Annotated in this window: 97 protein-coding genes, 4 tRNA genes, 3 rRNA genes, 1 pseudogene and 2 riboswitches (1 of these 107 cut by a window edge); of the genes and pseudogenes, 41 read left to right on the top strand and 64 right to left on the bottom strand. The window is 58.2% G+C overall.

The features are described 5' to 3' along the window. Both AC6I8F_RS01065 and AC6I8F_RS01060 read right to left on the bottom strand, forming a co-directional pair. Window positions 1-449 carry the 5' end (the start) of a hypothetical protein gene (locus AC6I8F_RS01065; RefSeq protein ID WP_498028401.1) on the bottom strand. It extends 1,072 nt beyond the left edge of the window, so 449 of the gene's 1,521 nt are visible here — the first part of the coding sequence; its start codon is at window positions 447-449; the stop codon falls past the left edge of the window. 389 nt (window positions 450-838) lie between these two features. Further along, window positions 839-1,288, bottom strand: coding sequence for a YuaE family lipoprotein (locus AC6I8F_RS01060; protein WP_021508101.1), 450 nt, complete (start codon window positions 1,286-1,288; stop codon window positions 839-841). Between the two features lie 336 nt (window positions 1,289-1,624). Here AC6I8F_RS01060 and AC6I8F_RS01055 point away from each other — a divergent pair, with 336 nt between their 5' ends. Continuing rightward, the gene (locus AC6I8F_RS01055; protein ID WP_021508100.1) at window positions 1,625-2,467 is read left to right on the top strand and encodes a 23S rRNA (adenine(2030)-N(6))-methyltransferase RlmJ; all 843 of its coding nucleotides are present in this window, start codon (window positions 1,625-1,627) and stop codon (window positions 2,465-2,467) included. Between the two features lie 3 nt (window positions 2,468-2,470). Here the strand turns inward: AC6I8F_RS01055 and rnz are convergent, their stop codons facing one another. Next, a complete protein-coding gene (gene rnz, locus AC6I8F_RS01050) occupies window positions 2,471-3,382 on the bottom strand; it encodes a ribonuclease Z (RefSeq protein WP_059012345.1) in 912 nt (303 codons plus the stop codon). Between the two features lie 130 nt (window positions 3,383-3,512). Here rnz and gorA point away from each other — a divergent pair, with 130 nt between their 5' ends. From gorA to AC6I8F_RS01035, 3 genes are all read left to right on the top strand, one after another. Continuing rightward, window positions 3,513-4,865 (top strand): glutathione-disulfide reductase, encoded by a 1,353-nt coding sequence (gene gorA, locus AC6I8F_RS01045; RefSeq protein ID WP_058780218.1) that lies wholly within the window; start codon window positions 3,513-3,515, stop codon window positions 4,863-4,865. Between the two features lie 141 nt (window positions 4,866-5,006). Then, the gene (locus AC6I8F_RS01040; protein ID WP_498028400.1) at window positions 5,007-5,939 is read left to right on the top strand and encodes a nucleoside recognition domain-containing protein; all 933 of its coding nucleotides are present in this window, start codon (window positions 5,007-5,009) and stop codon (window positions 5,937-5,939) included. A 70-nt stretch (window positions 5,940-6,009) separates the two neighbouring features. After that, window positions 6,010-6,813, top strand: coding sequence for an acyltransferase (locus AC6I8F_RS01035; RefSeq protein WP_498028399.1), 804 nt, complete (start codon window positions 6,010-6,012; stop codon window positions 6,811-6,813). Window positions 6,814-6,908: 95 nt separating this feature from the next. On the opposite strand, the gene AC6I8F_RS01030 is transcribed toward AC6I8F_RS01035, so the two are convergent. Next, on the bottom strand, window positions 6,909-7,730 hold the full coding sequence (locus tag AC6I8F_RS01030; protein WP_498028398.1) for an SDR family oxidoreductase: 822 nt from the start codon (window positions 7,728-7,730) through the stop codon (window positions 6,909-6,911). 95 nt (window positions 7,731-7,825) lie between these two features. Here AC6I8F_RS01030 and AC6I8F_RS01025 point away from each other — a divergent pair, with 95 nt between their 5' ends. Further along, the gene (locus AC6I8F_RS01025) at window positions 7,826-8,728 is read left to right on the top strand and encodes a LysR substrate-binding domain-containing protein (RefSeq protein ID WP_058775167.1); all 903 of its coding nucleotides are present in this window, start codon (window positions 7,826-7,828) and stop codon (window positions 8,726-8,728) included. A gap of 1 nt (window position 8,729) precedes the next feature. On the opposite strand, the gene AC6I8F_RS01020 is transcribed toward AC6I8F_RS01025, so the two are convergent. Beyond that, on the bottom strand, window positions 8,730-9,371 hold the full coding sequence (locus AC6I8F_RS01020; RefSeq protein ID WP_021508093.1) for a hydrolase: 642 nt from the start codon (window positions 9,369-9,371) through the stop codon (window positions 8,730-8,732). Window positions 9,372-9,624: 253 nt separating this feature from the next. Here AC6I8F_RS01020 and AC6I8F_RS01015 point away from each other — a divergent pair, with 253 nt between their 5' ends. After that, the gene (locus tag AC6I8F_RS01015) at window positions 9,625-10,542 is read left to right on the top strand and encodes a bestrophin family protein (RefSeq protein ID WP_059012349.1); all 918 of its coding nucleotides are present in this window, start codon (window positions 9,625-9,627) and stop codon (window positions 10,540-10,542) included. A 281-nt stretch (window positions 10,543-10,823) separates the two neighbouring features. On the opposite strand, the gene AC6I8F_RS01010 is transcribed toward AC6I8F_RS01015, so the two are convergent. From AC6I8F_RS01010 to AC6I8F_RS00995, 4 genes are all read right to left on the bottom strand, one after another. Beyond that, window positions 10,824-11,720 carry an alpha/beta hydrolase gene (locus tag AC6I8F_RS01010; protein WP_058759350.1) on the bottom strand — a complete coding sequence of 299 codons (897 nt, stop codon included), beginning with the start codon at window positions 11,718-11,720 and terminating at the stop codon, window positions 10,824-10,826. A 161-nt stretch (window positions 11,721-11,881) separates the two neighbouring features. Beyond that, window positions 11,882-12,229, bottom strand: a complete 348-nt coding sequence (locus AC6I8F_RS01005; protein ID WP_021507870.1) for a hypothetical protein — start codon at window positions 12,227-12,229, stop codon at window positions 11,882-11,884. Window positions 12,230-12,255: 26 nt separating this feature from the next. Beyond that, a complete protein-coding gene (locus AC6I8F_RS01000) occupies window positions 12,256-13,605 on the bottom strand; it encodes a cation:proton antiporter (protein WP_058770927.1) in 1,350 nt (449 codons plus the stop codon). A gap of 53 nt (window positions 13,606-13,658) precedes the next feature. Further along, window positions 13,659-14,867, bottom strand: coding sequence for an MFS transporter (locus tag AC6I8F_RS00995; RefSeq protein ID WP_059012527.1), 1,209 nt, complete (start codon window positions 14,865-14,867; stop codon window positions 13,659-13,661). A 93-nt stretch (window positions 14,868-14,960) separates the two neighbouring features. Here AC6I8F_RS00995 and AC6I8F_RS00990 point away from each other — a divergent pair, with 93 nt between their 5' ends. Next, the gene (locus AC6I8F_RS00990) at window positions 14,961-15,890 is read left to right on the top strand and encodes a LysR family transcriptional regulator (RefSeq protein ID WP_021507873.1); all 930 of its coding nucleotides are present in this window, start codon (window positions 14,961-14,963) and stop codon (window positions 15,888-15,890) included. Between the two features lie 162 nt (window positions 15,891-16,052). On the opposite strand, the gene AC6I8F_RS00985 is transcribed toward AC6I8F_RS00990, so the two are convergent. From AC6I8F_RS00985 to AC6I8F_RS00950, 8 genes are all read right to left on the bottom strand, one after another. After that, window positions 16,053-16,553, bottom strand: coding sequence for a TIGR00645 family protein (locus tag AC6I8F_RS00985; protein ID WP_021507874.1), 501 nt, complete (start codon window positions 16,551-16,553; stop codon window positions 16,053-16,055). Window positions 16,554-16,607: 54 nt separating this feature from the next. After that, the gene (kdpD, locus tag AC6I8F_RS00980) at window positions 16,608-19,283 is read right to left on the bottom strand and encodes a two-component system sensor histidine kinase KdpD (protein ID WP_498028397.1); all 2,676 of its coding nucleotides are present in this window, start codon (window positions 19,281-19,283) and stop codon (window positions 16,608-16,610) included. Between the two features lie 108 nt (window positions 19,284-19,391). Beyond that, entirely contained in the window at window positions 19,392-19,964 is a 573-nt protein-coding gene (gene kdpC / locus AC6I8F_RS00975; protein ID WP_282954938.1) for a potassium-transporting ATPase subunit KdpC, read from the bottom strand. 11 nt (window positions 19,965-19,975) lie between these two features. Next, window positions 19,976-22,024 carry a potassium-transporting ATPase subunit KdpB gene (gene kdpB / locus AC6I8F_RS00970; protein ID WP_021507877.1) on the bottom strand — a complete coding sequence of 683 codons (2,049 nt, stop codon included), beginning with the start codon at window positions 22,022-22,024 and terminating at the stop codon, window positions 19,976-19,978. Window positions 22,025-22,031: 7 nt separating this feature from the next. Further along, a complete protein-coding gene (kdpA, locus tag AC6I8F_RS00965) occupies window positions 22,032-23,711 on the bottom strand; it encodes a potassium-transporting ATPase subunit KdpA (protein ID WP_104094188.1) in 1,680 nt (559 codons plus the stop codon). Next, on the bottom strand, window positions 23,711-23,800 hold the full coding sequence (kdpF, locus tag AC6I8F_RS00960; RefSeq protein WP_021507879.1) for a K(+)-transporting ATPase subunit F: 90 nt from the start codon (window positions 23,798-23,800) through the stop codon (window positions 23,711-23,713). Before kdpF ends, kdpA begins: the two co-directional genes overlap by 1 nt. Window positions 23,801-23,908: 108 nt before the next feature. Beyond that, window positions 23,909-25,072 carry an HD-GYP domain-containing protein gene (locus tag AC6I8F_RS00955; RefSeq protein WP_021507880.1) on the bottom strand — a complete coding sequence of 388 codons (1,164 nt, stop codon included), beginning with the start codon at window positions 25,070-25,072 and terminating at the stop codon, window positions 23,909-23,911. Window positions 25,073-25,213: 141 nt separating this feature from the next. After that, window positions 25,214-26,608, bottom strand: a complete 1,395-nt coding sequence (locus AC6I8F_RS00950; RefSeq protein WP_058759356.1) for an MFS transporter — start codon at window positions 26,606-26,608, stop codon at window positions 25,214-25,216. Window positions 26,609-27,043: 435 nt separating this feature from the next. Between AC6I8F_RS00950 and AC6I8F_RS00945 the strand changes: the two genes are divergently transcribed. Beyond that, window positions 27,044-27,958 carry a sugar ABC transporter substrate-binding protein gene (locus AC6I8F_RS00945; RefSeq protein WP_498028396.1) on the top strand — a complete coding sequence of 305 codons (915 nt, stop codon included), beginning with the start codon at window positions 27,044-27,046 and terminating at the stop codon, window positions 27,956-27,958. Between the two features lie 140 nt (window positions 27,959-28,098). Here the strand turns inward: AC6I8F_RS00945 and AC6I8F_RS00940 are convergent, their stop codons facing one another. The 3 genes from AC6I8F_RS00940 to AC6I8F_RS00930 all read right to left on the bottom strand — a co-directional run bounded on the left by AC6I8F_RS00940 (window position 28,099) and on the right by AC6I8F_RS00930 (window position 29,505). Next, window positions 28,099-28,422 (bottom strand): contact-dependent growth inhibition system immunity protein, encoded by a 324-nt coding sequence (locus AC6I8F_RS00940; protein ID WP_058759357.1) that lies wholly within the window; start codon window positions 28,420-28,422, stop codon window positions 28,099-28,101. 1 nt (window position 28,423) lies between these two features. After that, window positions 28,424-28,885 carry an RNase A-like domain-containing protein gene (locus tag AC6I8F_RS00935; RefSeq protein ID WP_058759358.1) on the bottom strand — a complete coding sequence of 154 codons (462 nt, stop codon included), beginning with the start codon at window positions 28,883-28,885 and terminating at the stop codon, window positions 28,424-28,426. Between the two features lie 125 nt (window positions 28,886-29,010). Next, entirely contained in the window at window positions 29,011-29,505 is a 495-nt protein-coding gene (locus AC6I8F_RS00930) for a GNAT family N-acetyltransferase (protein ID WP_498028395.1), read from the bottom strand. 63 nt (window positions 29,506-29,568) lie between these two features. Between AC6I8F_RS00930 and AC6I8F_RS00925 the strand changes: the two genes are divergently transcribed. Further along, the gene (locus tag AC6I8F_RS00925) at window positions 29,569-31,401 is read left to right on the top strand and encodes an ABC transporter ATP-binding protein (protein ID WP_498028394.1); all 1,833 of its coding nucleotides are present in this window, start codon (window positions 29,569-29,571) and stop codon (window positions 31,399-31,401) included. Here AC6I8F_RS00925 and AC6I8F_RS00920 read toward each other — a convergent pair. Then, on the bottom strand, window positions 31,398-32,522 hold the full coding sequence (locus AC6I8F_RS00920; protein WP_498028393.1) for a GNAT family N-acetyltransferase: 1,125 nt from the start codon (window positions 32,520-32,522) through the stop codon (window positions 31,398-31,400). The two genes, AC6I8F_RS00925 and AC6I8F_RS00920, sit on opposite strands and share 4 nt — an antisense overlap. 184 nt (window positions 32,523-32,706) lie before the next feature. Here AC6I8F_RS00920 and AC6I8F_RS00915 point away from each other — a divergent pair, with 184 nt between their 5' ends. The 3 genes from AC6I8F_RS00915 (at window position 32,707) to AC6I8F_RS00905 (ending at window position 35,263) form a co-directional block, all read left to right on the top strand. Further along, window positions 32,707-33,606 (top strand): LysR family transcriptional regulator, encoded by a 900-nt coding sequence (locus tag AC6I8F_RS00915; RefSeq protein ID WP_058759361.1) that lies wholly within the window; start codon window positions 32,707-32,709, stop codon window positions 33,604-33,606. A 98-nt stretch (window positions 33,607-33,704) separates the two neighbouring features. Continuing rightward, window positions 33,705-34,646, top strand: a complete 942-nt coding sequence (locus AC6I8F_RS00910; RefSeq protein WP_498028392.1) for a glutathione S-transferase family protein — start codon at window positions 33,705-33,707, stop codon at window positions 34,644-34,646. Between the two features lie 11 nt (window positions 34,647-34,657). Next, window positions 34,658-35,263, top strand: a complete 606-nt coding sequence (locus AC6I8F_RS00905) for an alpha/beta hydrolase (protein WP_058770918.1) — start codon at window positions 34,658-34,660, stop codon at window positions 35,261-35,263. Here AC6I8F_RS00905 and AC6I8F_RS00900 read toward each other — a convergent pair. Beyond that, window positions 35,260-36,057 (bottom strand): sugar phosphate isomerase/epimerase family protein, encoded by a 798-nt coding sequence (locus tag AC6I8F_RS00900; protein WP_058775150.1) that lies wholly within the window; start codon window positions 36,055-36,057, stop codon window positions 35,260-35,262. The genes AC6I8F_RS00905 and AC6I8F_RS00900 overlap by 4 nt on opposite strands. A gap of 106 nt (window positions 36,058-36,163) precedes the next feature. Beyond that, window positions 36,164-36,541: a fluoride efflux transporter CrcB gene (gene crcB, locus AC6I8F_RS00895; protein WP_021507890.1), complete on the bottom strand. Its 378-nt coding sequence runs from the start codon at window positions 36,539-36,541 to the stop codon at window positions 36,164-36,166. A 91-nt stretch (window positions 36,542-36,632) separates the two neighbouring features. Continuing rightward, window positions 36,633-36,707, bottom strand: a riboswitch (Fluoride riboswitch). A gap of 107 nt (window positions 36,708-36,814) precedes the next feature. Here crcB and AC6I8F_RS00890 point away from each other — a divergent pair. After that, window positions 36,815-37,732: a nucleoside hydrolase gene (locus AC6I8F_RS00890; protein ID WP_059011367.1), complete on the top strand. Its 918-nt coding sequence runs from the start codon at window positions 36,815-36,817 to the stop codon at window positions 37,730-37,732. A gap of 8 nt (window positions 37,733-37,740) precedes the next feature. Here the strand turns inward: AC6I8F_RS00890 and AC6I8F_RS00885 are convergent, their stop codons facing one another. Beyond that, a complete protein-coding gene (locus AC6I8F_RS00885; RefSeq protein ID WP_125310450.1) occupies window positions 37,741-38,769 on the bottom strand; it encodes a zinc-binding alcohol dehydrogenase family protein in 1,029 nt (342 codons plus the stop codon). Between the two features lie 135 nt (window positions 38,770-38,904). Here AC6I8F_RS00885 and AC6I8F_RS00880 point away from each other — a divergent pair, with 135 nt between their 5' ends. From AC6I8F_RS00880 to AC6I8F_RS00855, 6 genes are all read left to right on the top strand, one after another. Then, window positions 38,905-39,807: a GntR family transcriptional regulator gene (locus AC6I8F_RS00880; protein ID WP_021507893.1), complete on the top strand. Its 903-nt coding sequence runs from the start codon at window positions 38,905-38,907 to the stop codon at window positions 39,805-39,807. Between the two features lie 171 nt (window positions 39,808-39,978). Further along, window positions 39,979-41,331, top strand: coding sequence for an MFS transporter (locus tag AC6I8F_RS00875; protein WP_058780236.1), 1,353 nt, complete (start codon window positions 39,979-39,981; stop codon window positions 41,329-41,331). Window positions 41,332-41,731: 400 nt separating this feature from the next. Further along, window positions 41,732-43,105 carry a glycosyltransferase family protein gene (locus AC6I8F_RS00870; protein WP_498028391.1) on the top strand — a complete coding sequence of 458 codons (1,374 nt, stop codon included), beginning with the start codon at window positions 41,732-41,734 and terminating at the stop codon, window positions 43,103-43,105. A 13-nt stretch (window positions 43,106-43,118) separates the two neighbouring features. Continuing rightward, complete coding sequence (locus AC6I8F_RS00865) at window positions 43,119-44,393, top strand: glycosyltransferase family 2 protein (RefSeq protein WP_058759368.1); 1,275 nt, start codon at window positions 43,119-43,121, stop codon at window positions 44,391-44,393. Then, window positions 44,393-45,799: a radical SAM protein gene (locus tag AC6I8F_RS00860; protein ID WP_211726972.1), complete on the top strand. Its 1,407-nt coding sequence runs from the start codon at window positions 44,393-44,395 to the stop codon at window positions 45,797-45,799. The genes AC6I8F_RS00865 and AC6I8F_RS00860 overlap by 1 nt, the downstream gene beginning before the upstream one ends. Before the next feature lie 48 nt (window positions 45,800-45,847). Then, on the top strand, window positions 45,848-46,633 hold the full coding sequence (locus AC6I8F_RS00855) for a hypothetical protein (protein ID WP_058759370.1): 786 nt from the start codon (window positions 45,848-45,850) through the stop codon (window positions 46,631-46,633). A 52-nt stretch (window positions 46,634-46,685) separates the two neighbouring features. On the opposite strand, the gene treC is transcribed toward AC6I8F_RS00855, so the two are convergent. The 5 genes from treC to mntP all read right to left on the bottom strand — a co-directional run bounded on the left by treC (window position 46,686) and on the right by mntP (window position 51,842). Further along, a complete protein-coding gene (gene treC / locus AC6I8F_RS00850) occupies window positions 46,686-48,350 on the bottom strand; it encodes an alpha,alpha-phosphotrehalase (RefSeq protein WP_058759371.1) in 1,665 nt (554 codons plus the stop codon). Next, window positions 48,334-49,776 (bottom strand): PTS trehalose transporter subunit IIBC, encoded by a 1,443-nt coding sequence (gene treB, locus AC6I8F_RS00845; protein ID WP_021507900.1) that lies wholly within the window; start codon window positions 49,774-49,776, stop codon window positions 48,334-48,336. Before treB ends, treC begins: the two co-directional genes overlap by 17 nt. Before the next feature lie 270 nt (window positions 49,777-50,046). Further along, window positions 50,047-50,883 (bottom strand): fumarylacetoacetate hydrolase family protein, encoded by an 837-nt coding sequence (locus AC6I8F_RS00840; protein ID WP_498028390.1) that lies wholly within the window; start codon window positions 50,881-50,883, stop codon window positions 50,047-50,049. 190 nt (window positions 50,884-51,073) lie between these two features. Beyond that, window positions 51,074-51,151 (bottom strand): stress response protein AzuC, encoded by a 78-nt coding sequence (gene azuC, locus AC6I8F_RS00835; RefSeq protein ID WP_125310475.1) that lies wholly within the window; start codon window positions 51,149-51,151, stop codon window positions 51,074-51,076. Between the two features lie 118 nt (window positions 51,152-51,269). Beyond that, a complete protein-coding gene (gene mntP / locus AC6I8F_RS00830) occupies window positions 51,270-51,842 on the bottom strand; it encodes a manganese efflux pump MntP (protein ID WP_021507902.1) in 573 nt (190 codons plus the stop codon). 186 nt (window positions 51,843-52,028) lie between these two features. On the opposite strand from mntP, the pseudogene AC6I8F_RS00825 reads away from it, so the two are divergent. From AC6I8F_RS00825 to mqo, 3 genes and pseudogenes are all read left to right on the top strand, one after another. Further along, window positions 52,029-52,097, top strand: a pseudogene (locus AC6I8F_RS00825) (twin-arginine translocation signal domain-containing protein); the annotation flags it as partial. Between the two features lie 30 nt (window positions 52,098-52,127). After that, complete coding sequence (locus AC6I8F_RS00820) at window positions 52,128-52,373, top strand: DUF1158 domain-containing protein (RefSeq protein ID WP_010615729.1); 246 nt, start codon at window positions 52,128-52,130, stop codon at window positions 52,371-52,373. A gap of 526 nt (window positions 52,374-52,899) precedes the next feature. Continuing rightward, window positions 52,900-54,510, top strand: a complete 1,611-nt coding sequence (mqo, locus tag AC6I8F_RS00815) for a malate dehydrogenase (quinone) (RefSeq protein WP_021507903.1) — start codon at window positions 52,900-52,902, stop codon at window positions 54,508-54,510. A 277-nt stretch (window positions 54,511-54,787) separates the two neighbouring features. Here the strand turns inward: mqo and AC6I8F_RS00810 are convergent, their stop codons facing one another. Beyond that, the gene (locus AC6I8F_RS00810; protein WP_058759374.1) at window positions 54,788-55,375 is read right to left on the bottom strand and encodes a LysE family translocator; all 588 of its coding nucleotides are present in this window, start codon (window positions 55,373-55,375) and stop codon (window positions 54,788-54,790) included. A 135-nt stretch (window positions 55,376-55,510) separates the two neighbouring features. Here AC6I8F_RS00810 and AC6I8F_RS00805 point away from each other — a divergent pair, with 135 nt between their 5' ends. Then, window positions 55,511-57,001 carry an aminotransferase-like domain-containing protein gene (locus tag AC6I8F_RS00805; RefSeq protein WP_058775178.1) on the top strand — a complete coding sequence of 497 codons (1,491 nt, stop codon included), beginning with the start codon at window positions 55,511-55,513 and terminating at the stop codon, window positions 56,999-57,001. Here the strand turns inward: AC6I8F_RS00805 and AC6I8F_RS00800 are convergent. After that, window positions 56,968-57,591, bottom strand: coding sequence for a glutathione S-transferase family protein (locus tag AC6I8F_RS00800; protein WP_021507906.1), 624 nt, complete (start codon window positions 57,589-57,591; stop codon window positions 56,968-56,970). The genes AC6I8F_RS00805 and AC6I8F_RS00800 overlap by 34 nt on opposite strands. 114 nt (window positions 57,592-57,705) lie before the next feature. Between AC6I8F_RS00800 and AC6I8F_RS00795 the strand changes: the two genes are divergently transcribed. After that, a complete protein-coding gene (locus AC6I8F_RS00795) occupies window positions 57,706-58,554 on the top strand; it encodes a PhzF family phenazine biosynthesis protein (protein WP_288424290.1) in 849 nt (282 codons plus the stop codon). A 50-nt stretch (window positions 58,555-58,604) separates the two neighbouring features. Here AC6I8F_RS00795 and AC6I8F_RS00790 read toward each other — a convergent pair whose 3' ends face one another. Continuing rightward, window positions 58,605-59,363, bottom strand: a complete 759-nt coding sequence (locus tag AC6I8F_RS00790; protein ID WP_021507908.1) for an SDR family NAD(P)-dependent oxidoreductase — start codon at window positions 59,361-59,363, stop codon at window positions 58,605-58,607. A 115-nt stretch (window positions 59,364-59,478) separates the two neighbouring features. On the opposite strand from AC6I8F_RS00790, the gene AC6I8F_RS00785 reads away from it, so the two are divergent. The 3 genes from AC6I8F_RS00785 (at window position 59,479) to AC6I8F_RS00775 (ending at window position 63,054) form a co-directional block, all read left to right on the top strand. Next, a complete protein-coding gene (locus AC6I8F_RS00785; RefSeq protein WP_031279769.1) occupies window positions 59,479-60,378 on the top strand; it encodes a LysR family transcriptional regulator in 900 nt (299 codons plus the stop codon). 50 nt (window positions 60,379-60,428) lie between these two features. Then, on the top strand, window positions 60,429-61,430 hold the full coding sequence (gene yhjD, locus AC6I8F_RS00780; protein WP_127834724.1) for an inner membrane protein YhjD: 1,002 nt from the start codon (window positions 60,429-60,431) through the stop codon (window positions 61,428-61,430). A gap of 289 nt (window positions 61,431-61,719) precedes the next feature. After that, a complete protein-coding gene (locus AC6I8F_RS00775) occupies window positions 61,720-63,054 on the top strand; it encodes an MFS transporter (RefSeq protein ID WP_166720082.1) in 1,335 nt (444 codons plus the stop codon). Window positions 63,055-63,344: 290 nt separating this feature from the next. Here the strand turns inward: AC6I8F_RS00775 and ilvC are convergent, their stop codons facing one another. Further along, a complete protein-coding gene (gene ilvC / locus AC6I8F_RS00770) occupies window positions 63,345-64,820 on the bottom strand; it encodes a ketol-acid reductoisomerase (protein ID WP_021507912.1) in 1,476 nt (491 codons plus the stop codon). Window positions 64,821-64,982: 162 nt separating this feature from the next. Here ilvC and ilvY point away from each other — a divergent pair, with 162 nt between their 5' ends. Further along, window positions 64,983-65,864, top strand: coding sequence for an HTH-type transcriptional activator IlvY (ilvY, locus tag AC6I8F_RS00765; RefSeq protein WP_058759908.1), 882 nt, complete (start codon window positions 64,983-64,985; stop codon window positions 65,862-65,864). A gap of 1 nt (window position 65,865) precedes the next feature. Here the strand turns inward: ilvY and ilvA are convergent, their stop codons facing one another. The 6 genes from ilvA to ilvL all read right to left on the bottom strand — a co-directional run bounded on the left by ilvA (window position 65,866) and on the right by ilvL (window position 72,425). Continuing rightward, the gene (gene ilvA, locus AC6I8F_RS00760) at window positions 65,866-67,410 is read right to left on the bottom strand and encodes a threonine ammonia-lyase, biosynthetic (RefSeq protein WP_058775138.1); all 1,545 of its coding nucleotides are present in this window, start codon (window positions 67,408-67,410) and stop codon (window positions 65,866-65,868) included. A 6-nt stretch (window positions 67,411-67,416) separates the two neighbouring features. After that, window positions 67,417-69,267: a dihydroxy-acid dehydratase gene (gene ilvD, locus AC6I8F_RS00755; protein ID WP_021507915.1), complete on the bottom strand. Its 1,851-nt coding sequence runs from the start codon at window positions 69,265-69,267 to the stop codon at window positions 67,417-67,419. Between the two features lie 61 nt (window positions 69,268-69,328). After that, window positions 69,329-70,258, bottom strand: coding sequence for a branched-chain amino acid transaminase (locus AC6I8F_RS00750; protein WP_059011331.1), 930 nt, complete (start codon window positions 70,256-70,258; stop codon window positions 69,329-69,331). An 18-nt stretch (window positions 70,259-70,276) separates the two neighbouring features. Continuing rightward, window positions 70,277-70,534, bottom strand: a complete 258-nt coding sequence (ilvM, locus tag AC6I8F_RS00745) for an acetolactate synthase 2 small subunit (protein ID WP_008106624.1) — start codon at window positions 70,532-70,534, stop codon at window positions 70,277-70,279. Next, complete coding sequence (gene ilvG / locus AC6I8F_RS00740; RefSeq protein ID WP_498028389.1) at window positions 70,531-72,177, bottom strand: acetolactate synthase 2 catalytic subunit; 1,647 nt, start codon at window positions 72,175-72,177, stop codon at window positions 70,531-70,533. The genes ilvM and ilvG overlap by 4 nt, the downstream gene beginning before the upstream one ends. Window positions 72,178-72,326: 149 nt before the next feature. Continuing rightward, entirely contained in the window at window positions 72,327-72,425 is a 99-nt protein-coding gene (ilvL, locus tag AC6I8F_RS00735) for an ilv operon leader peptide (RefSeq protein WP_071813600.1), read from the bottom strand. Window positions 72,426-72,753: 328 nt separating this feature from the next. Between ilvL and AC6I8F_RS00730 the strand changes: the two genes are divergently transcribed. Then, window positions 72,754-74,274: a YifB family Mg chelatase-like AAA ATPase gene (locus tag AC6I8F_RS00730; RefSeq protein WP_058775137.1), complete on the top strand. Its 1,521-nt coding sequence runs from the start codon at window positions 72,754-72,756 to the stop codon at window positions 74,272-74,274. Window positions 74,275-74,302: 28 nt separating this feature from the next. Here the strand turns inward: AC6I8F_RS00730 and AC6I8F_RS00725 are convergent, their stop codons facing one another. Further along, on the bottom strand, window positions 74,303-74,641 hold the full coding sequence (locus AC6I8F_RS00725; protein WP_021507919.1) for a MaoP family protein: 339 nt from the start codon (window positions 74,639-74,641) through the stop codon (window positions 74,303-74,305). A 121-nt stretch (window positions 74,642-74,762) separates the two neighbouring features. Here AC6I8F_RS00725 and hdfR point away from each other — a divergent pair, with 121 nt between their 5' ends. Beyond that, complete coding sequence (hdfR, locus tag AC6I8F_RS00720; RefSeq protein WP_031279770.1) at window positions 74,763-75,584, top strand: HTH-type transcriptional regulator HdfR; 822 nt, start codon at window positions 74,763-74,765, stop codon at window positions 75,582-75,584. Between the two features lie 104 nt (window positions 75,585-75,688). On the opposite strand, the gene AC6I8F_RS00715 is transcribed toward hdfR, so the two are convergent. The 9 genes from AC6I8F_RS00715 to btuB all read right to left on the bottom strand — a co-directional run bounded on the left by AC6I8F_RS00715 (window position 75,689) and on the right by btuB (window position 84,354). Continuing rightward, window positions 75,689-75,764, bottom strand: a tRNA-Trp gene (locus tag AC6I8F_RS00715). 8 nt (window positions 75,765-75,772) lie between these two features. After that, a tRNA-Asp gene (locus tag AC6I8F_RS00710) sits at window positions 75,773-75,849 on the bottom strand. Between the two features lie 100 nt (window positions 75,850-75,949). Further along, window positions 75,950-76,065 (bottom strand): 5S ribosomal RNA (rrf, locus tag AC6I8F_RS00705). A 197-nt stretch (window positions 76,066-76,262) separates the two neighbouring features. Then, window positions 76,263-79,166, bottom strand: a 23S ribosomal RNA gene (locus tag AC6I8F_RS00700). 198 nt (window positions 79,167-79,364) lie between these two features. After that, window positions 79,365-79,440 (bottom strand) — tRNA-Ala (locus AC6I8F_RS00695). A 149-nt stretch (window positions 79,441-79,589) separates the two neighbouring features. Beyond that, a tRNA-Ile gene (locus AC6I8F_RS00690) sits at window positions 79,590-79,666 on the bottom strand. Window positions 79,667-79,740: 74 nt separating this feature from the next. Further along, window positions 79,741-81,282 (bottom strand): 16S ribosomal RNA (locus AC6I8F_RS00685). Together the 16S, 23S and 5S rRNA genes with 4 tRNA genes alongside form the textbook arrangement of a ribosomal RNA operon. A gap of 395 nt (window positions 81,283-81,677) precedes the next feature. Next, window positions 81,678-82,529 carry a glutamate racemase gene (murI, locus tag AC6I8F_RS00680; protein ID WP_040679621.1) on the bottom strand — a complete coding sequence of 284 codons (852 nt, stop codon included), beginning with the start codon at window positions 82,527-82,529 and terminating at the stop codon, window positions 81,678-81,680. Further along, a complete protein-coding gene (gene btuB, locus AC6I8F_RS00675; protein WP_414057187.1) occupies window positions 82,474-84,354 on the bottom strand; it encodes a TonB-dependent vitamin B12 receptor BtuB in 1,881 nt (626 codons plus the stop codon). Before btuB ends, murI begins: the two co-directional genes overlap by 56 nt. Window positions 84,355-84,422: 68 nt before the next feature. Beyond that, window positions 84,423-84,604, bottom strand: a riboswitch (cobalamin riboswitch). 112 nt (window positions 84,605-84,716) lie between these two features. Between btuB and trmA the strand changes: the two genes are divergently transcribed. After that, on the top strand, window positions 84,717-85,820 hold the full coding sequence (gene trmA, locus AC6I8F_RS00670) for a tRNA (uridine(54)-C5)-methyltransferase TrmA (RefSeq protein ID WP_150361685.1): 1,104 nt from the start codon (window positions 84,717-84,719) through the stop codon (window positions 85,818-85,820). Between the two features lie 34 nt (window positions 85,821-85,854). Here trmA and AC6I8F_RS00665 read toward each other — a convergent pair whose 3' ends face one another. Together AC6I8F_RS00665 and fabR are read right to left on the bottom strand one after the other, a co-directional pair. Further along, a complete protein-coding gene (locus AC6I8F_RS00665) occupies window positions 85,855-86,211 on the bottom strand; it encodes a YijD family membrane protein (RefSeq protein WP_021506823.1) in 357 nt (118 codons plus the stop codon). 18 nt (window positions 86,212-86,229) lie between these two features. After that, complete coding sequence (gene fabR, locus AC6I8F_RS00660; RefSeq protein ID WP_031279587.1) at window positions 86,230-86,874, bottom strand: HTH-type transcriptional repressor FabR; 645 nt, start codon at window positions 86,872-86,874, stop codon at window positions 86,230-86,232. A 193-nt stretch (window positions 86,875-87,067) separates the two neighbouring features. Between fabR and sthA the strand changes: the two genes are divergently transcribed. Continuing rightward, window positions 87,068-88,468, top strand: a complete 1,401-nt coding sequence (gene sthA / locus AC6I8F_RS00655; protein WP_021506825.1) for a Si-specific NAD(P)(+) transhydrogenase — start codon at window positions 87,068-87,070, stop codon at window positions 88,466-88,468. On the opposite strand, the gene oxyR is transcribed toward sthA, so the two are convergent. From oxyR to argC, 6 genes are all read right to left on the bottom strand, one after another. Further along, a complete protein-coding gene (oxyR, locus tag AC6I8F_RS00650; protein ID WP_021506826.1) occupies window positions 88,451-89,368 on the bottom strand; it encodes a DNA-binding transcriptional regulator OxyR in 918 nt (305 codons plus the stop codon). The genes sthA and oxyR overlap by 18 nt on opposite strands. A 295-nt stretch (window positions 89,369-89,663) precedes the next feature. Then, complete coding sequence (locus tag AC6I8F_RS00645) at window positions 89,664-90,539, bottom strand: Ig-like domain-containing protein (protein ID WP_150361686.1); 876 nt, start codon at window positions 90,537-90,539, stop codon at window positions 89,664-89,666. Between the two features lie 100 nt (window positions 90,540-90,639). After that, the gene (gene argH, locus AC6I8F_RS00640) at window positions 90,640-92,019 is read right to left on the bottom strand and encodes an argininosuccinate lyase (protein WP_141496796.1); all 1,380 of its coding nucleotides are present in this window, start codon (window positions 92,017-92,019) and stop codon (window positions 90,640-90,642) included. A 74-nt stretch (window positions 92,020-92,093) separates the two neighbouring features. Next, the gene (locus tag AC6I8F_RS00635) at window positions 92,094-93,311 is read right to left on the bottom strand and encodes an argininosuccinate synthase (RefSeq protein WP_021506829.1); all 1,218 of its coding nucleotides are present in this window, start codon (window positions 93,309-93,311) and stop codon (window positions 92,094-92,096) included. 14 nt (window positions 93,312-93,325) lie between these two features. Further along, entirely contained in the window at window positions 93,326-94,102 is a 777-nt protein-coding gene (gene argB, locus AC6I8F_RS00630; protein WP_058775576.1) for an acetylglutamate kinase, read from the bottom strand. A gap of 18 nt (window positions 94,103-94,120) precedes the next feature. Beyond that, the gene (argC, locus tag AC6I8F_RS00625; protein ID WP_150361688.1) at window positions 94,121-95,125 is read right to left on the bottom strand and encodes an N-acetyl-gamma-glutamyl-phosphate reductase; all 1,005 of its coding nucleotides are present in this window, start codon (window positions 95,123-95,125) and stop codon (window positions 94,121-94,123) included. Window positions 95,126-95,292: 167 nt separating this feature from the next. Between argC and argE the strand changes: the two genes are divergently transcribed. Both argE and ppc read left to right on the top strand, forming a co-directional pair. Further along, window positions 95,293-96,441: an acetylornithine deacetylase gene (gene argE, locus AC6I8F_RS00620; RefSeq protein ID WP_021506832.1), complete on the top strand. Its 1,149-nt coding sequence runs from the start codon at window positions 95,293-95,295 to the stop codon at window positions 96,439-96,441. A 249-nt stretch (window positions 96,442-96,690) separates the two neighbouring features. Beyond that, entirely contained in the window at window positions 96,691-99,342 is a 2,652-nt protein-coding gene (gene ppc / locus AC6I8F_RS00615) for a phosphoenolpyruvate carboxylase (protein ID WP_031279588.1), read from the top strand. Between the two features lie 76 nt (window positions 99,343-99,418). Here ppc and metF read toward each other — a convergent pair whose 3' ends face one another. The 3 genes from metF to metB all read right to left on the bottom strand — a co-directional run bounded on the left by metF (window position 99,419) and on the right by metB (window position 104,125). After that, a complete protein-coding gene (gene metF, locus AC6I8F_RS00610) occupies window positions 99,419-100,315 on the bottom strand; it encodes a methylenetetrahydrofolate reductase (protein ID WP_021506834.1) in 897 nt (298 codons plus the stop codon). Between the two features lie 214 nt (window positions 100,316-100,529). Next, the gene (locus tag AC6I8F_RS00605) at window positions 100,530-102,962 is read right to left on the bottom strand and encodes a bifunctional aspartate kinase/homoserine dehydrogenase II (RefSeq protein ID WP_498028388.1); all 2,433 of its coding nucleotides are present in this window, start codon (window positions 102,960-102,962) and stop codon (window positions 100,530-100,532) included. Window positions 102,963-102,964: 2 nt separating this feature from the next. Further along, the gene (gene metB, locus AC6I8F_RS00600; protein WP_021506836.1) at window positions 102,965-104,125 is read right to left on the bottom strand and encodes a cystathionine gamma-synthase; all 1,161 of its coding nucleotides are present in this window, start codon (window positions 104,123-104,125) and stop codon (window positions 102,965-102,967) included. A gap of 279 nt (window positions 104,126-104,404) precedes the next feature. Here metB and metJ point away from each other — a divergent pair, with 279 nt between their 5' ends. Further along, window positions 104,405-104,722 (top strand): met regulon transcriptional regulator MetJ, encoded by a 318-nt coding sequence (gene metJ / locus AC6I8F_RS00595; protein WP_007885403.1) that lies wholly within the window; start codon window positions 104,405-104,407, stop codon window positions 104,720-104,722. A 77-nt stretch (window positions 104,723-104,799) separates the two neighbouring features. Here the strand turns inward: metJ and rpmE are convergent, their stop codons facing one another. After that, window positions 104,800-105,015, bottom strand: coding sequence for a 50S ribosomal protein L31 (rpmE, locus tag AC6I8F_RS00590; RefSeq protein WP_021506837.1), 216 nt, complete (start codon window positions 105,013-105,015; stop codon window positions 104,800-104,802). Between the two features lie 276 nt (window positions 105,016-105,291). Between rpmE and priA the strand changes: the two genes are divergently transcribed. The 6 genes from priA to AC6I8F_RS00560 all read left to right on the top strand — a co-directional run bounded on the left by priA (window position 105,292) and on the right by AC6I8F_RS00560 (window position 112,277). Beyond that, a complete protein-coding gene (priA, locus tag AC6I8F_RS00585; protein ID WP_498028387.1) occupies window positions 105,292-107,490 on the top strand; it encodes a primosomal protein N' in 2,199 nt (732 codons plus the stop codon). A gap of 166 nt (window positions 107,491-107,656) precedes the next feature. Then, window positions 107,657-108,694 (top strand): DNA-binding transcriptional regulator CytR, encoded by a 1,038-nt coding sequence (gene cytR, locus AC6I8F_RS00580; protein ID WP_021506839.1) that lies wholly within the window; start codon window positions 107,657-107,659, stop codon window positions 108,692-108,694. Between the two features lie 153 nt (window positions 108,695-108,847). Continuing rightward, the gene (ftsN, locus tag AC6I8F_RS00575) at window positions 108,848-109,747 is read left to right on the top strand and encodes a cell division protein FtsN (protein ID WP_141496801.1); all 900 of its coding nucleotides are present in this window, start codon (window positions 108,848-108,850) and stop codon (window positions 109,745-109,747) included. 142 nt (window positions 109,748-109,889) lie between these two features. Further along, entirely contained in the window at window positions 109,890-110,420 is a 531-nt protein-coding gene (gene hslV, locus AC6I8F_RS00570) for an ATP-dependent protease subunit HslV (protein ID WP_031279590.1), read from the top strand. Window positions 110,421-110,431: 11 nt separating this feature from the next. Continuing rightward, window positions 110,432-111,766: an ATP-dependent protease ATPase subunit HslU gene (gene hslU, locus AC6I8F_RS00565; RefSeq protein WP_021506842.1), complete on the top strand. Its 1,335-nt coding sequence runs from the start codon at window positions 110,432-110,434 to the stop codon at window positions 111,764-111,766. 148 nt (window positions 111,767-111,914) lie between these two features. Next, on the top strand, window positions 111,915-112,277 hold the full coding sequence (locus AC6I8F_RS00560; protein WP_021506843.1) for a YibL family ribosome-associated protein: 363 nt from the start codon (window positions 111,915-111,917) through the stop codon (window positions 112,275-112,277). Window positions 112,278-112,283: 6 nt separating this feature from the next. Here the strand turns inward: AC6I8F_RS00560 and AC6I8F_RS00555 are convergent, their stop codons facing one another. From AC6I8F_RS00555 to AC6I8F_RS00545, 3 genes are all read right to left on the bottom strand, one after another. Next, on the bottom strand, window positions 112,284-113,246 hold the full coding sequence (locus AC6I8F_RS00555; protein WP_058775583.1) for a VirK/YbjX family protein: 963 nt from the start codon (window positions 113,244-113,246) through the stop codon (window positions 112,284-112,286). 177 nt (window positions 113,247-113,423) lie between these two features. Beyond that, window positions 113,424-114,041 (bottom strand): superoxide dismutase [Mn], encoded by a 618-nt coding sequence (gene sodA, locus AC6I8F_RS00550; protein WP_021506845.1) that lies wholly within the window; start codon window positions 114,039-114,041, stop codon window positions 113,424-113,426. 158 nt (window positions 114,042-114,199) lie between these two features. After that, window positions 114,200-115,225 carry a LacI family DNA-binding transcriptional regulator gene (locus tag AC6I8F_RS00545; protein WP_498028386.1) on the bottom strand — a complete coding sequence of 342 codons (1,026 nt, stop codon included), beginning with the start codon at window positions 115,223-115,225 and terminating at the stop codon, window positions 114,200-114,202. Between the last annotated feature and the right edge of the window lie 118 nt (window positions 115,226-115,343).

Below are 115,343 nucleotides of genomic sequence, written 5' to 3'. Positions count from 1 at the left end.
TGGGCGCTGCCGGCACTTTGCTGCTGCTGTGCCTCTTTCAGCGCCTGCTGCAGCGTGGCGATGTTTTTCTCCTGCTGCTGCTTCTCCGCGCTGAGCGCTGCCAGTTTTTTGTCGTTCCCGGCCTGCTGGGCGCTGAGCTGCTTTTTGCTCTCAGCCTGCAGCGCCGCCAGCGCTTTCTCGTTTTCGGCTTTCAGCGCTTTCAGCGCGTCGGCGCTCTGGGTGGCCGCTGCGCGCGCGTCGCTGAGCTGTTTTGTCAGCTGGGCGCTGCCGGCGCTTTGCTGCTGCTGTGCCTCTTTCAGCGCCTGCTGCAGCGTGGCGATGTTTTTCTCCTGCTGCTGCTTCTCCGCGCTGAGCGCTGCCAGTTTTTTGTCGCTGGCAGCCAGCTGCGCCTTTAACGCATCGTCCGCTTTCACCGCAGGTGCCGCAGACAGCTTTTCCAGCTCCGCCACGCGCGCGCAGACGCGTCAGTTCCGCACTGTGATCGGGCGCTGTTGCGGCTTTTTTCTCTGCCTTGCTGACGGTTTTCGCCGCCGGTTTAGCGGCCGGTTTTGCAGGTGGCTGTGGTTTTGCTGCCGGTGCCGGCGGCAGGGTGCGCGCTGCTTCGCTGAACGCGCGCAGCATGTCATCATCAGCCGCTGACGCGGCCTGTCCGGGTAGCAGTAAGGCCGCGCTAATCAGCACCGCCAGCAGATGACGCTGTGTCATCAAAACCTCCAGTCGCGGCTCCTTGCCGCTAAGAAAACAAAAGGCCTCATCTCAATATGTTAATTGAGATGAAGCCATCCACCGCGCGAGGTTGTCGCGCTGTTAAAAAAGGGGTCGGCTTGCGCCGTTATTGTTAACCGGCCTGGCGAATAATCAGCTGTGACAGACGGGTTTTAATGCGGAAGCACAGTTCACGGATCTGGAACTGATAGCGCGGCATGACTAAATCGTTAATATCCGCGCCGATCGAATCTTTAATCTGCAGATATTTGTTGGTCTGCGCGCCAATTTTCTGGAATTCCGCCTGGTAGCTGTCGTAAGACGCCTGGCTGTAGAGGCGCATCGCATCCAGCTCTTTACGGCACTGCTGAATGTTGCTGGCGCGATCGTCAGCGAACGAGGCAGCGGCCGGCTGGGCTGGCGCTTCGGTTACAAACGGCTGGCCGTCAGGCCGTGCAGCGGATTCAGCCATCGGCTGAGCGTCGGCGGCGGGCGGCGTTACCAGGCTATGAACAGGCTGTTGTTTCGCGCAGCCGGCCAGTGCCAGCAGGCTTGCCACCGCGATACCAGTCATTTTTTTCATTATTGTCACCAGGAGTTATTAAGGATGCTTGAAGCAAAAAATTATACGGCCATGGCCGAAAAGTTTCCTTGCCAGAGACGCATTCCTGGCATTTCGCTCGCGACCGCTTCGTTTTCGGCTACTAACTTACTTAATCTGCGGTAAAATTTCGAGAGTCGAATTATCCCTACGTGAAATTAGTTCTCTACCAGACCGGTCGCATTCCGCTAAAGCGACCCGCGCGCTGAAAACTTAAGCGGATGGTAAAACGTCAGCAATTTTTATGCGGCGCGGCTATAATCGCGCCACACACGATCTATTCGACTTCATTGATCCAACCGCGGACCCCTCTTTTTTATGCTGAGTTATCGCCACAGTTTTCATGCCGGCAACCACGCCGACGTGCTGAAACACACCGTTGAAAGCCTGATCCTCACCGCCCTGATGGAGAAGGAAAAACCTTTCCTCTATCTGGACACCCACGCCGGTGCCGGACGTTACCAGCTGAGCGGTGAGCACGCCGAACGTACCGGCGAATATCTGGAAGGCATTGCGCGTATCTGGCAGCAGCCGGACGCACCAGCGCTGCTGAAGCCCTATCTGGCGGCGATTCGCAACCTCAACCCAACCGGTACGCTGCGCTATTACCCTGGCTCGCCGCTGATCGCCCGCCATCTGCTGCGCGACGAAGATAAGCTGCAGCTCACCGAACTGCATCCGACCGATTACCCGCTGCTGCGCAGTGAGTTCAGTAAAGATGCGCGCGCCCGCGTTGAACGCGCGGATGGCTATCAGCAGCTGAAGGCCAAACTGCCGCCACCGACCCGTCGCGGCCTGATCCTTATCGACCCGCCGTACGAAATGAAAAGCGATTATCAGGATGTGGTGAAAGGCATTCAGGAAGGTCACAAACGTTTCGCCACCGGCGTCTATGCACTGTGGTATCCGGTGGTGTTGCGCCAGCAGATCAAGCACATGCTGAAGGATCTGGAAGCCACCGGCATCCGCAATATTCTGCAGATCGAGCTGGCAGTGCGTCCGGACAGCGATCAGCGCGGCATGACTGCGTCCGGGATGATTGTCATCAACCCGCCGTGGAAGCTGAAAGCGCAGATGGAAGAGCTGCTGCCGTGGCTGCACCAGAAACTGGTGCCCGCCGGCACCGGTCACTACAGCGTGACGCAAATCGTGCCGGAATAAGCGCTACACCTCAAATATCGCAAAATCGTGAGCCAGTTCGGTGGCCGGAAACACCGACTGGCACTCTGCCAGTAGCCTTTCCCGATCCTGTGACAAATAGCGCGAGCTAAAGTGCGTAGCGATCATGCGTTTTGCGCCAGCGCGCTGTGCCACGCTGGCCGCCTGCACCGTAGTGGAGTGGCCGCGCCCGTTGGCTTTTTCCGCCATCGCCGCTTCCAGCGTGGTTTCATGCACCATCACATCGGCGTTCGCCGCCAGCTGCAACGCCACCTCGGTGGGGCCGGTATCGCCGAAGATCGCCAGCACTTTGCCTTTGGTGGCCGGGCCAAGATAGTCGGCGCCGTTGATCTCGCGGCCATCTTCCAGCGTGATGCGTTTGCCCTGTTTCAGATCCTGATACCACGGGCCGCGCGGCACGCCTTCCGCCTTCAGGCGCGGTGCGTCAAGGAAGCCCGGCTTATCATGCTGTTCGATGCGGTAGCCATAGCACTCGACCACGTGGTTTAGCGCATAAGCAGTGACGCGAAACTCACCGTTATCCAGCACCGGACCGGCTTCGATCTCGACAATCTCCAGCGGATAGCCGGTATAAGAGCCACTCAGGCTGAGCGCAGTGTCGACAAACTGGCGCAATCCTTTCGGACCGTACAGCGTCATCGGCTCGGTCAGGCCCGCCATCGAACGGCTGGTGAGCAGACCCGGCAGGCCAAAGATGTGATCGCCATGCAAATGGGTAATAAAGATTTTTTCCAGCTTGCCGGGCTTAAGCGCCGATCGCATAAACTGATGCTGCGTCGCTTCACCACAGTCGAACAGCCAGGTCTCGCCGCGCTTCGACAGCGTCAGCGCAATGGCGGTGACGTTGCGCTGCAGGCTGGGCGCGCCCGCGCCGGTACCAAGAAATGTCAGGTGCATGATAAGTTCCTTTGAGCCAACCCCTTGCCGGCATTCAACCCTATTACATACATAGGTGCAAACTTTGCGCCGGTAACTGAAGCGGCGTTACACTCTATGCCAGTTTTCCTCCAACAGATGGACACAACGGATGACCAGACATTTTGATTACCTCGCCATTGGCGGCGGCAGCGGCGGTATCGCCTCCATTAACCGTGCGGCGATGTATGGCCAGAAGTGCGCGCTGATCGAAGCGAAAGAGCTGGGCGGCACCTGCGTCAACGTCGGCTGTGTACCGAAGAAAGTGATGTGGCATGCGGCACAAATCGCCGAAGCAATTCACCTGTACGGTCCGGATTACGGCTTTGATACCACCGTTAATCGCTTTGACTGGTCAACGCTGGTGAAAAATCGCAGCGCCTACATCGACCGTATCCACACCTCATACGACAACGTGCTGGGTAAAAACCAGGTGGAAGTGATCAAAGGGTTCGCGCGCTTTGTCGATGCCCACACGGTGGAAGTGAACGGCGAGACCATTACTGCCGACCATATCCTGATCGCCACCGGCGGGCGTCCCAGCCATCCAAAGGTGCCGGGCGCAGAGTACGGCATCGATTCCGACGGCTTCTTTGAGCTGGAGGCGCTGCCAAAACGCGTTGCGGTGGTAGGCGCAGGCTATATTGCGGTAGAGCTGGCCGGCGTGGTGAATGCGCTGGGCGCAGAAACTCACCTGTTTGTGCGTCAGCATGCGCCGCTGCGCAGCTTCGACCCGCTGATTGTTGAGACGCTGGTTGAAGTGATGCAGGCGGAAGGTCCGACGCTGCACACCGAATCGATCCCGAAAGCGGTGATCAGGAATGCTGACGGCAGCCTGACGCTGCAGCTGGAAAACGGCCAGCAGCAGACGGTGGATTGCCTGGTATGGGCAATTGGCCGCGAGCCCGCTACCGATAACCTCAACCTGGCGGTGACCGGTGTGGCGCTGAATGACAAAGGCTACATTCAGGTCGACAAGTTCCAGAACACTAACGTCAAAGGCATCTATGCGGTAGGTGATAACACCGGTGCGGTCGAGCTGACGCCGGTGGCCGTGGCGGCAGGCCGTCGCCTGTCCGAACGCCTGTTTAATAACAAGCCGGACGAGCATCTCGACTACAGCAACGTTCCCACCGTGGTGTTCAGCCATCCGCCGATTGGCACCGTCGGTCTGACCGAACCGCAGGCGCGTGAGCAGTATGGCGACGACCAGGTAAAAGTGTACAAATCGTCGTTCACCGCCATGTATACCGCGGTGACCCAGCACCGTCAGCCGTGCCGCATGAAGCTGGTATGCGTGGGGCCGGAAGAGAAGATTGTGGGTATTCACGGTATCGGCAACGGCATGGATGAGATGCTGCAGGGCTTTGCGGTGGCGCTGAAGATGGGCGCCACCAAAAAAGACTTCGACAACACCGTGGCGATTCACCCGACGGCGGCGGAAGAGTTCGTCACCATGCGCTAACACCGCCTCCGCGCCATCATCGCAGCCCCCGCCTGGGGGCTTTTTTGTTTGCTGACTACTCAACAGCGCGCATACCCGCTATGATTTTTGCTTTGCTGGCGCGGCGGCCAGCGTTTTGCGGTAACGGGATGACGTCAGCGCGTGAATATCATCAGCATAATTATGGAGTCGGGCAAAGCTGCGGTCGACGTCGCGCTTTACACTCTGATTCCCATCATGGTGGTGATGCTATTCATCATGAAATACCTCGAAGTGAAAGGCGTGCTGGATTTTGTCGTGCGCCACGCCACGCCGTTACTGAAGCCGCTGGGGATTACCGGCCTGGCGCTGTTCGCACTCATCCAGTTGAATTTTGTCAGTTTTGCCGCACCGCTCGCCGCGCTGGCGATCATGGAGAAGCGCGGCACCTCAGACCGCCACATGGCGGCCACGCTGGCGATGCTGTTTGCGATGGGCCAGGCCAATGCCTTTTATCCGCTGATTCCGGACGGGCTCAACTGGAGTGCCGCGCTGCTGTTCTCTATCAGCGGCGGCGTGCTGGCGGCCGCCTCAACCTATCACTTTTTTGCCCGCAAACTTTCCGACGTCGCGCTGCGTGATGAAGATCAGGGCGTGGAGAACAGCGACGCGAAGCAGGGGCTGATCGCCATCATCAACACCTCGGGTGCCGACGCCATTCGCCTCGCGCTCGGTTCGCTGCCGATGCTGATCCTTTCCTTGTCGGTGGTGGGCATCCTGAAGAGTGCCGGCGCCATTGAGCTGCTGACGCAGCTGCTGGCACCGCTGTTGCAGAAACTGCATATCGCCGAGGTGTATGTGCTGCCTGCGCTGACCAAATGCCTGGCCGGCGGCACCGCCTATTACGGTGTGGTTGCCGGACTGGTTGAACAGGGGCATTACAGTGCGCACAACATCAACGCCTCGGCAGGCCTGCTGATTCAGACCTTCGACCTGCCCGGCATCGGCATTTTCCTCGGTCTCTCCAGCCGTTTTCCGCGCCTGTTCCGCTTCGCCGTGCCCGGCATTTTGCTGGGCATTGCGCTGCGCGCCACGGCGCACAGCCTGCTGTTCTGATGCCCAACGCTTAATATCGACGTGATTCAGGCCGCTTTGAAAACGGCCATCCCGACTCACGTAGCGAAAAATGACAATATTACATCCAGAGCAGCTCAGGCTTATTGAAGGTAACAAATTTCTCGGTAAAGAACCGACACTCATCAATAGCCAGATTAATTTTCATGGTAAGAACAATATTCTGATATGTGAGGAGGGCGTAGTCCTGCAGGATTCCGTAGTGGATTTTCGGGCGGATAATTCAATCATTTATTTGAGCCAAAGTGCGATACCCTACATCGTTAAAATAATTGCATTCTCAAATTCGGTCTGCTTCATTGGCAGACATAATTACTTCAATGAAAAGTTAACGCTAATTCTCTCAGAAGAAAAAAATATCATCATTGGCAATCATTGTTGTCTCTCCTTTGGTATCTGGATGCGAACCGCCGATCCTCATCTGATATATAACATTGCGGATAATCAGCGCATCAATCATTCCCGTAGCATTTATATCGGCGATCACGTGTGGATCGGACAAAACGCGATGATTTTAAAAGGTTCATCGATCCACTCCGGCAGCGTAATTGGTGCCATGAGTCTGGTGGCGGGGAAAACGATACACTCCAATAGCTGCTGGGGCGGGAACCCAGTGAGAATGCTTAAAGAGAATATTGCCTGGTCCGGAGAAAGCGTTCATCACTGGACAGAAGCGACAACGCGTGCCTTTAACATGTGCGATACCGAACCAATGCAGTTTAACCATGACGACCATGTATTAAATATTGCCGTGATTGAACAGGGGTTTAAAGATGCCCGTAATGTTGTTGATAAATGCCAATATCTGTTGAAGCAGATCGTTAAAAACGAAAATAAAAACCGTTTTTATGGTTAAGGTAAATATTAGGGCTAACGATGTCAGCCAGTCCGTATTAACCAGCCGCAGACCGCCATTAATAACGGTCTGCGCAACCAGGTGACACGGCAAAGTTACGCATCCGCGCCAAACGCCAGCGCTTTCTGCGCGCGCAACTCTGCCAGCCGGGCTTCCAGCGCGGCTTCGATGTGCTGATAGGCCGTGCTGCCGAGCGCCAGCCGCAGCGGCATCGTTTCCTGATCCAGCGTCGCCAGCGTGGCCGCCACGCATTTTCCGGCATCACCCAATATAGCAAAGTCACCCGCTTCAATCGCCCGACGGAACTGACCGGATGCGTTGTCACGATAGGCGTCGAGCGGCGCGGCGATATCCAGCCCGCTGGCGAAGTTGGTGACGGTCGGGCCCGGCTCCACCAGCAGTAGCTCAATACCAAAGCTGGCCACTTCCTGACGCACCGCTTCGACAAAACCTTCAATGCCCCATTTGCTGGCGTGATACAGGCTGAAATTGGGATACGCCACCTGGCCGCCCTCGGACGAAATCTGCGCAATGCGGCCACCGCCCTGCTGGCGCAAATGCGGGATGACGGCGCGAATCAGCTGGATCGATCCGGTGAGATTGGTGGCGATCTGGCGTGCAATCTGCGCGTCGCTGAGCTCTTCCGCCGCGCCAAACAGACCGTAAGCGGCGTTGCTTACCACCACATCAATACGCCCGACGCGGGCAAAGGCGGTGGCGATGGCCGGTGCGATACTGGCCGTTTCGGCCAGATCCAGCCGCATCACCAGCAGCCGATCGCCATATTGCTGCTGCAAATCTTCCAGCGCCTGCTCGCGGCGCACCGTTGCCACCACGCGATCGCCGCGCTCAAGTAAACGTTCACTCATCAGTCGGCCCAGTCCGCTGCTGGCACCGGTAATTAACCAGGTTTTCATTTTGCGCTCCTCATGTTGAAAACCTGATGATAGATCGCTTTACTGGTGGTCATAATCTCCCCAATCGCACATGACCTGGTGAGGAAATACCACCAATGAAACGCCCTTCATGGCACGAACTGCAGGCGATCAAAACGCTGGGCGAGCAGCGCAGCTTCCGGCGCGCTGCCGAGCTGCTTGGCCTGAAGCGATCTTCGCTCAGCCACCTGGTGAAAACGCTGGAGCACAACCTCGGCGTGCAGCTGTTTCAGCGCACCACACGCAGCGTGTCGCTGACCGACGCCGGTGAGCAGCTATTACAGCGCCTCGCGCCGCTGCTCAATCAGATGGATGAGGTGCTGCACGAGGTCAGCCTGAGCCGCCAGCAGCAGTACGGTACGCTGCGCATCAGCGCCAGCGATGTGGTGATTGGCCTGCTGCTGGATCAGGTAGTGCCCGAGTTCAGCGCGCGCTATCCCGGTATTCAGCTTGATTTCGCCGCTCAGGGCGCGCTGGTAGATATCACCGCCGCCGGGTTTGATGCCGGCATCCGTCTGATTGAAGATGTGCCGCAGGATATGGTGGCTATTGCGCTCGGCGGCCCGCTGACCTTCGTTACCGTAGCCTCGCCCGACTATCTGGCGGCGCACGCGCCGGTGCGTCAGCCGCAGGATTTACTGCAGCAGCAGTGTATTCGTCATCGCCTGCCCGGGGGCAAACGCTATCGCTGGGAGTATCAGAGTGCGGAAGAAAGTCTGGAGATTGACGTGCCGGGTACGCTGACGTTAGACAATAACGCGCTGATGGCGCGCGCGGCCATCAACGGTTCAGGGATTGCGTTCGTGCCCTCACTGTACGTTAGCGAGGCACTGCAGCAGGGGAAATTAGTGGAGCTGCTGGCCGACTGGCGCATTCAGTCGGCGGGAATCGCGCTGTGGTTCCCGCCGAACCGGCATCAGTCGATGGCGCTGCGGCTGTTTATCGACGCATTGAAAACCCGCCTGCCGCACTACCGCTGAATCAGCCCTGACGCTGCGGCGCTTTGTGCACCATGGTGTAGGCGTAGTCGACGCCCATGCCGTAGGCACCGCTGTGCTCACGCACCAGATCCATCACTGCATCGTAGGTCTCTTTGCGTGACCAGTCGCGCTGGTACTCCAGCAGCACCTGCTGCCAGGTCACCGGCACCGCACCCGCCTGCACCATGCGCTGCACGGAACGTTCGTGCGCATCAACACTGGTGCCGCCGGAGGTATCGGTCACCACATACACTTCGTAACCGGCTTTCAGCGCCATCAGAGCCGGGAAAGTCAGGCACACTTCGGTCCACAGCGCCGAGATGATCAGTTTTTTGCGGCCGGTTTTCTCTACCGCCTCGACAAATTTCGCGTCTTCCCAGGAGTTCATGGAGGTACGCTCAATCGGCTTCGATTCCGGGTGCACCGCCAGCAGTTCTGGCCAGATGTAGCCGCTGAAGCTTTCCGTTTCTACCGAGGTGTAAATCACCGGCACGTCGAAAATTTTCCCCGCTTTCGCCAGGGCGACGGTGTTATTTTTGAGCTGCTGGCGGTCAATATTGGCGACACCAAACGCCATCTGTGGCTGGTGGTCGATGAAGATCAGGGTTGAGTTCTGTGGGTCAAGCAGGTCGAGTTTAGACATGATAGTTTCCTCTAAAGTGGTTTTAAATTTGTGTGTTGTGCTGCTGGAATAAACTTTAGAGAAAGCGCGGACAAAGAGATAACGCAAAGAATTTTACAACTTGTTCAAAGCGTTTTTAGAAGATTGATTTAAATGGATTAATTCACTCAAACGCAGCATTTTTGCTGGTAAAACAGCGGCTCACCGGCGTTGATTCTGCGCCTGCGACGGGCGTAATCTGTGGCGACAAAATCATAAAAAACACCATCGCAAAATGATCGTACGTCCTCATCAACACTGGTTTCTCCGGTTGTTTGACTGGCACGGCTCAGTGCTGTCTCGCATTGCGTTCCGCCTGTCGCTTAACCTGCTGATGTCAGTGATCGCCATTCTGGGTTATCCCTGGTATTCCACGCTCGGCATTCACCTGACCACCGCACCGTTCAGCCTGATTGGCGTGTCGATCGCCATCTTTCTTGGCTTTCGCAATAACGCCAGCTACGCGCGCTTTATTGAGGCGCGCACGCTGTGGGGCAATATGCACATCACTCAGCGCTCGCTGCTGCGCCAGGTGAAAACGCTGCGCGGACTGCGTGTGGAACAGGTGCAGGAGTTTATTGGGCTGCAACTGGCATTTAGCTGGAGCCTGAAACACCGGCTGCGTAAAACCGATGCGCAAGCCGATCTGCAGCGGCTGTTGCCGCCCGCATGGCACGCCGCGGTGCTCGGCCATCCGATGCCGACCTCGCAAATCATGTTATGCATGGGCGAATGGCTGGCGCAGCGGCGTGATGAGGGATTAGTGACGGATATCGTCTGGCAGAGTATTGATGACAACCTTAACCATTTGTCGGCGTATCTGGGTGGCTGCGACCGGCTGGCCAGCACACCGATTCCCTTCGCCTACAGCCTGATTCTGCACCGCACGGTGTATCTGTTCTGCACCCTGCTGCCGTTTGCGCTGGTGGCGGATTTGCACCTGATGACGCCGCTGGTGTCGGTGTTTATTTCGTATACCTTTTTGTCGCTGGAGTCGCTGGCGGAGGAGCTGGAAGATCCGTTCGGCACCGCGCCCAATCATCTGCCGCTGGACGCGCTGTGCGTGAATATCGAACGCAATCTGAAAGCGATGAACAACGATTTCCCGCTGCCGGCAGCGAGCCAGCCGGACCGGTATTTTAATCTGACGTGAACCAGGTGCGCATGAATGCGCACCCTACAAAACAGCGCATCATGCTGCTGCAAGGGCGCCATTCATGGCGACCAAAAAACGGTGACCTGGCGAGCATCCAGGTGCGCATGAATGCGCCCCCTACAAAATAGCGCATCATACTGCTGCAGGGGCGCCATTCATGGCGACCCAAAAAACGGTGACCTGGCGAATATCCAGGTGCGCATGAATGCGCACCCTATAAAACAGCGCGTCACGCTGCTGTAGGGTCGCCATTCATGGCGACCGCAGCCCATCACACCTTATCCCAGCTTATCCAGCCAGCGGACATACGCCTGGTCCCACAGCGCGGCGGGGGTGCCGGCTTTACCGAGGCCAAAGCCGTGGCCGCCGCTGCTCAGTTCAATCAGCTCAACCGGCACGCGCATACGGCGGCAGGCGTCGCGCATCAGCTCGGTGTTATGAGGGTTGGAGGTATGATCGTCCTCCGCCTGCGCCAGAAAGGTTGGCGGGTAGGCGCGGGTGACGTAATTTTGCACTGACCAGTTGGCTTCCTGGGTCGGCGTGGCGTCATTGCCCACGATCATCTGGTGAGTACGGGTGTGCTGATACGGCGCTTCAAGGGTGATAACCGGGTAAATCAGCCCGACGCTGTCTGCGGTTGGCCGGATGTCATCCAGCGAATCCTGCGGTGAATAGGTGACGAAGTCAGGCCGCGCTGCCGCCATGCCGAGCAGATGGCCGCCGGCCGAAAAGCCCAGCAGGTGCACCTTGTTTTCCATCGCGCGCACCATGCGAATCGCGCGCTGCGCATCCTGCAGCGGCGCCAGTCTGCCGGCCTGCCACTTTTCACCCGGCAGACGATAGCTCAGCACGTAGGCGGTATACCCGTTGGCATTAAGCCAGCGCGCGACCGGCCAGGCTTCGCGCCCCATGCCGATAAAACGGTAGCCACCACCAGCCGCAACGATCACCGCTTCGCCGTTGGGATTCTCCGGACGAAAGCGCTGAATGGCGGGAGAGACGATATTGGTCCACGAACCGTTAGCGCTGACTTTCAGTAAGCCAGACGGACCGCCGCCGCCCGGTGGGTCGTCCGGCCAGAGCGGAATAATGTCATCCCGGGCAAACAGTTTGCCCGCCGTCATGGAGAGTACGGTTGCTCCGCTAGCCAACAGAAAACGACGCCGTGTAATCATCTTGCCCAGTAGCCGGTATGGAAAATGCGCCAGCCCGAAGGCGGCGTCTCATTATGTGATGCAGGTCCTGTTTCAATCTGGCGATAATGTACGCATTTCGTACAAAAAAGCCATAAAAAAACGCGCCAGAAAAGGCGCGTATTCACGAAGAGAAGGGAAAATTAATCCTGCTGCTGGAATTGAGTCATCACCGTCTGCTCACACTGCTGCTGATCGTGGCGCAGCTTCGCCCGCTCTTCTTCGCCCAGCTCCAGCCAGCCGTTGACCACTTCCTGCGCGGTTTCCTCGTTGAAGGAAGGCTTGTTCATGGCCGACGGTGACTGGCTGGCCGCCAGCTGTGACTTCATTTTCTCAGTGTAGCTCTGCATGTCACCGGTTTTCTGCTCCCCGCTAACAATGTGGCACAGCTGGCTGGCATAGATATTCTCCTGCGCGTCGGCATCCGTATCATCCGCCAGCGCGCTGGCAGACAGCGACAGCCCTACCAGGGCGATAAGCAATGCTTTCATAATAAGCTCCCGTTATTTCCAGAAAATCACGTTTCGTCTTGCTGCGCGCGTGCCGCTTGCCGGGCAGCACGCCAGTTCAGTAGCGGCGTCACCGTGATGCCGTGCAGCACAATGCTGCATACTACCAGCGTCAGCGCCATGTCCATCATCTGTTCCGCCTGCGGGCCCTGCAGGCCGTGCACCCAGGCATAAGCAATATAATTGATACTGCCGATGCCGCGAATCCCCAGCCAGCCAATCAGCATCCGCCGCATAAACGGCATTTCGCAGCGCCAGGTGGTCAGCCATACCGCCAGCGGCCGCACCACCACAAACAGCAGCAGCGCCAGGCCGATGCCGGTGAGATTCCAGTGATGCGCCAGCGTGATGCCCAGCACCACCATCATCGCTGCCGCCAGCAGGCGTTCGATAGTATCACCAAACGACAACGCATCGCCGACCACCAGGCCGACCGATTTTACCGGGCTGCCGCCCTGCTGCTTCAGACGCTGGTTAGGATTGACCAGCACCTCTGCCGGCAGGTAGCGCTTCTCTTCCGGTAAATCTTCCAGTGGAAAGCGTTTAGTCACGCGCAGCTCGGCGCGACGTAAGCCGACGCCTGCTGCAAAAGTAGCGAGGAAGCCAGACGCATCCACCGACTGCGCCGCCGCGTAGCTCAGGGCGATCAGCGCCAGCGCGAGGAAATCATTGGGCGCCACGTCGTGATGCGCGCTGCGCAGATGGGTCGCCAGCTGGCCGATCAGCCGGCCGAGCAGGTAACCAATCGCCAGCCCGCCGCCAATCGCCCACACCACATCGCGCGCTGCCCAGCCACCCAGCAGCTCCAGACTGAAGGCGCCCGGATGCATCAGCAGCAGCGCCAGCATCAGCAGCGGCAGCGCCGAACCGTCGTTCATGCCGGCCTCGCTGGAGAGCGCCACGCGCAGCGCATCGTCATCGCGCGCATCGTTAACGGAGATCAGGCTGGCAAGCACCGGGTCGGTCGGGGCAACAATGGCACCAAACGCCAGCGACAGCGGCCAGCCAAAGCCGGTAATCCAGTGAATCAGGCAGGCCATGCCGCCGACGGTCAGCAACATCGCCGGGAATGCCAGCCGCAGCCCGACGCGCCACGCGTGCGCGCTCATCGGCAGACGCAGCTTGAGCCCGGTGATAAACAGCGAGGCGGCCATGGTGATTTCGGTGATATGGGCGGCGAGCTCGGCGTGGCCGATAATGTCGATTTGCAGCAGATTAAGCATCCACGGGCCGCACAGAATGCCCGCGAACAGGTAGAGACCAAACGACGTCACCGGCCCCCGGTGAATCCAGCCGGAAGCCAGTGACATCAAAAGTAGCAGACCGCCAGTGAGGGCGGTCCAGGCCAGGAAGTTCATAACGCTCCGTTTTTAAATAACATTCTCCTTTAAGCCTGGCACAGGATCGTGAATTAGTTTTGCAGATGGCGGCTGGCGAGGCGAATCAGCAGCGCAAGCACAGCGGCAGCCGTCGCAAGGCTGACCACGCCATTCCAGCCGAAATGGGCCAGCGCCAGGCTGCCGAGCGCCGCGCCGGTCGCCATACCGATAAACACCACGGTGAACATCAGCGCATTGAGGCGGCTGCGCGCTTCCGGCGCCAGGCTGTAGACCAGCGTCTGATGCGCCACCAGCGTGGCCTGCACGCCAAGGTCAAAGCCGATGGTGCTGAGGATAATCAGGCCAAGCTGGGCCGGCACCGACAGCACCGGCAGCAGGAACATCAGGGCAAACGACACCATCACCAGCGTGGCGCCATACTGGGTGACACGCGCCGGGCCGATGCGGTCGGCAAAACTGCCCGCCAGCGGCGCGGCCAGCGCCCCGGCGGCACCGGCCAGACCGAAGGCCCCTGCCACGGCGCTGTCGAGATGGAAGCGATCGCTCAGCATCAGCGCCAGGGTAGACCAGAAGGCGCTAAAACTTACCGACAGCAGGCCCTGCGCCAGCGCCGCGCGGCGCAGCGTCTGGTGATGCTGCCACAGATGCGCCAGCGACAGCAGCAGACGCGGATAGCTCACCGTGGTGCCCGGCGTAAAGCGCGGCAGCGCGCGCCACAGCGCCAGACTGCTCAGCAGCACCGCCGCCGCCGCCATCATGTACATGGTGCGCCAGCCCAGATACTCCGCCACCACGCCGCTCACCACGCGCGACAGCAGAATGCCGACCAGCAGCCCGGTCATCACCGTGCCGACGGTTTTGCCACGGCTGCGCTCCGGTGCCAGCGCCGCCGACGCCGGCACTATGTCCTGCGCCACGGTAGCGGTTAATCCGGTAACAAAGCTGGCGATCAGCAACGCATTGATGCCGCCGGAAAAGCCGCACAGCAGCAGCGCGGCGACCAGCAGCAAGCCTTTAACCAGAATGATGGTGCGGCGATCGTGGCGGTCACCGAGTGGGGCCAGCAGCAGAATCCCCAGCGCGTAACCGGCCTGGGTCAGCATCGGTACCATACCAACGCTGCCGATGCCCACATTGAACTGCTTGCTGATGATATCCAGCATCGGCTGGCTGTAGTAAATCGATGCCACGCTGAGACCGGCACCGGCCGCCAGCGTAAACACCAGCGGCGCCGGCAACTTTTCAGCAGGCATGGCAGAAGATTGAGACATGGCAGACATAATGGTTTTCCCCCGTGATGATGCGCTTATTAAAGCGCGTTGCGGCCATACGCGGTAGACTGCTATGACACAGAACTGTTATGCATGGGACGTATGAGCACACTCACCAGCGTTGACCGCATCGAACTGATGCAGACGTTTATCCGCATTGTTGAAAGCGGCTCGCTATCGGCGGCCGCGGCGCAGCTCGGCACCACCCAGCCCACCGTGAGTCGCCGTCTGCAGGCGCTGGAACAGCGGCTCGGCCTGAAACTGATTTTACGCACCACCCATGCGCTGAAACTCACCGACGACGGGGAACGCTGCTATGCCCAGGCGCGGCAGCTGGTGGCGACCTGGCACGCGCTGGAAGATGAGTTAACCGGCGCGAATGACGACCCGATCGGCACGCTGCGCGTGCGTGCGCCGCATGCGTTTGGTCAGGATCAGTTGATTGCACCGCTGATGGATTATCTGCAGCGCTATCCGCGCCTGGCAGTGGAGTGGATGCTCAATGACCGCACGCCGGACTTTGTCAGTGAAAACGTTGACTGCGCCATTCAGGTCGGCGCGCCCACCGATCCGTCGGTGGTGGCGGTGCTGCTGGCGGAAGTGCCGCGCTTTGTCGTCGCGGCACCGGCGCTGCTGGCGGCTCATGCGCCGGTGAAAGAGGTTACCCAGCTGACGCAGCTGCCGTGGCTGGCGCTGACCAGTTTTTATCGTAATGAAATTGCGCTGCAGCGTCTCAGCGACGGCCAGCCGATCAACCTGGCGATTGCCCCGCGCCTCGCCAGCGATAGCCTGTACGCGGTGCGCAAAGCCGCGCTGGCGGGCATGGGCGCCGCGATTGTGTCGTCATGGGTGGTGCAGGAGGATTTAGCCAGCGGCGCGCTGGTGCAGCTGGTGCCGGACTGGCAGGCGCCGCCGCTACCGGTGTGGCTGACCTACCCGTGGGCCAGTTATTATCCGGCCCGCCTGCAGCATTTTTTCGCGATGATCAGGGACGTGATGCCGCAGCTGACCGGCACGCAGCCGGTGCGGTAAGGGGCCAGGTCGCCATTCGGGTTTTTGTAGGGTGCGCATTCATGCGCACCTGGTACGACTGGTCAGGTCGCCATGAATGGCGACCCTACGGGGCACTGCAGGGTTTTTACAGGGTGCGCATTGATGCGCACCTGGTGCAATCGGTCAGCTCGTGCGTGAAGGTCACGATTTCTTTTCAACCTTCGACATATTATCCAGCCAGCCCATCACAAAGGCCGACAGCACGAAGGTCAGGTGGATGATCACGTACCACATCAGCTTTTCATTGGCGACGTTGCGCGCGTCCATAAAAATACGCAGCAGGTGAATCGATGAGATCGCCACAATCGAAGCCGCCACTTTGTTTTTCAGCGAGCCGGAATCCATCTTGCCGAGCCAGCTCAGCTTCTCTTTGCTTTCATCGATATCCAGCTTGGAGACAAAGTTCTCATAGCCGGACAGCATCACCATGACCAGCAGGCCACCAACCAGCGTCATGTCCACCAGCGACAGCAGCAGCAGAATCAGATCGTTTTCCGCGATGCTGAGAATGTTGGGCAGCAGGTGAAAAATTTCCTGAAAAAATTTAACCGTCAGCGCCAGCAGCCCCAGCGAAAGTCCAATGTAAACCGGTGCCAGCAGCCAGCGCGATGCATACATCAGGTTTTCGGTAAAACGTTCCATAAGTTCCCATTTATCAACAGACAAGCCATCGAGTATAACCGAACTTATGTGAAGTTATTTCAGTGCTTCTTCAGAAATTTCAGGCGCGGCCGGCAGCGGCAGCGACAGGCGAAACACCGCCCCGCCCTGCGGCCGGTTTTCCGCCCAGATGCGTCCGCGATGTGACTCAATAATGGTTTTGCTGATGGCCAGCCCCAGCCCGACGCCCGGCACGGCCGACTCCTTGTCGCCGCGGGCAAACTTGTCAAAAATGCGCGTCAGATTCTCCGGCGCAATGCCCGGTCCGTTATCCCAGACAGCGATCTCCAGCCAGGTTTTATCGCGCCAGGCACGAATGCCGTGCTGCGCGGCATTGCCGGCATACTTCAGGCTGTTTTCGATCAGGTTAGTAAACACCCGCTCCAGCATCGCGCTGTCGCCTTTGATCAGCACCAGCTCCGGCGGCAAATCCAGCGTGAAGTCGTGCCCTTTCAGCGACGGTCCCATGCTGCTTAGCGCGCCGCCAATCACCTCATCCAGCGCCACCCACTCTTCGCGCAGATTCAGCCCGCCGGACTGAATGCGCGCCATATCCAGCATGTTACTCACCAGCCGGATGGTGCTCAGCGTCTGTTCGCGGATCTGATTGGCCTGGCCGACGTATTTCGACTGCTCGCTGGCGAGGTCCAGCATCAGCATCTCGGCCTGGCCAAACAGCACCGTCAGCGGCGTGCGCAGGTCGTGCGACAGCGCCGACAGCAGCGCATTACGCAGCTGTTCACGCTCGGCGGCCAGCCGTGACGCGGCTTCGCTGTGTGACAGCGCCATGCGTTCCAGCGCGTTGGCAATCAGCACCGTAAAGGTCTCCACCAGCCGCTGCTGTTCGGGAATCATCAGCTGGCGCAGGTTGTCCGGCTCAACCACCAGCAGGCCGCGGCAGTGCGCCCCGCTTTTCAGCGGCAGAATCTGGTACGGCACCGCCGGTAACGTATCGGTGCCGGCACCGGCCGGTTGCCCTTTGCTGTAGCTCCATTTGGCGATGCCGAGGTCGGGCGGCGTCCCGATGGTGCTTTCACCCGCCGACTGCAGCTCACCCTGTTCGTCGGGCAGCAGCAGCTGGCTGCGCGCCTGCAGCGTCACCTCAATGACGCGCTGGCTGGTAGCAGCGATATCCTGCGGCGTCAGCGCGCTGCCAAGCGATTTCGCCATCTCATACAGATGGCGCGCGCGCTGTTCACGGTAGCGCGCCACCCGCGCCTGATAGCGCACGCCGGCGGTGAGATTGCCGACAATCACCCCGACCGCCAGCATCACCGCAAAGGTCACCAGATATTGCAGATCCGATACCGCCACCGTGCCGGTGGGGGCCACAAACACCAGGTCGAAGGCCAGAATATTGATTACCGTGGCGAACACCGACGGCCAGCGGCCAAAGCGCAGCGCCACCAGCACCACCGCCAGCAGATAGATCATCACCGCGTTGGCGGTATCAAACTCCACCAGCCACCAGCGGCCAATTAGCGTCACCAGCACGCACAGCGCGATCGCCATCAGACACCCGCGCAGGTGCAGCCGCCATTTCTCGCCGCTGGCACGCTGGCCGCTCAGGGCCGCTGGCACATCGCGCACCGGCTCATCCAGCGCCACCACCAGCAGGTCAAGCTCCGGCCCCAGCTCGCCGAGACGCTGGGCAAAGCTGTCGCGTCGCCAGCGCCGCTGCGGCTGGCGGCCGGTGACGATTTTGCCGAGATTGTGCTCGCGCGCATAGCGCAGCACCGCGCGCGCCTCGTCCGGATCGGACAGCGTGGCGGTCTCCGCGCCCAGCTCCTGCGCCAGCTGCAGCGTGCGCAGAATCGCGCGCCTCTGCGCTTCCGGCAGTCGGTTGAGGCGCGGCGTTTCCACATACACCGCATGCCACTCGCTGCCGAGACGGGCAGCAAGACGGGCGGCGGTGCGTACCAGCTTTTCACTGCCGGTGTCGTCACCGATGCACAGCAGAATCGCGTCGCGCGTGTGCCACACTTTGTCGCGCCCCTGCTGATCGCGCCAGGCGCGCATCTGATCGTCTACCCGGTCGGCCGTGCGACGCAGCGCCAGTTCACGCAGCGCGAACAGGTTGCCTTTGCGGAAGAAATTTTCGATGGCGCGCTCGGCGCGGTCGCCGACGTACACTTTGCCCTCTTTCAGCCGCTGACGCAGATCGTCCGGCGGCAGATCCACCAGCACCACTTCGTCGGCGCTGTCGAAAAAGGGATCGGGTACGGTTTCGCGCACCTGAATGCCGGTGACGCCGCCCACCACGTCATTCAGGCTCTCCAGATGCTGCACGTTGACGGTGGTAATCACGTCGATACCGGCATCCAGCAGTTCTTCAATGTCCTGCCAGCGCTTGGGATGGCGCGAGCCCTGTACGTTGGTGTGCGCCAGTTCATCCATCAGGATCACCGCCGGATGGCGCGCCAGCGCGGCGTCGAGGTCGAATTCCGCATGGCGCGACCGACCAGTGGCGCGCCGCGCCAGCACCGCCAGTCCCTCCAGCAGCGCGGCGGTCTCTTCACGGCCGTGAGTTTCGACCACGCCAGCCAGCACGTCCAGCCCCTGCGCACGCAGGCGCTGCGCCTCCTGCAGCATGGCGTAGGTTTTCCCTACGCCCGCGCAGGCGCCGAAGTAGATTTTCAGTTTACCGCGATGGCTGTCGCTGTGATTGAGCAGCAGGGCATCGGGATCGGGGCGCGGTAATTCGTCGTTCATGCGAGGTCCATTTTTATCGCGTGCACCAATGTGGCATTGCGCAATAAATTGCGCCGCTACGGTATGTGCACATTTTTGTAGCGGCGCGATTCTTCGCGCGATTTGAAACTATCCCTGCAAATCATCCAGCGCCATATTCAGCCGCAGCACGTTCACCGTTTCTTCGCCGATAAACGGCAGCAGCGGGCGCTCGGTGTTGCGCGCAATCAGCGCCTCGACGTCTTTCAGCGTCATGTTGCGCGCTGCCGCAACGCGCGGTGCCTGCCACAGCGCGGCTTCAGGGGAGATATCCGGATCTAGGCCGCTGCCTGAAGCGGTTACCAGCTCCACCGGCACCGCTGCCGGCGCCTGCGGATTGGCAGCACGCAGCGCAGCCACCCGCTCCGCCACCGCTTTATCCAGCGCCGGATTACTGGCGGCAAGGTTGCTGCCGCCTGATGCCTGCGCGTTGTACGGCATGTCGCTGGTGGCCGATGGACGGCCCCAGAAGTGGCCCGGCTGGCTGAACGCCTGACCGATCTGCTCTGAGCCGCGCACCGCGCCGTCGCGCTCAATCAGCGAACCGTTGGCCTGCGACGGAAACCACCACTGCGCCAGGCCGGTGGTCAGCAGCGGATAGACCGCGCCGGTCAGCAGGGTAAGCAGCACTAACAATACTATAGCCGGACGTAACTGACTCATTTCTCTTCTCCTTACACCAGGCCCGACAGCGTCAGCAGCAGGTCGATCGCTTTAATGCCAATAAACGGCACCACTAAACCGCCTACGCCATAAATCCACAGATTGCGGCGCAGCAGCGCCGCCGCGCTCATCGGCCGATAGCTCACGCCTTTCAGCGCCAGCGGAATCAAAAACACAATCACCAGCGCGTTGAAGATCACCGCCGACAGAATCGCCGAGGCCGGTGAATGCAGCGCCATCACGTTCAGCATATTGAGCTGCGGATAGGTCACGGCAAACGCCGCCGGGATGATGGCGAAGTATTTCGCCACATCGTTGGCGATACTGAAGGTGGTAAGCGAACCGCGCGTCATCAGCATCTGTTTGCCGATGTGCACCACTTCCAGCAGTTTGGTCGGGTTGGAGTCAAGATCGACCATGTTGCCCGCCTCTTTCGCCGCCTGGGTACCGGAGTTCATCGCCACCGCCACGTCAGCCTGCGCCAGCGCGGGCGCATCGTTGGTGCCGTCGCCGGTCATCGCCACCAGGCGCCCTTCCGCCTGATACTGGCGAATCAGCGCCAGCTTGGCTTCCGGTGTCGCTTCCGACAGGAAGTCATCGACACCGGCTTCCGCCGCAATCGCCGCGGCGGTTAACGGGTTATCACCGGTGATCATCACCGTTTTGATGCCCATCTTGCGCAGCTCGGCGAAACGTTCCTTGATGCCGCCTTTAACGATGTCCTTTAACGCCACCACGCCCAGCACCTGCGCGCCTTCGGCCACCACCAGCGGCGTACCGCCGGCGCGCGCCACCTCTTCCACCCGGGCATTAACCTCAGCCGGGAAGCTGCCGTGGCTGGCTTCGATATGACGGCGTACCGCGTCGACCGCGCCTTTACGGATCAGGCGATCCTGTACGTTGACGCCGCTCATGCGCGTCTGCGCGGAAAACGGGATAAAGCTGGCGCCCATGCTGCTGAGATCGCGTTCGCGCAGGTTAAATTTCTGCTTCGCCAGCACCACGATGCTGCGCCCTTCAGGCGTCTCATCGGCCAGCGATGCCAGCTGCGCCGCGTCGGCCAGCTGCTGCTCGCTGACGCCCGGCGCAGGCAGGAACTGCGTCGCCTGGCGGTTACCGAGCGTGATGGTGCCGGTTTTGTCCAGCATCAGCACATCGACGTCGCCGGCAGCCTCCACGGCGCGCCCGCTGGTGGCGATCACATTGGCCCCCAGCATACGGCTCATGCCTGCCACACCAATCGCCGACAGCAGTCCGCCGATGGTGGTGGGAATCAGGCACACCAGCAGCGCCACCAGCACCGTCACGCTGACCGGCGTGCCGCCCCAGGCGGAAAACGGCCACAGCGTGGCGGTCGCCAGCAGGAACACAATGGTCAGCGACACCAGCAGAATGGTCAGGGCAATTTCGTTGGGTGTTTTGCGGCGTTTAGCGCCTTCCACCATGGCGATCATGCGGTCGAGGAAAGTTTCGCCCGGATTGACGCTGCACTGAATCACCAGCCAGTCCGACAGAATGCGCGTCCCGCCGGTTACCGAGGCAAAATCCCCGCCGGATTCACGAATCACCGGTGCCGATTCGCCGGTAATGGCGCTCTCATCGACCGATGCGCCGCCCTCCAGCACTTCACCGTCGCACGGGATGATGTCCCCGGCTTCCACCAGCACCACATCGCCTTTGCGCAGCGTATCGGCCGCCACCGGCCGCCACTGCGCACCGTGAAACGGTTCCGCCAGTTTCTTCGCATCGCTGTGCTTGTTCACCCCTTTCAGGCTGTTGGCCTGCGCCTTGCTGCGCCCTTCCGCCAGTGCTTCGGCGAAGTTAGCGAACAGCACGGTAAACCACAGCCAGATAGCGACCGCCGCGGTAAAGCCGGCGCTGCCGTTCAGCTGCCCCGCCGCCATACCGATGGCCAGCAGCGAGGTGAGCACGCTGCCGATCCACACCAGAAACATCACCGGGTTGCGAAACTGTACGCGCGGATCGAGTTTTTTCACCGCATCCAGCATCGCGGTGCGCGTCAGCGCCGCATCAAACAGCGCCAGTTGTTGACGACTCATGATTCCGTTATCCCTGAATAAGTTGCAGATGTTCCGCCACCGGGCCAAGCGCCAGCGCGGGAACGAAGGTCAGCGCACCCACTAGCAGCACGGTGCCCACCAGCAGTGCGATAAACAGCGGGCCGTGAGTCGGCAGCGTGCCGTTGCCCACCGGCTGAATTTTCTTCGCCGCCAGCGAACCGGCAATGGCCAGCACCGGAATGATGATGCCGAAGCGGCCGACCAGCATGCAGAAGCCCAGCAGCAGGTTCCAGAACGGGGTGTTGGCGCTGAGACCGGCGAAGGCGCTGCCGTTGTTGTTGGCCGCCGACGACACCGCATACAGCACCTCGCTGAAGCCGTGAATGCCAGGGTTGGCCATACCGGCGCGTCCGGCTTCGGTCATCATCGCCAGCGCAGTACCCAGCAGCACCAGCGTCGGTGTCACCAGAATCGCCAGCGCGGTCATTTTCATCTCCCACACGTCGATCTTTTTGCCCATGTACTCCGGCGTACGGCCAATCATCAGACCGGCGATAAACACCCCGAGCAGCACGAACAGCAGCATGCCGTACAAGCCGGCACCGACGCCGCCAAACACCACTTCGCCCAGCTGCATCAGCCACATCGGCACCATGCCGCCCAGCGCAGTGAAGGAGTCATGCATGGCGTTTACCGCACCGCATGACGCCGCGGTGGTGATCACCGCAAACAGGCTGGAGTTGAGAATGCCGAAGCGTGTCTCCTTGCCTTCCATGTTGATCGCGCTATCGGCGCCCAGGGTCAGAAAGTGCGGATTGCCGCGCAGCTCAGCCCACATCACCGCGACCACCGCCAGCACAAACATGATGCTCATGGCCCACAGCAGCATATGGCCCTGACGGCGATCGCCCAGCTGCTGACCAAAGGCAAAGCACAGCGCGGCCGGGATCAGGAAGATGCTCAGCATCTGCACAAAGTTGGTCAGTGCCGTAGGGTTTTCGAACGGATGCGCCGAGTTGGCGTTGAAGAAACCGCCACCGTTGGTGCCGAGCATTTTGATCGCTTCCTGCGAGGCTACCGGCCCGAGCGGCAGCGTTTGCTGCGCGCCTTCCAGCGTGGTGAAGGCATGATAGGGTTCAAAGTTCTGAATGCTGCCCTGGCTGACAAAAAACAGCGCCATCAGCAGGCTAATCGGCAGCAGCACGTAGACGGTGATACGCGTCAGGTCGCGCCAGGCGTTACCGAGCGTTTCCAGCGAACGGTTGGCAAAACCGCGCATCAGCGCAAACGCCACCGCAATACCGGTTGCCGCCGAAAGGAAGTTTTGCACCGTTAAGCCCGCCATCTGGCTGAAGTAACTCAGCGTGCTCTCGCCTGCGTACGCCTGCCAGTTGGTGTTGGTGACAAAGCTGATCGCCGTATTGAGCGCCAGATCCCAGCTCAGGCCAGGCAGATGCTGAGGATTGAGCGGCAGCGCGCCCTGCCCCATCAGCATCGCCAGCAGCAGCACAAAGCCGAGCGCGTTAAACAGCAGGATGGCCAGCAGATAGTGCGGCCAGCGCATCGCCGCGCCGTCAACGCCGGCCAGACGCCACAGCACGCGTTCGCTGCGCGCCAGCAGGGGTTTATCCGCCACCATCAGCGCCAGCAAGCGGCCCAGCGGCTGCGCCAGCGCCATCAGCACCAGCAGATAGCACGCAATCAGTAAAAACGCATTCGCCGCCATCAGAATGCCTCCGCATTAAGCAGGGCATAAATCAGGTAGCCCAGTAATAAAAATACCAGCACGATGCCGGCTATCACGCCCACACTCACAGCAACCTCCAGAGGATTTGGTAGTGCAGCAAGCATGCGCGGCGCGGCATAAAGAAGGGGTAAAAAGGCGCAGAGCGGGCGTAAAGAAAGTATAAAAACGCGGGCAGATCAGGCGCTTTCCAGCGCCCAGATGCGATTCAGGTCAACGTTGTGCCACAAGCCGCTGTCCTCAGCGCCGGTGATGGTATCGGTGCAGAAGCTGTCGCCGAGGTCCAGCGCTTCCGGTTTGACCTCGCGCTGCGAATGCAGCGACCAGAACACATGCACTTTGGGCTTCAGCAGCGATTTTTCTCCGGCCTGCACCACCAGCGCCACGCGCCCGGAGGCCAGCCGTACCAGCGAGCCCACCGGATAAATACCGATGGTGCGCACAAACGCGTGCAGCAGCGCACTGTCAAAGTGGCCGCGCCAGCTCAGCATATTGTGCATCGCCTCAGCCGGCGTCCAGCCTTTGCGATACGGGCGATCGGAGGTCACCGCGTCGTAGACGTCACACACCGCCGCCATGCGTGCGTACAGCGAGATCTCTTCGCCCTGCAGCCGATGTGGATAGCCGCTGCCATCGAATTTTTCATGGTGATGCAGCGCAATATCCAGCAAATCTTCATCCGCATGGGCTTCCATCAGCATTTGCGCACCGACGATTGGATGCTGGCGCATAATCGTAAACTCTTCGTCGGTGAGCTTATCCGGCTTGTTGAGGATGGTCAGCGGCACCGCGGCTTTACCGACGTCATGCAGCAATCCGCCCATGCCCACACGTCGCAGCTGCTGCTCATCCAGCCCCATTTTCTTGCCCAGCGAAATCATCAGACCGCACACCGCCATGGAGTGCAGGTAAGTGTAATCATCATGATTTTTCAGCCGCGCCACGCTGAGCAGCGCGGTTGGCTCGCGGGTAATCGATCCGGCAATTTCATCGACCAGCTCAAGGGTAAAGGCAAGATCGAGGCCCTGCCCCATGCGCGCTTCGTTGAACATCGCCAGCACCTGCGGCTTGCCCTGGTTGAAGATGCACTGCGCCTGATCCATCTCGCGGAAAAACGGCGTCTGCGGAATGTCTTTTTTCGGCTGCGGCGTGGCAGGCGCGCGCACCGACCGCTCGGGATCGATCCATACCTGCTGGATCCCCTCGTTACGGATCAGGGCGATCTGACGCTTATCGGTGATCAGCATCTGGTTGCGAATGCGTTTGTCCTTGATCCACCAGACCTCAAGCTTGTGGATAAACATGCCTGGCCGCAGCTCGTCAACGGTAATCAGCTTTATCACGATATCGCTCCTTAATATCAGTGGATGGTAAGGAGTGATATCGGCAGCTGAGCAAAAAATCTTCAGGGCGGCGTGACTGGTCGGGACAGGCAGGAACGTTTATGCATAGCGCAATAAATTGCGCCGCTACCGCGCAGTGCATTAAGCCACTTTAATGCCAGCCTTTTGCGCCCTTTTCTCTTCTGTTGCAGCGGCAGCGTTGTGCCGATCGCCTACGCGTTCAATCGGGCCCATCACCAGCAGGAACAGCAGTGCCGCGACGACACAGTGCGCACCGACGAACACCAGGCCAATGCTGTAGCTGCCGGTCAGGCCAACGATCACGCCAAACAACAGCGGCGTGATAAAGCCCGCCATGTTGCCGATGCCGTTGAAGATCGCGCCGGCGAGGCCAACCGCCTCTTTGGGTGCCGTATCGCTGACCACGGTCCAGGTGCCCGCGCCCGCCGCCACGCCTTTGCCGAAGAAGGCAAACGACATGATGGCGATAATGCCGGCGTTGGAAGGGATCACCGCCGCCAGAATCAGCGAGGCGGCCATCAGCATGCCAACGATGTACGGCGTTTTGCGCGCCCACGACAGGCTCCAGCCGCGCGCCAGCAGCTTATCTGAGATGTAGCCACCGCTGATGCCGCCCAGAAAGCCAAACAGCGCCGGTGCAATGGTGGCGAAACCGGCATCCAGAATGTTCATGCCGCGCGCCTGCACCAGATAGATCGGGAACCAGGTAATGAAGAAGTAGCTAAGCGCGATGGTGCAATACTGGCCGAGGTAGGCGCACCACAGCATGCGGTTGGTGAGCAATGTTTTGAACATCGCTTTGCTGACCGGCGGCCGTGCGCGCAGCGTGTGTGTGGCGTCGATATCCACCAGCGCGCCACCCTGTTCAATGTAATGCAACTCGCTGGCGGAAACGTGCGGATGCTGACGTGGGCTGCGCATATAGCCCGCCCAGACAAACACCGCCAGCACGCCGATGCCGCCGAGCACAAAGAATGGCCATTCCCAGCCATAACGCGACACCAGCCAGCCGGAGAGCGGTGAGAATATCGCCACGGCAAAGTATTGTGCCGAGGCAAACAGCGACGATGCGCGTCCGCGCTCTGCGCCCGGGAACCACATGATCACTGCGCGGGCGTTGGCAGGAAAGCTCGGCGCCTCAATCAGGCCCAGCGCGAAGCGCAGCGCAAACATCAGCGTCAGCGCCATGGTCATGCCACTGGAAAACTCACCGACAAATCCCATCAGCAGGGTCGAAACCGACCACAGCGCCAGCGTCACGCCGTAAACCTTTTTGGTGCCGAAGCGATCGAGAATCAATCCGCCGGGGATCTGGCCGATGACATACGCCCAGCTGAAGGCCGAAAGGATCAGGCCGAGCTGGATCGCCGACAGGCCAAACTCCTGCTTGATCGCCGAGCCGGAGATCGACAGGATCGAGCGATCGGCATAAGCGACCACTGACAGGAACAGAATCAGGCAAAGGATCCAGATACGCACATGGCTGTTCTGGCTGCGGTTTTTGCGTTGCAACATAGGCTGAATTCCTTGATGGAGGAGCATCCTGCCCCGAAGCGATGATGGTCAGGAATACCGCGCAGATTTCCCTGTTCAGCAACTATAGGAAGCCAGTGTTGCTCTGGTCATTGTGCGAATGAAGGAATCCGCGCGGCGAAACGGCGCGGGTTTTGGTCGCTGACACAAAGCCGGGTGCGGTAGCGCACAAAATCTTTAATCCGTGCTGGCTTTCGCGGCGGAATGTGCGCCAGCGCTGAGAAAAGAGTTTGCGCGATCACTATGAGCAGGCAAAGCATCCATGCGCGTCGGGCAAATTGTGCGCTGCACAGCAAATTACCACGCAGCAGATTGCCAGCTCTGCTGCCGGCTCGTAGGCTGAAAATGATTTCATTGAGCCATTTTCAACACCAATGAAAAATTTATTCTAATAAACAGCTTACTCTGGAGTCTGCGATGAAACCCCTCAAGGCGATACTGTTACTTGGCCTGCTGACCAGTTCAGCCTCCGCGCTGGCGGAGAAGATTGGCGTGTCGATGGCCTATTTTGACCAGAACTTCCTTACCATTATTCGTCATGCCATCGATAAAGAAGCCAAAGCGCGCGGACTGGATGCCCAGTTTGAAGATGCGCGCGGCGACGTCGGCCGCCAGACCGACCAGGTGCAGAGTTTTATCAGCGCCGGCGTGGATGCCATCATCGTCGATCCGGTGGATTCTGCCAGCACACCACAGCTGACCAGACTGGCGCAGCAGGCGAAAATTCCGCTGGTGTACGTCAACCGCACGCCAGGCGATAAAACCCTGCCGCCCGGCGTAGTGTTTGTCGGTTCGGACGAACGCGAATCCGGCACGCTGCAAATGGAGGCGCTGGCTAAGCTGGCGAATTATAAAGGTAACGTGGCGATCATGATCGGCAACCTGACCGATGCCGGCGCGCTGCAGCGCACCAAAGATGTCGAGCAGGTGGTGGCGAAATACCCAGGCATGAAAGTGGTACAGAAGCAGCCAGCAAATTATGCGCGCAACGAAGGCATGGACCTGATGCTCAACTGGATTGGCAACGGGGAAGCGATCGATATCGTCGCGGCCAATAACGATGAGATGGCGATTGGCGCGGCAATGGCGCTGGCAAAGAGCAATAAAAAGATTCTGGTGGGCGGCATCGACGCCACGCCGGACGGCCTGAAGGCTCTGGCGCAGGACAAGATGCAGGTGACGGTGTTTCAGGACGCCATCGGTCAGGGCAAAACCTCGGTAGACGTGGCGCAGAAGCTGATTAAAGGCGAGAAAGTGGCTTCACACGTGTGGATCCCGTTCGAGCTGGTGACCAAAGAGAATATGCAAAAATACGTCGAGCGCAGCCAGTAGCAGACGGACACTGCCGGGGCGCGATTATGGCGAGCTGAGTTGCCTGGTGCGCATGAATGCGCACCCTACAGGCTACCTGTAGGGTCGCTATTTATGGCGACCTGGTTCGTAGTGCAGATGGTGGGCCACTTCCAGCAGTCTTAGCTGAGCTGATCGGATTGTTCAGCCAGCGCTTTGCGTAGGTTTGTGCGTACCCTATGCAGAAAATCGACAGCAGTGGTGCCCCATAAATGAGGATCAAACTCGTCCTGAAAATACGCTTCGAATGTCGTTTCTGGATCCGAACTTTCACTCAAAAAAAGATCAATATCCGCCGCTAGCCCCTGCCAACTGGCGGGATGCTCGTTGCGTAAAAACGCATCAATTTTTGGCTCGATTTCATCACTATCATCGATAAGGTCATAGTCCTGACCAAAATATATCGTAATGAAACAGCCTAGCTCATTGAAATTTGAACGGTTCATGTCAGGCCTTAGGAAACGCAGTGAGAATAAAATAGAGTTTTCCATGCCACTGCTCAAAACGAAGCACCAGCCGAACCCTATAGCAGCGAATAACGTCCGGGGAACCACGACGAATCATGATACCTGTCTGAGTGGCAAAAATTCTCTCCAGCTCCATTTTGGCATTCATTCCGGGAGGGAGATGTTTTACCCACATTTCTATCTGGTGGCTATTGTCCCTGATTACCCGACTAATTAGCTGCTCCGCCTCATTCACTGTCCTGAAGCTACTGGTCGCGTAAAGAGAGGGCCTGCGTTCCAGCCTGGCAACTAACTCTTCAGCTGTTTTACCAATATGGCGTTCAAGCGTGTGTCCGCCAGTGCTGCCCGCCAGCGCTTCATGAACCGCCAGGTTGATGCGACCAGAGCGTACAGCAGCAACGCGCACCGTACGGGTAGCCTGTAAACGCCACAGGGGCGCCATTTATGGCGACCTGGGTTGCCTGGTGCGCATCAATGCGCACCCTACAGATATTCTGTGAGCACTGTAGGGGCGCCATTTATGGCGACCTGGTTACCGGGCGCCCCGGTTCCAGGCCGACGCAACCATCACTCGCGCAGTATCGCCATGACGATAATGTCGTGGTACTCGCCCTCGCGCAGGCAGGCTTTGCGCTTCACGCCTTCCTGCTCAAAGCCCAGGCGCTGATACAGACGCAGCGCGCGCTGGTTGTCGTGAAACACTTCCAGCTCAACGCGAATCACGCCCAGCCAGTTAAAGGCATAGTCGATACCCGTGCGGATCAGCCGCTCGCCGATGCCACGACCGCTAAACGCCGGATCGACGCCAATACCAAAACTGATGCTGTGACGCGTACGCGGCCGCTGTTCGGTAAACAGCGTCAGCTCGCCCACCATCTGCCCGTCGATTTCCGCCACAAAACTGATATAGCCTTCGCTGTCCATACGCTCGAATTTTTTCTGCCAGGTGGCGACGCTGGGAAACGGCAGCTGCGTGGTCCAGCGATACACCTCGGGATGACTGTATAAACGTCGATAGGCGGCGGCATCGCCCGGTTCGCGTCCGCGAATCTGCAAATCCATGTCGATAATCCCTGTTCAGTTGCACTAAGCTGTTAACTCTCACCGATCGGAAAGAGTGGCCTTATGTTGTATCGTCGTTTTGAACGTTTTATCAATATTTTTCAGGATGCCCCCACCGATTCCCCACCCGCCAGCGTGTGGCCGTTTTACCTCTATTATCTGCGTCAGGTGTGGCCAAGTTTTGTCGCGCTGCTGATTGTCGGGCTGGCGCAGGCGCTGATCGAAGTGGCGCTGTTTAGCTATCTCAGCCGTATTATCGATCTGGTCAATCACACCACGCCCGCCACGCTGTTCAGCGATAACTGGCCGATTCTGCTGTGGATGGCGGCGGTGGCGCTGGTGCTGCGGCCGGTGGTGATCGCACTGCACGATATGCTGGTGCATCAAAGCATTAACCCCAGCATGACCAGCATGATTCGCTGGCAGCATCACAACTATGTGCTGCGGCAGAGCCTCAATTTCTTCCAGAACGATTTTGCCGGCCGTATCGCCCAGCGCATCATGCAAACCGGTAACTCGCTGCGTGACTCGGCGGTTCAGCTGGTGGATGCCATCTGGCACGTGGTGATTTACGCCGTGACCTCACTGGTGCTGTTCGCGGAAGCCGACTGGCGCCTGATGATTCCGCTGATCATCTGGATTGTGGCGTACAGCCTGTCGCTGCGCTTCTTTGTGCCGCGCGTCAAGCAGCGCTCGGTGGTGTCATCCGAGGCGCGCTCGAAGCTGATGGGCACCATCGTTGACGGTTATACCAACATCGCTACCCTGAAACTGTTTGCCCATAACGATCTGGAAAAACGCTACGCGCGCGACGCCATTCAGGAGCAAACCGACAAAACCCAGCATGCCAGCCGCATGGTGACCAGCATGGATATCACGCTGTCGACGCTCAATGGCCTGCTGATTGTCAGCACCTCCGGCCTCGCGCTGTGGCTGTGGAGCCAGTCGCTGATCAGCGTAGGTGCCATCGCGCTGGCCACCGGGCTGGTGATTCGCCTGGTGAACATGTCCGGCTGGATCATGTGGGTGGTGAACGGCATCTTCGAAAACATCGGCATGGTGCAGGATGGCCTGAACACCATTGCGCAACCGCTCAGCGTGCAGGATGCGCCGCAGGCGAAAAAGCTGCAGGTGACGCGCGGCCAGATCCGTTTTGAGGATGTGCGCTTTGACTACGGCGGCGGCCGCCAGGTGATTAACCGCCTGAATCTCAACATCAAGCCTGGCGAGAAAATCGGTCTGATTGGCCCGTCCGGCGCCGGTAAATCGACCCTCGTGAACCTGCTGCTGCGGCTGTATGACATCAACGGCGGGCGCATTCTGATTGACGATCAGGACATCGCGCAGGTCACGCAGGCGAGCCTGCGCAGTCAGATTGGCATGATCACCCAGGATACATCGCTGCTGCACCGCTCAATTCGCGAAAACCTGCTGTACGGTCGCCCGGATGCCAGCGAAGCCGAGCTGCAGGCGGCGATTGTGCGCGCCCGCGCCGACGAGTTTATCCCGCTGCTCTCCGATCCGCAGGGCCGTACCGGGCTGGATGCGCACGTCGGCGAGCGCGGCGTCAAACTCTCTGGCGGCCAGCGCCAGCGTATTGCCATCGCCCGCGTGCTGCTGAAAGATGCGCCGGTTCTGATCATGGATGAAGCCACGTCGGCGCTCGACTCGGAAGTGGAAGCGGCGATTCAGGAGAGCCTGGAGACGCTGATGCAGGGCAAAACGGTGATCGCCATCGCCCATCGCCTGTCGACCATCGCGAAAATGGACCGGCTGGTGGTGCTGGAGAACGGCGGCATTGTTGAGATGGGTAACCATCGCGAACTGCTGGCGCACGGCGGGCTGTACGCGCGCCTGTGGCAGCATCAGACCGGCGGATTTGTCGGCGTCGATTAATCGCCGCGCCGGTAAGGCAGGGCGTCGCGCGCTTCCTGTGCCCAGGCGCGTGCCCCTGCCCGCTCCTGCTGCAGAAAATCCCCGACCGCGTCACGCAGCCCCGGATGGCACAGATAGTGCCAGGAGTGGGTGAGTTGCGGTTCAAAGCCGCGCACCAGCTTGTGCTCGCCCTGCGCACCGGCATCGAAGCGCTGCAGCCCTTCGGCGATGGCGAAATCCATGCCCTGGTAGAAACAGGTCTCGAAGTGCAGCCGGTCAAACTCCGCCAGACAGCCCCAGTAGCGGCCATACAGCGTGTCGTCATCCACCAGACAGAAGGCCATGGCGGCGGGCTGCTGCTGTAGCGTGGCGATCACCACGCGAATCGCCTGCGGCATCCGCTCCGCCAGCAGGCTGAAGAAGGAACGCGTCAGATAGGGACGCTGGCCGCGCACCGCGTAGGTGTTGGCGTAGCAGGTATATACAAAATCCCACTGATCTTCACGCAGCTCATCGCCGCGATACCAGTTAAACGCAAAGCCGCTGCTGGCCACCTGTTCGCGCTCTTTGCGTAGCTGCTTGCGTTTGCGCGACATCAGCGTGTCGAGAAAGTCGTGAAAATCGCGGTAGCCGCGATTGTGCCAGTGATACTGCACGCCGAGACGCGCCAGCCAGTCCGGCTGGGTTGCCAGCAGCGCGTTGGCGTGCGGCGTGGTGAAGTTGATATGCGCCCCGCTTAAGCCGTGCCGCTGCAACGCATCGGGCAGCGCTTCCAGCATCGGGATGATGGCCGTCTCGTCGCCCAGCAGACGCGCACCGGTCACCGGGCTGAACGGAATGGCGCCGAGCCATTTGGGGTAATAGGCAATGCCGGCACGCTGGCAGGCATCGGCCCACGCGTGATCGAACACATATTCGCCCCACGAATTGCGTTTACGGTAGCCCGGCAGCGCCGCCCGCAGCCTGCCGTCTTCGCGCCACAGCAGATGATCCGGCTGCCAGCCGTTTTCCGCGCGCACGCTGCCACTCTCTTCCAGCGCGAGCAGGAAGGCGTGACGCAAAAAAGGTTGATTGTCAGGTAACAGCGCATCCCATTCGGCAGCGGTGATCTCCGCCAGCGATGACAGGTGAAGCAAAGGCATTGGTGGCTCCCGGCCAGCTTAAGGCGAATGCCTAGTTCAGCAGGTTTTGCCGCCGTGCGAAAGGTGCGGCGCACTGAATGTAAAGCGGGTCGTTGCGCCATGCTGCGCACATTGCTGTCGCGGCCCGTGCCACGATTTTTCACTTCGCCTGTGTATACTCACCCTTTTCCTTGCAGGAAATGCCATGGATCGTCTTGATTGTGATCGCATGTTTGTCGCCGTACTCGAAGTCGGCAGTTTTGCCGGTGCCGCCGCCCGGCTCGGCACCAGCAGCGGCCAGGCGTCAAAGCTGGTGTCGCGTCTGGAGCAGCAGCTTGGCGTGCAGCTGTTCAAGCGCAGCACACGGGCGCTGTCGCCCACCGAGATCGGCCGCGCCTATTATGAGCGGGTGAAAACCCTGCTGGAGGCGTTCGACGCGCTGGATGCCACGGTGCAGGAAAATGCCCGCTCGCCCACCGGCCGCCTGAAGATTAGCGCACCCGGCACCTTCGGCACCGCGGTGCTGGCCAGCGTGCTGGTGGCGTTCGCGCGTCACTATCCGCTGATTGAGCTGGACGTCAACTTCTCCGACCGCGCCGTGAATATCGTCGATGAAGGCTTCGATATGGCGATCCGCATCGGCAAGCTGGACGACAGCAGCCTGATTGCGCGCCGTCTGGGCGAGGTGCCAATTCGCCTCGCCGCCGCGCCCGGCTATCTGCTGCAGCACGGCACGCCGCAGCACTGGCGCGACCTGGCGACGCATCAGTGCATCAGCGATACCAACTTTCGCGATCCGTGGCACTGGCCGTTCGTCACGCCGTGCGGCGACAGCGTCAGCATGCCGATTCGCGGCCGCCTGTGCTTCTCCAACACCGAAGCCTGCCTGCAGGCGGCGCTGGCCGGCCTCGGCATTGCACGTCTGCCCGGTTTTATCGCTGCACCGGCGCTGCAGCGGGGCGAAATCGTCACGCTGCTGGAGGACTTTGCGCCGCCAGCCATGGGCCTGTTTGCCCTGTATCCGCCCGCGCGCCATCTGGCGCAGAAAACCCGCCTGCTGATCGACTTTCTGGCCGAGCACTTCCGCCTGCATCCGCCCGGCTGATTCCTTCCATTCTGGAAACAATCAAAGCCGTTTTGCCCGGATTATCAGCATAAAGGCAGCACGGTAAGCTGCTGACATCACTTGAGAGGAGCAGAGCGATGTTGGTAAACGGTAAGTGGAGCGCAGAGTGGCATCCGGTTCAGGCCACCGATAAACAGGGTGGCTTTGTACGCCAGACTTCCAGCTTTCGTCACTGGATTAGCGCCGATGGCAGCAGCGATTTTGCCGCCGAGCCGGATCGCTATCATCTGTACGTCGCGCTGATCTGCCCATGGGCCTCGCGCACGCTCATTGCGCGCAGCCTGAAAGGGCTGGAGCAGATTGTCAGCGTGTCGGTGGTTGAGCCGCAGCTTGGCGCGCAGGGCTGGCGCTTCGGCGATTATCCCGGTGCCGATCGCGATCAGCTGAACAACGCTGAGTATCTCCACCAGCTGTATACCCGCGCCGACGCCGACTTTACCGGGCGCGCCACCGTGCCGGTGCTGTGGGATAAAAAAACCCAGACCATTGTTAACAATGAGTCGGCGGATATTCTGCGCATGTTCAACAGCGGCTTTGGCGATCTGGCTGACAACCGGCTCGATCTCTACCCTGAGGATCTGCGCCCGGAGATCGACGCGCTGAACGCAACGATCTATCCGCGTCTCAATAACGGCGTTTATCGTACCGGTTTCGCTACCACCCAGGTGAGCTATCAGCAGGCGTTTAATGAGGTGTTTGAGCAGCTGGATGAGCTGGAGCAACGGCTGAAAGATGGTCGCACTTTTCTGCTGGGTGAACGACTGACCGAAGCCGATATCCGCCTGTTCGTGACCCTGATACGCTTTGACGTCGCCTATCACGGCCTGTTCAAATGCAACCTGCGCCGCCTGCGCGATTACCCGCTGCTCGATCGTTATCTGAAGAGTGTGCTGGCGGTCTCCGGCGTGCGGCAAACGGTGAACATCGACCACATCAAACAGGGCTATTATTCGATTAAAGCGCTGAATCCCAACGGCATCGTGCCGGCGGGACCGGATTTGGCGGACTACGGTTTTTAAGGAGCAGGGCAATGGCAAAAGCGTTAGTGGTGTTTTTACATGGCGTCGGCAGTAATGGCGCGGATTTGGCGGTGCTGGGGCAACACTGGTCAGCGCTGCTGCCCGACGTGGCATTTGCCGCGCCCGATGCGCCCTTTCCCTTTGAGCACGCCATGGGCTATCAATGGTTCAGCCTGACCGGCATCACGCCGGAAAACCGTCCGGCACGCGTACGGGCTGCGCGCGACGCCTTTGACGCCACGCTGCAGCAGCTGATGGCGCAGCACGCGATGGCCGGCGCGTGGCAAAAGGTGATTCTGGTGGGATTCTCGCAGGGCTCGATCATGGCGCTGGATGCGCTGGCCTCCGGACGCTATCCGCTGGCTGGTGTGGTGGCCTTCTCCGGTCGCCTGGCCTTTGACGAGGCGCTCACGCCGCCGCCGCATGCCTCCGCGCTGCTGATTCACGGCAAAGCCGATGAGGTCATCCCATTCAGCGAAACCGTCTCCGCCGCGCAGCGCCTGCAGAGCGCGGGCGTCGCGGTCACCGCACAGTATGAACCCGCCACCGGTCACACCATTTCCAGCCACGGCGCAATGCAGGCAGCGGCCTACATCGCCCAGTGTCTGCAGGATTAAGGCCAGTAGCGCTGCAGCGCCTGCCACGCCTGACGCGCGGCCGCTTCCGGCGGCTGTGCTTTGAGGCGATCGTTAAACACTTCGATGCCCACCGGACCGCGGTAGCCTGCACTTTTCAGCTTATCGACAAAGCGTTCCACTTCAATGATGCCGTCGCCGGGCAGTAAGCGCTGATGGCGCGCATAGTCGCTCAGCGCCTGCTTTTCCTGCGGTGGCATCTGCGCCATATCGCACAACTGCACTTCATAAATGCGGTCGGCCGGAATGCCGTCGAGCTGAGAGGCATCGCCACCGCGTGCGCAGATGTGGAACAGATCGACCACCAGCCCGATATTGGGCTGATCCAGCCGCTGCAAACGCTGCCACGCCAGCGGCAGCGTATTGTCGACGCTGCACCACGCCATCGGTTCATACATGATGCGCATGTTATAGCGCGCGGCTTCCGAGGCCAGCCAGCGCAGATCCTCATCAATGCGCTCCGCAACGCAGTCTTCGCGCGTGGTCGCCGGCGCCTGAATGGTATCGCAGCCCAGCGATTGCGCGACGCGAATGAAATCACGCAGTTCGGCGCGCTTTTGCAGCCGTTCGCTGTCCGGCGCGCCGGTAAAGTCACGCAGCACCTGCAGATTGGTAAAGCCCAGGTTCAGCTGCGCGGCCAGCGCCGCCGTGTGCTCAGTAACCTCTTCCCGCCACATTTCAACCTGATCGAACCCGGCGGCACGCGCCGCCTGCAGCTTATGCGCCGATTCACCGTTTAACAGCACCAGGTTAAGGAATTTCGGGTTTGCAGACATCAACAGCTCCTTAATCGTCCGGATAAAGCGGTGACAGAGGCTGTGCGCCACCCGCACAGCATCCTGATCAGTATCCCCCTCTTAAGGGTGATTTCAAGCGTGTCGTTTAGCCCAGCAGATTCACCACGGCGAAACCGGCAAAGGTCATCAGCAATGAACCGATGACATGCACCATCACGCTCGACATTGCCCACAGGTATTTTCCTGATTGTAGCAACACCACGATCTCGGCCGAGAAGGTCGAAAACGTCGTCAGCCCGCCGCACAGGCCGGTGACGATCAGCAGTTTCCATACGGGATCGATGTGCGGATTGCGCACAAACCACGCCATCGCCGCGCCAATAATAAAGCCACCGACCAGATTAACGATCAGCGTACCTGGCGGCAGGTTGGGGAATAACGTATTGAAACGCAAAGAGATAAGCCAGCGCAGCGTGCAACCGATGGCACCACCGATCATGACCGCGAACAGCGACTTCAGCATAGTCTGGAGCTCCTGAATTGAGATACGCGCAGGGCCGCGGCAGGACAGAAACTACACCTGACACACCGCCGTCTCCCGCGCAGGGATAAGCAAGTTGTCAGGCGTCATCAGCCGTCTGTAACCAGAGGGCGGTTGGGTAAGGTGGCACGCCATCACCTCAGAGGCACGATAATACGCTGGCGCGGCGGAGGTGACAATATTCACCTGCTGTCAGCGTATCGTCGGGAACGATTATGTTTTACCGTGGCAGACATCTTCAGCGAGGAGATTCCGATGCGTACCCTGATTTTTGATACTGATATCGGCGTGGATGACGCCTTTGCGCTGGCGTATGCGGCGCGCACGCAGCGGCTGCTGGGCATCACCACGGTGTTTGGCAATGTCGCGGTTGGCCAGGCGGTAAAAAACGCCCGGCTGTTCTGTGCAAAGATGAACATCAGCGCGCCGGTGTATCGCGGCTGCGCGCGTCCGCTGGCGCTGGCCCCTTCCGCACCGGCTACCCTGCACGGCGCAGACGGTCTCGGCGATGCCTTCGATAACCCGTACAGCGATGTCGCCGACAGCGCGGTACAGTTCATCATCGACAGCGTACGCGCGCAGCCGCACGCGATTACCCTGGTGGCAATCGGGCCGCTGACCAATATCGCCTGTGCCATCAACCAGGCGCCAGACATCATTCCGCTGGTGAAAGAGCTGGTGATCATGGGCGGCGCGTTTGGCACCGACGGCCACGCTGGCAACGTGACGCCGTTCGCCGAGTTCAATATCTGGAAAGATCCGCATGCCGCCGATCAGGTGCTGGCCTCGGCGCTGCCGGTGGTGATGCTGCCGCTGGATGTGACGCACAAGGTGCTGATCAGCGGAGAGGAAGTGCGCCAGCTGAATCAGCCGGTGTTAAGTGCCATCTGCCGGCCTTATCTGGCTTACAGCCTGCAAAAAGAAGGATTTGATGGCATGGCGCTGCACGATACCCTGACGCTGTCGTGGCTGGCGCTGCCGCAGGCGTTCAGCGTGACAACAGCGCCGGTGCGCGTGGTGACCGAAGGCATCAGCCGCGGCCAGACGCTGCAGCGCGTGAGCGCTCTCGCCTCGCGCGACGATCCGTTCGCCGGCCTGCGCGCCCAGCGGTTGTGTCTGGGCGTCGATGCCGAGGCGGTACGGCAACATTTTTTTGCCACGCTGCGCGCCTGACGGTATTCCTATCGGGCGAAATGGATGACGCCTTTGATCAGCTCAGGGTTGTTGATCACCCCGGGCTCAAAAGTCTCGGCCAGCGTCGAGAAGTCGTAATGGCGGTTGAGCATCATATCGGCCCGCAGCTGACCGCTGGCCATCAGGGCGCGCACTTTGTCGAAGTCTTCCCGCGTGGCGTTGCGACTGCCCAGCAGCGTAGTCTCCTTTTTGTGAAACTCGGTGTCGGGGATCACCAGATCGCCTTTGTGCAGGCCGACAAACACGATGGTACCGCCGTGACGAATCAGCTGCACGGCGCTGTTCATCGCCGCCGGACTGCCGGTGGCGTCAATCACTTTAGCGGCCAGCCGCCCGCCAAACTCTGCGCGCAGCGCGGCGATAAAATCATCGGCCAGCGGATCGATCGTCGCCAGCTGCAGCTGCTGCGCAACGTGCGCGCGCCGCTGAGCGCTGGTATCGGCCACCACCACCTGTGCACCGGCTGCGGCGGCAATCGCCGCGACGCCCAGGCCAATCGGTCCGGCCCCGACCACCAGCACCTGCTCATCGGCGACCAGCGCCGCGCGTCGCACCGCATGGGCGCTGATGGCAAAGGGCTCGATCAGTGCCGCTGCTTCAGGCGCCACATCGTCAACCGCCAGCAAATTAGTGTCCGGCACGCTGAGAAACTCGCAAAAACCGCCGTCCTGATGCACGCCAATCACTGAAATCTGTTCACAGCAGTTGGTTTTGCCGCTTAAGCAGGCGTCGCAACGCTGACAGGCCACGTAAGGAATCAGCGCCACGCGCTGCCCTGGCTGAAATCCCTGCGCCGCCGCGCCCAGCGCCACCACTTCACCGCACAGCTCATGACCGAGCACGCGCGGATAGGAGAAAAACGGCTGATTGCCGGCCCAGGCGTGAATATCGGTGCCGCAAATGCCGGCGGCAATTGGTTTAATCAGGACTTCGTGCGCGGCAGGCGTCGGTACGCTGCGCTGCTGCCACACCATGCTGCGCGGTTCGGCGACCACCAGCGTTTTCATGTTCGTCATCGTTTCCTCCTGGGCTGTTCACGCAGTTATGGCGAAAATCGACCGCGGCGGGAGGTTGCGCTGTACGAAGTGTGAGGCAGCGCGATTTTTTTGGGCTTTGTGTGGTTTTTAATGCATAAAAAACCGGAGGGCCGTATGAGCCGAAGCCAGAATCTGCGCCAGAACGTCATCAATCAAATGCTGGAAGCCATTGCCCGCCGCCATGTGCGCTCGCCGCTGCCCCCACAGGCGGCGCTGGCCGAGATGTTTAATATCAGCCGCACCACGGTGCGCCACACGCTGCAGCATCTGCATCAGCGCGGCGTGCTGGAAAAAGTGGCTGAGACCTACGTGATTGTGCGCGATCCCTGCGAGGAGGATGGGTTTAGCGTACTCAGCCCACCGATCGACCAACAGGCGGTGCAGTTTGAGCAGGCGTTTTTTAACCTGATTAATCAGCGCTTACTGATGCCAGGCGACAGTTTCACCGAACTGCAGCTGGCGCAGCAGGTGCGGGTCAGCCCGGTGGTGGTGCGCGAGTTCCTGCTGCGTTTTATGCGTTATAATCTGCTGGAACCGGTTAAGCGCGGCCACTGGCGGATGAAGAAATTCGATCAGGAGTACGCCGAAAAGCTGTTTGAACTGCGCGAAATGCTGGAAACGCACGCGCTAACCCGCTTTCTTAACCTCGCCGCCGGTGATGAACGCTGGGTGCAGGCGCGCGATCTGCTGGATCGCCATCGCGCGCTGCGCGACACCATCGCCAGCAACTACCGCCAGTTTGCCGCGCTGGATAAAGAGATGCATACGCTGATTCTCTCCGCCGCCAACAACCCGTTTTTCAACCAGTCACTGGAAATTATCTCTGTGATTTTTCACTCGCATTATCAGTGGGATGAAAGCGATCTCAAGCAGCGCAACATCGTCGCGCTGGAGGAGCATATGGCGATTCTTACCGCGCTCATCAGCCGCCAGGATGTGGACGCGCTGTGCGCGCTGCATGCGCATCTCAGAACCGCCAAACACTCGATGATCCGCTCTATCCGGCAGTACAATTAAAAACCGATTAAAAACCACAAAGCATAAGCGCCCGCACGAATCAGAAACATGTTTGCAACATCTCCCGCGGTTTACTTCTAGTCTCGAAGGCAGCCCCTTAGGGCAGCCCGTTTCGCTGCCGCAGGAACCCCAAGACTGATAACGATAAGTACCCGAACCTGGGAGGTTGCAATGGAAAATACATCAACGCGCGGCGGCACCACCGCGCCAGCACCCGAGCACGCCGGGCAGGATTATGTACCGGCGCGCGCCGATGTGGTGCGCTCTCCGCGCATCCGTAAGATTCAAATCACCGCCATGCTGCTGCTGCTGTTCGCCGCCATCATCAACTACCTTGACCGCAGCTCGCTGTCGGTGGCCAACATGACCATCCGCGAGGAGCTGGGCTTATCGGCCACCGAGATTGGCGTGCTGCTGTCGGCGTTTTCGCTGGCCTACGGTTTAGCCCAGCTGCCGTGCGGCGCGCTGCTCGATCGCAAAGGCCCGCGCATTATGCTGGCCATCGGCATGTTCTTCTGGTCACTGTTCCAGGCGGCGGCCGGGCTGGTGCATAACTTCACGCAGTTTGTGCTGGTGCGCATCGGGCTGGGCATTGGCGAAGCGCCGATGAACCCGTGCGGCGTGAAGGTGATCAACGACTGGTTCAACATCAAAGATCGCGGTATGCCGATGGGGATGTTTAACGCGGCGTCGATGATTGGTCTGTCGGTGGCACCGCCGATTCTGGCGGCGATGATGCTGGTGATGGGCTGGCGCGGCATGTTTGTCACCATCGGCGTGCTGGGTATGTTTCTCGCCATTGGCTGGTATCTCACCTACCGCGACCGGGATAACAACAAGCTGAGCGGTGAAGAGATTCACTATCTGCAGGCGGGCAGCGTGGCATCACGCAAAGAGCCGCTAAGTTTCGCCGAGTGGCGTGGACTGTTTAAGCAGCGCACCATGTGGGGCATGATGATTGGCTTCAGCGGCATCAACTATACCGCGTGGCTGTACATCGCCTGGCTGCCGGGCTATCTGCAGTCGACCTATCATCTGGATCTGAAAAGCACCGGCCTGCTGGCCGCCATTCCTTTCCTGTTCGGCGCGGCGGGCATGCTGCTCAACGGTTACGTGGTGGATTCACTGGTGCGTCGCGGTTTTGACGCGGTGAAAGTGCGTAAAGTATCGATTGTCAGCGGCATGCTGCTCTCCGCGGCCTTTACCACCTTTGTGACGCGCGCCACCGACACCACCAGCGCGGTGACGCTGATTGGTATGGCGCTGTTCTGCATTCACTTTGCCGGTACCTCATGCTGGGGCCTGATCCACGCTAACGTCACAGCGCGCATGACGGCATCAGTGGGCAGTATCCAGAACTTTGCCAGCTTCGTTTTCGCCTCTTTTGCGCCAGTAATTACCGGCTGGGTGCTGGATACCACCAAATCGTTCAGCCTCGCGCTGATGATATGTGCTGGCGTCACGGTGGTCGGCGCGCTGGCTTACCTGCTGCTGGTCAGAAAACCGATCACCGATGGGGTGTAACGCCAGGGTTTCTGCTTAATCCTCTTCTCCGGGTGCGCAGATTATGCGCACCCTTGCTTCATCCGCCCGCCACATGTATTCCAGCCGCCGCGTTATCCCCTGATTCTGCGCATGATCAGATAAATTAAACTGAATGATGGCAATCACTATCCAGCACCATTAAGCCCAAAATAAGGAAAATATACCGCTAAACACGCCGGTAATAGTTATTATTTTAAGACAAAACTCAAGGACGAATATTATAAATCACCACCCTCAGTGCATTATTATCCATTAATGCATTAACGAAGGTGAATTAATTAGCTACAGTAAACTTTTGTGGATTGGATCAAAGTTTGACCGGATAATTTAACTTACCGTTCAGTCACTATTAATGTTCAGGTATGAGCGTGGTGACCAAATGGATTTACAACGCAAGGCCCTTTTTATCTCTTTTGATGCCGTGGCATTATCGGGTATTACAGTAGAAGCCACTAAAATTGCCGTTCGTTTACGCGAGCAGGGAATCACCTCCTTTCTTGATATCGGCTACGACATAAAAATTGATAAGGGAAACTTCGGACGCCCCTATTCCGAAAATGAAATTAATTCGCTAAAGCATCATTTTACCTTAGTCCGGCACGATGAAATTCGTCAGGTGGAAGGTTATAACCCGGCCTTTCTGCAATATATTCATGACGTGCTGATTAATCATAGCCAGACGCTGGATGCCGCGGCAGAAAAAATCCTGGTGCAGCAGACGGAAAAGATGGCACAGGCGGTGGCAAACGCGCTGTGCGCAAAATGGCAGGCGCTGGATATCAATTATTTAATCATTGAGAACGGGACGCTGCCGGATAATATTATTTTTACCCGCGCGCTCTATCTGGCGATTGCGCAATACGGCGCCGCAAAACAGCTCGGCCGGTTTGTGTTGTGGCGCGACCATGACCTGATGTGGAACAGCGAATCCACCTCATCGCGTTACGGCAGCGCGCCCTGGCCACATGCCGTCAGGCCACAGCCCTCGCCGCATATCACCTACGTCACGCTGAACCAGGCACTGGCCTCACAGCTGGCGGCCTGGTGCGAACATCAGGTCGAAATCGAGGTGATGCGTAATACCTATCCTTTTGACCCGAGCCATCCGCGCAAAGATTTACGCCGCCAGTTTGGGTTGCTGGCGCAGGACAAGGTGATTGCCCGCACCACGCGAATTATTCCGGCTAAGCGACTCGATCGGGATATTCACCTGTTGCATGCGCTGAACAGTGAACTTATCGCGCAGCATCAGCCACAGCGCGTTTATTTAATGGTCGCTGGCGATCCGCTGGAAGACAGCGTGCATTATCACGCATTAAAGCAGTTAATTAGCCGGTTCCAGCTGGAGCGTTACGTCATCTTTTTTGGCGCGTTAAATCACGACTTCATGGAGCGTAATCCACAGGCCACCACCATTCAGGATCTTTATCACGCCTGCGATGTGGTGTCGTTTTTAACCGCATGGGATTACGACAGCTACGGTAATCCGATTGGCGAGGCGATCAGCCATCAGCGCTGTTATATCGCCACCCGCTATGAATATTATCACGAGGTGTATGGCCAGTACGGTTTTGAAGGCGAACTGATGGAAATTTCCGCCAGTCATGATGGCCTGCCGGATGCCGATTTTATTCAGCGCGTCAGTGATTTATTACGAGATGACGCACGCCGCGACGCCATCGCCACGCGCAATTATCAGAAAGGAAAATCCCTGCTGTCGGATCATATCTTCCGGCAGATATTTAATGTGTAGTTAAGGAGTGACTATGGATAACCGTTGTTTTATTTCTGTCGTGCTGCCGGTTTATAACGAGGCAGCACGTATTAACGCGGTGCTGGAATCAATATTGCAGCAGCGTTCACCCGGCGGATTGTTTAATTTTGATAATCTGGAAGTGATCATGGTGGATAATAATTCCACCGATAACTCGGTCGCGCTGATTGAAGCCTTTGCCGCGCAGCATCCGCAGCTGACAATTCATCAGCTGCAGGAGACGGTGCAGGGCGTCTCTTCGGCGCGGAAAAAAGGCATGGATTTCGCCTCACAGCGCGCCGGTCTGCGCGACGAGGACAGCGGTTTTCAGCGCAAGCACTACATTCTTTCGGCCGATGCGGACTGCACCGTTGATGCGCTGTGGATCGACGAACTGGTCGGCACCATGATTGCGCAAAACGGCGATCTGGGCACCTGTAACTACTACTACGAAACCGCGGATTTTCACGAGCGCCCGCGGCTGTATGCGGAGATTGATAAAACGCTGCGCTGCCGCCACGCTTCCTTCTCCCTGTTTGGCGGCTTTCCGGACGGCAAAGGCTTTGGCGTCGAAAAGCAGCTGTACGACGAAGTGGGCGGCATCGAGATTTTTTACCAGCTGAAAAACGGTGAGTTTGTTGAACATCTGTCAGACGACTGGGATTTTGGCATCAAGGTGATCGCGGCCGGCGGCAAACCGGTGTATGCGCCCAACTCCCGCGTGCAGATCAACAGCCGCCGGGTGGATAACCTGCTGCACGAAGTGATTGAAGGCGTGGCCTACGGCCATAACGGCACCATCATCATGAAAGATGTGCGCCCCACGCTCACCGCGCTGACGCCGTTCACCGATGTCAGCGCAGAGCAGGCGCAGCAGGCGTGGCACTACTCGATTAAAGATTACGTGCCAAAAAATCTGGTGCTGCCGGTGCTGCTGAATCCGTCGCTGCTGCGCGACGATGCCGCGGTGATTGATTTCTTCACGCCAGAGGTGGCTGAACGCCTGTTCGACCGCATTCACAGCATAATGCTGGAGATGAGCGTGACCGATTTCCTGCCGATTCACAGCTACAAAACCCCGGCGTTTCGCCTCTATTTTGAATTCCGCCATGAGCTGTTTGCCGCGCTGCGGCGTGCCGTCGGCGCAGAGATTGGCGAGCCACCGCCGCTGCCGGCCTGCTTTGCCCAGGTGACGGAAAATGATTTCGCCCGCTTTGTCTGGTATTACTGCGAAGATCGCGAATCCGGTGAGGCGCATAACTACTTTGCAAACGGCGGGGTGTTCTGATGCGTGCTGCCTGGCTGCAATCCCTGCAGGATATCGATCGTCACTATCCTCGCCCGGCCATATGCGAGGTGCTTAGCCGGCCGGAAAACGCCGATTTGCTGGAATACGTGGTACATGATCCTTTTGGCTGCCATGTGTTTCCCGGTGATATCGACGATTTTCCGCTGCCGAATTTTTTCCGCGCCATGCAGCACAGCCTGAGCCATGCGCCGCAAATTCATCTGTGGGCGTATATCCCCACCTGCCGCTACAAGTGCCACTTTTGCCAGTTTCCTACGGTGATTGTAAATCCGCAGTCGCCGCGCGCGCCTGAGCTGTTCCGCGATATCGTCGATCGCAACATTCAGGAGGCGAAACTGTGGCTGGCGCAGCTGCCGGCACTGGGTGAAGTGCCGGTGGGTGAGTTCAACCTGTTCGGCGGCACGCCCTCGCTGCTGCCACCGGATGAGCTGCGGCGCTTAATGGATTTTTACCGCAACCATTTCAACTTCCGCGAGGCCACGCTGCGCTTCGAAGGCGAGCCCGGCACGCTGACGCGCGAATTCCTCGCGCAGCTGCGCGAACTGGGCTTCAGCAAACTGTCGTTTGGCGCGCAGTCATTCTCTGACCGCCTGATCAAAGGCTGTGGTCGCCTGCACAGCGCGGATGCCTGCTACAAGGTGATTCGTGATGCGCGCGAGCTGGGCTTCGCCCTGGTCAGCGTCGACCTGATGTATGGCCTGCTGGGACAAACGGTGGATGACGTGCGTGACGATCTGCAGCAGGCGCGCGCGCTTGACCTGTCGCATCTGGTGTTCACCAAGCTGCACATGAAGCCGTTCGCCGAAAGCCGCACCGGCGTGTCGGCGGAGGGAGAAAATGCCTGGCAGCGTAAGAATGCGGCGATGCCCAGTCTGGGTCAGCAATATCAGATGCGCGCGCTGGCCGAGCAGTGGCTGGATGGCGATTACCTTGAACATCCCACCATGTATTTCCACCATCGCAGCGCACCGCCGGAAAAGTGGAAAGCGATCATTACCGATCTCGACCAGCAGGCACCGGAAGTGGCGATTGGCCTTGGCGGCAGCTCCAAATGTGCCGGCGCGGAGCTGATTAACCTGACCGACTACGCCGATTATCAGCGCGCACTGGATAACGGTGAGCTGCCGATCGCCTCGGTGCGCGGTATGTCGCCGGATCAGCAGGCCATCAACGGCTGCAAGATGGCGCTGTCAACGCTGATTCCGCTCGACGATGTGCTGTTTCAGCAGAAGTTTGGCGTCAGCCTGTTTGCCCAGCCAACCATCGCCCGTGCGCTGCGTGAGTTGCAGCAGCGCGGGTTAGTGCACAGCGATGGCCGCTACGTCACGCTCACCCCCGCCGGCCGCGTGCTGGTAGAAGCCATCATCAATACCCAGTTCGACTAAACCGCCCTTACCTCTCAACGGCACGCGACGGCGTGCCTGGAGCCTGTTATGTCCCAGTCTGTTTATAGCTTTTTTTATATCGCCATCGACACCGAAGCGGGCGTCACCGCTGAACAGTTTGAAACCTTCGTGCGCGAAAAAGGCGTGCATCTCCCCTGCTATCCCGGCTGGCGCTGGACGCTGTTTCGCGGTCTGCGCGGCGAGCGCGTCGATCAATACCTGATGCTGTTTGAAATGAAAGATGCGGCACAGCGCGCGCGCTTTATGCAGGATGACGGTGAACTTACCGCCGAGGCAGAGCACTTCTGGCATCTGCATCCTGACGCGGACGCGCTGCTCAGCGAGTGGCGCCAGCTGGCAACCTTCGCGCGGCGCCCGACAATTTTCACCCATTTCGATCTGCTGGCAGAGAATCCTCACAGTACGCTGCCGGGTGGCCCGCGCTTTGATGCCCGCAGCGGCACCGCGCGCATTCTCGGTACCCACTATCTGGCGCTGCGGCCGGGCGTCCAGCCGCAGGAATTTGAGCAATTCATCGCGCAGAATGCCGCGCGTATCGTTGATTATCCCGGCTGGAAGTTTCATCTGCTGAAAGGCCACAGCGGCAACCGGCTGGACGGCTATGTGGTGATGATGGAGATTGAGAGTGAAGCGGCGCTGAATGTGTTTTATCCGCAGCCTGATATCGCCACCGCCAGCGCGGCTGACTTTGCGCGCGCGCACCGGGATACCAAACAGATGTATGAAGAGTGGAAGCAGCTGGCGTCCTTTTCCGGTTCGCCGCAGCTGTATACCGATTATCTCGCCGTGGCGGAATGCGGCACGCTGAAGTGAGTGCAGGCGGCGCGCTCTGCTCATTGCTGAAACGCGCCGCCGGATTTCTCCGTTACGACTGGTAGTAATACACCGCTTCAAAAGGCCGCAGGTGCGTCAATGCCCCAGGCGGCGATGCCTCACTGTAATTACTCATCAGTACCTGCCAGTTGCCTTCAACTTCCGGCAGCAGCAGTGGCTGCGCGCTGTGACTCAGGTTCGCCACCACCAGCAGGCTTTCACGCGGCGAATTGCGACGATAACACCAGATGTGTGACGCTTCCGGTGCCAGATCCTGATAATCGCCCTCGGTGAAGATAGCGTAACGCTTACGCAGCCGAATCAGCGTTTGGTAGCCATAGAACACCGAATTACTGTCGAGCAGCGCGTTAGCCGCGTTGATCAGCGTATAGTTATCCGCCACGCCTATCCACGGCTCACCCCGCGTGAAGCCGGCATTGGCGCTGCTGTCCCACAACATCGGCGAGCGGCTGTTGTCGCGCGATTTGCTGGCCAGAATCGCCAGGATTGCCGCCTCCGGCTTGCCCTGCGCCAGCCACGCAGCGTGGATGTTGTGGCTCTCGATGTCCTGATACTGCTCAATGCAGGTAAAATGAGGGTTGGTCATCCCCAGCTCTTCGCCCTGATAGATATAGGGCGTGCCCTGCATGCCGTGCAGCAGCATCGCAAAGCATTTTGCCGAGGCGATGCGCAGCGCACCTTCATCACCAAAGCGCGTGACGATACGCGGCTGATCGTGGTTACACCAGAACAGCGCATTCCACGCCACGTCGTGCATCCCGCGCTGCCACTCCGCAAAAATCGCCTTGAGCTGAACGAAGTCCGGGGCCGCCAGCGTCCATTTGTCGCCCTGGGGATAATCCACCTTGAGATGGTGGAAGTTAAAGGTCATCGACAGCTCGTTTTGCGCCAGCGAAGCATAGCGCTGGCAGTTGGCCAGCGTGGTCGAGGACATTTCCCCCACCGTCATTAGTCCGCGCGGCGTGAACACATCGCGGTTGAACTCCTGCAGGTAGTCATGGATGCGCGGGCCATCGGTGTAGAAGCGCCGCCCGTCATGGCCGGGCAGATCGTCGCTAAAATCCTGGTGCTTCGACACCAGGTTGATCACATCAAGCCGCAATCCATCGACGCCTCGATCCGCCCAGAAGTGGCACACCTGCTTTAACGCCTCGCGCACCGCCGGATTTTCCCAGTTGAGATCGGCCTGCTCCGGCGCGTACAGGTGCAGATAGTATTGCTGACGCCGTTCGTTCCACGCCCAGGCGCTGCCGCCAAACTTAGACTGCCAGTTATTGGGCGGCGTGCCGGGCACCCCGTCGCGCCAGATATAGAAATCGACGTACGGCTGCTCATCGGCTTCGGCACGCTTAAACCAGGCATGCTCGGTCGAGGTGTGGTTGAACACCATATCCAGCACCATGCGCATACCGCGCCGGTGCGTCTCCGCCAGCAGGTGGTCAAAGTCGGCCATGGTGCCGTAGGCGGGATCGATGGCGGTGTAATCCGCCACGTCGTAACCGTTATCGATCTGCGGCGACACATAGATCGGCGTCAGCCACAGCGCATCGACGCCCAGCTGCTGCAGATAATCCAGCCGCTGGATCACACCGTTGATATCGCCGGTGCCGCGCGCCCCGCTGTCCTGAAAACTTTTGGGATAGATTTGGTAGATCACCGCCTGGCGCCACCAGGGATATTCAGCGTGCCTGTTCATGTTGCACCTCGGCCTGGCTGATGATGGCGGTTGCCGATTTACGTTTGGTGATGATGATGGTCAGCAGCAGCGGAACCAGAATCGCCACCAGAATCGCCAGCGAGTAAACCGTCCAGTACTGTGGCTGAATCGAGAGGATGCCCGGCAAGCCGCCCACGCCGATGCCGTTGGCCATCACGCCGTTGAGGCCGCACAGCAGCGCCGCCAGCGCAGAGCCAATCATGGCGCACAGCATAGGGTAGCGGTACTTGAGGTTGACGCCGTACATCGCCGGCTCCGTTACGCCGAGCCACGCTGAAATAGCGGCCGGCACGGTGAGGTCGCGTTCAGCACGATCTTTGTTAGCGATAATGATGCCGACCACCGCTGCACCCTGAGCAATATTGGACAGCGCAATCAGCGGCCACACCGGCGTGCCGCCCATGCTCTGAATCATCTGCAGATCAACCGCCAGCGTGGTCTGATGCACGCCGGTGATCACCATCGGCGCATACAGGAAGCCAAACAGCGCGGCACCAATCGGCGCGAAGCTGCCGGTCATCAGGTGACGCACCGCAAAGGCAATGCCGTCGCCGATCAGACGGCCAAACGGGCCAATCAGGCTGTGGGCGAGGAAAACCGACAGCAGCAGCGCACAAACCGGCACCACCACCAGCGTCAGATAGGCGGGCACGATACGTTTTAGCGCCAGTTCGATTTTCGCCAGCGCCAGCCCGGCCAGCAGCGCCGGAATCACCTGCGCCTGGTAGCCGACCCGATCAATGCTGAACCAGCCGAAGTTCCACACTTCCGGCACCTGGCTGCCAATCAGATACGCATTCATCAGCTGCGGTGAAACCAGCGTAATGCCCAGCACAATCCCCAGGATTGGCGTACCGCCCAGCTTGCGCACCACCGACCAGCAAATCCCCACCGGCAAATAGAAGAAGATCGCTTCGCCAATCAGCCAGAGGAAATCGTACAGCCCTTTCACACCGGGATAGAGCTGCACCAGGGTTTTATCATCCGCCACGGCAATATCGCCGAGCACGTTACGGAAACCGAGAATTAAACCGCCGCTAATTAACGCCGGTAATAACGGGAAAAATATCTCAGCAAAATGGGATAATAATGCCTCGTGCCATTTCATCTGGCTGCGCGCTGCAGATTTAATCTGCTCCTTAGAGGTCTCACTAATATTTAGTGCTTCAACTAACGCTTTATAATAAGTGTCAACTTCGGTTCCAATAATTACCTGAAACTGTCCGGCAGAATTAAAGCATCCTTTAACGCCGGGCGTGGCGCGGATGGCCTCTGGATCGGCCTTGTCGACATCCTGCAGCACAAAGCGCAGGCGGGTAATACAGTGCGAAAGTGACAGAATATTTTCCCGACCGCCCACGCGGTCAATGAGATCGTTAATGATCTCGCGACTGATGGTTTTCATTATCATCCCTTATTTCCATGCCGGAATCGGCAGTGGACGATAATACGCCGCTGCTTTTAATTTTAACTATAGCAAAGCGAGGGAATTAGTTGGCGATCACAAAAATATTTACGCAATACATCGCAGGAAAATTAACTTAACAATAATTATTTAACCTGATAACTAAATCTGCGCCATTTAAATATAAATTCGGGACATTTCGTATTGTTGAATAATTATTTAAGCGGTAGCGCGGTGGCAGTGCAACGTTCGCCACCGCGCAGCAAAACGTCAGACGATGCGGTGGCGCAGACGACCAATCTTCTCAATTTCCACTTCGATCTCATCGCCAGGGAACATAAACAGCGGTGGCGTACGCTTTTTCCCCACGCCGCCCGGTGAGCCAGTGATGATGACATCGCCCGGTGACAGCGGACTAAACGCCGAGATGTATTCAATGATCTTCGCCACCGGATGCACCATGCTGGCCGTGGTATCGTTCTGCACTTCGCGCTGATTCAGCGAGGTTTTGATCGCCAGCTGCTGCGGGTCCGGGATGTCGTCGGCGGTGGTCATCCACGGGCCAAAGCCGCCGGTTTGCTGCCAGTTTTTGCCTGCGGTAAACCAGGTGAACTGCATGTCGCGCACCGTGGCATCCATAAAGCAGCTGTAGCCCGCTACATGCTGTAGCGCATCGGCGGCTTTTACCTGATAAGCAGCCTTGCCGATGATCACCGCCAGCTCGCCTTCGTAATCAAATTCAGCCGTGGTCGCCGGTTTCAGCAGGGGCTGCTCGTGCGCAGCCAGCGAATCGGCAAAGCGCACGAATAGCGTCGGCGCGTCGAGCGTGGCGGCAAACTCCTGGCGCTTGTCGGCATAGTTCATACCAACGCAGAAGACTTTGCCTGGGTTTTCCACCACCGGCAGGAAGCGAATCGCGCTGAAGGCATAGTCCACCGGCTCGCTCAGGTACACCTGCAGGTCACTCAGGCCACCGCGCTGCAGCAGAGTTTTCAAATCCGAACAGCTGTCGCCCAGCCGCGCACCGAGATCGATCACGCCGTCGGGTTGCACGATGCCATAACTTTTTCTTGCCTGGTCAATAAGAGAAAAACTGCACAGCTGCATGATGGCCTCAATGTTATAGAGAATTTGCGCGCAGGTTATCAAAAGCCAGACGGAAAAGCGGTATGACCTGAGGGTAAAGTAATTAATGTTTGTGAGTTTTGGTGACAGAGGTGCGCAGAGGGGAACGGCGCCGGGTGATAACCACAGGTCGATCCCTGACCGCGATTATCGAGGGTTTCTGGCGGAGCGCTTAGTTTAAGGCGCCCGGCGGTACGTGTTTGAAGGTCTCAACATAAGAGCGAAACACGGAGCGGAAAAAACGTTTCATGGTGCACCTGATACAAAAATTGTTGAAGAATTACGCGAAAATTATAACGCCCGCGCATTTTTCACGCAATTATTTTTGAACCAGATCACAAAAACGCGCCACCCCATTGTGCCAGACGTTAACGGAACAGCCCTAAGTGCTCAATCAGGATGGTGCAGCCAATACTGATCAGTACCACGCCGCCCAGCACTTCCGCCCATTTGCCCATTACCGGACCGATAAAGCGGCCGACCAGCACACCGGTGGTCGCCATGATAGTGGTGGCCGCACCGATGGTGAGCGCGGTGAGCACAATGTTAACCTGCAGGAACGCGAGGCCAACCCCCACCGCCAGCGCATCAAGGCTGGTCGCTACCGCCGTCAGCGCCAGTACCATAAAGCCGTGGCGCTGCGGCGCTTCGCACGGCTCGTCGGCCGTCTGACGGAAACCTTCCATGATCATTCGTCCGCCAAGAATGCCCAGCAGACCAAATGCCACCCAGTGATCCCACGCCATAATGTAGTGGCTGGCAGCCAGCCCGATGGCCCAGCCCACCAGCGGCGTCAGCATTTCAATGACGCCAAAAATCAGCCCTGTGCGTAATGCTTCTTTGAAACCCGGACGATACAGCGACGCGCCTTTGCCCAGTGCTGCAGCGAAAGCGTCCATCGACATACCAAAGGCCAGAATCAGGGTTGCGATAAATGTCATGGTTTTCAGTCAATGCGGTGAAATAAGACGATTAAGCCTGCACTTTGTCCGCATATCGGGTTCAGTAATGAAAAAGTGCGCGCAGTCTAGCACGCCAACCAGCCAAAAAAAAGACAACAAAATCATGGGTTTAAGTATAGCAAAGGCTATAACTCTTAACTGCCGCTATTTCTGTAGCTAAGTGGATGGAATAGAAGAAATTTCTTAGCGCACGCTGCGGCGGGGATTGCACCGCGCCGCGGTTTTATGCGCTAATGCCCGCGCTAACTGATTTGGAATGATGCGATGAAAAACCCATTTGAAACGCTGATCATCCCGGGCGGCATTCTGCTGCTGGGCTTTCTTTCGGCGCTACTGCTGCCCGCCCCTTCGTTTGGCGTGGCGCTGGCAAAACAGCTGCAGCAGGCTCTGCATCTGCAGGATGTGAATCAGCTGTACACCATGGTGTTCTGCGTCTGGTTTTTGCTGCTGGGTACCGTTGAGTTTTTCATTATCCGCTTCGTCTGGCGCCGCTGGTTCCAGTTGCGCTGAGCGGTGCGCGTGATGCATTTTTCTTCTGACGGGCGCCTGACACAGTGCCCAAATTAAAAGTCACACAAATGTAACATTATTTTTACACGATCTGGCGAAACATCAGGCAACATAAAATCCGCATAAAAAATCAATTTCGCTAAAACCTATCGTTTTCAATGCGTTAATTTGTGACCCAGCTCACCTTGTGAAATCAACCCTCTCCATTTCCCTCACACTGTCGCAACAACTACGTTACTATAACTGCCTGATTAGGGGATAAAAATCCCTTATGACAGCGCCGTCGGGCTGATTAATTCTTATGCTGAATCATTTCTGCATTTAAAAAATAAACAAACGTTTAATTCCGATACGAGAATGTTATATTCGAATGCATATGCATAACGTGCAGTTAACCGTTATCACACCTATGGCTTAAACCTGAGTCTTAACCTTTGAGAAATAGCGCAACGCGCTTGCAAAAAGCGTGGCTGTTTCGCCTGCGAACCTGTTGAGCTTCAGGGCAACAGAGAGGAGATGTCGCCTCATGAGCAACACTGCGGTAAATCTGGCGCTAGCCGCCGCTGGCATGGAAAGCACACACCTTCAGGAACGAAAAGACGTAGATGTCCTGCTGATCGGCGCAGGCGTGATGAGTGCTACCTTAGGCACCTGGCTGCAGGATCTCGAGCCAGACTGGTCGATTGAGATGGTCGAGCGGCTGGATGATGTCGCGGTCGAATCCTCTAACGGCTGGAACAATGCCGGCACCGGCCACGCGGCGCTGGCCGAGCTGAACTATACGCCCGAAAGAGCGGATGGCAGCATCGACATTGCCAAAGCGGTGGCGATTAACGAATCCTTCCAGATTTCCCGCCAGTTCTGGGCGTATCACGTACAGAAAGGCAACCTGAGTAATCCACAAAGCTTTATTCACAGCACGCCGCACATGAGTTTTGTCTGGGGCGAGGCCAACGTGGCTTTCCTGCGAAAGCGCTTCCAGGCGCTGCAGAAAAGCACCCTGTTCCGCGGCATGAACTATTCCGAAGATCGTGACCAGATCGCTGAGTGGATTCCGCTGGTGATGAATGGACGCGACCGCAAGCAGAAAGTGGCGGCCACCTGGACCGACATGGGCACCGACGTTAACTTCGGTGAAGTGACGCGCCAGCTGATTGCTGCGCTGGAGAAGAAAGAGAATTTCCGCCTGCGTCTGCGTCAGGAAGTGCGCGATATCAAGCGCCTGAGCGATGGGCGCTGGCAGGTAAGCCTGCACAACCTCGCCAGCGGTGAGTCGCGGGTGCTGACCGCGCGCCAGCTGTTTATCGGTGCCGGCGGTGCCGCGCTGCCGCTGCTGCAAAAAACCGGCATCCCGGAAGTAAAAGGCTACGCCGGTTTCCCGGTGGGCGGCTCGTTCCTCGTCACGGAAAACCCGGACGTGGTGGCGCAGCACATGGCGAAGGTGTACGGCAAAGCCAGCGTGGGCGCACCGCCGATGTCGGTACCGCACGTTGATACCCGCGTGCTGGATGGCAAGCAGGTGCTGCTGTTTGGCCCGTTTGCGACCTTCTCCACCAAATTCCTCAAGCAGGGCTCGCTGCTGGATATGTTCGGCGCGATGAACAGCAGTAACCTGCTGCCGATGATGCAGGTTGGGCTGAAAAGCTTCGATCTGGTGAAATATCTGGTCGATCAGGTGCTGCAAAGCGATGACGATCGTATGGAAGCGCTGCGCGCTTATGTGCCGCAGGCAAAACAGGAAGACTGGAAGCTGGTCACGGCCGGTCAGCGCGTGCAAATCATCAAAAATGATGAGAAAGAGGGCGGCGTGCTGCGTCTCGGTACCGAAGTGGTCACCTCGGCCGACGGCTCGATCTCTGCGCTGCTGGGCGCGTCACCGGGCGCCTCCACCGCAGCACCGATTATGCTGGAGCTGATGGCGAAAGTGTTCCCGGAGCAAATGCGCTCGCCAGAGTGGCAAACCAAAATCCGCGCGGTAATCCCGTCGTGGGGCCGCAAGCTGAACGGCGACGTAGCGCTGACCGAGAAGGTGCTGGCCGAAACCAGTCGCGTGCTGCAGCTGGATTACGCACCGGTCATCACGCCGGAAGCTGCCAACGACGAAGGCCGTGAAACCGCCCATGTGGTGGGCAAGTAAGCGGCGACGCCTGTCCCTTCACCGGTAAATACAGACCTGACTGGGGCCGCAATCGCGGCCTCTTTTTTGATTACAGTGTCGCCCTTTGGATGACGCAATCCCTGACGGTTCCAGCCTGGAATTTATTCACCAGGAAGCGCACGTTTGTTAGCGGCACAATACATTGCACATTGCGCGATAAATCGCGCCGCTACATCAGGGTGCGTCGTACGGCTTCGTTAACTGACCAGCCCCCCATATTGTGCCCCTGCTTACCGCGCCATCAAACGCCGTAGCATCAGCTCAATAGCAGCGCGTCATACAGCATCCAGCCGGTGGTCGCCACCAGCGACAGCGCCATTAGCGTGTTGAACGCCTGACGTTTCCACGCAATCTGCAGGTGATGGCGCAGCCGGTCGCCCAGCGCTGCCCAGATTAAAATGCACGGCAGGTTGAGGGCGGCAAAGCCGAGCAGCACCGCCAGCACACCGTTGCTGTTGGCGTACATCAGCGCCACGTTGGTGACCATCAGCCAGGCTTTGGGATTCACCGCCTGGAAACACACGCCGCCCAGCAGGGTCATCGGACGCGGACGTTCGCGCAGCTGCGGCGCACCGGCGCGGAAGATTTTCCACGACAGCCACAGCAGATAGCTGCATCCCACCACCGTCAGCGGCAACCGCACAGACGCCATCCAGTGCAACAGCAGCTCCAGCGCCACGCTCGCCAGCAGCATCTGTAACGCACAGCCGAGCAGGATGCCAAACAGCATCGGCAGCGTGCGCCGGAAGCCAAAATTGACGCCGGACGTGGCCAGTAACAGATTGTTCGGGCCCGGTGTAATCGACATCACCGTAACGTAGCTAAAGAAGGATGGATCGAGCATGGTGCGTTTCCCTGAGAATCAACGAAGCACCATGCTAATGCGCAAATTACGATGGCAACAGAGACACAAAATCACTATTGTGATGGATACAGTTAAGGCAATTTTAAATTGTACCTATCGCGCGCGGAGGCTTTTGTGTCCCTTCCTCTCTCATCCGGCCAGACGCTGTACCAGCAGCTGGCGGACAGCTTTGCCGAATCTATCCATCAGGGCACGCTGAAGCCGGGTAAGCGCCTGCCGGCCATCCGGCGCGTGGCACAGTCGCACCAGGTCAGCATCAATACCGTGCTAAGTGCCTGGCATATCCTGGAAGATCGCGGCCTGATAGAAGCCCGTCCGCAGTCGGGCTACTACGTGCGTGGCGTGCTGCCCGCGGTGACGCGACCGCTCAGGCCAATGAGCGCCAGCGTTAATGACCCCAGCACGCAAAAACTGGAACTGATCGAGCAGGTGTTCGCCGCACAGAATCACCCCGACTACACCAATATTTCGCTGGCCTGCCCGCAGGATAGTGAGCTGTTTCCGGCGGCGAAACTGGGACGCATTACCGCCTCCCTTATTCGCCGCGATAACGACATCATTGGTCGCTACGCGCTTCCGCCGGGTAGTGAGCGCTTACGGGAGGAGATTGCGCGCCGTAGCCTGCACACCGGCCTGAATCTGACTGTCGCGGACATCACCCTGACCCACGGCTGTATGGAAGCGCTGCAGCTGGCGCTGCGTGCGGTGACGAAGCCGGGCGACTGCGTCGGGCTTGAATCGCCGACCTACTTCTTTTTGTTCCCGCTGCTGGCCTCACTCGGGCTGAAGGCGCTGGAAATCCCCACCGATCCGCAAAACGGTCTGTCGCTGGACGCGCTGGAGATGCTGCTACAGGAGCAGCGCATTCAGGCGCTGATCGCCATGCCGGGCGCGCAGAATCCGCTGGGCTACGTGATGCCGCTGGAAAATAAAAAGCGTCTCGCGAAGTTAGTGAACACTTACCACGTTCCGCTGCTGGAGGATGGGCTGTATGACGAATTGCAGTTTGACTGGCCGCTGTCGCCGCCGGTCAAAGCCTTTGACCGCGACGGCTGGGTGATTTACTGCACCAGCTTTACCAAAACCGTCGCGCCCGATTTTCGCGTGGGCTGGACGGCTGCCGGCCGCTTCCACCCGGCGATTGCGCGGCTGAAAGCGGTATCGTCGATGACCGAATCAAAACTGCTGAGCGAAACGCTGGCCGAATTTCTCGCCAGCGGCGGTTATGATCACCATCTGCGTTCGCTGCGGCGTCGCTATGCCGCCAATCTGGATGCGGCGCGCGGCATCATTGCCCGTCACTTCCCGCAGGGCACGCGCGCTACCCTGCCGCGCGGCGGCTTTGTGTTTTGGGTCGAGCTGCCGGGCAAGGTTGACACGGTGGAGATGTTCCATCGCCTGTTGCAGGAGCAGATTTGCGTCACGCCGGGCGCGCTCTATTCACTGAGCGATCGCTATCGCCATGCGCTGCGTCTCTCCTGCTGCTATCCGTTTGATGAGCGTTACACCTGGGCACTGAAACGCACCGGCGCGCTGGCCTGTGAAATCACCGGTATCGCGCCGGGTCAGGATCAGGGCTTACCGTTGCGGCCCCAGGTGGTGTAACCCTCGCGTTCGGTCAGCCGCTCGTAATAGGTTTGCACGGCGGGAAAGTCCGGATGGTCGAGCGGGGTTTCAAACCAGCGGTTCACCGCCAGGCCAACCGGAATATCGGCCAGGGTAAAGTTACGGCCCGCGACGTAGCGCCCGGTTTTTTCCAGCTGCTGATTAAGAATACCCATGGTGTGGCTCCAGCCTTTGATGGCGGCAGCCAGCAGGCGCGGATCCTGATGGGCTGGCGAATTTCGCACCAGCGACATAAAAGCATAGCGCCATGAGGTGTTGAGCTCAGTGGCCTGCCAGTCCATCCACTGATCGACCGGCGCACGCGCGCGCGGATTATCCGGGTAGAGCCATTCACCGCCGTTGCTGTTGGCGAGGTAGCGCAGAATCGCGTTGGACTCCCACATCACGAAGTCATCTTCGATGATCACCGGCACCATAGCGTTGGGATTGAGCGCCATAAACTGCGGTGAGTGCAACGACTGCGGGTCTTCGCCCCACGGCTCGTGCTCCCAGGCAATATCCAGCTCTGAACAGAGCCACAGCACTTTACGAACGTTGATTGACGAGTTACGGCCCAGAATTTTTAACATAGCGGACTCCGCTGGCAGAATTGTTAATCTATTCATAGTCCTGTTAGACGCCTTAAGCAATCAGCAGGATGTAAATCCGGATTTCAGACAACCTCAATGAGGAAAGGAGCGAACATGCAGGTGGCGTTTAAACAAGTGGATGTGTTCTCCACAGGTGCGTTCAGCGGCAATCCGCTGGCGGTGATTATGGATGCCCAGGGTCTGAGCGACGCACAGCTGGCGGCCATCGCACGCTGGACCAATCTGTCGGAAACCACCTTCGTGCTGCCACCACAGGATGCCACAGCCGACTATCGTGTGCGCATCTTTACGCCTGGCGGCGAACTGCCGTTTGCCGGACACCCCACGCTTGGCACCGCGCATGCCTTGCTGGAAGCCGGCTGGCCCCTGAAAACAGCGGGTAAGATTGTGCAGGAGTGCGGCGTGGGCCTGGTGGAGGTGCAGATTGGCGCTGACGGTACGCTGGCCTTTGCCGCGCCGGACGCCAGCCTGACGCCGTTCAGCGATGCGCTGATGAGCAGCGCACTGCACAGTGACGCGTTCGATCTCAGCCAGACGCCAGCCGTGGCGGATATGGGGATTCGCTGGCTGTTAATTCCGATGAGCAGCGCGCAGGCGGTGCTGGAGGTGGTCACCCAGGCGGACGATTTACTGCGGCTGCAGCAGCATGCGGGTGTGAACGGCATCGCCCTGTTTGGCCCGCTGCCGCAGGACGCAGAGGCGCAGTACGAGCTGCGCGCGCTGCTGGTCGAGAACGGTAGCCTGGTCGAAGATCCGGTCACCGGCAGCGCCAACGCCTGTCTGGCACGCTATCTGGCGGCGCAGGGCCAGCGGCAGGATTACTGCGCGCGTCAGGGCAGCGCCATCCAGCGTGCCGGTCGCATTGTGGTGCGTTTTACCGGTGAGACAATCTGGATCGGCGGGCAAACCCTCACCCTGATTGATGGCACGATTGAGGTGTAAAACGGGCGCTGCTCCGTTCGTTAACACGATTCGGTCGCAGCGCGATGTTTTTACAGTGCCTGACCGCCAGAGGCCTCGATGCGCTGGGCGGTAATCCAGCCGGTTTCGTCGCTCAGGATCGCGCTGATGGCATCACCGATGTCATCCGGCAGACCAACGCGGCCCAGCGCGGTCACTGAAGCAATATGCGCGTTCAGATCTTTGGTGTCGCGCACGCGACCGCCGCCAAAGTCGGTTTCAATCGCCCCCGGAGCCAGAATGTTGACGCGAATGCGGCGCTCGCCCAGCTCCTTCGCCTGATAGCGCGTCAGCACTTCCATCGCCCCTTTCATCGCGGCGTAAGTACCTGAACCCGGCAGCGTCATGCGCGTCAGACCACTGGATATGTTCAGGATGCGTCCACCATCGGCGATCAGCGGCAGCAGTTTCTGCGTCAGGAAATACGGCCCTTTGAAATGCACATTCACCAGCGCATCAAACTCCTCTTCACTGGTTTCGGCCAGCAGCTTGTAATGACCGTGGCCAGCGTTGTTCACTAAATAATCAAAGCTATCGCGCTGCCAGGTCTCGTTCAGCGTTGCTTTGACCCGCGCCGCAAAGTCATCGAACTGCTTACTGTCGCCCACATCCAGCTGCAGCGCCACCGCACGCGCGCCCAGCGCCTCAATCTCCTTCACTACCGCCTGCGCTTCTTCAGCATGACCGCGCCAGGTAAACAGAATATCGACGCCCTTAGCGGCCAGTTTTAGCGCGCCATTCTTGCCCAGACCGCGGTTGCCGCCGGTAATCAACGCAATTTTATGAGACATGTTTCGCTCCGGTTGGAAAATTGAACACGGATTAAGGATATTCGCGAATAATTGATCTATAAACGCAGGGGAATACACAGCACTGTTTCACTAACAACAACAATCGGTGAACAACATGGATAAAATTCACGCTATGCAGGTGTTTGTGCGGGTGGCAGAAATGGGCAGTTTTACCCGCGCGGCTGAGAGTCTGGGTTTACCCAAGGGCAGTGTGTCCCGCCAGCTGCAGGCGCTGGAAAACCAGATGGGCACACGCCTGCTGCACCGTACCACGCGCCGTGTGCATCTCACCCAGGATGGGCTGGTGTATTACGATCGCTGCCTGGATTTGCTGTCGATGCTGGATGATATGGACAGCCTGTTCCAGCACGATCCTGCCACGCTGAGCGGCAAGCTGCGCGTCGATATGTCGGTGGCGATGGCGACCGGTTTTATCCTGCCGCGCCTGCCGGAGTTTTTGCAGCACTATCCGGGCGTGGAGATTGAACTGAGCAGCAGCGATCGCCAGGTTGATGTGATTCGCGAGGGCTTTGACTGCGTGTTGCGCGTTGGCGAACTGAAAGATTCCGGCCTGATTGCGCGAAAAATTGGCTCGCACGCCTTGATCAACTGCGCCAGCCCTGGCTACCTTTCCCGCTTCGGCATGCCGGTGCGGCTGGACGATCTCGGCCAGCACGCCATGGTGCACTATACCCAACAGCTGGGGCAGCCCTCGCCGGGCTTTGAGTACTTTGATGGCAAACAGTGCCACTACGTGCAGACCGGCGGCGTGGTGACGGTAAACAGCACCGAGACCTATCGCGCCGCCTGTATTGCCGGGCTGGGCATTATTCAGGTACCGGCGATTGGCGTGCAGCCGCTGCTGGAATCCGGCCAGCTGGTCGAAGTGCTGCACCATTTCCCGGCCAAACCGATGCCGATTTCCCTGCTCTATCCTCACCGTCGCAACGTGGCGCGCCGCGTGCGGGTGTTTATGGAGTGGCTGAGTCAGGTGCTGCAGGAATACGTGACCTGAACGGGCAGGCTATAATTTTATTTTCGCTGTGAACAGGATGCAGAAGGTCTATGACGGACAAAACCACAAAAGCCTCAGCGGCTGAAGCTAAGCCGCTGATTGATATCAAAACCGGGAACAAAACGGTGGATGGCTCAATCCGGCGCGTCTCACGCTTTGCCGCCTGGTTCCAGGCGATCCCGGCGGTGGCGCACTTTTTGCGCGCGCTGGAGCGCTTTAACGATCGCCTCGGCAGCCAGTTTGGTGCGGCGATCACCTATTTTTCATTTCTTTCGCTGATACCGATTTTGATGGTCTCCTTTGCGGCGGTCGGCTTTGTGCTGGCGTCCAATCAGGACCTGCTTTCTGAGTTGATCAACAAAATCGTTAACAGCATCAGCGACCCGACGCTGGCCACCACGCTGAAAAATACCGTGAATACCGCGATTCAGCAGCGCGCAACCGTCGGCCTGACCGGTTTGCTGCTGGCGCTCTACTCCGGCATTAACTGGATGGGTAACCTGCGCGAAGCGGTGCGCGCCCAGTCGCGTGACGTATGGGAACGCAAGCCGGATGACCAGGAAAAGTGGTGGAAGAAATATCTGCGCGACCTGGTTTCGCTGCTGGGTCTGATGCTGGCGCTGGTGATTACGCTGTCGCTGACCTCGATTGCCGGCGCAGCGCAGGCGGCGATCGTGAATGCGCTGGGGCTGGGCGATATCGAGTGGCTGCGGCCGGCGATGACCATCATTGCGCTGTCGATCTCCATCTTCGCCAACTATCTGCTGTTCCTGTGGATTTTCTGGATTCTGCCGCGCCACAAGCCACGCAAAAAAGCGCTGCTGCGCGGTACGCTGCTGGCGGCGATTGGGTTTGAGGTGATCAAGTTTGTCATGACGCTGACGCTGCCGAAGCTGGCGACGTCGCCCTCCGGTGCCGCCTTTGGATCGGTGCTGGGGCTGATGGCCTTCTTCTACTTTTTCGCGCGTCTGACGCTGTTCTGCGCCGCGTGGATCGCCACCGCAAAATACAAGGATGATCCCGAGATGTCGCAGCCGCACCAATCTGCGTAACGCGACAATTCAGTTACATTTGCCGCAACAGCAAAAAATGTTTCCTGCTGGCTACTAAAGCAGCAAAAACCAGCAGGAAACGCTAAAGGGTCACTTTTATTTGGCCCTTTTGCAGAGAATCACGCCAGAAAAGCCGCGCTTCCCCTTCCCATCCGCCGCCGATTGCCGTAACTCAGAAATTATCCTCTTTTTCGCCGCCAAAGCCCGGTGTGACGCGGTTTTTCGTCATTGAATGCGGCAAAACAGGTGCGTAAGATTCTTTGTTTACATTTACAATTAAGAAACAGTTATGCAAGCCTCCATCTCCGAAACATCCGACCAACCACACGACGGCACACCGGTTAACTCACGCAGTAAAGTGGTAGTTGCCTCGCTGGTCGGCACTGCGATCGAATTCTTCGATTTCTATATCTATGCCACCGCCGCGGTAATCGTTTTTCCGCATATCTTCTTCCCGCAGGGTGACGCTACGGTTGCCACACTGCAGTCGCTGGCGACCTTCGCTATCGCCTTTGTTGCGCGCCCTATTGGCTCTGCGCTGTTTGGTCACTTTGGTGACCGCGTGGGCCGTAAAGCGACGCTGGTTGCCTCGCTGCTGACCATGGGCGTTTCTACCGTACTGATCGGCCTGCTGCCGGGTTATCAGACCATAGGTGTGGCGGCACCGCTGCTGCTGGCGCTGGCGCGTTTTGGTCAGGGCCTGGGACTGGGCGGCGAATGGGGCGGCGCGGCGCTGCTGGCCACCGAGAACGCCCCGGCGAAGAAACGTGCGCTGTACGGCTCGTTCCCGCAGCTGGGCGCACCGATTGGCTTCTTCTTTGCCAATGGCACGTTCCTGCTGCTCTCGTGGCTGCTGACCGATGAGCAGTTCATGAACTGGGGCTGGCGCGTGCCGTTTGTGCTCTCTGCGGTGCTGGTGATTATCGGTCTGTATGTGCGCGTATCGCTGCATGAGAGCCCGGTATTTGCCAAAGTGCAGAAAGAGAAGAAGCAGGTGCGGATCCCTATCGGTACGCTGCTGAGCAAGCATATGACGGCGACCATCCTCGGCACGTTTATCATGCTGGCGACCTACACGCTGTTCTACATTATGACGGTGTATTCGATGAGCTACGGCACCGCGCCGGCGCCGGTTGGTCTCGGTTATTCGCGTAACAGCTTCCTGTGGATGCTGATGGTGGCGGTCATCGGTTTTGGCGTGATGGTGCCGATTGCCGGCCTGCTGGCGGACCGTTTTGGCCGTCGCAAAACGATGATCACCATTACGCTGATGATCATCGCCTTTGCGCTGATGTTCCCGCTGCTGCTCGGCTCCGGCTCGCAGATTCTGGTGATGGGCTTCCTGCTGCTCGGCCTGAGTATTATGGGTCTGACATTCGGCCCGATGGGCGCGCTGCTGCCAGAACTGTTCCCGACCGAAGTACGCTATACCGGCGCGTCGTTCTCTTACAACCTGTCGTCGATTCTTGGTGCCTCGGTAGCGCCTTATATTGCGACCTGGCTGAATGCGAACTATGGCTTGCAGGCGGTGGGCTTCTATCTGGCCTCCATGGCGGTGCTGACACTTATCGCGCTGATTGCCTGTAAAGAGACGCGCCATCAGACGCTGTATGAAGCGGTGTGATTGATTGCGTGTTGACAGAACCCGGCTCCGGCCGGGTTTTTTATTGGCGGTGTGGGGATGGTGCGGTGTGTCCCTCACCCCGGCCCTCTCCCGTAAACGGGAGAGGGAGCGTCCGCGCGGTATTGATGGATAAGTGCAGAAACATCAGCCCGCACCAAACGGTTCCCTCTCCCGCCAGCGGGAGAGGGCCAGGGTGAGGGTGAAAAAACCCTTCTGCCCCCAGACATAAGACATAAGAAAACCCCGGCAAGCCGGGGTTTGATTGGGCTGAAAACTGTGTCTCGCGTGCCTTAACCCGCGACGGCGATGCGTTTCATGTCGGTCATATAGCCACGCAGTTTGCGGCCAACGGCTTCGATTGGATGCTGGCGGATCGCTTCGTTCACGTCGCGCAGCTGCGCGTTATCCACCTGCGTGCCTTCTACCGCTTTGCCCAGGTCGCCAGGCTGCAGCGTGGTCATAAACTCTTTCAGCAGCGGAACGGCCGCGAAGGAGAACAGGTAGTTACCGTATTCTGCGGTATCGGAAATTACCACGTTCATTTCATACAGACGCTTACGGGCGATGGTGTTGGCAATCAGCGGCAGCTCGTGCAGCGATTCATAGTAAGCCGACTCTTCGATGATGCCCGCGTCAACCATGGTTTCGAATGCCAGCTCAACGCCCGCTTTCACCATCGCGACCATGACCACGCCTTTGTCGTAATACTCCTGCTCGTCGATTTTGCCTTCGAACTGCGGGGCATTTTCGAATGCGGTTTTGCCGGTCTCTTCACGCCAGGTCAGCAGGTTTTTGTCGTCGTTCGCCCAGTCAGCCATCATACCGGAAGAGAATTCACCCGAGATGATGTCATCCATGTGCTTCTGGAACAGCGGTGCCATGATGGTTTTCAGCTGCTCAGACAGTGCGTAAGCGCGGATTTTTGCCGGATTAGACAGACGATCCATCATCAGCGTGATGCCGCCAAACTTCAGCGATTCGGTGATGGTTTCCCAGCCGAACTGAATCAGTTTCTCGGTGTACGCCGCGTCGTGACCTTCAGCCACCAGCTTGTCGAAGCACAGCAGTGAACCGGCCTGCAGCATACCGCACAGAATGGTCTGCTCGCCCATCAGGTCTGATTTGACTTCTGCCACGAAGGACGATTCCAGCACGCCTGCACGGTCGCCGCCGGTGGCTGCAGCCCAGGCTTTGGCAATCGCCATGCCTTCGCCTTTTGGATCGTTTTCCGGGTGAACAGCGATCAGCGTTGGAACGCCGAAGCCACGTTTGTACTCTTCACGCACTTCGGTACCCGGGCACTTCGGTGCCACCATCACCACGGTGATGTCTTTACGGATGGTCTCGCCCACTTCGACGATGTTGAAACCGTGAGAGTAACCCAGCGCGGCACCGTCTTTCATCAGCGGCTGAACGGCCTGCACAACGGCAGAGTGCTGCTTGTCTGGCGTCAGGTTAACTACCAGATCCGCCTGCGGGATCAGCTCTTCGTAAGTACCCACTTTAAAACCGTTTTCGGTGGCTTTACGGAACGACGCACGCTTCTCAGCAATGGCTTCAGCGCGCAGTGCGTAAGACACATCGAGGCCAGAGTCACGCATGTTCAGACCCTGGTTCAGGCCCTGCGCGCCGCAGCCGACGATGACCACTTTCTTACCTTTCAGGAAGCTAGCGCCATCCGCGAATTCATCGCGCGACATGAAGCGACATTTGCCTAACTGCGCTAACTGATTGCGCAGATTCAATGTGTTGAAGTAGTTAGCCATGGGTACTCCGCTCAGATGTTGTGTTTGCTTTTGTTCAGTAACGGCGCCGGATTTAGCGCCGCGAATGACCCCATCATATGACAGGAAATCTGTTGCTTAAATTGATATATTAACAACGTCACATTGCAGAATTTGCAACATCACGCTGAGGGCAAAACGCGCATGGATTTACGAGACCTGAAACTGTTTCTTCACCTGGCGGAAAGCTGCCACTTTGGCCGCACCGCGCGCGCCATGCACGTCAGCCCGTCGACATTGTCACGCCAGATCCAGCGGCTGGAAGAGGATGTCGGACACGCGCTGTTCCTGCGCGACAACCGCACCGTGACGCTGACCGAAGCCGGCGAGCGGCTGCGTCAGTTCGCCCAGCAGACCCTGCTGCAGTATCAGCAGCTGCGCCATGTCATGGACCTGAACGGTCCGTCGCTGAGCGGCGAGCTGCGCCTGTTCTGCTCGGTAACCGCCGCCTACAGCCATCTGCCGCCGATTCTCGACCGCTTTCGCGCGGAGCATCCGCAGGTGGAGATCAAACTCACCACCGGCGACGCCGCCGATGCAATTGAAATGGTGCAGTCCGGCGAAGCGGATCTGGCCATCGCCGGCCGGCCGGAGTCGCTGCCCGCCAGTATCGATTTTACACCGCTGGGTTTGATCCCGCTGGTGCTAATCGCCCCGGCGCTGCCCTGCCCGGTGCGCAGCCAGGCGACGCAGGAACAGCCGGACTGGTCGCAGATTCCCTTTATCCTGCCGGATCAGGGGCCGGCGCGGCGCGGTATTGATGTATGGTTTCGCCGCCACCGCATTGCCAACCCGCAGATTTACGCCACGGTGTCAGGCCATGAGGCGATTGTGTCGATGGTGGCGCTCGGCTGCGGCATCGCGCTGCTGCCGGATGTGGTGCTGGAAAACAGTCCGGAACCGGTGCGCAATCGCGTGCTGACGCTGGAAAATGTCGAGTCGGTGGCGCCGCTGGAGCTCGGCGTATGCGTGCAAAAAAAGCGGCTCGGGGAGCCGCTGATTAATGCTTTCTGGCACCTGCTGTAGTTTAGCCGGCGAGGAAGAAGCGAAATGCCGGATTGCTGGCCTCGTCGTGCCACTCATAGCCGAGCGCGTTGAGGTGAGTGTCGAAATCCGGCTCTTTGTCGTTGATCTCGAACGCCGCCAGCACGCGACCAAAATCGGTGCCGTGGCTGCGATAGTGGAACAGCGAAATGTTCCAGTGCGCGCCCAGCGTCTGCAGGAACTTCAGCAGCGCGCCCGGCGCTTCCGGGAATTCGAAGCTGAACAGCCGTTCACGCAGCGGTTTTGACGGGCGTCCACCCACCATGTAGCGCACGTGCAGCTTCGCCATCTCATCGTCTGACAAATCCACCACCTGATAGCCGCCTTCAGCCAGCTGGCTGATGATCTCGCTGCGCTCCTCAAGGCCGCGCGTTAAACGCACGCCAACAAAGATGCAGGCGTTGTCGGCATCGGCATAACGGTAGTTGAACTCGGTTACCGCACGGCCGCCCAGCGTCTGGCAGAAACGCAGGAAGCTGCCCTGCTGCTCAGGGATGGTGACCGCCAGCAGTGCTTCACGCTGTTCACCCAGTTCACAGCGCTCAGAGACGTAGCGCAGACCGTGGAAGTTAACGTTGGCGCCCGACAGCACGTGCGCCAGCCGCTCGCCTTTGATGTCGTGCTGCTGGATGTACTTCTTCATGCCCGCCAGCGCCAGCGCGCCGGAAGGCTCCGCCACCGCACGCACATCCTCGAACAGATCCTTCATCGCCGCGCAGATGGCATCGCTGTCCACGGTGATAATGTCGTCGAGGTATTCTTTGCACAGGCGGAAGGTTTCGCTGCCGATACGCTTGACCGCCACGCCTTCGGCAAACAGCCCGACGCGCGGCAAATCCACCGGCTCGCCGGCATCAAGCGCCGCCTTCAGGCAGGCAGAGTCCTGCGACTCGACCGCGATAACCTTGATTTGCGGCATCAGCTGTTTAATCAGTACCGCCACACCCGCCGCTAAGCCGCCGCCGCCTACCGGCACAAACACGCGATCGAGATGCGCATCCTGCTGCAACAGCTCCATCGCCAGCGTGCCCTGACCGGCAATCACCGCCGGATGATCAAACGGCGGCACGAAGGTGTAACCCTGCTGCTCCGCCAGCTCAATCGCTTTGGCTTTTGCCTCGTCAAAGTTGGCTCCGAACAGGTAAGCCTCACCGCCAAACGCGCGCACTGCATCAACCTTGATGTCCGCCGTTGCCACTGGCATCACAATCAGTGACCTGATGCCGAGCGTGCTGGCCGAGAGCGCCACGCCCTGCGCGTGGTTGCCCGCCGAAGCAGTAACCACGCCGCGCGCTTTCTGCTCTTCCGTCAGCCCGGCAATCATGGCGTAGGCACCGCGCAGCTTGAAGCTGTGCACCGGCTGGCGATCTTCGCGCTTCACCAGAATGGTGTTGCCAAGACGCGACGAAATTTTTTCCATTTTTTGCAGCGGCGTCACCTGGGCAATTTCGTACACAGGCGCACGCAGCACCGCGCGCAGATACTCCGCGCCATTGGGCGACGCGGAAAGCGGTTGAGACTCAGCCATCAGAGATTAGCCTCCCAGCTTAGACTTATCGCGCACCGCGCCCTTGTCAGCGCTGGTGGCGAGCGATGCATAAGCACGCAGTGCGAAGGAGACCTGACGCACGCGACCGTGCGGCGTATAAGCCGCTTCGCCACGCGCTTCCTCTTCTTCACGACGGGCATGCAGTTCGTTATCCGGTACCGCCAGCTTAATGCCGCGATTCGGGATATCGATTTCAATGATGTCGCCATCTTTAACCAGCGCGATGGTGCCGCCGTTCGCCGCTTCCGGCGATGCGTGGCCAATGGAGAGGCCCGAGGTACCGCCCGAGAAGCGTCCGTCAGTGATCAGCGCACAGCTTTTGCCAAGGCCCATCGATTTCAGATAAGTGGTCGGATACAGCATTTCCTGCATGCCCGGACCGCCTTTCGGCCCTTCGTAGCGGATCACCACCACGTCACCGGCCACCACTTTGCCGCCGAGAATCGCTTCCACCGCATCGTCCTGGCTTTCATACACTTTTGCCGGACCTTTAAAGGTGAGGATCTCTTTGTCGACGCCGGCGGTTTTCACGATGCAGCCATCTTCCGCCATGTTGCCGTACAGCACTGCCAGACCGCCATCCTGAGAGAACGCGTGTTCGCGTGTGCGGATACAGCCTTCCTGACGATCGTCATCCAGCGTATCCCAGCGGCAATCCTGCGAGAACGCCTGGGTAGTACGGATGCCCGCCGGGCCGGCGCGGAACATCTTCTTCACCGCTTCGTCTTTGGTCAGCATGATGTCGTACTGATCGAGCGTTTCGCGCAGATTGAGGCCCAGCACGTTGCGCACGTCGGTGTGCAGCAGGCCGGCACGATCCAGCTCGCCAAGAATACCGATTACCCCGCCCGCGCGGTGCACATCTTCCATATGATATTTCTGTGTGCTCGGCGCCACTTTGCACAGGTGCGGCACTTTACGTGACAGGCGATCGATGTCGGAGATGTTGAAATCGATCTCACCTTCCTGCGCGGCGGCCAGCAGGTGCAGCACGGTATTGGTGGAACCGCCCATGGCGATATCCAGCGTCATGGCGTTTTCGAACGCGGCTTTGCTGGCGATGTTACGCGGCAGCACGCGCGCATCATCCTGCTCGTAGTACTGTTTGGTCAGGTTAACGATGCGCTTGCCGGCGTTGATGAACAGGTCTTTACGATCGGCGTGGGTTGCCAGCAGCGAGCCGTTGCCCGGCTGCGACAGGCCCAGCGCTTCGGTCAGACAGTTCATGGAGTTGGCAGTGAACATGCCGGAGCACGAGCCGCAGGTCGGGCAGGCGGAACGCTCAATCTGTTCGCTGTCGGCATCGCTGACGTTCGGGTTCGCACCCTGAATCATCGCGTCCACCAGATCCAGCTTGATGATTTTGTCTGACAGCTTGGTTTTACCGGCTTCCATCGGACCGCCGGAGACAAAGATCACCGGAATGTTGAGGCGCAGCGAGGCCATCAGCATGCCGGGGGTGATTTTGTCGCAGTTGGAGATACACACCATGGCGTCGGCGCAGTGGGCGTTCACCATATATTCCACGGAGTCGGCAATCAGCTCGCGTGAAGGCAGTGAATACAGCATGCCGCCATGACCCATGGCGATACCGTCATCCACCGCGATGGTGTTGAACTCTTTGGCCACACCACCCGCAGCTTCGATTTGCTCAGCGACTAATTTACCGAGGTCGCGCAGGTGCACGTGGCCCGGTACGAATTGGGTGAAGGAGTTAACCACGGCGATAATCGGCTTACCGAAATCGTCGTCGGTCATTCCTGTGGCGCGCCACAGGGCTCGTGCACCCGCCATGTTACGGCCATGGGTGGTGGTGGCGGAACGGTACTTAGGCATGCTCTATTTACTCCAGTCTGAAAAATGACGCGGACGCTGCTGCACCCGCGTTACTGTCTTGTTATGGATTCACCTGATCCAGCCAGCCATACTTGTCTTCGGTCTCGCCCGTGAACAGGCCAAAGAACGCCTGCTGGATTTTGGTGGTCACCGGACCGCGTTTGCCCTGACCCACCTGGATGCCGTCCACGCTGCGTACCGGCGTGATTTCTGCGGCAGTACCGGACATGAACACTTCATCCGCCAGGTACAGTGATTCGCGTGACAGCACCTGCTCGCGCACTTCGATACCGAGATCCTTCGCCAGCTTGATGATTGCATCGCGGGTGATGCCCGGCAGCGCCGAAGAGGTGAACGGCGGGGTGAACAGGATGCCGTCTTTCACTTCAAACAGGTTTTCGCCAGCACCTTCGGAGATATAACCCTGGGTATCCAGCGCGATACCTTCCTGATAGCCGTGGCGGCGCGCTTCGCTGCCAACCAGCAGGGAAGAGAGATAGTTACCGCCCGCTTTCGCCGCGGTTGGCAGGGTGTTTGGCGCCACGCGATTCCAGGAAGAAACCATGGCGTTGATGCCCTGCTCCAGCGCTTCGGCGCCCAGGTAAGCCCCCCACGGGAACGCAGCGATGATCACATCGGTGGTGAAGCCGTCTGGCGGGTTAACGCCGAGACCCACGTCGCCGACAAAGGCCAGCGGACGAATATAGGCACTCTTCAGTTTATTGACGCGGATAACTTCGCGGCACGCTTCCATCAACTCATCCACGCTGGCTTTGATCGGGAAACGGTAAATTTTGGCGGAGTCGTGCAGACGCTGCATGTGTTCACGGTGACGGAACACCACCGGACCTTTGTGTGAGTCGTAGCAGCGAACGCCTTCGAACACAGAGGTGCCGTAATGCAGTGCGTGAGACATAACGCTAACCTTAGCGTCTTCCCACTTAACCATCTCTCCATTGAACCAGATAAAGTCTGCTTTCTTTGTACTCATTGTTGTTTCCTTTGGCGACTAAGCGCGGATTTGTTGTGTTGTCTGTTGCTGGATCTCGACACAGGCGACATCCATAAGTTTGCTTAACTGCGAAGACAGTAAATCGACAGAGCGCTGGCTGGCAACGGTCATTTCGATATTAATGTTCTCCGCATTGACGGCGGACGCCATATTCATCGCGCAGACCTGGAAGCCACGGTGACGCACGACGCGCAAAATGCGCTCCAATATTTCAGGGCGAAAGCGGGCTTCGATAGACAATTGATGCTGGTTCATACGGTTTTCTCCATCATGTTTGCGTTGCTGGCACCCGGCGGTACCAGTGGCCAGACGTTTTCATGCTCATCAATCGCAACATGCAGGAAGTAAGGACCTTCACTGTTCAGCAGAGCATCAATCGCGGCGTCGACCTGATCTTTACGGCTAATGCGCTGGCCCGGAATATCAAAGGCGCTGGCCAGCGTGAGGAAATCGGGGTTATCGGTGAGGATGGTTTCGCTGTAGCGACCATCAAAGAACAGCTGCTGCCACTGGCGAACCATGCCAAGACGCTGGTTGTCCAGCAGCAGGATTTTTACCGGCAGCTGCTTACGCTTGATGGTGCCCAGCTCCTGAATATTCATCATGATTGAGCCGTCACCGGACACGCAGATAACGGTGTCATCCGGACGGGCAACCTGCGCGCCCACCGCAGCCGGCAGCCCAAAGCCCATGGTGCCCAGACCGCTGGAGGTGATGAAGTTTTCCGGCGCGCTGAAGCGCATGTGCTGCGCCGCCCACATCTGGTGCTGGCCAACGTCGGTGGTTACCACCGCGCTGTCAGGTTTACGATCTGACAACTGCTTCAGCAGCAGCGGCGCGTAGATCGCCTCGCCAGGATGGTCGTAACGCCACGCGAACTCCGCGTTCATCGCTTTAACTTCAGTACGCCAGCCGTCGATCTGCAGCGGCATGCTCAGCGCCGGCAACACCTGGTTGAGGTCGCCCTGCAGTGAAACGTGAGCGCGACGTAGTTTGTTTAATTCCGCCGGATCGATATCGATATGAATGACGCTGGCGTGCGGCGCGAAGGTATCCAGCTTACCGGTGACGCGGTCGTCGAAACGTGCGCCGACGGCAATCAGCAAATCACAGGATTGCACCGCCAGGTTGGCCGCTTTGGTGCCGTGCATGCCGAGCATACCAAGATAGAAATCGCTGCTGGCTTCGGCGCTGCCCAGCCCTTTCAGGGTAGAAACCATCGGGATGCCGGTCTCCTGCGCCATAGCCCGCAGCGCCGGGACGGCCTGCGCCATGCCGACACCGCCGCCGATATACAGCATCGGTTTTTGCGCCTGCGCCATCAGCGCGCGCGCTTCGGCAATGTGCTGCGGTGAGTGGCTCAGTGCTTCTTCAACCGGCAGCAGGTGCGGCGTCAGGTCACCGCTGGCAATCTGAATATCTTTGGGGATGTCGACCAGCACCGGTCCCGGACGGCCGGACTGCGCGATGGCGAAAGCTTCCGCCATCACCGAGGGTAAATCATCCAGCGATTCAACGAGGAAGCTGTGTTTAGTGCAGGCTAATGACAGGCCAAGAACGTCGATCTCCTGAAAGGCGTCGGTACCGATAAACGCTGAAGAGACCTGCCCGGTGATGGCGACAACCGGAACGGAATCCATCATCGCATCGGCCAGTCCGGTGATCAGGTTGGTGGCGCCCGGTCCGGAAGTCGCAATGCAAACCCCGGTTTTGCCGGTCGCACGCGCATAACCGATCGCTGCCATCACCGCACCTTGTTCATGACGACACAGTAGATGTTCCACGCCGCCATCGTAGAGCGCATCGTACACTGGCATGATTGCTCCGCCAGGATAACCAAACACTGTGTCGACACCCTGCGCGCGTAAAGCCTGAACTACCCACTGTGCACCTGTCATGGTTATTCTCCTGTATTCCTGCTGGAACAACAGAATTTTATGCTACTGCTCATAATCTGTTCCTCGCTGATTCGCTGATATTTCGTCTGGTCGAAAAAAAACCCCCGGACCTTACGGTGCGGGGGTTTTTCGAATTCCAGGCTTGATTTTTAAGCCTTTCTTTCTCCAAGCGTAGCCCCGCACGGTGGGTTAATAATCACCACCACGCTAATCACGACTAGGCTAATCACTTGTAGAAGGGCTTTCATGTGTCGTCTGTTTTTTCGTTAGTTCGAAGTAATACCTACAGAGTTACCATAGTTAGCAGGGGATTTACAATAATTTTCATCGGAAAATTTTATGACGCGCGCAGCTGACGTGCGTTATCGCTTTGTAAGTAAAAGGTTATTCGCATTTGTGATAATTATTCATTACGCCCGCGACGCAACCGTTATTTTGCTTTTGCGATCTGGCTGCGAAAATTAATGAACAGGATGAAAAGCGCAGCGATTTTCCTGAATACCGCTTCAGGATGATAGTTTCAGCGGTCGCCGTGTGGATTTTTTTCAGCAAGGATAAAGGCAACAAGGAGCGGTTATGTCTTTATCGAAAGTATTAACACGCGCGGCGCTCGGAGTGCAGGCTCCACTGGTGACGATTGAAGTGCATATCAGCAACGGTCTGCCAGCATTGACGCTGGTAGGTCTGCCGGAAACCACCGTCAAAGAAGCCCGCGAACGCGTGCGCAGCGCCATTATCAATAGCGGTTTCACCTTTCCGGCGAAGCGCGTCACCATTAACCTCGCGCCAGCTGATTTACCTAAAGAGGGTGGGCGCTACGACCTGCCCATCGCTATCGCCATTCTCGCGGCCTCAGAGCAGCTGCCAGGCGATAAACTGGCCCATTATGAGTTCCTGGGTGAGCTGGCGCTAAACGGCGCGCTGTGTGGCGTTCAGGCCGCGATTCCTGCTGCCATGGCGGCGCTGCAGGCCGGACGTCAGATGGTCTTAGCGGAGCAGAATCAACAGGATGTCGGCCTGATACAACAGGGTGAAACGCTGGTGGGCAAGCATCTGGTGGAGATCTGCGCTTTCCTGCATAACCAGACGGCGCTGACGGTCGCCCATTACCAGCCTGAAACGGTGCCGCACGAGCAGCAGGACCTGAGCGATATTATTGGCCAGCAGCAGGGACGGCGCGCGCTGGAAATTACCGCCGCCGGTGGCCATAACCTGTTGCTGCTGGGCCCGCCCGGCACCGGTAAGACCATGCTGGCAACCCGACTGCCCGGCATTATGCCGCCGCTGGATGACCAGGAAGCGCTGGAGTGCGCCGCAATTGCCAGCCTGGTCAGCAGCGGTACGCTACATCATCAGTGGCGTAAACGGCCGTTCAGAGCGCCTCATCACAGCGCATCGCTGTATGCGCTGGTCGGCGGAGGATCCCTGCCGCGGCCGGGCGAAATTTCGCTGGCGCACAATGGGGTGCTGTTTCTTGATGAACTGCCCGAGTTTGAGCGCAAAGCGCTGGATGCGTTACGCGAACCGATTGAGTCCGGTGAAATCGCCATTTCCCGTTCCCGCGCCAAAGTCACTTTCCCTGCGCGCTTTCAGCTGATTGGTGCAATGAATCCCAGCCCGACGGGCCATTATCAGGGGAATCATAATCGCTGCACGCCGCAGCAGGTGCTGCGCTATCTCAGCCGGCTGTCTGGCCCGTTTCTGGATCGCTTCGACCTGTCGCTGGAGATTCCGCTGCTACCGGGCGGCTCGCTCAGCCAGAAGCAGCAGCACAGCGAAACCAGCGCGCAGGTGCGCGCCCGCGTACTGGCCGCCCGGGCGATACAGATGGCACGCGCGGGCAAAGTGAATGCGCAGCTGTCTAATCCGGAGATCGCCCGTGATTGTGTGTTACAGCAGCAGGACGCGGAATGGCTGGAGGAGATCCTGAATGCACTGGGATTATCGGTGCGTGCATGGCAGCGCATCTTAAAGGTGGCGAGAACCATCGCAGATTTAGCGGGTGAACGGCAGATTACGCGTCAGCATCTGCAGGAGGCGGTGGGATATCGCAGTATCGATCGTTTACTGATTTACCTGCATAAAAGCCTGGAATGACAACGGGGCTGAAATCAGCCCCGTCATGTTAATCGTCGCTATCGCTGAAGTCTTCCACCGTGTCCATCTGCGGTTTACCGCCGGACAAGGTATGAAAACGTTTCGGACGCTTGATACGTGCAGTGTATTTTGACCAGACACGTTCAGCCTCAGTCTGCGGCTCACGCAGACCACGACAGACTTCAATAAACAGACGCTCTTCTTCGGTCTCCGGATCGCGTTTAGCGAGATCCAGTTCGTTGAAAGCGTATCCGTGGCGTTCCAGAAGCTGAGCTTCTTTAATGGTGAAGTCACCATGACGCGAAAAACCACGAGGGTAATGTTTGTTATCAAAGAAACGATTAGTTGTTGCGAAGCTGTCCGCCATCTTACACGCTCCTGATTCTCATATGGCCGTGCTATTTATGGCGCGGAGTATTAGATAGGCTTGACAGAGTGTAAAACAAAACATTTAAATCAGTACGACAAACATTTTTTGGGAGAATGCTGTGGATACGGAATTACTGAAAACTTTCCTCGAAGTGAGCAGAACGCGTCATTTCGGGCGTGCTGCTGAAGCGCTTTACCTCACGCAATCTGCCGTTAGTTTTCGCATCCGTCAGCTGGAAAATCAGCTGGGCGTTAATCTTTTTACCCGTCACCGCAATAATATCCGGCTGACTTCAGCAGGCGAGCGCTTATTGCCCTACGCTGAGAGCCTGATGAGTACATGGCTGATGGCAAAGAAGGAGGTTTCGCATACCCAGCAGCACCATGAGCTATCAATCGGTGCCAGTGCATCGCTCTGGGAAGCGTATCTTACGCCCTGGCTGCAGACGCTATACGAGAACCGGGAGAGCCTGCATCTGGAAGCACGTATTGCTCAGCGCCATTTGCTGGTCAAGCAGTTACATGAGCGCCAACTCGATTTGCTGATCACCACCGAAGCGCCAAAAATGGATGAACTCACCAGTCAGCAGATCGGTCATATTTCACTCGCGCTCTTTCGCGCACGCAAAACTGAAAAGCGTGAAAAATATGATTACATCAAACTCGAGTGGGGCGCGGATTTCCATCAGCATGAAAGTTATCTTTCCAGTGATGACGTACCGGTATTAACTACCACTTCAGCACATGTGACCCGCGAATTGCTGCATACCACGGGAGCCTGCGCTTTTTTACCTGATTTCTGGCACGGCATTTACAGCGATTTGATGGTTATTCCAGACACACCTGTCGCAGTGCGACCGTTATATGCGGTATGGCTGCAGAATAGCGATCAACAGGCACACATTCGTCAGCTGCTTAAATATCCGGTCCTGACTCACTGAAGCAATAATTGAGGGAGTTTGAGTGGAAGAAATGAAACTCAGGCTCTTGCCTGTGCCGAATTTCAGGCAAAAAAAATCCTTTGCCGAAGCAAAGGATTATTTTCTGGCAGGGGCGGAGGGACTCGAACCCCCAACACCCGGTTTTGGAGACCGGTGCTCTACCAATTGAACTACGCCCCTAATTAGGGTGGCGGAACGGACGGGGCTCGAACCCGCGACCCCCTGCGTGACAGGCAGGTATTCTAACCAACTGAACTACCGCTCCACCGATTCTGTACTGATATCAGACCGTCGCTGATTTCAGGTGTTTCGCCCTTTCCGCGTCACCGGGAAGGTCACGACCCGATTAGGGGTCTTAAATTGATGCCTGGCAGTTCCCTACTCTCGCATGGGGAGGCCCCACACTACCATCGGCGCTACGGCGTTTCACTTCTGAGTTCGGCATGGGGTCAGGTGGGACCACCGCGCTGTTGCCGCCAGGCAAATTCTGTTTTCGTCCGCGTCTTTCGCGCTCTGACTGCGTTGCCCCGCTCGCGCCGCTCAGTCACATACTCGTGTATGCTCCTTCACGTCGTCTCGCGTGCCGCCCTGTCACAGCACAAAATCCACTGGACGTAATCCGGTGAACAAAGCTGAAAATTCTTTCGGTCTCTCAGACCAAAACGCCTCTGGCGTTGTAAGGTTAAGCCTCACGGGTCATTAGTACCGGTTAGCTCAACGCATCGCTGCGCTTACACACCCGGCCTATCAACGTCGTCGTCTTCAACGTCCCTTCAGGACCCTTAAAGGGTCAGGGAGAACTCATCTCGGGGCAAGTTTCGTGCTTAGATGCTTTCAGCACTTATCTCTTCCGCACTTAGCTACCGGGCAGTGCCATTGGCATGACAACCCGAACACCAGCGGTGCGTTCACTCCGGTCCTCTCGTACTAGGAGCAACCCCCCTCAATTCTCCAGCGCCCACGGCAGATAGGGACCGAACTGTCTCACGACGTTCTAAACCCAGCTCGCGTACCACTTTAAACGGCGAACAGCCGTACCCTTGGGACCTACTTCAGCCCCAGGATGTGATGAGCCGACATCGAGGTGCCAAACACCGCCGTCGATATGAACTCTTGGGCGGTATCAGCCTGTTATCCCCGGAGTACCTTTTATCCGTTGAGCGATGGCCCTTCCATTCAGAACCACCGGATCACTATGACCTGCTTTCGCACCTGCTCGAGCCGTCACTCTCGCAGTCAAGCTGGCTTATGCCATTGCACTAACCTCCTGATGTCCGACCAGGATTAGCCAACCTTCGTGCTCCTCCGTTACGCTTTGGGAGGAGACCGCCCCAGTCAAACTACCCACCAGACACTGTCCGCAGCCCGGATTACGGGCCTACGTTAGAACATCAAACATTAAAGGGTGGTATTTCAAGGTTGGCTCCACGCAGACTGGCGTCCGCGCTTCAAAGCCTCCCACCTATCCTACACATCAAGGCTCAATGTTCAGTGTCAAGCTATAGTAAAGGTTCACGGGGTCTTTCCGTCTTGCCGCGGGTACACTGCATCTTCACAGCGATTTCAATTTCACTGAGTCTCGGGTGGAGACAGCCTGGCCATCATTACGCCATTCGTGCAGGTCGGAACTTACCCGACAAGGAATTTCGCTACCTTAGGACCGTTATAGTTACGGCCGCCGTTTACCGGGGCTTCGATCAAGAGCTTCTCCTTGCGGATAACCCCATCAATTAACCTTCCGGCACCGGGCAGGCGTCACACCGTATACGTCCACTTTCGTGTTTGCACAGTGCTGTGTTTTTAATAAACAGTTGCAGCCAGCTGGTATCTTCGACTGGCCTCGGCTCCGGGAGCAAGTCCCTTCACCTACGCGCCAGCGTGCCTTCTCCCGAAGTTACGGCACCATTTTGCCTAGTTCCTTCACCCGAGTTCTCTCAAGCGCCTTGGTATTCTCTACCTGACCACCTGTGTCGGTTTGGGGTACGATTTCGTGTTACCTGGAGCTTAGAGGCTTTTCCTGGAAGCAGGGCATCAGTTACTTCACCGCCGTGGCGGCTCGTCATCACGCCTCAGTGTTAAAGAAGACCGGATTTGCCTGGTCTTCACACCTGCACGCTTAAACCGGGACAACCGTCGCCCGGATAACCTAGCCTTCTCCGTCCCCCCTTCGCAGTAACACCAAGTACAGGAATATTAACCTGTTTCCCATCGACTACGCTTTTCAGCCTCGCCTTAGGGGTCGACTCACCCTGCCCCGATTAACGTTGGACAGGAACCCTTGGTCTTCCGGCGAGCGGGCTTTTCACCCGCTTTATCGTTACTTATGTCAGCATTCGCACTTCTGATACCTCCAGCATGCCTCACAGCACACCTTCAGCGGCTTACAGAACGCTCCCCTACCCAACAACACATAGTGTCGCTGCCGCAGCTTCGGTGCATGGTTTAGCCCCGTTACATCTTCCGCGCAGGCCGACTCGACCAGTGAGCTATTACGCTTTCTTTAAATGATGGCTGCTTCTAAGCCAACATCCTGGCTGTCTGTGCCTTCCCACATCGTTTCCCACTTAACCATGACTTTGGGACCTTAGCTGGCGGTCTGGGTTGTTTCCCTCTTCACGACGGACGTTAGCACCCGCCGTGTGTCTCCCGTGATAACATTCTCCGGTATTCGCAGTTTGCATCGGGTTGGTAAGCCGGGATGGCCCCCTAGCCGAAACAGTGCTCTACCCCCGGAGATGAGTTCACGAGGCGCTACCTAAATAGCTTTCGGGGAGAACCAGCTATCTCCCGGTTTGATTGGCCTTTCACCCCCAGCCACAAGTCATCCGCTAATTTTTCAACATTAGTCGGTTCGGTCCTCCAGTTAGTGTTACCCAACCTTCAACCTGCCCATGGCTAGATCACCGGGTTTCGGGTCTATACCCTGCAACTTAACGCCCGGTTAAGACTCGGTTTCCCTTCGGCTCCCCTATGCGGTTAACCTTGCTACAGAATATAAGTCGCTGACCCATTATACAAAAGGTACGCAGTCACACCCTAAAGGTGCTCCCACTGCTTGTACGTACACGGTTTCAGGTTCTGTTTCACTCCCCTCGCCGGGGTTCTTTTCGCCTTTCCCTCACGGTACTGGTTCACTATCGGTCAGTCAGGAGTATTTAGCCTTGGAGGATGGTCCCCCCATATTCAGACAGGATACCACGTGTCCCGCCCTACTCGTCGGACTCACAACCTGTGCATCTTCGTGTACGGGGCTGTCACCCGGTATCGCGCGACTTTCCAGACGCTTCCACTGATGCACAAGCTGATTCAGGTCCTGGGCTGCTCCCCGTTCGCTCGCCGCTACTGGGGGAATCTCGGTTGATTTCTTTTCCTCGGGGTACTTAGATGTTTCAGTTCCCCCGGTTCGCCTCGTTAACCTATGTATTCAGTTAACGATAATGCACAAGTGCATTGGGTTTCCCCATTCGGACATCGACGGCTGTAGCGGTTCATATCACCTTACCGTCGCTTTTCGCAGATTAGCACGTCCTTCATCGCCTCTGACTGCCAGGGCATCCACCGTGTACGCTTAGTCGCTTAACCTCACAACCCACAGGCGTTTTGCAACGCTGTCTGTTGTAAGCATTTGAGAGACCCGAACGCATCGCCATTTCATTCTTATTACGGAGAATGAACACGACGCGTCGTTTCAAATTTTCAGCTTGTTCCGGATTGTTAAAGAGCAAATACTTCGCAGCACACCGTCGCCGGTATACTCTGAAGTAAGTTTCAGTACTGTAATGGTGGAGCTAAGCGGGATCGAACCGCTGACCTCCTGCGTGCAAGGCAGGCGCTCTCCCAGCTGAGCTATAGCCCCATACAGTCACTGCAGAGACCATCTACATCCACTCACCAGGAGTCACGTTTCTCACACGGGAAATGTGATTTCGTCTCAGGCAAGGCATGTTTTCGCGAAGCATAGTGAACTATGCGAGCCGGAAACATAACGCGGCATGAGAAGAAATCTGGTAGGCCTGAGTGGACTTGAACCACCGACCTCACCCTTATCAGGGGTGCGCTCTAACCACCTGAGCTACAAGCCTGTAGAGGTTTTTTCTGCTCGTTACTTTTCTATCAGACAATCTGTGTGAGCACTTCGCGGGAAGGTATCTTCAGGTAAGGAGGTGATCCAACCGCAGGTTCCCCTACGGTTACCTTGTTACGACTTCACCCCAGTCATGAATCACAAAGTGGTAAGCGCCCTCCCGAAGGTTAAGCTACCTACTTCTTTTGCAACCCACTCCCATGGTGTGACGGGCGGTGTGTACAAGGCCCGGGAACGTATTCACCGTAGCATTCTGATCTACGATTACTAGCGATTCCGACTTCATGGAGTCGAGTTGCAGACTCCAATCCGGACTACGACGCACTTTATGAGGTCCGCTTGCTCTCGCGAGGTCGCTTCTCTTTGTATGCGCCATTGTAGCACGTGTGTAGCCCTGGCCGTAAGGGCCATGATGACTTGACGTCATCCCCACCTTCCTCCGGTTTATCACCGGCAGTCTCCTTTGAGTTCCCGACCGAATCGCTGGCAACAAAGGATAAGGGTTGCGCTCGTTGCGGGACTTAACCCAACATTTCACAACACGAGCTGACGACAGCCATGCAGCACCTGTCTCAGAGTTCCCGAAGGCACCAAAGCATCTCTGCTAAGTTCTCTGGATGTCAAGGCCAGGTAAGGTTCTTCGCGTTGCATCGAATTAAACCACATGCTCCACCGCTTGTGCGGGCCCCCGTCAATTCATTTGAGTTTTAACCTTGCGGCCGTACTCCCCAGGCGGTCGACTTAACGCGTTAGCTCCGGAAGCCACGCCTCAAGGGCACAACCTCCAAGTCGACATCGTTTACGGCGTGGACTACCAGGGTATCTAATCCTGTTTGCTCCCCACGCTTTCGCACCTGAGCGTCAGTCTTCGTCCAGGGGGCCGCCTTCGCCACCGGTATTCCTCCAGATCTCTACGCATTTCACCGCTACACCTGGAATTCTACCCCCCTCTACGAGACTCAAGCCTGCCAGTTTCAAATGCAGTTCCCAGGTTAAGCCCGGGGATTTCACATCTGACTTAACAGACCGCCTGCGTGCGCTTTACGCCCAGTAATTCCGATTAACGCTTGCACCCTCCGTATTACCGCGGCTGCTGGCACGGAGTTAGCCGGTGCTTCTTCTGCGGGTAACGTCAATCGGCAAGGTTATTAACCTCACCGCCTTCCTCCCCGCTGAAAGTACTTTACAACCCGAAGGCCTTCTTCATACACGCGGCATGGCTGCATCAGGCTTGCGCCCATTGTGCAATATTCCCCACTGCTGCCTCCCGTAGGAGTCTGGACCGTGTCTCAGTTCCAGTGTGGCTGGTCATCCTCTCAGACCAGCTAGGGATCGTCGCCTAGGTGAGCCATTACCCCACCTACTAGCTAATCCCATCTGGGCACATCCGATGGTGTGAGGCCCGAAGGTCCCCCACTTTGGTCTTGCGACGTTATGCGGTATTAGCTACCGTTTCCAGTAGTTATCCCCCTCCATCGGGCAGTTTCCCAGACATTACTCACCCGTCCGCCACTCGCCACCCAAAGAGCAAGCTCTTCTGTGCTGCCGTTCGACTTGCATGTGTTAGGCCTGCCGCCAGCGTTCAATCTGAGCCATGATCAAACTCTTCAATTTAAAGTTTGATTTGCTGCAACGAGTGCAGCGATGCTCTGTGAATTAAACTTCGTAATGAATTACGTGTTCACTCAGCAAAGACTTGATATTTTTTACGTCCGGAGACGCTGATATCAATCCTGCGAGTGCCCACACAGATTGTCTGATAAATTGTTAAAGAGCAGTGCCGCGATTTCTCAAGCGGCGCGGGATGCGTATATTACGCTTTCCGCTTTCTCAGTCAAGCATTTATTTTTGCTTTTCTGAAGGTTGCCGTGAAAGGCCACCTCACTAACAGGGCGCTTCGTAAGCCGTTGTGCCGTGTCAGTGGAGGCGCATTATAGGGAGTTCTTTCGGGCTGACAAGGGCTAAATGCAAATTAATTTTCGAGTGCTGTTTTTTTCGGCGAAAGCCCGTCAAATCGCCAGTTTTTCCAGCAGCGGGAAGCCATAACGCTGCAAAACCGGTGATAATTGCACCACTTCGTCATCCATACGCGTACAAAATGCCACATTCTGTCCGCTGGAACGCGCCTGAGGCGCTTCGTGCTCTAACAACCAGGCGGTGCGCCGTGCAATGGCTGCGCCCGAATCCACCAGCCGGGTGCCATCAGGCAACACCTGCTGCAGCTCTTCACGTAACAGCGGGAAATGGGTACAACCCAGCACCACGGTATCCGGCGGCTCTTTCATACGCAGCCACGGTTGTACTGCGCGACGCACATCGTCCAGCGACACCGTTTCTCCGTGCAGTTTGGCTTCCGCCAGTTCGACCAGTTCCGCCGACCCCAGCATTTCGATTTTACATTCGCGCGCAAACTGCGCCACCAGCTCATGGGTGTAAGGTCGTTTCACCGTGCCGCGCGTGGCCAGCAGGCCGACTACGCCGTTACGCGTCAGACGGGCCGCCGGTTTAATCGCTGGCACGACGCCAACGACCGGGAATTCAAAGCGCTGACGCAATGCTGGCAGCGATACAGTACTGGCGGAGTTACAGGCGATGACCACTAACGCCAGCGGCACGCGCTGCACGATAGCCTCCACCACCGCCACGACCCGCTCAACAATGTACTCTTCGCTTTTTTCACCGTAAGGGAAGCCGGCATTATCGAAGGCATAGAGATAGTGCAGGCCCGGCAGCAGTTGCCGGACCTCATCATAGACGGAGAGCCCACCGACGCCGGAGTCAAACACCAGCACGGTGGGGCGCAGATCAGAAGCTGTAGCTGGCGCTGAGATAGTACTCCGTTCCTGGAGTTTGATAGCCATACACTGTCTCGTAGTCTTTATCGAACAGGTTGGCAATTCTACCACGAACGGTGAGCTGTGATGTGACCGGATACGAAACTGCCAGATCCCATAAACTTACACCGCCCAGTTTGACGCGCTGCGGGGTAAAGGAGTGGTTGTAATCCGTATCATAGCGATCGCCGAGATAATGATAGGTCAGTGACCAGTCAAACTCATAAATCGTCCAGTCGAGCTGGTATTTCACCTGCTGCTTCGCACGGCGCACCAGCGGTTGATCGGTTTCAGCATCGCGCGCATCGACATAGTCGTAAGAAATCTGATGGCTAAGCGGACCGGTATCGAACGACGCCGTGGCTTCTACGCCCTTAATGCGCGCTTTATCGATGTTGTAATAGATATAGGTGGTGGGATCGCTATCAATCAGATTATCGATATCGTTACGATAACCGGATACGCGCCAGTTTACCGGCCCGGTCAGGCCAGAGAAGCCCGCTTCCCACTGTTTACTCTCTTCCGGCTTCAGGTCGCTGTTGCCATAAGAACCATACAACTGGCCGAGACGAGGCGCTTTATACGCCGTCGCGTAATTGGCAAACACGCTATAGCCATCAACAAACGCCCACGACGCCCCGCCCTGCCAGGTGCCGTGCCAGCCAAACTGGCTGTTGTCGTCACCGCGTACCGCGCCTTCCAGCGTTACGCTGCCCAGCTGCTGCTGGGTGGTGGCATAAATGCCGGTGTTACGCAGCTCAGTACTGTCAGCCACGTAAGCGGTGCCGGGTTCCGTGGTCTGTTTCTGCCAGTCCACGCCCGCGCTTACGCTGCCCTGCGCCACCTGCAACGTATTGCCCCACTGCACATTGTACTGCTTGCTGTCATCCAGCGTGGTCGACGGGCCGTAGCGGCCTGTACGCGGATCATAGTTATAATCTTTGCTGCGGCTGTAGCTGGCGATCAGCTGCGTCGAATAAATGTCGTTGCTGTAACGCAGGCCGCTGTCCCAGGTCTGGCTGTAGAGCTGGCGGGTATCGTTTAATCCGTTGATGTTAAAACTGTTATCGTAGCTGTAGGTGCCGTCGTAGGCCGTACGGTTGTCAAAACCGTAGCCGCGAACAAAGCCGCTCAGCCCGTCACTGAACTGGTGCTCCAGCGCGCCATACAGTGTCTTGTTCATGAAGCCATCGCGATCTTTCTGCGCCGGATCGCCATACACATCCGGCAGGTTTGCCACCACATCATAGCCACGCGTATAGGTGTAGTTGCCCGCCATGGTCAGCTTCGTGGCTGCGCCCAGCTGCTGCTGGGTAGAACCTTCATAGTTTTGATAGCCTTTCGAGCCCACGCCCGCGCTCAGCGTCGTGCCCGGCTTATCACGACCGGTGATGATGTTCACCACGCCGCCAATCGCATCGGAACCATACACCGCCGAGCGCGCACCGCGCACATATTCGATGCGCTGAACCAGAGAAAGCGGAATCTGGCTTAAATCAGACGATCCGGACACACCCGCCTGGTTTAGCCGGATACCGTCGATGAGTATAAGTACGTGGCTGGAGTTGGTGCCGCGCACAAACAGCGAGCTCAACTGGCCGAGGCCACCGTTCTGCGCGATGTCCACGCCAGGCAGGCGACGCATGACGTCCGTCAGGCTTTTAGCCTGCCAGCGATCGATATCGTCGCGGGTCACGACTGTCGTCGGCGCGAGAACGGAGGAAACCGGCTGCAAAAACCGGTTGGCGGTAACGATTTGCGTATCATCATTCTGCTGCGCGTAGCCAGATTGCGCCCAGAGCGACAACGCCGTTGCACTAAAGGCAAACAGCGAAGCGTGTGTTGTTTTCATTGTTATAGCATCCAAAAGACGAAGCAGGATGCCGCAGGTCCGGGATCGATAGCACGCGATGATCTCAGAAGTTGCGACGTCACACCGGCAGGTCTTCGGGCTGGGAATCATAAGTGGTGAAGACTTCCCATCCGCGAGGACAGTGTCTGCAATTGCGATCACCACGACATTCTTTTACCGCTGCGCGTCAGCTCCAGATTCACACTGGATTCCCTTTTAACTCAAGGAGGCCGGCAGCCGCAGTCTACGTTTAAGAAGGCCGGAAATCCAGACTGCCAGCCTTCCTGCACTGTCCGGGACTGGACATCAGCAGGTGAATGCCTACAATCGCCCGGCAGGCAGGCTTAACACCAGGATTGAAGATGACACCCGAACAACTCCCGATTGAACAATACGACGCGCAACTGGCGGAAAAAGTCAGCCGCTTACAGGCGATGATGGCCCCCTACGCAGCGCCCGACGTGGAGGTGTTCCGCTCGCCGGTCAGCCACTATCGTATGCGCGCCGAATTCCGCATCTGGCACGACGGTGACGATCTTTATCACATCATCTTCGATCAAGAGACCAAACAGCGTATCCGCGTCGATCAGTTTCCGGCGGCCAGCCAGTTGATCAACACGCTGATGCCAAAGTTGATCGCCGCGATCCGCGATAATCGCGCGCTGCGTTTCAAACTGTTCCAGATCGATTATCTCTCCACCCTCAGCAACCAGATCGTGATTTCACTGCTGTATCACCGCAAGCTGGAAGCCGACTGGACCGAAGCCGCGACTGCGCTGCGCGATAGTCTGCGTGCAGAAGGGTTTGATGTGCAGCTGATTGGCCGTGCCACGAAAACCAAAATCTGCCTCGATCGCGATTACGTCGATGAGCGCCTGCCGGTAGCCGGCCAGGAGATGATCTATCGTCAGGTGGAGAACAGCTTCACCCAGCCGAATGCGGCGATGAATATTCAGATGCTGGAGTGGGCGCTGGACGTGACGCAAGATTCGCGCGGCGATCTGCTGGAGCTGTACTGTGGTAATGGCAACTTTTCGCTGGCGCTGGCGCGTAACTTCCGTCGCGTACTGGCGACGGAAATCGCCAAACCGTCGGTGGCTTCGGCGCAGTACAACATCGCGGCCAACCACATCGACAACGTGCAAATTATTCGTATGGCAGCCGAAGAGTTTACCCAGGCGATGAACGGCGTGCGCAGCTTTAACCGTCTGGAAGGCATCGATCTCAATAGCTATCAGTGCGAGACCATCTTTGTCGATCCGCCGCGCAGCGGGCTGGATGACGAGACGGTGAAGATGGTACAGGCCTATCCGCGTATTATCTATATTTCCTGTAATCCGCAGACGCTGTGCGACAACCTCAGCGTACTGAGTGCCACGCATAACATCACGCGGCTGGCGCTGTTTGACCAGTTCCCTTACACCCACCATATGGAATGCGGTGTGTTACTGACGCGAAAAGCCTAAAAAAACGGGAACCCTGCGGTTCCCGTGATTGTTTTCAGTGCTTGTTCTTGCTGCGGCGGAAGCGCATGGCGATCCAGAACACCAGCGCCACCATCAGAATGGTCGGGATGAAGTTAGACCCGATATCCGGATATTCGGCACGCACCAGCGCGCTGTACACCAGGATCCCCAGCAGAAAAAATGCCGCCGCCAGCGAAGGCATGCCGTCCGGCATATTGCGGTTGAGATAGCGCTGATGCAGACACCACGCGGCAAGGCCAAGGGCGATCAGCGGGAAAATCGAAAAGGGAACAAAGGTGCTGAACAGCACCGAAAAGGAGCCGTTGATAGCTAAACCGGTGATAAAAGCCAGTAACAGCGTTCCTTTATCGCGAGGGTTTTGCTCAATCATTTCATTATCCTTATCACATTACTCTTCGGGGGTTTCCAGGGTAACCGCCAGGCGCTCTTGCTCCCGGCGATACCAGTAATACGCGCCTTTGGCGATCATTCGCAGCTGCAGCACCAGACGCTCTTCCAGTTTGCGCCGCTGTTCGATATCCACATCCAGCGCTTCCGCGCCGGCGCTGAACACAATCGTCACCATCGCTTCCGCCTGCGCTTCGGTAAAGCTGCGCGGCATGCGGTTTTCCAGCTCAAGGTAGTCGGCCAGTTCAGCGATAAAGTGCTGAATCTCCCGCGCGACCGCCGCACGAAAAGCCGCTGAGGTGCCGGAGCGCTCGCGTAGTAAGAGACGAAAAGCGTTGGGATTGTTCCCGATGAACTCCATAAACGTGGCGACCGAGGTTTTAATGATGCTGCCGCCTTTGGCAATGCGCTGGCGCGCCTGGCGCATCAGCTGGCGCAGCATCAGGCCACTTTCATCGACCATCGTCAGGCCGAGCTCATCCACATCGCGAAAGTGACGGTAAAACGAGGTCGGTGCAATGCCGGCTTCGCGCGCCACTTCGCGTAAACTCAGGCTGGCAAAACTCCTTTCTGCACTTAACTGACTGAATGCCGCTTCAATCAGTGAACGTCGTGTACGTTCTTTTTGTTGCGCTCGAACGCCCATTTTCCCGGCCTTGTGAGTAATCAGGCAGGTACTATAACAAACTTTTCAGCGTACAGCGGCGCAAAGTTTGTGACCGCCTGTTAACCTCACTGATTGTCAAACTTTGCCAATTTACGCTGTTAGAATTCAGATGTGCGCGGCGAGATGTTAGAATCTCGTTGTAAAAATGTATAGAAACATAGGACGTACTGGTATGCAAAAGTCTTACGATTACGATGCCATTGTGATTGGCTCCGGTCCGGGCGGCGAAGGTGCGGCGATGGGGCTGGTGAAGCAGGGAGCGCGCATTGCAGTGATCGAACGCTACCACAACATCGGCGGCGGTTGTACTCACTGGGGAACCATCCCTTCCAAAGCTCTGCGTCACGCTGTCAGCCGTATCATCGAGTTCAATCAAAACCCTCTTTATAGCGATCACACCCGACTCCTGCGCTCCTCGTTCGCCGACATTCTGAATCATACTGAGAACGTCATCAGCCAGCAGACTGCCATGCGTCAGGGCTTTTACGAGCGTAACCGCTGTGAGCTTTATCAGGGCGACGCCCATTTTGTTGATGCCAACACCATCGAAGTGGAACAGCCAGACGGCACGCGCGAGCGCTTAACCGCAGAGAAGTTTGTCATCGCCTGTGGTTCCCGCCCGTATCACCCGGCGGACGTCGATTTTACCCACCCGCGCATTTACGACTCCGACTCCATCCTCAACCTGCATCATGAACCCGGCCACGTCATCATTTATGGTGCGGGCGTGATTGGCTGTGAATACGCGTCGATTTTCCGCGGTCTTAACGTCAAGGTTGACCTGATCAACACCCGCGATCGCCTGCTGGCGTTCCTCGATCAGGAGATGTCTGATTCGCTCTCTTATCACTTCTGGAACAGCGGCGTGGTGATTCGTCACAACGAAGAGTTTGAGAAGATTGAAGGTGTCAGCGATGGCGTCATCATGCACCTCAAGTCCGGCAAAAAGGTCAAAGCCGATTGCCTGCTGTACGCTAACGGCCGTACCGGTAATACCGATTCACTGGCGCTGGAAAACGTCGGGCTGGAAGCCGATGGCCGTGGACTGCTGAAAGTGAACAGTATGTATCAGACCGCACAGCCGCATATCTATGCGGTGGGCGACGTGATTGGCTACCCGAGCCTGGCCTCTGCCGCTTACGATCAGGGCCGCATTGCTGCGCAGGCGATAATCAAAGGGGAAGCCACCGCGCACCTGATTGAAGATATCCCGACCGGGATTTACACCATTCCGGAAATCAGCTCCGTCGGCAAAACCGAACAGCAGCTGACGGCGATGAAAGTGCCGTATGAAGTGGGCCGTGCACAGTTTAAGCATCTGGCGCGCGCGCAGATTGTCGGCATGCACGTCGGCAGCCTGAAGATCCTGTTCCACCGCGAAACCAAAGAGATTCTGGGTATTCACTGCTTTGGCGAGCGTGCGGCGGAGATCATTCACATCGGCCAGGCCATCATGGAGCAGAAGAACGGCGGTAACACGATTGAGTATTTCGTGAACACTACCTTCAACTACCCCACCATGGCCGAAGCCTACCGCGTGGCGGCGTTAAACGGCTTAAACCGCCTGTTTTAACGAACGGTCCAGGTAACCCTGCATGTGGGTTTTAATTGCTTCTGCCAGCTGCTCATAGCGGCTGCGCAGAGGCGATCCCGGACGATACACCAGCGCGATGGTGCGCTGCGGCACCGGTTTGTAACACGGCAGATAGCACACGCCATCACGCACGCGCTCATTCGGTACCGCCAGCGACGGCAGCAAAGTGATACCGCTGCCGGCTGCTACCATGTTGCGCAGCGTTTCCAGGCTGGTCGCGCGAAAATGGGTATCTTCATCAGCGCCGGCTTCGAAGCAGAAGCCCATCGCCTGATCGCGCAGACAGTGACCATCTTCCAGCATCAGCAGTTTCTCACCGGCCAGATCCGACATCGGCACGCGATCGCGATCGTGCCACGGGTGATCCTGATAGATCGCCAGCTTCATCGGTTCATCAAACAGCGGCACTTCAATAAAAGCTTCGCTCTCTTTTACCAGCGCCAGAATCGCGCAGTCGAGCTTACCGCTGTCGAGCTGCGCCAGCAGCTGCTGCGTTTGCGCCTCGTGCAGATACATCTCGAGTTTCGGGAAGGTCTGATGCAGCATCGGAATAATATGCGGCAGCAGATAGGGACCGGTGGTCGGAATCAGACCAATGTGCAGCGGCCCGGACATGGTTTCGCCCTGCTGGCTGGCCATCTCCTTCAGTACCTTCACTTCACGCAGCACGGTTCGCGCCTGATCCACCAGCAGCAGTCCAGCCTGAGTAAACAGCACCTTACGGCTGGTCCGTTCCAGCAGCATCACACCCAGTTCATCTTCCAGCTTGCGAATCTGCCCGCTCAGGGTCGGCTGGCTGACATGACAGGCATCAGCGGCACGACGAAAGTGGCGATGTTCCGCCAGCGAAACCAGATATTCCAGATCACGAATGTTCATTGATAGCCTCCAAACCACGATAGCCCGTGGCGATAGATAGAATAGCAATGAACGATTAGCCCTATCAAGCGGTGAACAGGAATAATACCGGCCATCTGATTAAGACCAAAGATTGTTAAAGCGGCTAACGCAGACACGCAACAACAACAATCTGGAGCAGCACCTGCAACCTGCTCACGAAATCACTGAGTTGGCCGGGAGTGCCAGCCCTTTGATGATGTGCCTATAACTATATGTAATTCCGAAGCTAGAGGTTGGCGGGCTACTTAAAGCCCGCTTTTTTTTTGCCTCTGCATCACAGTGGCACATCACCCAGCAACTGCTGCAAATCCTGCTCCGTCAGCACCAGGGAGTGGCCGACGATACCGGACTGCGTCAGCTCCTGCTGCAGATCGTCATTATTCAGCACCAGCTCATACTGCTGCGTGGCCGGGTTAAGCTCCGCGTCCTGGAACAGGTTAACCGGCACGCTGGCCAGCAGGTCGTGCAGATGCAGGCCGCTGAGTGCCTCCGGCCGGGCCACATCTCCCGTAATATCATCCGCAACGATCAGGCTGACCGGCGCACTGACATTCCCTGCGCCGCATGTCACCACGATCTGATGCTCGCCAGCGGCCAGCGCATGAGACGGCGTAAAGGTCCATTTGTGATCGCTATCGACCAGCGTGCTGCCGAGCGGCTCATCGTTATCAAACAGCTCAACCCGGCTGCCGGGCTGGCCTTTACCGGAAAAGGTCGGCTGGGTTTGCGTGGTGCTCTCTTCCGGCCAGATAAACTGCGTGCCGCTGTGCATGGCGGTTAGCGTGACCGGCACAAAACCGGCGTCTTCGACGATCAGCGTGAAAGGCGCGCTGGCGCTCTGCGGCATTGCCGCCACCTGTGCCACGAACTGATGACTCCCGCCCGCCAGCGCGGCAGGCAGCGTAAAACTGAAGTAGCCGGTCTGAGCATCGCTGAGCGTGCTGCCCACTAACTCGCCGTGATGGTAACACTCAAGCGTGACGCCACGGCCGGCATAGCCGTTCAGCGCAGGGCGCGTATCGCGGGTGATTTCGCCATCGACAATAAAACCGCCGTCATTCACCGAGGCGGAATCGAAGGTGACAGGAACCTGGTTTTCAACGGCCGGCTCCAGAGGAAAGAAAGGGTAGCCAAAGCGTGAAGTGCTCATTTATGTTCTCCAAATTAACTGCGAGCACACTTTAAGAACTCTTCACGCCAGGCCGATCAAGAATTGTCTCTTTTTTGCGAAAGAAATTTCCTGGCGCGCATTACGCCAGGTTTAAGCGCTGCTTCGCTTCGCCGATCGCCAGCGCCACCTGCTGTGGTGCCACGCCGCCGCGCGCGTTACGCTTATCGAGACAAGACTGCAGCGACAGCACCGGATAAACATCCTCCCCGATCGCCGCGCTAAACTGCTTAAACTGCGCCAGACTCAATGCCTCCAGCGCGACGCCTTGTTTGATCGCTTCCACCACGGTTTCGCCGACAATGTGGTGCGCTTCGCGGAACGGCACGCCTTTGGCTACCAGATAATCGGCCAGTTCGGTCGAGTTAGCGTAACCCTGCTCGGCGGCTTCCTGACAGCGCGGACGCTTCACCTGAATGCCGTCCAGCACCAGCGCTGACATATGCAGGCAGTCAAGCCAGGTATCGAGCGCATCGAACAGCCCTTCTTTGTCTTCCTGCATATCTTTGTTGTACGCCAGCGGCAGCCCTTTCAGCGTCATCATCATGCCGGTCAGTGCGCCCTGCACGCGACCGCACTTGCCGCGGATCAGCTCCAGCGCGTCCGGATTTTTCTTCTGCGGCATCAGCGATGAGCCCGACGTCACTTTATCGGACAGCTCAATAAAGCCGGCTTCACCGGTGTTGAAGAAGATCATGTCTTCAGCGAAGCGCGACAGGTGCACCATGCCAATCGAGGCATCAGACAGCAGCTCCAGCACGTGATCGCGGTCTGACACGGTATCCAGGCTGTTACGCGTGGCAGAGGCGAAGCCGAGCCAGCCGGCCAACTGCTCACGGTCAATCTCATAAGCAGTACCGGCCAGCGCGCCGCAGCCCAGCGGGCTGACATCCAGCCGCTTCAGCGTATCCTGCAGACGGCTCTCGTCGCGCGCCAGCATCTCAACGTAGGCCAGACACCAGTGGGCAAACGTCACCGGCTGCGCCCGCTGCAGGTGGGTGTAGCCCGGCATCACGGCATCCTGATTGGCTTCAGCCGTGGCTACCAGCGCTGACTGCAGCTCGCGCGTAGCTTCCAGCAGCAGCGCCACCTGCGTTTTACACCACAGTTTGAGATCGGTCGCCACCTGGTCGTTACGGCTGCGCCCGGTGTGCAGCTTTTTGCCCAGCGCGCCGACTTTATCGATCAGCTTGCCTTCCACCCAGCTGTGAATATCCTCGGCATCGCTCTGCAGAATCTGCTGCGGGTTGGCGCGAACCTCTTCCAGCAGCGCATTCAGCGCGGCTTCCAGCTGCTGCTGCTCTTCACTGCTCAGCACGTTTACCGTTACCAGCGCTTTTGACCAGGACACCGAACCGATGATGTCCTGCTCCGCCAGGCGGTAGTCAAACCGCAGTGAATCGTTGAACTGTTTAAACCGTTGATCTGCCGCCTGTGAAAAACGTCCGCCCCAAAGTGCCATCTGCTTGCTCCTGAATCTGTTAAACAAAGGGCGGCCCGAAGCCGCCCCTGCAAAATATGTCGCCTGCCGCGGTGTTACTTCTTCTGCTCGTTCAGCGCGCGAATGCGTGAAGAGAGCGAGAACAGACGGATAAAGCCGCCCGCGTGACGGTGATCGTACACTTCGTCTTCGCCGAAGGTGGCAAACTCTTCTGAGTACAGGCTGTTCGCCGATTTTTTCTGGATCGCCGTGGCCTGGCCTTTGTACAGCTGCAGTACCACTTCACCGTTCACCAGCTCTGCCAGCGATGCGGCAGCGGCCTGGATTGACTGACGCAGCGGTGCGAACCAGCGGCCGTCATACACCACGTAAGACATCTCCTGACCCAGCTGTTCACGCCATTTAAAGCTGTCGCGATCCAGTACCAGCTGCTCAACCGCACGCAGCGCGTTAACCATGATGGTGCCGCCAGGGGTTTCGTAGCAGCCGCGTGATTTGATGCCCACCAGACGGTTTTCCACGATATCAATCCGGCCCACGCCGTGTTTCGCTCCCAGCGCATTGAGTTTTTCCAGACACTGGAACGGGCTCAGTTTCTCACCGTTCACCGCGACAACCTGGCCTTTCTCCACGCTGACGGTGACGTTTTCTGGCTGATCCGGCGCTTCCAGCGGATCGACGGTCCACACCCAGCAATCTTTGTTCGGCGCGTTCCACGGGCTCTCCAGCACGCCACCTTCGGTCGAGATGTGCCAGGCGTTCTCATCACGACTGTAGATTTTTTCCAGCGACGCGGTGGTCGGAATATTGCGCTCTTTCAGGTAATCCAGCAGCGCTTCACGCGAACGCAGGTTCCACTCACGCCATGGTGCCACCACTTTAAGCTGCGGTGCCAGCGCGGTATAGGTGGTTTCGAAACGCACCTGATCGTTGCCTTTACCGGTTGCGCCGTGGCACAGCGCGTCTGCGCCCACTTTCAGCGCCAGTTCAACCTGCGCTTTGGCGATGATAGGACGCGCCATTGAGGTGCCCAGCAGATAGGTGCCTTCGTACAGCGCACCGGTCTGCAGCACCGGGTAAACGTATTCGCTGATAAACTCTTCACGCAGATCGACCACGTGGCACTCAGACGCGCCCGACTGCAGCGCTTTCTTCTCTACGCCTTCCAGATCGGCCGGATCCTGACCAATGTTGGCCACGAACGCCACCACTTCACAACCACCGTAGTTCTCTTTCAGCCAGGGAATGATGGCCGAGGTATCCAGACCGCCCGAGTAAGCCAGAACGATTTTTTTGATGTTTTGCGTGCTCATGTCGTAATCCTTGATTATGCGAGAATCCGGGTGCCAATCGACACGCCGTTGAAAAGGGTTGGCAGCTGTTCAGCATGACGCCAGCTGGCGATATCCACCGGGCGGCCCAGCGTACGCGCCGCGTCGAGCGCCGCATGCACTTTCACAATCATGCCATCGGTAATAATGCCCTGGGCAATCAGCTGCTCGGCTTTGGCTGCAGTCATCTCGGCGATGCGCTGACCTTTGCCGTCGAGAATACCGCTGACGTCTGACAGCAGCACCAGATCGGCACCGATCGTCGCCGCCAGCGCGGTCGCGGCCTGGTCGGCGTTGACGTTCATCAGTTCGCCGCCGTCGGTGATGCCAATCGAGCTGATCACCGGCATATAGCCTGCATCCAGCAGCGTATTGATCAGCTGCGGATTACCCGGCGTGGCGTTGCCGACATGCCCCAGCTCCTCATCGAACTGTGCCACGTTCACCAGGCCGGCATCGCCGAGGCATAAACCCACTGCGCCAATGCCGTACTTCTTCGCCCATGCCAGCAGCGTTTTGTTGGCGGTGCCGGCCAGCGCACCGGTAATAATGTCGATCTGATCGGCTGGCGTCACGCGCAAACCGTTCTTCTTTTTCACCGGCAGCGCCAGTTTCTTCATCAGCTCGTCCACCAGGCAGCCACCGCCGTGGACGATGATCAGCGGACGCTGATACTGCGTGCGGTACGCCAGCAGGGCATCAAACAGACGCGCCAGCGCTTCTTCGCTATCCAGCAGTACGCCGCCCAGCTTAATGATCAGAGGATTGCTCATGGTCAGGTTATCCGTCCGTTAAATCAGAGACAGCGTTTCGGGGAAGCCGAAACGAATATTGAGACACTGCACCGCCTGTGAGGAGGCACCTTTCAGCAGGTTGTCTTCCGCTGCGACAACAATCAGGTGCTCGCCCTGCACGGCAAAGCCGATATCGCAGAACGGCAGGCCAACCACCCCTTTCAGCGCCGGTACGCCTTTGTCGTACAGCCGCACCAGCGGTTTGTCGTGGTAAGCGCTGTGGAACGCCGCCGCCACATCCTGCTGGCTCACGCCGGCGTTCAGACGACAGGTGATGGTTTCCAGAATGCCGCGCGGGAAATTACCGAGATGCGGCGTGAAGATCACCGGCGTGCCGAGATGGGCCACAATCTCCGGATGGTGACGGTGATTGAAAAGGCCGTACGGCTGCAGGCTGACTTCACAGAAGCTGGTGGTGACGCTGGCTTTACGCCCGGCACCGCTGACGCCACTGGTGGCATTGATGACCGGCCACTGAGCCGGATTAAGCAGGCCAGCCTTAATCAGCGGCTTAAGCGCCAGCTGCGCGGCGGTCGGATAGCAACCCGGCACCGCCACCAGCTGCGCGTCTTTAATCTGCGCGTGGTTCCATTCGGCCAGGCCGTAAACGGCTTTGTCGAGCCACGCCTGGTGCTGATGGCTGAAACCGTAATACTGTTGATAAAAGCCGTCGTCGTTAACGCGGAACGCACCTGAGAGGTCGAACACCACGCAGCCGGCTTTCAGGAATTCCGGGGCCAGATCGTGGCTGACTTCGTGTGCGGTGGCGAGGAACACCACATCGACCTTGCCGGCCCACTCTGCGGCATCACCCAGCGGCTGCAATGGCAAATCGACCCTGCCTTTCAGCTGCGGATGGAGATCGGAGAGTAACTTTCCGGCATCCGGGCTTTGCGCTGAAACCGCCAAAGCGGTTATGTTCATATGCGGGTGGCGATTCAGGTAGGTGGCAAGCTCTACGCCAGCATAACCACTGGCACCAACGATCAGCGTATTCAACATCAGGCTGTATACCTTATTACAGTCACACGTATCGGGTCGCGGCATTGCCCCGTTGCCCACGATGCCGTTTGCAGCTTTTTTCAGTTCACATGCAGACGACGTTAATGTATTTTTATTCACTATTAATGCATTAATATTGATACATCCTAACCCAGGGACCGTCAACAGTGAAGACAAAAATTCCACCTTTTATCGAACTCTACCGCCAGCTGATTGCAACACCGTCGATCAGCGCCACCGACAGCGCGCTGGATCAGAGCAATGAAACTTTAATCAATTTGCTGGCGGGCTGGTTCCGCGATCTCGGCTTCAGCGTGGAAGTCCAGCCGGTGCCGGGTACGCGCCATAAATTCAACCTGCTGGCGCGCAGCGGCAGCGGCGCAGGTGGCCTGCTGCTGGCGGGCCATACCGACACCGTGCCGTACGACGATGGCCGCTGGACGCGCGATCCCTTCACCCTGACCGAACACGACAACAAGCTGTACGGCTTAGGCACCGCCGACATGAAAGGCTTCTTTGCCTTTATTCTTGATGCGCTGCGTGACGTTGACGTGACGAAGCTCAGCAAACCGCTGTACATCCTCGCCACCGCCGATGAAGAGACCACGATGGCCGGCGCGAAATACTTTTCTGAATCGACCCAGCTGCGGCCGGACTGCGCCATCATCGGCGAACCGACGTCGCTGAAACCGGTGCGCGCCCACAAAGGCCACCTGTCGCACGCCATCCGCATTCAGGGTCAGTCCGGTCATTCCAGCGATCCGGCGCGCGGCGTGAACGCGATCGAGCTGATGCATGAATCCATTACTCAGCTGATGCAGCTGCGTAATACGCTGAAAGAGCGCTATCACCATGACGGCTTCGCCATTCCATATCCGACCATGAACTTTGGCCATATCCATGGCGGCGACGCGGCGAACCGCATCTGCGCCTGCTGTGAGCTGCATATGGATATTCGTCCGCTGCCGGGACTGACGCTGAGCGATCTCGACGGTTTACTCAATGAAGCGCTGGCACCGGTGAGCGCGCGCTGGCCAGGCCGTCTGACTGTCGGTGAGCTGCATCCGCCGATTCCCGGCTACGAATGCCCGGCCGACCATGAACTGGTCAAAGTGGTGGAGAAGCTACTGGGCGTGCCGACAGAAGTGGTGAATTACTGCACCGAAGCGCCGTTTATCCAGCAGTTGTGCCCGACGCTGGTGTTAGGGCCTGGATCCATCAATCAGGCGCATCAGCCAGACGAGTTTATTGATACCGCATTTATTAAGCCGACTCATGCGCTTATCACTCAGGTTGTGCAGCATTTTTGCCATTGATGATTAAAAGATGGGGCATTTCACTGCGAAATCAGCAAATTGCCCCGTCATTATCCGGGATTTGATAATAAGAATAACTTATCCCACCTCCTGTCAATTAAATTCGATGAATTTCCGATAGTTAGCAGCACGATACCGGCAATTTAAGTCAATTGACGAACAGGAAGAACCGTGGCTAGATAAAAGACGATGTTATGCCCGTTGGGTATAGAGGTTTTATATTTAAGACGATAAGGGTGTCAGGGTCACATGAACGAACAATATTCCGCAATGCGAAGTAATGTCAGTATGCTCGGCAAACTGCTCGGGGATACGATAAAGGATGCACTGGGAGAGAACATCCTCGATCGGGTGGAGACCATCCGCAAGCTCTCTAAGTCATCCCGTGCAGGAAATGACACTCATCGTAAGGAACTGCTCTCCACGCTGCAAAACCTGTCTAACGACGAGCTGCTGCCGGTGGCACGCGCGTTCAGCCAGTTCCTTAACCTCACCAACGTGGCAGAACAGTATCAAACCATTTCGCGCAGCGGCGACGGTGCTAACCATCCGGAGCTGCTGAAAAAGACCTTCGAGCGCCTGAAGCAGCAGAGCGATCTCAGCGAGCCGGCCATCCGCCAGGCGATTGAGGAGCTGTCGCTGGAGCTGGTGCTCACCGCTCACCCGACCGAAATTACCCGCCGCACGCTGATCCACAAGCTGGGCGAAGTGAACAGCTGTCTGCAGCAGCTCGACCACAGTGACATCACCGACTACGAACGCAACCAGGTTATGCGCCGTCTGCGTCAGCTGGTAGCACAGGCGTGGCACACCGATGAGATCCGTAAATATCGCCCGACGCCGGTAGATGAAGCCAAATGGGGCTTCGCGGTGGTGGAGAACAGCCTGTGGGAAGGCGTACCGGCGTTTCTGCGCGAGCTAAACCAGCAGGTGGAAGAGAGCTTCGGCATCCAGCTGCCGGTGGATTTCGTGCCAATCAAATTTACCTCGTGGATGGGCGGCGACCGTGACGGTAACCCGAACGTCACCGCACCGATTACCCGCCACGTGATGCAGCTAAGCCGCTGGAAAGCCGCCGACCTGTTCCTGCGCGACATCGGCGTGCTGGTGTCGGAGCTGTCGATGTCCGAGTGCAGCGACGAAGTGCGCGAACTGTGTGGCGATGCGGAGGCGCTGGAGCCATATCGTGTGATTCTGAAGCGTATCCGCAGCCAGCTGATGAGCACCCAGAGCTATCTGGAGCGCCGCCTGAAGGGTGAGCGCCTGCCGCGTCCAGCCGATCTGCTGGTTTCAAACGATCAGCTGTGGCAGCCGCTGTTTGCTATTTACCAGTCGCTGCAGCAGTGCGGCATGGGCATCATCGCCAACGGCCAGCTGCTGGATACGCTGCGCCGCGTGAAGTGCTTCGGCGTGCCGCTGGTGCGTATCGATATCCGTCAGGAGAGCACCCGCCACACCGAAGCGATTGCCGAAGTGACGCGCTATCTCGGACTGGGCGACTACGAAAGCTGGTCAGAAGCCGATAAGCAGGCGTTTCTGATCCGTGAACTGAATTCCAAGCGGCCGCTGCTGCCGCGGCAGTGGGAGCCCAGCGACAACACGCGTGAAGTGCTGGATACCTGCAAAGTGGCGGCAGAAGCGCCGCAGGGCTCGATTGCCGCCTATGTGATTTCGATGGCCAAAACGCCGTCTGACGTGCTGGCGGTGCATCTGCTGCTGAAAGAGGCCGGTATCCCTTACGCAATGCCGGTGGCGCCGCTGTTTGAAACCCTCGACGACCTCAACAACGCCAATGACGTGATGAGCCAGCTGCTGAATATCGACTGGTATCGCGGCTTCATCAACGGCAAGCAGATGGTGATGATTGGCTATTCCGACTCGGCAAAAGATGCCGGCGTGATGGCAGCCAGCTGGGCACAGTATCAGGCCCAGGATGCGCTGATTAAAACCTGCGACAAAGCCGGCATTACCCTGACGCTGTTCCACGGACGCGGCGGTTCGATTGGCCGCGGTGGCGCACCGGCGCATGCAGCCCTGCTGTCACAGCCGCCGGGCAGCCTGAAAGGCGGCCTGCGCGTGACCGAACAGGGCGAAATGATCCGCTTCAAATATGGCCTGCCGGAAGTCACCATCGCCAGCCTGTCGCTTTACACCGGGGCGATTCTGGAAGCCAACCTGCTGCCACCGCCAGAGCCAAAACGCGAATGGCAGGAGATCATGAACGGCCTGTCAGCCTATTCGTGCGCCATGTACCGTGGCTATGTGCGTGAAAATCCGGACTTCGTACCCTACTTCCGCTCGGCGACGCCAGAGCAGGAGCTGGGTAAACTGCCGCTCGGCTCGCGCCCGGCGAAACGGCGTCCGACCGGCGGCGTTGAGTCGCTGCGCGCCATTCCGTGGATCTTCGCCTGGACGCAGAACCGCCTGATGCTGCCCGCGTGGCTGGGTGCCGGCGCGGCGCTGCAGAAAGCGATGGACGAAGGCCATCAGGATCAGCTGGAAACCATGTGCAGCGAATGGCCGTTCTTCGCCACGCGCCTCGGCATGCTGGAGATGGTGTTCTCGAAGGCTGACCTGTGGCTGGCGGAGTATTACGATCAGCGTCTGGTGGATAAATCGCTGTGGCCGCTCGGCAAACAGCTGCGCGATCAGCTCGATGCCGACATCAAAGCGGTGCTGACCATCGCGAATGATGCGCATCTGATGGCGGACCAGCCGTGGATCGCCGAATCCATCGCGCTGCGTAACGTCTACACCGATCCGCTCAACGTGCTGCAGGCGGAACTGCTGCAGCGTGCGCGTGCGCAGGAAGAGCGCGGCGATGAACCTGATGCGCGCGTAGAACAGGCGCTGATGGTCACTATCGCTGGCGTCGCGGCCGGCATGCGTAACACCGGCTAACGGCTGGCGGCGCATCACGCCTCGCACAGCAAAAAGGGGGCCCTGAGGCCCCCTTCTCTTTTTTATCCTTTCACGCTTATGCCGCCAGCGTCGGGCGAACACCCAGCGTGTGGCAGATGGCGTAGCTCATCTCTGCGCGGTTCAGCGTGTAGAAATGAAAGTCCTTCACCCCTTCGCGCGACAGGATTTTCACCATGTCCATGGCGATGTTGGCACCGACCATTTTGCGCGTCTCCGCATCATCATCCAGCCCGTCAAACATGGCGTTCATCCAGCCCGGTACGCGCACGTTGGTCATGGTGGCGAAACGCTGCAGCTGTTTAAAGTTGGAGACCGGCAGAATGCCCGGCACGATCTCCACGTCGATACCGGTGGCCACACAGCGATCGCGAAAGCGCAGATAGCTCTCCACATCGAAGAAAAACTGGGTAATCGCGCGACTGGCGCCGGCATCAATTTTTCGCTTCAGGTTGATCAAATCCGCCTGCGCACTCTTCGCTTCCGGATGCACTTCGGGATAGGCCGCTACCGAGATGTCGAAATCACCGACCTCTTTCAGCAGCGACACCAGATCGCTGCCGTACATGTCCGGTTTGCCGCCGCCCGGTGGTAAATCGCCGCGCAGCGCCACGATATGGCGAATGCCGTTATTCCAGTAGTCTCGCGCAATGGCGCGCAGTTCATCGCGCGTCGCATCAATACAGGTGAGATGCGGTGCCGCTTCCAGTCCGGTGCGCTCTTTAATGCCTTTGATGATGCTGTGAGTGCGGTCGCGCTCGCCGGAGTTGGCTCCGTAAGTTACCGAGACGAATTTGGGTTTCAGGCTGCTCAGGCGGTCGATGGAGTTCCACAGAGTTGCTTCCATTTCGCTGGTGCGGGGCGGGAAAAACTCAAAAGAGACATTAATTTGCCCGTTCAGCTCAGCCAGGCTCTGGTTCAGCGCTTCGCGCTGATTGGCATGAAAGAAACTCATCCTGTTACCTCATCATCACATATCGATTAATTTGCGAACCGCGAACATCCATACGTTTAGACGTCCAGATGCACAAAATGAACGATCTTCCGCTTAGCGTCAACATAAAATTGTTTGCCGGGCGTGACAAATATTCAACCAAAGTGAAAGGGATTCACCTGACGGGGAAGCAGAGGGAAAAACGCAGACAGCGGACGCCGTCTGCGCAGCAGGTTTACAGCAGTTGGGCGAGACGATTGATATCCGATTGCAGCGCACCGGCGGTGACATCCCGGCCGGCACCTGGCCCGCGGATCACCAGCGGATTGTCGCGATACCAGCGGCTTTCGATGGCAAACACGTTATCGCACGGCAGCAGCGCCGCCAGCGGATGCTCAGGACGCACCGCTTCCACGCCGACGCGCGCTTTACCGTTGGCATCGAAACGCGCCACGTAGCGCAGCACCAGACCCATCTCCTGTGCGGCTTCGAAGCGCTGCAGCATCTGCTCGTTCAGCTCGTCGGCGTTTTCAAAGAAGTGGTCGATGGATTCGCCTTCGCACTGTGACGGCACCAGCGATTCAACCCGCACCTGATCCGGTTCGATGTCGTAACCGGCTTCGCGCGCCAGAATCACCAGCTTACGCATTACATCCTGACCGGAGAGATCAACGCGCGGATCGGGCTCGGTTAAGCCCTGCTGCCACGCCTGATCGACCAGCTCGCTGAACGGCACCGTGCCGTCGAACTGCAGGAACAGCCACGACAGTGTGCCGGAGAAGATACCGCTGATCGCCAGAATGCTGTCGCCGCTTTCGCGCAGATCGCGCACCGTATGGTTGACCGGCAGTCCGGCGCCCACGGTCGCGTTGTACAGCCAGTGGCGACCGGTTTTGGCGAAGGCATCGCGCACCTGACGCCAGCTCTGGCCGCTGGCAGCGCCGGCCACTTTGTTGGCGCTGATGACGTGGAAACCGTGGCTGGCAAAATCGTGATACTGCTGTGCCAGCGAGTGGCTGGCGGTGACGTCCAGCACCACCAGATCGTCAAACGGGTGCGCTCGCATCCACAGGAACAGCGACTCTTCGTCGCGCGCTTCCGCTTCATCATCAAAGAAGGCCAGCGCCCGGCTGGCGTCGAGACCGTCATAGCTCAGCAGGCTGCGGCTGCTGTCCGCCACGCCCGCCAGCACAAATTCGAACCCGGTACGCGCCGACAGCGTCTCCTGCTCGCGCGCAAACAGCTCCAGCCAGCGTGAACCGATATTGCCTTTGCCGAACAGAATCAGGCCGATGCGCTTCTCAGCACGGAACAGCGACTGGTGCAGCCCCTGAATCAGATGCTGGGTCGGTCCGACGCGCAGCACCGCCACCAGGCTGATGTGATCTTCTGACTGCCAGACGAATTCAACCGGCTGGTCTTTGATCTGCTGCCAGAAGCGGTGGCTGTGCAGCGGATTACGCGTCACGCCAGCGCCAACCAGCGCCACCAGCGCTAAACCGTCGCGCAGCTGCAAATGGCCGGGCAACGCCGCGTCCTGCAGCAGGTTAAACGCACTGTTAACCACTTCCGAGGTGTAACACAGCTGCAGCAGACGGCGATCCGGGTGCACGCCCATCGCCAGCGGACGCAGCTGCGCGCGCTTCAGCAGCAGATCGATCTCTTTCTGCTGAGTCGCAAAATCGTGGCTGTCGGGAATCTGAATCTCAACCAAGCAGACATCGTCGTGGCTGGTGACGATGCGTGCACCGGTGCCGGAGGCCAGCACGCGCTCAATGCGCGTCGAGCCCTGCTCCGGCTGATAGCTGCAGCGCAGCTGTAAATCGATATCGCTGTTGGAGACCGGCTGCAGCGTGCGCGTGTGCAGCACCGGTGCTGCCAGTCGCGCCAGCTCGCTGGCCTCATCCAGCCGCAGCAGCGGCAGCAGGCAGGCATCGGAGACCTTGCGCGGGTCCGCGCTGTAAACGCCGGCCACGTCGCTCCAGATGGTGACGCGGTTAACGCCCGCCAGCGCGCCAATCTGCGTTGCCGAGTAGTCAGAGCCGTTACGGCCGAGCAGTACGGTTTCGCCCGCTTCGCTGCGGCTGATAAAGCCAGTGACCACCAGACGCTTATGCGGATGCTGCGCCAGCAGCGCCTGCAGCAGCGGCCAGGATTTGCCTTCATCTACCTGCGGCTGTGCCGCACGTTCGGCACGCAGGAAGTCGCGCGCATCCAGCCACGCCGCTTCGATATCGCGCTGGCTGAGCACCGCCGCCATCAGGCGCGCCGACCAGATTTCGCCATGGCCAACCACTTCGGCGTACACCGCATCGGTGATGGCGCCGTCGAGCAGCGCCGCCAGGCGTTCAAGATCGCGGATGAAGGCTGCGGTCAGGGTTTCTGCATATTCAGCAGGCAGCAGTGCAGCGATCAGTTCGCTGTGAAAACGGCGTAACGCCTGTTGCACCTGATGGGCCGATAAGCGATCGCTCTGGCTCAGCTTGAGCCAGCTGATCAGCTGGTTAGTGGTGCTGCCTGCGGCAGAGACCACCATTAAGTCGCCCGGCTGGCTGTAATCGGCCATGATACCGGCGACGCGCTGATAACAGCGCGCGTCGGCCAGGCTACTGCCACCAAATTTATGCAACTGCTTGATCGGCGTTCCCGCGCCTGCTGAAATCGTCATGGTTACCCCTCGGCTGCGATCCTGAATGCATTATCCAGGTCGGCGATTAAATCTTCGTGATCTTCAATTCCGACAGAAATACGCAGCAGCGAGTCGGAAATGCCCGCTGCGGCACGCGCGTCCGCCGACATGCCGGCGTGCGTCATGGTGGCGGTGTGCGAAATCAGACTTTCCACGCCGCCCAGCGACTCCGCCAGCGTAAACAGCTGCAGCGCCTTCAGGAAGCGGCGCAGCCGCGCCTCATCGGCGTCGAGTTCAAAACTGAGCATGGCGCCAAAACCGCGCTGCTGACGGGCGGCAAACTGGTGTCCGGCATTCTCTGGCAGAGACGGATGATACAGCTTCTTCACCAGCGGTTGTTGCTTCAGGTAATCAACAATCGCCAGGGCGTTACGCTGCGCCGCCGCCATGCGCGGTGCCAGCGTGCGCAGGCCGCGCAGCAGCAGATAGCTGTCAAATGCCGCGCCGGTGACGCCAATGTTATTCGCCCACCAGGCGAGTTCCGTGACCAGCGCCGGATCTTTAGCGATGACCGCACCGGCCACCACGTCCGAGTGACCATTGAGGTATTTGGTGCAGGAGTGGATCACCAGATCGGCACCCAGCGCCAGCGGGTTCTGCAGCGCCGGGCTGAGGAAGGTGTTGTCCACTACGCTCACCGCACCGGCAGCACGCGCGGCGGCGCAGATGGCCGCAATGTCCACCACGCGCAGCAGCGGATTGCTCGGGCTTTCGACCAGCACCAGCTTTGGTTTTTCCGCCAGCGCCGCCGCCAGCGCCGCTTCATCGCCCTGATCGACAAACTTCACGCGGTAAGCGCCACGCTTGCTCAGGCTGTCAAACAGACGATAGCTGCCGCCGTAGCAGTCGTGCGGCGCCACCAGCAGATCGCCTGGCTTCAGGAACACCGTCGTCACCAGATGAATCGCCGACATCCCGGTGTTGGTCAGCACCGCGCCCGCGCCCCCTTCCAGCTCAGCCAGCGCGCGCTGGACCACATCGCGCGTCGGGTTACCACGGCGTGAATAGTCATGCGCGCGCGGCTCGTTGAAATCGAGGAAGTTATAGGTGCTGGAGAGGTGAATCGGTGGGACAACGCAGCCATATTGCTCGTCATCATTCAAACCGCTGCGTACTGCGATGGTTGCCTGTTTACGCGTCATGGTGCTTACTGTTCCTGAAGTGTAATAAAAAAGTGGCAACAGAATAACATTCCGCAACTGGACGTCAATACATCTGGACATCTAAATGTCTTTGCGTATAGATTGAGCAAAGCCGCAATACCCGCTAAAATTACGCGTCATCGCCTGGTGTTCAGCGCGCTTTCCTGTGAAACGCGATGTGTAAGCATAAAACCGGCAGTTTAAGCGGTCAGGCATCGAAAAATCGGGCATAATCAACGGATTTCCCCATATTCAACTTTTTATTGATTAAGGTAACCCATGGCTGAATGGAACGGCGAATATATCAGCCCTTACGCTGAACACGGTAAGAAGAGCGAGCAGGTTAAGAAGATTACAGTTTCTATCCCGCTGAAAGTGCTGAAGATTTTAACGGATGAGCGTACCCGCCGTCAGGTGAACAATCTGCGTCACGCCACCAACAGCGAACTGCTGTGCGAAGCCTTTTTGCATGCCTTCACCGGGCAACCGCTGCCGAATGATGTTGATCTGCGTAAAGAGCGCAGCGACGAGATTCCGGAAGAAGCAAAACAGATTATGCGTGAGATGGGCATCGATCCCGACAGCTGGGAATACTGAGGCCAGAAATAAAAAAACCCAGCCGAGGCTGGGTTTTTTCTTGCAACCGAATCGTGAAGATTCGCCGGCAAATAATCTTATTTCTTGCTGCCTGGGATGCTGAAACGCTTGTTGAAGCGATCAACACGACCACCAGAGTCAACAACACGCTGCTTACCGGTGTAGAACGGGTGGCATTTGCCGCACACGTCCAGGTTCAGGGTACCAGTCATGGTTGAACGGGTGTTGATCACGTTGCCGCAAGAGCAGGTGATGGTCACAGCTTCGTATTTCGGGTGAATACCTTGTTTCATGGGAGAACCTCATAAAAGGCCGTGTCGCTCTCCGTGCCAGGCGAACCTGCACAGCACCACACGCGGTTAATAAATGGTGTATCTTTGACGAGTCATCTCATCAAAGGCGGCATAGTATACAGAAAATGAGCGCATTGATCAAATCCGCGCAATGCGCCGCGCTCTGCCATGCCGGGGAAACGCCTGCGGCCAGCGCCGCCGCGCGCTGAAGTATGACGGGGGTGACGCCAGCGTGTACACTACTTCTCCTTTTTACAGAACCGGATAGAGATCGACATGCCCGTTGTTCAGGTTGCCCTGCCCGTTCCGCTGCCTCGCCTGTTTGACTACCTGCTGCCCGCCGATGCGCCGCAGCCGGTGGCCGGCGCGCGCGTGAACGTGCCGTTCGGCAACCGGAAAATGACGGGCATCGTGGTTAGCACGCGCGCCACCAGCGATCTCCCCCTTGCCCAGCTGAAACAGATTGATGCGTTGCTCGACGACCGCTCGCTGTTTTCGCCGGCGCTGTGGCGCATCCTCAACTGGGCCGCCGGCTACTATCACTCTCCGCTCGGCGAAGTGCTCAGCCATGCGCTGCCGGTACTGCTGCGTCAGGGCAAACCGGCCCAGGAAGCGCCGCTGTGGCAGTGGGTGGTGAACGAAGCCGGGCGCGAAGTGGCGCTGGAAAGCCTGAAGCGCGCGCCGAAACAGCAGCAGGCGCTGGCGGCGTTGCGTCAGCGGCCGCTGTATCGTCACCAGATCGGCGAGCAGGATTTTACCGATGCCGCGCTGCAGGCGCTGCGTGCCAAAGGCCTGTGCGACCTGCGCGAACATGCGCCACAGCAGCACGACTGGCGCGCCAGTTTCGCGGTGAAAGGTGAACGGCTGCGGCTGAATACCGATCAGGCGATGGCGGTGGGCGCCATTCGCAGCGAGGATGAACATTACACCGCGTGGCTGCTGGCAGGCATTACCGGATCGGGTAAAACCGAGGTCTATCTCAGCGTGCTGGAGAATGTGCTGGCACGCGGCAAACAGGCGCTGGTGCTGGTGCCGGAAATTGGCCTGACGCCGCAAACTATCGCCCGTTTCCGTGAACGCTTCGATGCGCCAATTGATGTGCTGCACTCGGCGCTTAATGACAGCGAGCGTCTGGCGGTATGGCTGCGCGCGCGCAGCGGCGAGACCGCCATTGTTATCGGCACACGATCCGCGCTGTTCACACCGCTGGCGCGGCCGGGCGTGATCATCATCGATGAAGAACACGACAGCTCCTACAAACAGCAGGAGGGCTGGCGCTACCAGGCGCGCGATCTGGCGGTATTCCGCGCTCACGAAGAAGATGTGCCGATTGTGATGGGCTCGGCGACGCCAGCGCTGGAGACGCTGCACAACGTGCGTGTCGGTAAATATCGCCAGCTCAACCTGACCAAACGTGCCGGTAACGCCAAACCGGCGCTGCAGCAGCTAATCGATCTCAAGGGGCAGCAGCTGAAAGGCGGTCTCGCGCCAGCGCTGCTGGCCAGGATGCGCCAGCACCTGCAGGCGGATAATCAGGTTCTGCTGTTTCTCAATCGCCGCGGCTTTTCGCCGGCGCTGATGTGCCACGACTGCGGCTGGCTGGCGGAGTGTCAGCGCTGCGACAGTTATTACACGCTGCATCAGCAGCATCGTCAGCTGCGCTGTCACCACTGCGACAGCCAGCGTCCGCTGCCGCATCAGTGTCCGGGCTGCGGTTCCACCCATCTGCTGCCGGTCGGCGTGGGCACGGAACAGCTGGAGCAGCAGCTCAGCACGCTGTTTCCTGGCGTACCGGTGTCGCGCATCGATCGCGATACCACCAGCCGCAAAGGCGCGCTGGAACAGCATCTGGCCGATGTGCATCGCGGCGGGGCGCGCATTCTGGTCGGCACGCAGATGCTGGCCAAAGGCCATCACTTCCCGGACGTGACGCTGGTATCGCTGCTGGATGTCGATGGCGCGCTGTTTTCCGCCGATTTCCGTGCCGCCGAGCGCTTTGCCCAGCTTTATACGCAGGTTGCCGGCCGCGCCGGCCGCGCCGGTAAGCAGGGCGAAGTGCTACTACAGACGCACCATCCGGAACATCCACTGCTGCAAACGCTGCTGCATCGCGGCTATTTTGCGTTTGCCGATCAGACGCTGCTGGAGCGTCAGTCAGTGCAGCTGCCGCCGTGGACCAGCCACGCACTGTTTCGCGCTGAAGATCTGGATAACACGCAGGCGGCGGAGTTCCTTACTCAGCTGCGTAACCTGCTGGAAGCCAGCCCGCTCAAAGATGAGGCGATGTGGCTGATGGGGCCGGTGCCGGCGCTGGCACCGAAGCGCAGCGGACGCTGGCGCTGGCAACTGCTGCTACAGCATCCGTCGCGCAAGCGGCTGCAGCAGTTGCTGAGCAGTTCACTGCCGCTGGTCACCACCCTGCCCGCCGCGCGCAAAGTCAAATGGACGCTGGATATCGACCCCACCGAGAGTTAAGCCGCGCCACATCTGCGAGCCAGATCGAAAAAAGTCGCACAAGTCACAATTTTTATGCAAATTAAGTAACAACCTCACACGGCGTTGGGTTAACAATAGTGCCCGTCCCGGCACTGGGCCGGCTATGTGTGAATATCTATGCGCTGTACCGCGTCAGGAGTTAACGTTGGATCAGAAGCAACCCTCATCGGCAGCCACCATGAAAGATGTGGCCGAGCAGGCTGGCGTCTCCACCGCCACGGTTTCGCGCGCGCTGATGAATCCGGAAAAAGTCTCCGCCGCGACCCGGCAGAAAGTGGAACAGGCAGTGCAGGCGGTCGGCTATGCGCCGCACGGTCTGGCGCGCAACGCTAAACGCGGCGACACGCAAACCATTCTGGTGATTGTGCCGGACATCTGTGACCCTTTCTTCAGCGAGATTATCCGCGGCGTGGAAGTGACCGCCGCGCAGGAAGGCTATCTGGTGCTGATTGGTGACTGCGCGCATCAGGATCAGCAGGAAAAAACCTTCCTTAACCTGATGCTGACGCGCCAGATTGACGGCATGGTACTGCTGGGTTCGCAGCTGCCGTTTGACGCCGGCATTGAAGATCAGCGTAATCTGCCGCCGATGGTGATGGGCAACGAGTTCGCGCCGGAGATGGCGCTGCCCACGGTGCATATCGATAACCTGACCGCGGCCTTTGAAGCGGTGAATCACCTGTTACAGCTGGGCCATCGGCAGATCGCCTGCATCACCGGACCGGAACATATCCCGCTCAGCCAGTATCGGTTGCAGGGCTACATCCAGGCGCTGCGCCGCAGCAATATCGCCATCGATCCCACGCTGATTGTGCACGGCGACTTCACCTTTGAAGCCGGTGCCAGCGCGCTGAAGCAGCTGATGAGCCTGCCGCAGCCGCCGAAAGCCCTGTTCTGCCATAGCGATCTGATGGCGCTGGGCGCGATGAACCAGGCGCGCAAGCTGGGAATGCGTATTCCGCAGGATCTGTCGGTGGTCGGCTTCGATGATATCGAGCTGGCGCAATACTACGATCCGCCCCTGACCACCGTGGCACAGCCGCGTTTTGCCATTGGCCGCGAAGCGATGCTGCTGCTGCTGGATGAGCTGCAGGGCAAACGGGTCAACAACGGTTCACGCCTGCTCGACGCCGAACTCCGCGTCCGCGGCAGTACCGCACCGGCAGCAAAACGCGAAAAATGAATGCGGGAACCCTGCATTTTCAGCAGATTCTGAAGGCAGACTGTGCTGGTCAAAGTTCCAGCCCTTGAGTAACATGACGCATTCCTTGCCGGGCAAAATTAACACCCCATTTACACGCCCAGTGGCATTTTTTTGAAGGGTATCAGAACGAAAGTGGCACAGAGAGATTACGTAGGCCGCGGGCGTTCAACAGGGACGCGTCGCAAAAAACCCGCAGGCCGCAGCAAGAAAAGCAAAGTCGGCTCCGGCACTTCAAAGCTGATGATAGTACTGGCCGTGGCAGTGCTGGTGACCTTTGCCGGTGGTTTATGGTTCATCTCGCATCACAAAAAAGAAGAAACACCGGTGATTCCGAATCATAAAGCCAACGGTAATGGCCTGCCGCCGAAGCCGGAAGAGCGCTGGAAGTACATCAAAGAGCTGGAAAATCGTCAGGTGACCGTGCCGTCGCCCACCGAGCCGTCTGCCGGTGGCGAAATCAAGTCGCAAACCCAGCTGACCGACGAACAGCGTCAGCTGCTGGAGCAGATGCAGGCCGATATGCGCCAGCAGCCAACCCAGCTGAATGAAGTGCCGTGGAACGAACAGACCCCGGCTCAGCGCCAGCAAACGCTGCAGCGTCAGCAGCAGGCACAACAGCAACAACAGCAGTTGCAGCGTCAGCAACAGCAGTTACAGCAGCAGCGTCAGCAACAGTTGCAGCAGCAGCGCCAGCAGGAATTGCAGCAGCAGGCGGCACGCCAGCAGCAGCAACAGGCCGCGCCGATCACTCGCGAGCCGGCGAAGCCGCAGGAGAGCGCCAAAGCCAAAACGGAAGAGAAAGCGAGCACCCAGCGCTGGATGGTGCAGTGTGGCTCGTTTAAAGGCACCGATCAGGCGGAATCGGTACGCGCCGGTCTGGCGTTTGAAGGTTTCGAAAGCCGCATCACGACTGGCGGCGGCTGGAATCGCGTGGTGATTGGGCCGTTTAAAGACCGCAGCAGCGCAGACAGCACCGTGAAGCGCCTGCACAGCTCCGGCCACAGCAGCTGTATCCCGCTCGCCCTGCCTTAACCCTCCCTGCTCGCCCCCGGCAATTTGCAGCATCAGATATTGCCGGGGGTTGAAACCCCACAGGATTACCCCATATCTGGTTGCATGATACGCCGCGCCCGCTGCGCGGTGTCTTTTTTCCACTGCAACAAGGGGTCTGCCCGTGACAACAATAGTAAGTGTACGACGCAACGGCCGGGTCGTGATCGGCGGTGATGGCCAGGCGACGCTCGGCAATACCGTAATGAAAGGCAATGTTAAAAAGGTGCGTCGTCTTTACAACGACAAAGTGATCGCGGGCTTTGCTGGCGGCACCGCAGATGCCTTTACCCTGTTTGAACTGTTCGAACGCAAACTGGAGATGCATCAGGGCCATCTGGTGAAAGCCGCGGTCGAACTGGCGAAAGACTGGCGTACTGACCGGATGCTGCGCCGCCTTGAAGCGCTGCTGGCGGTTGCCGATGAGAACTCCTCGCTGATCATCAGCGGTAACGGTGACGTGATTCAGCCGGAAAATGACCTGATTGCCATCGGTTCCGGCGGGCCTTACGCCCAGGCAGCCGCCCGCGCGCTGCTGGAGAACACGGAGATGGGTGCGCACGATATCGTAGCCAAAGCGCTGAATATCGCCGGTGATATCTGCATCTACACCAACCACAACATTAACTACGAAGAATTACCGTCTAAGGCGTAAGGACCAAAACCATGTCTGAGATGACTCCACGCGAGATTGTCAGCGAGCTTAACCGCTTCATCATCGGCCAGGACGGCGCCAAAAAAGCGGTCGCCATTGCGCTGCGTAACCGCTGGCGCCGCATGCAGCTTGACGAAGAGCTGCGCCATGAAGTGACCCCAAAAAATATCCTGATGATCGGCCCGACCGGCGTCGGTAAAACCGAAATCGCCCGCCGTCTGGCGAAGCTGGCCAATGCGCCATTCATCAAAGTTGAAGCCACTAAATTCACCGAAGTCGGCTATGTCGGGAAAGAAGTGGATTCGATTATTCGCGATTTGACGGACTCCGCCATCAAGATGGTGCGCAGCCAGGCGATCGAGAAAAACAAATACCGCGCTGAAGAGATGGCAGAAGATCGCATTCTGGATGTGCTGATCCCGCCAGCGAAAAACAACTGGGGCCAGCCGGAGCAGAGCGCTGAGCCGTCCGCTGCGCGCCAGTCGTTCCGCAAAAAACTGCGCGAAGGCCAGCTGGATGACAAAGAGATTGAGATCGATCTGGCTGCTGCGCCGATGGGCGTTGAAATCATGGCGCCTCCGGGCATGGAAGAGATGACCAGCCAGCTGCAGTCGATGTTCCAGAACCTCGGCGGTCAGAAGCAGAAACCGCGTAAGCTGAAAATCAAAGATGCGATGAAGCTGCTGATTGAAGAAGAAGCGGCCAAGCTGGTGAATCCGGAAGAGCTGAAGCAGGACGCCATCGACGCGGTTGAACAGCACGGTATCGTGTTCATCGACGAAATCGACAAAATCTGTAAGCGCGGCGGCCAGTCGTCGGGCCCGGATGTGTCACGTGAGGGCGTACAGCGCGATCTGCTGCCACTGGTGGAAGGCTGCACCGTGTCCACTAAACACGGCATGGTCAAAACCGACCATATCCTGTTTATCGCCTCCGGTGCGTTCCAGGTGGCCAGCCCGTCGGATCTGATTCCGGAGCTGCAGGGTCGTCTGCCGATTCGCGTTGAGCTGCAGGCGCTGACGGTCAATGATTTCGAACGCATCCTGACCGAGCCGAACGCGTCCGTGACAGTACAGTACAAAGCGCTGATGGGCACCGAAGGCGTTAACGTTGAATTCACTGAAGACGGCATCCGTCGCATCGCCGAAGCGGCGTGGCAGGTGAACGAAACCACCGAGAACATCGGTGCACGTCGTCTGCACACCGTGCTGGAGCGTCTGATGGAAGATATCTCCTACGACGCCAGCGATCGCCACGGCGAATCGATCACCATCGATGCCGAATACGTTGGTCAGCATCTGGATGAACTGGTGGCCGACGAAGATCTCAGCCGCTTCATTCTGTAATTCCAGTCAATACCCAGCCTTGCGCTGGGTATTTTTTTTCCCGCCCGCCCGCTGCACCCGATTATCCCGTTGCCTCTGTTGTCGCTGCGCTGCAAAAGCGGGCGGATTTGATGTATCCTTTGCCTGTTTTCCTTAATGAGTTTTCCCAATGAAAGAACAAGAAAAAGCCGAGATTAAACGTCTCAGCGACCAGCTGGACGCGCTGAATCGCAAAGAACCGCAGCTGCTGGAAGCGGGCGATGCCGAAAAGCTTGGCGCGCTGCTGAAAGAGAAAGAGACGCTGGTGCAGGAAATTGAGCGTCTGCGCAACGTGCGCGAAGAGAAGCTGAGCAAAGAAGCCCAGCAGCTGAAAAAGCTGCCGTTCAGCCGTGAAATCACCAAAAAAGAGCAGGCTAACATGGGCGCGCTGAAGAAAAGCGTGCGCGGCCTGGTGGTGGTACACCCGATGACCGCGCTGGGACGCGAGATGGGGCTAAAGGTGATGACCGGCTACGCGAAGCAGCCGTTCTGATTGCCGTTACGCGGCGTGGGCCACGTCGCGTTCTGCCCCGGCAGCCTGCAGCACCTGCTGCGCCAGCGTATCCAGCAAGGCATAGCGGCGGCGATACTCCGCGCGCTTCTTGCTGGCAATCTCTTCCAGATCTTTACGTGCCATGCTCAGTGGCAGCGTAAACAACTCATCACCACGCATTTCCCCGCCCAGTGACAGCCAGAACTCGCTATAGCTGGCAAAGAATTTGTCACCTTTGCTGTGACGGTAGCGCAGACTGCGGAAAACATGGGTGGTATCGCCAACCGCGGTAATGGCCTGTACGCCGCACTGTGCCGCCAGAATAAATACCGCTTCCATCAGCAGACGCTTGGGAAATACGCCGTGCGCGGCTTTGGTGGCATCGCGAATAACGTCACTGGAAATATGTTTCCGCGGCCCCTGCAAGCCCCCAATTAATAGCGTGCACTGCTGCTGCTCCTGAATAATAGAGAATGACAGCGAGGCCAGCGTCATGTCCTGATAATTAAGCAGCAGCGTAATTTCCCCTTCCCGGTCGTAATGGCCGGAGCAGCAATAAAGCGCAAACTGCTCCTCGTTTTTGCCGGTGAAACGGGCAAGAAGATTACCGCTCGGGCTCAGCAGCAACTGGCGCAGCTGATTATTCGCCAGCTTATCCATCAATTGATAATGATCGAGAATCGCCTGCGCACGCTGCGCCACGCTGAAACCGGCGCGCAAATAGGGACGATGCGGCTTAGCCGGCAGTAAGCCCTGGCTGTTTAACAGCTGCGGCAGAAAAGAGAGTTTGGCCAGCTGATGGAGATAATTAAAAGTGGTCAGTGGAAATACCGCTGACCTTAAGGCAAATTTCAGTCGAAATTGCTGGCTATTCCACAGCTTATTTGGCCGCAGCTTTCCACTGACTAAAGGTATAAACAGCGCGGCCGACGAAACGGAGTCCGGCTCAGAATGTGTAATAATAGACATGATTATTTTTACGTCGCGAGATAACTGAAGGCTACTGTATGCCCCAAATTATCAACGGCGCGTTAATAACCACTTTAGCCTGGTCATGACGTGGAGTTTGTTGAGCTGCGGTTTAGGATGGCGATAAAAAAACCGGTGCACGCAGGCACCGGTTATTCACATAGCGTAAGCCAGAACTTATTTTGCCGAGGCGAAACGTGCCGCTGCTTCGTCCCAGTTCACCACGTTCCAGAACGCTTTGATGTAGTCAGGGCGCTTGTTCTGATACTTCAGATAGTAAGCGTGCTCCCACACATCCAGACCGATGATTGGGAAACCAGACACGCCGGCGATGGCTTCGCCCATCAGTGGGTTGTCCTGGTTAGCGGTTGAAACGACCGCCAGCTTGTCGCCTTTTTTCACCAGCCACGCCCAGCCAGAGCCAAAACGGGTCGCAGCCGCTTTCTCGAACTCTTCCTGGAATTTCTCAACGCTACCGAAATCTTTTTCGATTGCCGCTTTCAGGTCGCCCTGCAGCGTGGTGCCGGTTTTCAGGCCTTTCCAGAACAGGCTGTGGTTAGCGTGGCCGCCAGCGTTGTTACGCAGTGGGCCTTTTTTGTCTGCTGGCAGCTGATCCAGTTTGGTGATCAGTTCATCAACCGGCAGGTTTGCGAATTCGGTACCTTCCAGCGCCGCGTTGGCGTTGTTAACGTAGGTCTGGTGATGTTTAGTGTGATGGATTTCCATCGTCTGCTTGTCGAAGTGCGGTTCCAGTGCGTCGTAGGCGTACGGCAGGGATGGCAGTGAATAACTCATGTTCTTCCTCTCCATTTAGTGTTTGGCAGCACAACCTTGCTGGTGTGCCGCATAAGCAGTCGGATCATTATAGTTAAAATCATGATCCGGAAAAGGGTTATCAATGCCTTAGTAATGATAAGGATTTGATCAATCTGGCAAAAGGTGCGCACACACGGCTACGCCTTGTGTGTACTGGCGCGCAGCTTAAGCTGCACCGGCAACTCATTGATGGCAGGCGGCTCGTCGCCGTTGAGCGCCGCCAGCAGGCGTTTACCGGCCATGCGCCCCATCTCCTCGTACGGCAGCACAATGCTGGTCAGCGGCGGCGAACATACCGCCGCCAGCGGGCCACCGCCGATGCTGGCAATCGCCAGCTGGCTGGGCACCGAGACGCCGGCCGCGTGACAGGCCATGATGGCGCCGCACGCCACTTCATCGCTGGTACAGATCAGGACGTCCAGTTCCGGCCAGGTGAGACGGATCTCTGCCAGCAGGCTGTGGCCGGCGGCAAAGGTGGGCATTTTTGGTGAGGTCACTACGCGGTGCGGTGCCAGATTCAGCGCCAGCATCCCGCTGTGCCAGCCGTTGAGCAGCTGACGGAAAATAGTGCTGTGCGTTTGTGTGCACAGCAGGCCGGGATGGCGATAGCCGCGCTCCACCAGGCTGTTTACCAGCTGGCGAATGGCTTTCGCATAGTCCACGCCGATGCTAATGCCGGCAGAATCCTGATGCACGCCGCCGATGTCCATCACCGGCAGGCCGGAATTGCTCAGCAGGCGCTGCGCTTCGGCGGCATTGTCGAAATTGAAGTGCACCATCGCGGCCGGGTTGTAAGAGAGCAGCATCTCGATCAGCTCGCTCTCCTCCGCCGCCGAATGATTGGCTTCGGCCAGCATCATGTTATAGCCCTGCGGCCGCAGCACCCCCTGCAGCGCCTCTGACACAATCGCGCTGCCCGGCGTAGCAAAAGAGGGTACCACCATGGTGATCAGCCGCGACGAGGCCGACGCCAGGTTACGCGCCTGCACGTTGGGCACATAGGCCAGTTCCGCGACGGCCGCGTCGATCCTTGCGCGAATTTCGGGCGACACTTTCTCCGGCATACGCAAAGCGCGCGACGCCGTCATGGCGCTGACACCGACCAAACGGGCAACATCGGCCAGCGTGCTTTTGCCGGTACTGCGCCGTCGTTTTTCTGTCATGCGTTCTCCTGTCTCTACCCTGCTGGTTCCGGGTAGCGCTCGATTTATCCGCACGCAGCTTAAAACCAAAAGCAAATTGGTGCCATGTTAAAAACCACAGAATCGGGCATGTCTCATT

The sequence above is a fragment of the gamma proteobacterium symbiont of Axiagastus rosmarus genome, assembly GCF_059730925.1.
The sequence above is the reverse complement of the archived record's forward strand: the minus strand, read 5'-3'. Positions and strand labels throughout refer to the sequence as shown.

Excerpts from the sequence above, each read along its gene's own strand:
- AC6I8F_RS00885 (WP_125310450.1), bottom strand. The coding sequence starts at position 38,769 with ATGACGAACATGAAAACGCTGGTGGTCGCCGAACCGCGCAGCATGGTG.
- AC6I8F_RS01005 (WP_021507870.1), bottom strand. The coding sequence starts at position 12,229 with ATGAAAGCATTGCTTATCGCCCTGGTAGGGCTGTCGCTGTCTGCCAGC.
- ppc (WP_031279588.1), top strand. The coding sequence starts at position 96,691 with ATGAACGAACAATATTCCGCAATGCGAAGTAATGTCAGTATGCTCGGC.
- rnz (WP_059012345.1), bottom strand. The coding sequence starts at position 3,382 with ATGCACCTGACATTTCTTGGTACCGGCGCGGGCGCGCCCAGCCTGCAG.
- AC6I8F_RS00730 (WP_058775137.1), top strand. The coding sequence starts at position 72,754 with ATGTCTTTATCGAAAGTATTAACACGCGCGGCGCTCGGAGTGCAGGCT.
- sodA (WP_021506845.1), bottom strand. The coding sequence starts at position 114,041 with ATGAGTTATTCACTGCCATCCCTGCCGTACGCCTACGACGCACTGGAA.
- AC6I8F_RS00950 (WP_058759356.1), bottom strand. The coding sequence starts at position 26,608 with ATGTTGCAACGCAAAAACCGCAGCCAGAACAGCCATGTGCGTATCTGG.
- AC6I8F_RS00945 (WP_498028396.1), top strand. The coding sequence starts at position 27,044 with ATGAAACCCCTCAAGGCGATACTGTTACTTGGCCTGCTGACCAGTTCA.
- AC6I8F_RS00925 (WP_498028394.1), top strand. The coding sequence starts at position 29,569 with ATGTTGTATCGTCGTTTTGAACGTTTTATCAATATTTTTCAGGATGCC.
- murI (WP_040679621.1), bottom strand. The coding sequence starts at position 82,529 with ATGGCTATCAAACTCCAGGAACGGAGTACTATCTCAGCGCCAGCTACA.
- gorA (WP_058780218.1), top strand. The coding sequence starts at position 3,513 with ATGACCAGACATTTTGATTACCTCGCCATTGGCGGCGGCAGCGGCGGT.
- hslU (WP_021506842.1), top strand. The coding sequence starts at position 110,432 with ATGTCTGAGATGACTCCACGCGAGATTGTCAGCGAGCTTAACCGCTTC.
- AC6I8F_RS00645 (WP_150361686.1), bottom strand. The coding sequence starts at position 90,539 with ATGAGCACTTCACGCTTTGGCTACCCTTTCTTTCCTCTGGAGCCGGCC.
- mqo (WP_021507903.1), top strand. The coding sequence starts at position 52,900 with ATGAGCAACACTGCGGTAAATCTGGCGCTAGCCGCCGCTGGCATGGAA.
- AC6I8F_RS00930 (WP_498028395.1), bottom strand. The coding sequence starts at position 29,505 with ATGGATTTGCAGATTCGCGGACGCGAACCGGGCGATGCCGCCGCCTAT.
- AC6I8F_RS00935 (WP_058759358.1), bottom strand. The coding sequence starts at position 28,885 with ATGGCGCCCCTGTGGCGTTTACAGGCTACCCGTACGGTGCGCGTTGCT.
- metB (WP_021506836.1), bottom strand. The coding sequence starts at position 104,125 with ATGACGCGTAAACAGGCAACCATCGCAGTACGCAGCGGTTTGAATGAT.
- AC6I8F_RS00555 (WP_058775583.1), bottom strand. The coding sequence starts at position 113,246 with ATGTCTATTATTACACATTCTGAGCCGGACTCCGTTTCGTCGGCCGCG.
- rpmE (WP_021506837.1), bottom strand. The coding sequence starts at position 105,015 with ATGAAACAAGGTATTCACCCGAAATACGAAGCTGTGACCATCACCTGC.
- AC6I8F_RS00545 (WP_498028386.1), bottom strand. The coding sequence starts at position 115,225 with ATGACAGAAAAACGACGGCGCAGTACCGGCAAAAGCACGCTGGCCGAT.
- AC6I8F_RS00560 (WP_021506843.1), top strand. The coding sequence starts at position 111,915 with ATGAAAGAACAAGAAAAAGCCGAGATTAAACGTCTCAGCGACCAGCTG.
- AC6I8F_RS00790 (WP_021507908.1), bottom strand. The coding sequence starts at position 59,363 with ATGTCTCATAAAATTGCGTTGATTACCGGCGGCAACCGCGGTCTGGGC.
- ilvM (WP_008106624.1), bottom strand. The coding sequence starts at position 70,534 with ATGAACCAGCATCAATTGTCTATCGAAGCCCGCTTTCGCCCTGAAATA.
- ilvD (WP_021507915.1), bottom strand. The coding sequence starts at position 69,267 with ATGCCTAAGTACCGTTCCGCCACCACCACCCATGGCCGTAACATGGCG.
- btuB (WP_414057187.1), bottom strand. The coding sequence starts at position 84,354 with ATGAAAACAACACACGCTTCGCTGTTTGCCTTTAGTGCAACGGCGTTG.
- azuC (WP_125310475.1), bottom strand. The coding sequence starts at position 51,151 with ATGAAACGTTTTTTCCGCTCCGTGTTTCGCTCTTATGTTGAGACCTTC.
- AC6I8F_RS00605 (WP_498028388.1), bottom strand. The coding sequence starts at position 102,962 with ATGACGATTTCAGCAGGCGCGGGAACGCCGATCAAGCAGTTGCATAAA.
- ilvC (WP_021507912.1), bottom strand. The coding sequence starts at position 64,820 with ATGGCTAACTACTTCAACACATTGAATCTGCGCAATCAGTTAGCGCAG.
- kdpC (WP_282954938.1), bottom strand. The coding sequence starts at position 19,964 with ATGAGTCAGTTACGTCCGGCTATAGTATTGTTAGTGCTGCTTACCCTG.
- AC6I8F_RS01035 (WP_498028399.1), top strand. The coding sequence starts at position 6,010 with ATGACAATATTACATCCAGAGCAGCTCAGGCTTATTGAAGGTAACAAA.
- AC6I8F_RS00810 (WP_058759374.1), bottom strand. The coding sequence starts at position 55,375 with ATGCTCGATCCATCCTTCTTTAGCTACGTTACGGTGATGTCGATTACA.
- AC6I8F_RS00855 (WP_058759370.1), top strand. The coding sequence starts at position 45,848 with ATGTCCCAGTCTGTTTATAGCTTTTTTTATATCGCCATCGACACCGAA.
- kdpA (WP_104094188.1), bottom strand. The coding sequence starts at position 23,711 with ATGGCGGCGAATGCGTTTTTACTGATTGCGTGCTATCTGCTGGTGCTG.
- argB (WP_058775576.1), bottom strand. The coding sequence starts at position 94,102 with ATGAGCAATCCTCTGATCATTAAGCTGGGCGGCGTACTGCTGGATAGC.
- AC6I8F_RS00865 (WP_058759368.1), top strand. The coding sequence starts at position 43,119 with ATGGATAACCGTTGTTTTATTTCTGTCGTGCTGCCGGTTTATAACGAG.
- mntP (WP_021507902.1), bottom strand. The coding sequence starts at position 51,842 with ATGACATTTATCGCAACCCTGATTCTGGCCTTTGGTATGTCGATGGAC.
- argC (WP_150361688.1), bottom strand. The coding sequence starts at position 95,125 with ATGTTGAATACGCTGATCGTTGGTGCCAGTGGTTATGCTGGCGTAGAG.
- AC6I8F_RS00880 (WP_021507893.1), top strand. The coding sequence starts at position 38,905 with ATGAGCCGAAGCCAGAATCTGCGCCAGAACGTCATCAATCAAATGCTG.
- AC6I8F_RS00775 (WP_166720082.1), top strand. The coding sequence starts at position 61,720 with ATGCAAGCCTCCATCTCCGAAACATCCGACCAACCACACGACGGCACA.
- AC6I8F_RS00750 (WP_059011331.1), bottom strand. The coding sequence starts at position 70,258 with ATGAGTACAAAGAAAGCAGACTTTATCTGGTTCAATGGAGAGATGGTT.
- ilvA (WP_058775138.1), bottom strand. The coding sequence starts at position 67,410 with ATGGCTGAGTCTCAACCGCTTTCCGCGTCGCCCAATGGCGCGGAGTAT.
- kdpD (WP_498028397.1), bottom strand. The coding sequence starts at position 19,283 with ATGAACGACGAATTACCGCGCCCCGATCCCGATGCCCTGCTGCTCAAT.
- argH (WP_141496796.1), bottom strand. The coding sequence starts at position 92,019 with ATGGCACTTTGGGGCGGACGTTTTTCACAGGCGGCAGATCAACGGTTT.
- metJ (WP_007885403.1), top strand. The coding sequence starts at position 104,405 with ATGGCTGAATGGAACGGCGAATATATCAGCCCTTACGCTGAACACGGT.
- AC6I8F_RS00840 (WP_498028390.1), bottom strand. The coding sequence starts at position 50,883 with ATGCAGCTGTGCAGTTTTTCTCTTATTGACCAGGCAAGAAAAAGTTAT.
- AC6I8F_RS00725 (WP_021507919.1), bottom strand. The coding sequence starts at position 74,641 with ATGGCGGACAGCTTCGCAACAACTAATCGTTTCTTTGATAACAAACAT.
- treB (WP_021507900.1), bottom strand. The coding sequence starts at position 49,776 with ATGAAAACCATCAGTCGCGAGATCATTAACGATCTCATTGACCGCGTG.
- AC6I8F_RS00860 (WP_211726972.1), top strand. The coding sequence starts at position 44,393 with ATGCGTGCTGCCTGGCTGCAATCCCTGCAGGATATCGATCGTCACTAT.
- AC6I8F_RS00920 (WP_498028393.1), bottom strand. The coding sequence starts at position 32,522 with ATGCCTTTGCTTCACCTGTCATCGCTGGCGGAGATCACCGCTGCCGAA.
- AC6I8F_RS01020 (WP_021508093.1), bottom strand. The coding sequence starts at position 9,371 with ATGTCTAAACTCGACCTGCTTGACCCACAGAACTCAACCCTGATCTTC.
- AC6I8F_RS00870 (WP_498028391.1), top strand. The coding sequence starts at position 41,732 with ATGGATTTACAACGCAAGGCCCTTTTTATCTCTTTTGATGCCGTGGCA.
- AC6I8F_RS00785 (WP_031279769.1), top strand. The coding sequence starts at position 59,479 with ATGGATAAAATTCACGCTATGCAGGTGTTTGTGCGGGTGGCAGAAATG.
- AC6I8F_RS01015 (WP_059012349.1), top strand. The coding sequence starts at position 9,625 with ATGATCGTACGTCCTCATCAACACTGGTTTCTCCGGTTGTTTGACTGG.
- AC6I8F_RS00820 (WP_010615729.1), top strand. The coding sequence starts at position 52,128 with ATGAAAAACCCATTTGAAACGCTGATCATCCCGGGCGGCATTCTGCTG.
- AC6I8F_RS01030 (WP_498028398.1), bottom strand. The coding sequence starts at position 7,730 with ATGAAAACCTGGTTAATTACCGGTGCCAGCAGCGGACTGGGCCGACTG.
- AC6I8F_RS00795 (WP_288424290.1), top strand. The coding sequence starts at position 57,706 with ATGCAGGTGGCGTTTAAACAAGTGGATGTGTTCTCCACAGGTGCGTTC.
- ilvL (WP_071813600.1), bottom strand. The coding sequence starts at position 72,425 with ATGAAAGCCCTTCTACAAGTGATTAGCCTAGTCGTGATTAGCGTGGTG.
- metF (WP_021506834.1), bottom strand. The coding sequence starts at position 100,315 with ATGAGTTTCTTTCATGCCAATCAGCGCGAAGCGCTGAACCAGAGCCTG.
- AC6I8F_RS01055 (WP_021508100.1), top strand. The coding sequence starts at position 1,625 with ATGCTGAGTTATCGCCACAGTTTTCATGCCGGCAACCACGCCGACGTG.
- AC6I8F_RS01060 (WP_021508101.1), bottom strand. The coding sequence starts at position 1,288 with ATGAAAAAAATGACTGGTATCGCGGTGGCAAGCCTGCTGGCACTGGCC.
- treC (WP_058759371.1), bottom strand. The coding sequence starts at position 48,350 with ATGAACAGGCACGCTGAATATCCCTGGTGGCGCCAGGCGGTGATCTAC.
- AC6I8F_RS00800 (WP_021507906.1), bottom strand. The coding sequence starts at position 57,591 with ATGTTAAAAATTCTGGGCCGTAACTCGTCAATCAACGTTCGTAAAGTG.
- oxyR (WP_021506826.1), bottom strand. The coding sequence starts at position 89,368 with ATGAACATTCGTGATCTGGAATATCTGGTTTCGCTGGCGGAACATCGC.
- AC6I8F_RS01025 (WP_058775167.1), top strand. The coding sequence starts at position 7,826 with ATGAAACGCCCTTCATGGCACGAACTGCAGGCGATCAAAACGCTGGGC.
- AC6I8F_RS00910 (WP_498028392.1), top strand. The coding sequence starts at position 33,705 with ATGTTGGTAAACGGTAAGTGGAGCGCAGAGTGGCATCCGGTTCAGGCC.
- AC6I8F_RS00635 (WP_021506829.1), bottom strand. The coding sequence starts at position 93,311 with ATGAGCACGCAAAACATCAAAAAAATCGTTCTGGCTTACTCGGGCGGT.
- crcB (WP_021507890.1), bottom strand. The coding sequence starts at position 36,541 with ATGCTGAAGTCGCTGTTCGCGGTCATGATCGGTGGTGCCATCGGTTGC.
- priA (WP_498028387.1), top strand. The coding sequence starts at position 105,292 with ATGCCCGTTGTTCAGGTTGCCCTGCCCGTTCCGCTGCCTCGCCTGTTT.
- kdpB (WP_021507877.1), bottom strand. The coding sequence starts at position 22,024 with ATGAGTCGTCAACAACTGGCGCTGTTTGATGCGGCGCTGACGCGCACC.
- AC6I8F_RS00995 (WP_059012527.1), bottom strand. The coding sequence starts at position 14,867 with ATGTCTGCCATGTCTCAATCTTCTGCCATGCCTGCTGAAAAGTTGCCG.
- AC6I8F_RS00900 (WP_058775150.1), bottom strand. The coding sequence starts at position 36,057 with ATGTCTGCAAACCCGAAATTCCTTAACCTGGTGCTGTTAAACGGTGAA.
- AC6I8F_RS01010 (WP_058759350.1), bottom strand. The coding sequence starts at position 11,720 with ATGATTACACGGCGTCGTTTTCTGTTGGCTAGCGGAGCAACCGTACTC.
- trmA (WP_150361685.1), top strand. The coding sequence starts at position 84,717 with ATGACACCCGAACAACTCCCGATTGAACAATACGACGCGCAACTGGCG.
- AC6I8F_RS00875 (WP_058780236.1), top strand. The coding sequence starts at position 39,979 with ATGGAAAATACATCAACGCGCGGCGGCACCACCGCGCCAGCACCCGAG.
- ilvG (WP_498028389.1), bottom strand. The coding sequence starts at position 72,177 with ATGACAGGTGCACAGTGGGTAGTTCAGGCTTTACGCGCGCAGGGTGTC.
- AC6I8F_RS00940 (WP_058759357.1), bottom strand. The coding sequence starts at position 28,422 with ATGAACCGTTCAAATTTCAATGAGCTAGGCTGTTTCATTACGATATAT.
- sthA (WP_021506825.1), top strand. The coding sequence starts at position 87,068 with ATGCAAAAGTCTTACGATTACGATGCCATTGTGATTGGCTCCGGTCCG.
- AC6I8F_RS00905 (WP_058770918.1), top strand. The coding sequence starts at position 34,658 with ATGGCAAAAGCGTTAGTGGTGTTTTTACATGGCGTCGGCAGTAATGGC.
- ilvY (WP_058759908.1), top strand. The coding sequence starts at position 64,983 with ATGGATTTACGAGACCTGAAACTGTTTCTTCACCTGGCGGAAAGCTGC.
- AC6I8F_RS00665 (WP_021506823.1), bottom strand. The coding sequence starts at position 86,211 with ATGATTGAGCAAAACCCTCGCGATAAAGGAACGCTGTTACTGGCTTTT.
- AC6I8F_RS01000 (WP_058770927.1), bottom strand. The coding sequence starts at position 13,605 with ATGAACTTCCTGGCCTGGACCGCCCTCACTGGCGGTCTGCTACTTTTG.
- AC6I8F_RS00990 (WP_021507873.1), top strand. The coding sequence starts at position 14,961 with ATGAGCACACTCACCAGCGTTGACCGCATCGAACTGATGCAGACGTTT.
- AC6I8F_RS00985 (WP_021507874.1), bottom strand. The coding sequence starts at position 16,553 with ATGGAACGTTTTACCGAAAACCTGATGTATGCATCGCGCTGGCTGCTG.
- fabR (WP_031279587.1), bottom strand. The coding sequence starts at position 86,874 with ATGGGCGTTCGAGCGCAACAAAAAGAACGTACACGACGTTCACTGATT.
- yhjD (WP_127834724.1), top strand. The coding sequence starts at position 60,429 with ATGACGGACAAAACCACAAAAGCCTCAGCGGCTGAAGCTAAGCCGCTG.
- AC6I8F_RS00915 (WP_058759361.1), top strand. The coding sequence starts at position 32,707 with ATGGATCGTCTTGATTGTGATCGCATGTTTGTCGCCGTACTCGAAGTC.
- AC6I8F_RS00890 (WP_059011367.1), top strand. The coding sequence starts at position 36,815 with ATGCGTACCCTGATTTTTGATACTGATATCGGCGTGGATGACGCCTTT.